General features: G+C 60.5%; 101 protein-coding genes, 1 tRNA gene, 1 pseudogene and 2 riboswitches (3 of these 105 cut by a window edge). Of the genes and pseudogenes, 65 read left to right on the top strand and 38 right to left on the bottom strand.

Features of this window, described 5'->3' with window-relative positions; genetic code table 11:
* The 5 genes from tssF to tssB all read right to left on the bottom strand — a co-directional run.
* Window positions 1–391, bottom strand: partial view of a type VI secretion system baseplate subunit TssF gene (tssF, locus tag N4Q37_RS01035; RefSeq protein WP_260954581.1) — the start only. 1,400 nt of this gene lie to the left of the window's left edge; the window shows 391 of its 1,791 coding nt (coding positions 1–391); the start codon lies at window positions 389–391; its stop codon lies off the left edge, out of view.
* Window positions 375–818, bottom strand: a complete 444-nt coding sequence (gene tssE / locus N4Q37_RS01030; RefSeq protein WP_260954579.1) for a type VI secretion system baseplate subunit TssE — start codon at window positions 816–818, stop codon at window positions 375–377. The genes tssF and tssE overlap by 17 nt, the downstream gene beginning before the upstream one ends.
* 12 nt (window positions 819–830) lie before the next feature.
* A complete protein-coding gene (locus N4Q37_RS01025) occupies window positions 831–1,328 on the bottom strand; it encodes an Hcp family type VI secretion system effector (RefSeq protein WP_014337905.1) in 498 nt (165 codons plus the stop codon).
* 135 nt (window positions 1,329–1,463) lie between these two features.
* Complete coding sequence (gene tssC / locus N4Q37_RS01020; RefSeq protein WP_260954572.1) at window positions 1,464–2,945, bottom strand: type VI secretion system contractile sheath large subunit; 1,482 nt, start codon at window positions 2,943–2,945, stop codon at window positions 1,464–1,466.
* Between the two features lie 30 nt (window positions 2,946–2,975).
* Window positions 2,976–3,536: a type VI secretion system contractile sheath small subunit gene (gene tssB, locus N4Q37_RS01015; RefSeq protein ID WP_260954571.1), complete on the bottom strand. Its 561-nt coding sequence runs from the start codon at window positions 3,534–3,536 to the stop codon at window positions 2,976–2,978.
* Between the two features lie 224 nt (window positions 3,537–3,760).
* Here tssB and N4Q37_RS01010 point away from each other — a divergent pair, with 224 nt between their 5' ends.
* Genes N4Q37_RS01010 through tssA form a run of 5 tightly spaced genes read left to right on the top strand, consistent with a single transcriptional unit; the run spans window position 3,761 to window position 11,268 of the window.
* On the top strand, window positions 3,761–4,210 hold the full coding sequence (locus N4Q37_RS01010; RefSeq protein ID WP_260954569.1) for a type VI secretion protein: 450 nt from the start codon (window positions 3,761–3,763) through the stop codon (window positions 4,208–4,210).
* A gap of 52 nt (window positions 4,211–4,262) precedes the next feature.
* A complete protein-coding gene (tssK, locus tag N4Q37_RS01005) occupies window positions 4,263–5,594 on the top strand; it encodes a type VI secretion system baseplate subunit TssK (RefSeq protein ID WP_260954568.1) in 1,332 nt (443 codons plus the stop codon).
* An 18-nt stretch (window positions 5,595–5,612) separates the two neighbouring features.
* Complete coding sequence (locus N4Q37_RS01000; RefSeq protein WP_260954567.1) at window positions 5,613–6,374, top strand: DotU family type IV/VI secretion system protein; 762 nt, start codon at window positions 5,613–5,615, stop codon at window positions 6,372–6,374.
* Window positions 6,371–10,189, top strand: a complete 3,819-nt coding sequence (locus N4Q37_RS00995; RefSeq protein ID WP_260954566.1) for a type VI secretion protein IcmF/TssM N-terminal domain-containing protein — start codon at window positions 6,371–6,373, stop codon at window positions 10,187–10,189. The genes N4Q37_RS01000 and N4Q37_RS00995 overlap by 4 nt, the downstream gene beginning before the upstream one ends.
* Window positions 10,186–11,268, top strand: a complete 1,083-nt coding sequence (gene tssA, locus N4Q37_RS00990; protein ID WP_260954565.1) for a type VI secretion system protein TssA — start codon at window positions 10,186–10,188, stop codon at window positions 11,266–11,268. The genes N4Q37_RS00995 and tssA overlap by 4 nt, the downstream gene beginning before the upstream one ends.
* Window positions 11,269–11,281: 13 nt before the next feature.
* Here tssA and N4Q37_RS00985 read toward each other — a convergent pair whose 3' ends face one another.
* Window positions 11,282–12,235, bottom strand: a complete 954-nt coding sequence (locus N4Q37_RS00985; protein WP_260954564.1) for a 2-hydroxyacid dehydrogenase — start codon at window positions 12,233–12,235, stop codon at window positions 11,282–11,284.
* 398 nt (window positions 12,236–12,633) lie between these two features.
* On the opposite strand from N4Q37_RS00985, the gene N4Q37_RS00980 reads away from it, so the two are divergent.
* Entirely contained in the window at window positions 12,634–13,914 is a 1,281-nt protein-coding gene (locus N4Q37_RS00980; protein ID WP_260954563.1) for a serine/threonine transporter, read from the top strand.
* Between the two features lie 127 nt (window positions 13,915–14,041).
* Here N4Q37_RS00980 and acnB read toward each other — a convergent pair whose 3' ends face one another.
* A complete protein-coding gene (gene acnB / locus N4Q37_RS00975; RefSeq protein WP_260954931.1) occupies window positions 14,042–16,642 on the bottom strand; it encodes a bifunctional aconitate hydratase 2/2-methylisocitrate dehydratase in 2,601 nt (866 codons plus the stop codon).
* 552 nt (window positions 16,643–17,194) lie between these two features.
* Between acnB and N4Q37_RS00970 the strand changes: the two genes are divergently transcribed.
* A complete protein-coding gene (locus tag N4Q37_RS00970; protein ID WP_260954930.1) occupies window positions 17,195–17,665 on the top strand; it encodes a DUF1289 domain-containing protein in 471 nt (156 codons plus the stop codon).
* Window positions 17,666–17,716: 51 nt separating this feature from the next.
* On the opposite strand, the gene N4Q37_RS00965 is transcribed toward N4Q37_RS00970, so the two are convergent.
* Entirely contained in the window at window positions 17,717–18,580 is an 864-nt protein-coding gene (locus tag N4Q37_RS00965; RefSeq protein ID WP_260954562.1) for a universal stress protein, read from the bottom strand.
* Window positions 18,581–18,741: 161 nt separating this feature from the next.
* Between N4Q37_RS00965 and miaE the strand changes: the two genes are divergently transcribed.
* A complete protein-coding gene (miaE, locus tag N4Q37_RS00960) occupies window positions 18,742–19,347 on the top strand; it encodes a tRNA-(ms[2]io[6]A)-hydroxylase (protein WP_260954561.1) in 606 nt (201 codons plus the stop codon).
* 18 nt (window positions 19,348–19,365) lie between these two features.
* On the opposite strand, the gene N4Q37_RS00955 is transcribed toward miaE, so the two are convergent.
* Entirely contained in the window at window positions 19,366–19,995 is a 630-nt protein-coding gene (locus N4Q37_RS00955; RefSeq protein WP_260954560.1) for a DNA-3-methyladenine glycosylase family protein, read from the bottom strand.
* A 22-nt stretch (window positions 19,996–20,017) separates the two neighbouring features.
* Window positions 20,018–21,100, bottom strand: a complete 1,083-nt coding sequence (locus tag N4Q37_RS00950; RefSeq protein ID WP_260954559.1) for a bifunctional transcriptional activator/DNA repair enzyme AdaA — start codon at window positions 21,098–21,100, stop codon at window positions 20,018–20,020.
* 145 nt (window positions 21,101–21,245) lie between these two features.
* Between N4Q37_RS00950 and N4Q37_RS00945 the strand changes: the two genes are divergently transcribed.
* Together N4Q37_RS00945 and N4Q37_RS00940 are read left to right on the top strand one after the other, a co-directional pair.
* Window positions 21,246–21,749, top strand: coding sequence for a hypothetical protein (locus N4Q37_RS00945; RefSeq protein WP_260954558.1), 504 nt, complete (start codon window positions 21,246–21,248; stop codon window positions 21,747–21,749).
* Between the two features lie 145 nt (window positions 21,750–21,894).
* Window positions 21,895–22,482: a LysE family translocator gene (locus N4Q37_RS00940; RefSeq protein WP_260954557.1), complete on the top strand. Its 588-nt coding sequence runs from the start codon at window positions 21,895–21,897 to the stop codon at window positions 22,480–22,482.
* 22 nt (window positions 22,483–22,504) lie between these two features.
* Here the strand turns inward: N4Q37_RS00940 and N4Q37_RS00935 are convergent, their stop codons facing one another.
* Window positions 22,505–23,329, bottom strand: coding sequence for a helix-turn-helix transcriptional regulator (locus N4Q37_RS00935; protein ID WP_260954555.1), 825 nt, complete (start codon window positions 23,327–23,329; stop codon window positions 22,505–22,507).
* Window positions 23,330–23,475: 146 nt separating this feature from the next.
* On the opposite strand from N4Q37_RS00935, the gene N4Q37_RS00930 reads away from it, so the two are divergent.
* Complete coding sequence (locus tag N4Q37_RS00930; protein ID WP_260954554.1) at window positions 23,476–24,438, top strand: GGDEF domain-containing protein; 963 nt, start codon at window positions 23,476–23,478, stop codon at window positions 24,436–24,438.
* A gap of 212 nt (window positions 24,439–24,650) precedes the next feature.
* Here the strand turns inward: N4Q37_RS00930 and N4Q37_RS00925 are convergent, their stop codons facing one another.
* Together N4Q37_RS00925 and N4Q37_RS00920 are read right to left on the bottom strand one after the other, a co-directional pair.
* A complete protein-coding gene (locus N4Q37_RS00925) occupies window positions 24,651–25,145 on the bottom strand; it encodes a DUF934 domain-containing protein (protein ID WP_260954553.1) in 495 nt (164 codons plus the stop codon).
* Window positions 25,129–26,787 (bottom strand): nitrite/sulfite reductase, encoded by a 1,659-nt coding sequence (locus tag N4Q37_RS00920; protein WP_260954552.1) that lies wholly within the window; start codon window positions 26,785–26,787, stop codon window positions 25,129–25,131. Before N4Q37_RS00920 ends, N4Q37_RS00925 begins: the two co-directional genes overlap by 17 nt.
* Window positions 26,788–27,288: 501 nt before the next feature.
* Between N4Q37_RS00920 and N4Q37_RS00915 the strand changes: the two genes are divergently transcribed.
* Window positions 27,289–28,416: an ABC transporter substrate-binding protein gene (locus N4Q37_RS00915; protein ID WP_260954551.1), complete on the top strand. Its 1,128-nt coding sequence runs from the start codon at window positions 27,289–27,291 to the stop codon at window positions 28,414–28,416.
* 35 nt (window positions 28,417–28,451) lie between these two features.
* On the opposite strand, the gene N4Q37_RS00910 is transcribed toward N4Q37_RS00915, so the two are convergent.
* A complete protein-coding gene (locus N4Q37_RS00910) occupies window positions 28,452–28,670 on the bottom strand; it encodes a DUF2970 domain-containing protein (protein WP_260954550.1) in 219 nt (72 codons plus the stop codon).
* Window positions 28,671–28,880: 210 nt separating this feature from the next.
* Between N4Q37_RS00910 and N4Q37_RS00905 the strand changes: the two genes are divergently transcribed.
* Complete coding sequence (locus tag N4Q37_RS00905) at window positions 28,881–30,335, top strand: hypothetical protein (protein WP_260954549.1); 1,455 nt, start codon at window positions 28,881–28,883, stop codon at window positions 30,333–30,335.
* Between the two features lie 57 nt (window positions 30,336–30,392).
* Here N4Q37_RS00905 and metH read toward each other — a convergent pair whose 3' ends face one another.
* Window positions 30,393–34,103, bottom strand: coding sequence for a methionine synthase (gene metH, locus N4Q37_RS00900; protein WP_260954548.1), 3,711 nt, complete (start codon window positions 34,101–34,103; stop codon window positions 30,393–30,395).
* Between the two features lie 154 nt (window positions 34,104–34,257).
* On the opposite strand from metH, the gene N4Q37_RS00895 reads away from it, so the two are divergent.
* Together N4Q37_RS00895 and nfuA are read left to right on the top strand one after the other, a co-directional pair.
* The gene (locus tag N4Q37_RS00895) at window positions 34,258–36,549 is read left to right on the top strand and encodes a fatty acid cis/trans isomerase (protein ID WP_260954547.1); all 2,292 of its coding nucleotides are present in this window, start codon (window positions 34,258–34,260) and stop codon (window positions 36,547–36,549) included.
* Between the two features lie 112 nt (window positions 36,550–36,661).
* The gene (nfuA, locus tag N4Q37_RS00890; protein ID WP_260954546.1) at window positions 36,662–37,246 is read left to right on the top strand and encodes a Fe-S biogenesis protein NfuA; all 585 of its coding nucleotides are present in this window, start codon (window positions 36,662–36,664) and stop codon (window positions 37,244–37,246) included.
* Window positions 37,247–37,394: 148 nt separating this feature from the next.
* Here nfuA and cobM read toward each other — a convergent pair whose 3' ends face one another.
* From cobM to N4Q37_RS00870, 4 genes are all read right to left on the bottom strand, one after another.
* Window positions 37,395–38,141: a precorrin-4 C(11)-methyltransferase gene (cobM, locus tag N4Q37_RS00885; protein WP_260954545.1), complete on the bottom strand. Its 747-nt coding sequence runs from the start codon at window positions 38,139–38,141 to the stop codon at window positions 37,395–37,397.
* Between the two features lie 74 nt (window positions 38,142–38,215).
* Entirely contained in the window at window positions 38,216–38,620 is a 405-nt protein-coding gene (locus N4Q37_RS00880) for a cobalamin biosynthesis protein (protein ID WP_260954543.1), read from the bottom strand.
* The gene (locus N4Q37_RS00875) at window positions 38,617–39,312 is read right to left on the bottom strand and encodes a CbtA family protein (RefSeq protein WP_260954542.1); all 696 of its coding nucleotides are present in this window, start codon (window positions 39,310–39,312) and stop codon (window positions 38,617–38,619) included. The genes N4Q37_RS00880 and N4Q37_RS00875 overlap by 4 nt, the downstream gene beginning before the upstream one ends.
* A gap of 11 nt (window positions 39,313–39,323) precedes the next feature.
* Window positions 39,324–39,512 carry a CbtB domain-containing protein gene (locus N4Q37_RS00870; protein WP_260954541.1) on the bottom strand — a complete coding sequence of 63 codons (189 nt, stop codon included), beginning with the start codon at window positions 39,510–39,512 and terminating at the stop codon, window positions 39,324–39,326.
* Window positions 39,513–39,612: 100 nt separating this feature from the next.
* Window positions 39,613–39,835: riboswitch (cobalamin riboswitch) on the bottom strand.
* Between the two features lie 206 nt (window positions 39,836–40,041).
* Window positions 40,042–40,269: riboswitch (cobalamin riboswitch) on the top strand.
* Between the two features lie 108 nt (window positions 40,270–40,377).
* On the opposite strand from N4Q37_RS00870, the gene cobW reads away from it, so the two are divergent.
* The 15 genes from cobW (at window position 40,378) to N4Q37_RS00795 (ending at window position 56,272) form a co-directional block, all read left to right on the top strand.
* On the top strand, window positions 40,378–41,442 hold the full coding sequence (gene cobW / locus N4Q37_RS00865) for a cobalamin biosynthesis protein CobW (protein ID WP_313958305.1): 1,065 nt from the start codon (window positions 40,378–40,380) through the stop codon (window positions 41,440–41,442).
* 3 nt (window positions 41,443–41,445) lie between these two features.
* Window positions 41,446–45,219 carry a cobaltochelatase subunit CobN gene (gene cobN / locus N4Q37_RS00860; protein ID WP_260954539.1) on the top strand — a complete coding sequence of 1,258 codons (3,774 nt, stop codon included), beginning with the start codon at window positions 41,446–41,448 and terminating at the stop codon, window positions 45,217–45,219.
* Between the two features lie 113 nt (window positions 45,220–45,332).
* Window positions 45,333–46,334 carry an ATP-binding protein gene (locus tag N4Q37_RS00855; RefSeq protein WP_260954538.1) on the top strand — a complete coding sequence of 334 codons (1,002 nt, stop codon included), beginning with the start codon at window positions 45,333–45,335 and terminating at the stop codon, window positions 46,332–46,334.
* Window positions 46,335–46,435: 101 nt separating this feature from the next.
* Window positions 46,436–46,987 (top strand): vWA domain-containing protein, encoded by a 552-nt coding sequence (locus tag N4Q37_RS00850; RefSeq protein ID WP_260954536.1) that lies wholly within the window; start codon window positions 46,436–46,438, stop codon window positions 46,985–46,987.
* A 219-nt stretch (window positions 46,988–47,206) separates the two neighbouring features.
* Window positions 47,207–48,853 (top strand): phospholipase D-like domain-containing protein, encoded by a 1,647-nt coding sequence (locus N4Q37_RS00845; protein ID WP_260954535.1) that lies wholly within the window; start codon window positions 47,207–47,209, stop codon window positions 48,851–48,853.
* 66 nt (window positions 48,854–48,919) lie between these two features.
* Window positions 48,920–49,168 (top strand): type II toxin-antitoxin system Phd/YefM family antitoxin, encoded by a 249-nt coding sequence (locus N4Q37_RS00840; RefSeq protein ID WP_260954533.1) that lies wholly within the window; start codon window positions 48,920–48,922, stop codon window positions 49,166–49,168.
* Window positions 49,158–49,439, top strand: a complete 282-nt coding sequence (locus N4Q37_RS00835) for a type II toxin-antitoxin system RelE family toxin (protein WP_260954531.1) — start codon at window positions 49,158–49,160, stop codon at window positions 49,437–49,439. Before N4Q37_RS00840 ends, N4Q37_RS00835 begins: the two co-directional genes overlap by 11 nt.
* Window positions 49,440–49,720: 281 nt before the next feature.
* A complete protein-coding gene (locus tag N4Q37_RS00830) occupies window positions 49,721–50,569 on the top strand; it encodes a transporter substrate-binding domain-containing protein (protein ID WP_260954530.1) in 849 nt (282 codons plus the stop codon).
* A 53-nt stretch (window positions 50,570–50,622) separates the two neighbouring features.
* Complete coding sequence (locus N4Q37_RS00825) at window positions 50,623–51,285, top strand: amino acid ABC transporter permease (RefSeq protein WP_260954529.1); 663 nt, start codon at window positions 50,623–50,625, stop codon at window positions 51,283–51,285.
* A 9-nt stretch (window positions 51,286–51,294) separates the two neighbouring features.
* The gene (locus N4Q37_RS00820) at window positions 51,295–51,957 is read left to right on the top strand and encodes an amino acid ABC transporter permease (protein WP_260954528.1); all 663 of its coding nucleotides are present in this window, start codon (window positions 51,295–51,297) and stop codon (window positions 51,955–51,957) included.
* A complete protein-coding gene (locus tag N4Q37_RS00815; protein WP_260954527.1) occupies window positions 51,954–52,745 on the top strand; it encodes an amino acid ABC transporter ATP-binding protein in 792 nt (263 codons plus the stop codon). Before N4Q37_RS00820 ends, N4Q37_RS00815 begins: the two co-directional genes overlap by 4 nt.
* Window positions 52,746–52,768: 23 nt before the next feature.
* Complete coding sequence (locus N4Q37_RS00810; protein WP_260954526.1) at window positions 52,769–53,155, top strand: RidA family protein; 387 nt, start codon at window positions 52,769–52,771, stop codon at window positions 53,153–53,155.
* Between the two features lie 134 nt (window positions 53,156–53,289).
* Window positions 53,290–54,054 carry an IclR family transcriptional regulator gene (locus N4Q37_RS00805; protein WP_260954525.1) on the top strand — a complete coding sequence of 255 codons (765 nt, stop codon included), beginning with the start codon at window positions 53,290–53,292 and terminating at the stop codon, window positions 54,052–54,054.
* A gap of 29 nt (window positions 54,055–54,083) precedes the next feature.
* Window positions 54,084–55,301 carry an amino acid deaminase gene (locus N4Q37_RS00800; protein WP_260954523.1) on the top strand — a complete coding sequence of 406 codons (1,218 nt, stop codon included), beginning with the start codon at window positions 54,084–54,086 and terminating at the stop codon, window positions 55,299–55,301.
* 53 nt (window positions 55,302–55,354) lie between these two features.
* Window positions 55,355–56,272 carry a sugar kinase gene (locus N4Q37_RS00795; protein ID WP_260954521.1) on the top strand — a complete coding sequence of 306 codons (918 nt, stop codon included), beginning with the start codon at window positions 55,355–55,357 and terminating at the stop codon, window positions 56,270–56,272.
* A gap of 49 nt (window positions 56,273–56,321) precedes the next feature.
* Here the strand turns inward: N4Q37_RS00795 and N4Q37_RS00790 are convergent, their stop codons facing one another.
* Together N4Q37_RS00790 and N4Q37_RS00785 are read right to left on the bottom strand one after the other, a co-directional pair.
* Entirely contained in the window at window positions 56,322–56,597 is a 276-nt protein-coding gene (locus tag N4Q37_RS00790; RefSeq protein WP_003182808.1) for a peptidylprolyl isomerase, read from the bottom strand.
* A gap of 185 nt (window positions 56,598–56,782) precedes the next feature.
* A complete protein-coding gene (locus tag N4Q37_RS00785) occupies window positions 56,783–58,945 on the bottom strand; it encodes a response regulator (protein WP_260954510.1) in 2,163 nt (720 codons plus the stop codon).
* A gap of 90 nt (window positions 58,946–59,035) precedes the next feature.
* Here N4Q37_RS00785 and N4Q37_RS00780 point away from each other — a divergent pair, with 90 nt between their 5' ends.
* Window positions 59,036–60,151: a PilT/PilU family type 4a pilus ATPase gene (locus tag N4Q37_RS00780; protein WP_260954502.1), complete on the top strand. Its 1,116-nt coding sequence runs from the start codon at window positions 59,036–59,038 to the stop codon at window positions 60,149–60,151.
* A gap of 15 nt (window positions 60,152–60,166) precedes the next feature.
* Here N4Q37_RS00780 and N4Q37_RS00775 read toward each other — a convergent pair whose 3' ends face one another.
* The 10 genes from N4Q37_RS00775 to N4Q37_RS00730 form a co-directional block, all read right to left on the bottom strand.
* Complete coding sequence (locus N4Q37_RS00775; protein ID WP_260954498.1) at window positions 60,167–62,122, bottom strand: acetoacetate--CoA ligase; 1,956 nt, start codon at window positions 62,120–62,122, stop codon at window positions 60,167–60,169.
* A 149-nt stretch (window positions 62,123–62,271) separates the two neighbouring features.
* Window positions 62,272–63,048 carry a 3-hydroxybutyrate dehydrogenase gene (gene hbdH, locus N4Q37_RS00770; RefSeq protein ID WP_260954496.1) on the bottom strand — a complete coding sequence of 259 codons (777 nt, stop codon included), beginning with the start codon at window positions 63,046–63,048 and terminating at the stop codon, window positions 62,272–62,274.
* Window positions 63,049–63,055: 7 nt separating this feature from the next.
* Complete coding sequence (locus tag N4Q37_RS00765; protein WP_260954494.1) at window positions 63,056–64,447, bottom strand: GntP family permease; 1,392 nt, start codon at window positions 64,445–64,447, stop codon at window positions 63,056–63,058.
* Between the two features lie 302 nt (window positions 64,448–64,749).
* Window positions 64,750–66,165, bottom strand: a complete 1,416-nt coding sequence (locus tag N4Q37_RS00760; protein ID WP_260954493.1) for a sigma-54 interaction domain-containing protein — start codon at window positions 66,163–66,165, stop codon at window positions 64,750–64,752.
* 48 nt (window positions 66,166–66,213) lie between these two features.
* Window positions 66,214–67,794, bottom strand: coding sequence for an ABC transporter ATP-binding protein (locus N4Q37_RS00755; protein ID WP_260954491.1), 1,581 nt, complete (start codon window positions 67,792–67,794; stop codon window positions 66,214–66,216).
* Between the two features lie 53 nt (window positions 67,795–67,847).
* The gene (locus tag N4Q37_RS00750) at window positions 67,848–68,870 is read right to left on the bottom strand and encodes an ABC transporter permease (RefSeq protein ID WP_260954489.1); all 1,023 of its coding nucleotides are present in this window, start codon (window positions 68,868–68,870) and stop codon (window positions 67,848–67,850) included.
* On the bottom strand, window positions 68,870–69,928 hold the full coding sequence (locus N4Q37_RS00745; RefSeq protein WP_260954487.1) for a microcin C ABC transporter permease YejB: 1,059 nt from the start codon (window positions 69,926–69,928) through the stop codon (window positions 68,870–68,872). Before N4Q37_RS00745 ends, N4Q37_RS00750 begins: the two co-directional genes overlap by 1 nt.
* Window positions 69,928–71,796, bottom strand: coding sequence for an extracellular solute-binding protein (locus tag N4Q37_RS00740; protein ID WP_260954485.1), 1,869 nt, complete (start codon window positions 71,794–71,796; stop codon window positions 69,928–69,930). Before N4Q37_RS00740 ends, N4Q37_RS00745 begins: the two co-directional genes overlap by 1 nt.
* A 152-nt stretch (window positions 71,797–71,948) precedes the next feature.
* Window positions 71,949–72,230, bottom strand: a complete 282-nt coding sequence (locus N4Q37_RS00735; protein WP_260954483.1) for a peptidylprolyl isomerase — start codon at window positions 72,228–72,230, stop codon at window positions 71,949–71,951.
* Window positions 72,231–72,300: 70 nt separating this feature from the next.
* Complete coding sequence (locus N4Q37_RS00730) at window positions 72,301–73,167, bottom strand: esterase/lipase family protein (protein WP_260954482.1); 867 nt, start codon at window positions 73,165–73,167, stop codon at window positions 72,301–72,303.
* 330 nt (window positions 73,168–73,497) lie between these two features.
* Here N4Q37_RS00730 and N4Q37_RS00725 point away from each other — a divergent pair, with 330 nt between their 5' ends.
* Window positions 73,498–74,559 carry a hypothetical protein gene (locus tag N4Q37_RS00725; protein WP_260954480.1) on the top strand — a complete coding sequence of 354 codons (1,062 nt, stop codon included), beginning with the start codon at window positions 73,498–73,500 and terminating at the stop codon, window positions 74,557–74,559.
* Between the two features lie 39 nt (window positions 74,560–74,598).
* On the opposite strand, the gene N4Q37_RS00720 is transcribed toward N4Q37_RS00725, so the two are convergent.
* Complete coding sequence (locus N4Q37_RS00720) at window positions 74,599–75,669, bottom strand: 3-deoxy-7-phosphoheptulonate synthase (RefSeq protein ID WP_260954478.1); 1,071 nt, start codon at window positions 75,667–75,669, stop codon at window positions 74,599–74,601.
* 640 nt (window positions 75,670–76,309) lie between these two features.
* Between N4Q37_RS00720 and N4Q37_RS00715 the strand changes: the two genes are divergently transcribed.
* The 5 genes from N4Q37_RS00715 to N4Q37_RS00695 all read left to right on the top strand — a co-directional run bounded on the left by N4Q37_RS00715 (window position 76,310) and on the right by N4Q37_RS00695 (window position 80,070).
* Complete coding sequence (locus N4Q37_RS00715) at window positions 76,310–76,744, top strand: GNAT family N-acetyltransferase (protein ID WP_260954476.1); 435 nt, start codon at window positions 76,310–76,312, stop codon at window positions 76,742–76,744.
* A 126-nt stretch (window positions 76,745–76,870) separates the two neighbouring features.
* Window positions 76,871–77,512, top strand: a complete 642-nt coding sequence (gene gacA / locus N4Q37_RS00710) for a response regulator transcription factor GacA (protein ID WP_238964382.1) — start codon at window positions 76,871–76,873, stop codon at window positions 77,510–77,512.
* 2 nt (window positions 77,513–77,514) lie between these two features.
* The gene (gene uvrC / locus N4Q37_RS00705; RefSeq protein ID WP_260954474.1) at window positions 77,515–79,338 is read left to right on the top strand and encodes an excinuclease ABC subunit UvrC; all 1,824 of its coding nucleotides are present in this window, start codon (window positions 77,515–77,517) and stop codon (window positions 79,336–79,338) included.
* Between the two features lie 32 nt (window positions 79,339–79,370).
* Complete coding sequence (pgsA, locus tag N4Q37_RS00700; protein ID WP_260954473.1) at window positions 79,371–79,931, top strand: CDP-diacylglycerol--glycerol-3-phosphate 3-phosphatidyltransferase; 561 nt, start codon at window positions 79,371–79,373, stop codon at window positions 79,929–79,931.
* Between the two features lie 63 nt (window positions 79,932–79,994).
* Window positions 79,995–80,070, top strand: a tRNA-Gly gene (locus N4Q37_RS00695).
* A 157-nt stretch (window positions 80,071–80,227) separates the two neighbouring features.
* Here the strand turns inward: N4Q37_RS00695 and N4Q37_RS00690 are convergent.
* Window positions 80,228–80,383, bottom strand: coding sequence for a DesA/ISL3 alpha bundle tail domain-containing protein (locus N4Q37_RS00690; protein WP_260954472.1), 156 nt, complete (start codon window positions 80,381–80,383; stop codon window positions 80,228–80,230).
* 437 nt (window positions 80,384–80,820) lie between these two features.
* Here N4Q37_RS00690 and N4Q37_RS00685 point away from each other — a divergent pair, with 437 nt between their 5' ends.
* The 28 genes and pseudogenes from N4Q37_RS00685 to N4Q37_RS00555 all read left to right on the top strand — a co-directional run bounded on the left by N4Q37_RS00685 (window position 80,821) and on the right by N4Q37_RS00555 (window position 109,786).
* Window positions 80,821–82,539, top strand: coding sequence for an ABC transporter ATP-binding protein (locus tag N4Q37_RS00685; protein WP_260954471.1), 1,719 nt, complete (start codon window positions 80,821–80,823; stop codon window positions 82,537–82,539).
* A 71-nt stretch (window positions 82,540–82,610) separates the two neighbouring features.
* Window positions 82,611–83,915, top strand: coding sequence for a flavin-dependent monooxygenase QhpG (qhpG, locus tag N4Q37_RS00680; protein ID WP_260954470.1), 1,305 nt, complete (start codon window positions 82,611–82,613; stop codon window positions 83,913–83,915).
* Between the two features lie 278 nt (window positions 83,916–84,193).
* Window positions 84,194–85,669 (top strand): benzaldehyde dehydrogenase, encoded by a 1,476-nt coding sequence (locus N4Q37_RS00675; protein WP_260954929.1) that lies wholly within the window; start codon window positions 84,194–84,196, stop codon window positions 85,667–85,669.
* A 29-nt stretch (window positions 85,670–85,698) separates the two neighbouring features.
* A complete protein-coding gene (locus N4Q37_RS00670; RefSeq protein ID WP_260954469.1) occupies window positions 85,699–87,618 on the top strand; it encodes a sigma-54-dependent Fis family transcriptional regulator in 1,920 nt (639 codons plus the stop codon).
* 438 nt (window positions 87,619–88,056) lie between these two features.
* Complete coding sequence (gene peaA, locus N4Q37_RS00665) at window positions 88,057–89,607, top strand: quinohemoprotein amine dehydrogenase subunit alpha (RefSeq protein WP_260954468.1); 1,551 nt, start codon at window positions 88,057–88,059, stop codon at window positions 89,605–89,607.
* A 7-nt stretch (window positions 89,608–89,614) separates the two neighbouring features.
* On the top strand, window positions 89,615–91,048 hold the full coding sequence (gene peaB, locus N4Q37_RS00660; protein WP_260954467.1) for a quinohemoprotein amine dehydrogenase maturation protein: 1,434 nt from the start codon (window positions 89,615–89,617) through the stop codon (window positions 91,046–91,048).
* Window positions 91,045–91,371 carry a quinohemoprotein amine dehydrogenase subunit gamma gene (gene qhpC, locus N4Q37_RS00655; protein WP_011334374.1) on the top strand — a complete coding sequence of 109 codons (327 nt, stop codon included), beginning with the start codon at window positions 91,045–91,047 and terminating at the stop codon, window positions 91,369–91,371. The genes peaB and qhpC overlap by 4 nt, the downstream gene beginning before the upstream one ends.
* A 5-nt stretch (window positions 91,372–91,376) precedes the next feature.
* Window positions 91,377–92,465, top strand: a complete 1,089-nt coding sequence (peaD, locus tag N4Q37_RS00650) for a quinohemoprotein amine dehydrogenase subunit beta (RefSeq protein WP_260954466.1) — start codon at window positions 91,377–91,379, stop codon at window positions 92,463–92,465.
* Window positions 92,465–93,133, top strand: a complete 669-nt coding sequence (gene qhpE / locus N4Q37_RS00645; protein ID WP_449301158.1) for a subtilisin-like serine protease QhpE — start codon at window positions 92,465–92,467, stop codon at window positions 93,131–93,133. The genes peaD and qhpE overlap by 1 nt, the downstream gene beginning before the upstream one ends.
* A gap of 91 nt (window positions 93,134–93,224) precedes the next feature.
* Window positions 93,225–94,505 (top strand): annotated as a pseudogene (locus N4Q37_RS27725) (PDC sensor domain-containing protein); the annotation flags it as partial.
* Window positions 94,506–94,607: 102 nt separating this feature from the next.
* Window positions 94,608–95,363 carry a methyl-accepting chemotaxis protein gene (locus N4Q37_RS27720; RefSeq protein ID WP_390897880.1) on the top strand — a complete coding sequence of 252 codons (756 nt, stop codon included), beginning with the start codon at window positions 94,608–94,610 and terminating at the stop codon, window positions 95,361–95,363.
* A gap of 171 nt (window positions 95,364–95,534) precedes the next feature.
* Entirely contained in the window at window positions 95,535–96,491 is a 957-nt protein-coding gene (locus tag N4Q37_RS00635) for an AraC family transcriptional regulator (protein ID WP_260954928.1), read from the top strand.
* A gap of 148 nt (window positions 96,492–96,639) precedes the next feature.
* Entirely contained in the window at window positions 96,640–97,998 is a 1,359-nt protein-coding gene (benA, locus tag N4Q37_RS00630) for a benzoate 1,2-dioxygenase large subunit (RefSeq protein WP_260954462.1), read from the top strand.
* The gene (benB, locus tag N4Q37_RS00625; protein WP_260954461.1) at window positions 97,995–98,480 is read left to right on the top strand and encodes a benzoate 1,2-dioxygenase small subunit; all 486 of its coding nucleotides are present in this window, start codon (window positions 97,995–97,997) and stop codon (window positions 98,478–98,480) included. The genes benA and benB overlap by 4 nt, the downstream gene beginning before the upstream one ends.
* A gap of 65 nt (window positions 98,481–98,545) precedes the next feature.
* Window positions 98,546–99,559: a benzoate 1,2-dioxygenase electron transfer component BenC gene (gene benC, locus N4Q37_RS00620; RefSeq protein WP_260954460.1), complete on the top strand. Its 1,014-nt coding sequence runs from the start codon at window positions 98,546–98,548 to the stop codon at window positions 99,557–99,559.
* 32 nt (window positions 99,560–99,591) lie between these two features.
* Window positions 99,592–100,353, top strand: coding sequence for a 1,6-dihydroxycyclohexa-2,4-diene-1-carboxylate dehydrogenase (locus tag N4Q37_RS00615; RefSeq protein WP_260954459.1), 762 nt, complete (start codon window positions 99,592–99,594; stop codon window positions 100,351–100,353).
* Between the two features lie 81 nt (window positions 100,354–100,434).
* On the top strand, window positions 100,435–101,775 hold the full coding sequence (locus N4Q37_RS00610) for an MFS transporter (protein WP_390897877.1): 1,341 nt from the start codon (window positions 100,435–100,437) through the stop codon (window positions 101,773–101,775).
* Window positions 101,776–101,839: 64 nt separating this feature from the next.
* Window positions 101,840–102,961, top strand: coding sequence for a muconate cycloisomerase family protein (locus N4Q37_RS00605; RefSeq protein WP_260954458.1), 1,122 nt, complete (start codon window positions 101,840–101,842; stop codon window positions 102,959–102,961).
* Window positions 102,962–102,987: 26 nt separating this feature from the next.
* On the top strand, window positions 102,988–103,278 hold the full coding sequence (gene catC, locus N4Q37_RS00600) for a muconolactone Delta-isomerase (RefSeq protein ID WP_260954457.1): 291 nt from the start codon (window positions 102,988–102,990) through the stop codon (window positions 103,276–103,278).
* A gap of 54 nt (window positions 103,279–103,332) precedes the next feature.
* Window positions 103,333–104,259: a catechol 1,2-dioxygenase gene (gene catA / locus N4Q37_RS00595; protein WP_260954455.1), complete on the top strand. Its 927-nt coding sequence runs from the start codon at window positions 103,333–103,335 to the stop codon at window positions 104,257–104,259.
* Window positions 104,260–104,341: 82 nt separating this feature from the next.
* Window positions 104,342–105,538, top strand: a complete 1,197-nt coding sequence (locus N4Q37_RS00590; RefSeq protein WP_260954454.1) for a benzoate/H(+) symporter BenE family transporter — start codon at window positions 104,342–104,344, stop codon at window positions 105,536–105,538.
* Between the two features lie 66 nt (window positions 105,539–105,604).
* Window positions 105,605–106,360: a heme ABC transporter permease gene (locus tag N4Q37_RS00585; protein WP_139647172.1), complete on the top strand. Its 756-nt coding sequence runs from the start codon at window positions 105,605–105,607 to the stop codon at window positions 106,358–106,360.
* Window positions 106,357–106,533: a heme exporter protein CcmD gene (gene ccmD, locus N4Q37_RS00580; RefSeq protein ID WP_260954453.1), complete on the top strand. Its 177-nt coding sequence runs from the start codon at window positions 106,357–106,359 to the stop codon at window positions 106,531–106,533. Before N4Q37_RS00585 ends, ccmD begins: the two co-directional genes overlap by 4 nt.
* Window positions 106,530–106,985: a cytochrome c maturation protein CcmE gene (gene ccmE / locus N4Q37_RS00575; protein WP_139647168.1), complete on the top strand. Its 456-nt coding sequence runs from the start codon at window positions 106,530–106,532 to the stop codon at window positions 106,983–106,985. The genes ccmD and ccmE overlap by 4 nt, the downstream gene beginning before the upstream one ends.
* Window positions 106,986–106,995: 10 nt before the next feature.
* Window positions 106,996–107,775 carry a histidinol-phosphatase gene (hisN, locus tag N4Q37_RS00570; protein ID WP_260954925.1) on the top strand — a complete coding sequence of 260 codons (780 nt, stop codon included), beginning with the start codon at window positions 106,996–106,998 and terminating at the stop codon, window positions 107,773–107,775.
* Between the two features lie 136 nt (window positions 107,776–107,911).
* The gene (locus tag N4Q37_RS00565) at window positions 107,912–108,493 is read left to right on the top strand and encodes a TetR/AcrR family transcriptional regulator (protein WP_260954452.1); all 582 of its coding nucleotides are present in this window, start codon (window positions 107,912–107,914) and stop codon (window positions 108,491–108,493) included.
* 68 nt (window positions 108,494–108,561) lie between these two features.
* A complete protein-coding gene (locus tag N4Q37_RS00560) occupies window positions 108,562–109,329 on the top strand; it encodes an MBL fold metallo-hydrolase (RefSeq protein ID WP_260954451.1) in 768 nt (255 codons plus the stop codon).
* A 40-nt stretch (window positions 109,330–109,369) separates the two neighbouring features.
* Window positions 109,370–109,786, top strand: a complete 417-nt coding sequence (locus N4Q37_RS00555; RefSeq protein WP_260954449.1) for an ester cyclase — start codon at window positions 109,370–109,372, stop codon at window positions 109,784–109,786.
* 155 nt (window positions 109,787–109,941) lie between these two features.
* Here N4Q37_RS00555 and N4Q37_RS00550 read toward each other — a convergent pair whose 3' ends face one another.
* Window positions 109,942–112,092: a TonB-dependent receptor gene (locus tag N4Q37_RS00550; RefSeq protein ID WP_260954448.1), complete on the bottom strand. Its 2,151-nt coding sequence runs from the start codon at window positions 112,090–112,092 to the stop codon at window positions 109,942–109,944.
* A gap of 71 nt (window positions 112,093–112,163) precedes the next feature.
* Complete coding sequence (locus tag N4Q37_RS00545; RefSeq protein WP_260954447.1) at window positions 112,164–112,553, bottom strand: DUF2946 family protein; 390 nt, start codon at window positions 112,551–112,553, stop codon at window positions 112,164–112,166.
* Between the two features lie 369 nt (window positions 112,554–112,922).
* A complete protein-coding gene (locus N4Q37_RS00540; protein ID WP_260954446.1) occupies window positions 112,923–113,561 on the bottom strand; it encodes an RraA family protein in 639 nt (212 codons plus the stop codon).
* A gap of 27 nt (window positions 113,562–113,588) precedes the next feature.
* Window positions 113,589–114,596, bottom strand: the 3' portion of a protein-coding gene (locus tag N4Q37_RS00535) for a hydroxyacid dehydrogenase (protein WP_260954444.1). The gene runs 6 nt beyond the window's last position; the window shows 1,008 of its 1,014 coding nt (coding positions 7–1,014); the start codon falls outside the window, past its right edge; it ends in the stop codon at window positions 113,589–113,591.
* Window positions 114,574–114,596 carry the final stretch of an MFS transporter gene (locus N4Q37_RS00530; protein ID WP_260954442.1) on the bottom strand. 1,318 nt of this gene lie beyond the right edge of the window, so only the last 23 of its 1,341 coding nucleotides appear in the window; its start codon lies beyond the right edge, outside the window; its stop codon occupies window positions 114,574–114,576. Before N4Q37_RS00530 ends, N4Q37_RS00535 begins: the two co-directional genes overlap by 29 nt.

The following is a 114,596-nucleotide window of genomic DNA, read 5'->3' as shown; positions in this document are numbered from 1 at the left end:
GGATGCTCTGGCCCTTGTCGGTGGTGACGAACAACGGCGTATCCCGGGGCAACGGGTAGCCTTCGTTGAGGTTGCCTTTGCTGGGGTCGGGTTCGAACTGAACGATGGCGCAGGACGGCAGCGGGCGCATCGCCAAGGGATAAAGCTGTTCGAGCAGGGCGTCGCTGAACTCGGCGTAATCGTCATCCAGCCGGCGTTGCAAGCGTGCGGCCAGCAAAGCGAAGCCTTCGAGCAGGCGTTCGACATGGGGGTCGGGGCATTCGCCGGGTGACAGTTCCAGGCGCCTGGCAACCTTGGGGTAACGTTCGGCGAAGAGACTCCCGGCGTGCCGTAGCCAGGTCAGTTCGCGTTGGTAGTAATCGAGCAGTTGCGGGTCAATCGAGTCGCTCATGGCGTACCTCTACGCCGTCGCCGGCGGGCTCGATGATGAACGCCACGGGCCACGCGTGCGGGCTGCCGCGCAGTTCGCCCAGCAGTCGTATGCTCAGTTGCTGCGGATGGCCCGGCACCGGTTCGACGTGTACCTCGCCCAGGCGCAGGCGCGGTTCGAAGCAGGTGATGGCCTGGCGGATTTCCCGGGTCAACTGCCGACGGTCATCGCTGCGTTGCTGTTGCAGCGCGGTCCAGTCAGCGATGCCGTAGTCCAGGATGCTCGGTGGTGCGGTGAGGGCCCGTGGGCCGCGCCGGGTGTTGAACAGGCGATGCAGTTCGGCATGAACCGAGTCTTGCAACGCCTGTCGGTCGTACACCCGATCGGCATCGTCCGGCGGGCTGGCCAGGCGTTCGAACAGAGGAGGGCGAAGCCCGAAGCCGGCCATGGCGCGGTTTCCTTACTTGGTCATTTTGTTGGCGGCCAGGTCCCACGTGGTGCCCGCCGTACCTTCCTTGGTGCCGTCGTCTTTTTGTGCAGTGAGCTCCCATTTGATCTTGGTGAAGTTCAGCGACAGGGTTTCCACCGGCTTGCCACCGGTACCGCCGCTGACACTGACGTTGGACAGCACGACGTTGGTCAGGGTGTAGACGATGAAAGGCATGATCTGGCCGCTGCCTTCGGCGGCGTTGCGGCCGATGGTGATGACGGCTTGTGGGATCGGTTTGCCGGCGCAGCAGTACTCGTTGAGCGAGGGGGTGGAGCTGTCGATGAATTTGGTCAGGGTGAACTCACCGATGTGAGGCCGGCCAGAAGTCCGCTCCGAGTTGCTGACGTCGTTGGTGACCTGCATCGCCACGTTGTGGCTGTAGGACATGACCTCGATCTTGTCCGTGAAACCCTCCAGCAGGCTGTCGCCCTTGATGTCGCCGCCGAGGTCGAGAATGATTGCATCCATTGTGTGGAACTCCAGAAAAGTAGATATACCGATCCGCCGAAGGCGGCCGCCGAACCTGTGGTGAGGGAGCTTGCTCCCTCACCACAGGTTCTCTGCACACCCCAGGTTTCCCTGTCACACCTTCGCCAAGGGCGGTCAGGCAGCGACCGGCGGCGGCAGCGTCGCCACCAGGCGGATCGAGGCGGTCAGTTCTTCAAGCTGGAAGTGTGGCCGCAGGAATACCGTGGCCTTGTAGGCCCCGGGCTTGCCCGCCACCTCCGTCACGTCCACCCGCGCTTCGCGCAACGGGTATTGCGCCTTGATCTCCTGCGGTGCGTTGTCGTTGATCAGTACGTAGTCGGCGATCCAGTTGTTGAGATAGGTCTGCACGTTGTCGCGGGTCATGAAGCTGCCGACCTTGTCGCGCATGATCACCTTCAGGTAGTGGGCAAAGCGCGAGGCAGCGAGCACGTAGGGCAACATCGCCGAGATCCGCGCGTTGGCGTTGGCCTCGTTGGTGTTGTAGACCTTGGCCTTGTTGGTGGTCTGGCCGCCGAAGAACACCGCCACGTCGCTGTTTTTCTTGTGGCACAGGGAAATGAAACCCAGGTCGTTGAGTTCCTTTTCACGGCGGTCGGTGATCGCCACTTCAGTCGGGCATTTGAGCGACAGGTCCCCGGAACTGGTGCGGAAGGTGTGGGCCGGCAAGCCTTCGACCGCGCCACCGCCTTCGGCCCCGCGAATCGCCGCGCACCAGCCGTATTTGGCGAAGGCTTCGGTGATGCGCTGCGACAGCGCCCAGGCCGCGTTGCCCCACAGGTATTTGCTGTGGTCGGTGCCGTTGACGTCTTCGACGTAATTGATGCCTTCCACCGGCCGCGTGTCGGGGCCATAAGGCAGGCGCAGCAGGAAGTGCGGCAGCACCAGGGAGACGTAGCGCGAGTCTTCGCTTTCACGGAAGGCGCGCCACTTGATCAGTTCCTGGCTTTCGAAAATTTTCGACAAGTCCCGTGGCACCGCCAGCTCGGTGAAGCTGGTCATGTCGAACAGGCGAGGGCTGGCGGCCGCAATGAACGGGGCGTGCGCGGCGGCGGCGACGTTCGAGAGTTTTTCCAGCAGGCCAATGTCCTGCGGGTGCCGGCCGAAGGTGTAGTCGCCCACCAGCAGGCTGAACGGGTGGCCACCGAAGGTGCCGTATTCTTCTTCGTAGATTTTCTTGAACAGCGCGCTCTGGTCGAACTCGACGGCTTTTTCCAGATCGTTCTGCAACTCTTTCTGGGTCACGTTGAGCAGGCGCAGCTTGAGCCGGGTGCTGGTTTCGGTGTTCTGCACCAGCAGGTGCAGGCCGCGCCAGGAGGCTTCGAGCTTTTGCAGGTCGGGGTGGTGCAGCACTTCGTTGAGCTGGGCGCTGATCAGCTTGTCGATCTGGCTGATGCGGTCGTTGATCATGGCCACGGTGTCCTTGTCGATGGCCATGCCTTCGTCGAGGACCTGGGTGGCGAATTCGGCCAGCATGTCGCGGGCATAGTCCTGCTGGCTGTCATCGTGGGCCATGCGGCCTTCGGCGATGATCTTGTCCAGCAGCGACAGGGTCTGGGTCGTGCTCTCGCTGGTTTGAGCGGCGGATGAAGCGGGCATGGCGTTATCTCCCTTGAGTGATGAACACGATCAAGCCTGTGGTTCGGTCGGGGCCGGGTCATCGTTGGCGGCCACGGTCGGCAGCTCTTGCGGTGCGTCCTGGGGCCGGGCCGACTTGATCTCCTGCAGGCCTTCGGTGTTGGCGATCACGTCGCGCAGCAGCTTGTCCAGGTCGTCGTTGCCGTCGAGCTTGGTCAACAGGTCCCGCAGGCGCTGGCGCGCTTCGAACAAGCGACGCAGCGGCGTGACTTGCTCCACGACCTTGACCGGGTCGAAGTCATCGATGTGGCGGAAGTTGAGTTCGATGTTGAGCTTGCTGTCATCGCCGCTGAGGGTGTTGTTGACCTGGAGCGTGGCGCGGGGGCCGATGGAGGCCAGTACTTCGTTGAAGTTATCGCGATCGATCTCCGTGAAGCGTCGCTCGTTGAGCTTGGGCAGCGGGTCCAGCGGCTTGCCCGAGAGGTCGGCCAGAATGCCGACAACCAGCGGCAGTTCTTTCTTTTCGATGGCGTTGCCGATCTCGACGTCGTAGGTGATCTGGACGCGGGGAGGACGGATTCTGTCGAGCTTGTGCTGGGTGCTTTCTGCCATGGCGGCCGACTCCGATGCGTGTGTGGGAGCAATGCATCGGGAGTCCCGCTCATCGCATTCCCTTGCTGATCCGCAGGTTGCAAATGGGCGGCAGAGGACCTGTCATTCCCTTGACGAACCTGGTGCATTCGACCGTGCTGGTCGAACTATCCAAGACGCTAGAACAGGTCTATAAAAATGCAAGCAAAAACAATTTCTGACCGCTTTGAAAAGGAAAATTCATTTTGCGCGTCTTTTTTTCCGGATTTTTTTTGAGCCTGCTGCTCAGCGGCTGCTCGCTTTTTGCCCCCAGTGTCGAGCTCGACAGCCTGACCCTGGATGTCGCGCCCAAGGCCAACGACGACACGCCCATCGCCGTGGATTTCATCGCCGTGAACGATCCCGACCTGCTCAAGCAGTTGTCGGCAATCACCGCTCGCCAGTGGTTCGCCGAGCGCGAACAGTTCCAGCGCGACTATCGTCAACTCATGTCGGTGTGGGGACTGGAGCTGGTCCCGGGACAGTTTCTCGACCATCAGCCCTTCCCCTTGGAGGGCCGGCGCGCCGCTGGACTTTTGGTCTTCGCCAGCTATAACACTCCCGGAGCGCACCGGCTTCGGTTGGACGATCAGCGCAAGGCCTGGCTGAAGTTCGAAAGTCGCGAGATGACGCTGGTGAACGACAAGCAGCCTTGAGTGACCGCGGGCCGCCCGGGTGCGGCGACACTGGGATGTCGAAGGGAGTCGTATGAGTCTGTTACCTGACGCGGTGTGCTGGCATGAGGGCATGCAGTTGCTGCCCCAGCATTTCCAACTGCAAGGGCTGCGCGCCGAGGCCCTGGCCGCGCATTTTGCCGGGGCCTGCAACCCCTGGTTCTGGGGGGTGGGTCAACTGGAAGTCGACCCCTCGGCGCTCAGCGCCGGCCAGGTCCGCTTGTTGCAATTGCAGGGCACCTTGCCGGACGGTTTGCCAGTCAACATACAGGCTGGCGTCGGGCCGAGCCTGGAGCTGGACATCACCGAGGCGATCGACAAGACCGACGACGCCACCGTCACCGTGTACCTGGCGATCAGCCCGCTCTGGCGCGCCGGGCAACTGCTGCCCCTCAAGGGCCGGTTGCAGTCGGTGGTCGGCGAGGCCTTGCCGGACCTCACCAGTGGCGAATTTCCCGAATCCATCACTGTCTGGCGACCGAATCCGCGCCTATGCACGCAATTGAGCAAAGCCGATTCCATCTGTTTGCCGCTGATGCGCGTGCGCAAGGAAGGCGGCGGTTTCCTGCGTGTGCCTTACACGCCACCCACGCCCTTGCTGCTGCCTGAATCGGCGCTTGGTCGGCGAGTCGCCGGGCTGTGTGCCCGGGCCCGGGAAAAATGCCTGTTCCTCGGCGGCCGGTTGCGTCAGGCACAGGCCGCGGGCAATCAGGACGACGCCATGGAGATCCGCCGGCAAATGACCGCGTTGTGGGCGCGTTTGCCGGAAGTCGAGGGCGCGCTCTACACCCGGGTCGCCACGCCCCAGGCGTTGTATGGCCTGCTGCTGGGGCTGGCCGGCGCCTGGTCGGCCCTGGATCCGCTGGCCGGTGTGCCAGCCTTCGCGCCACTGGATTTCCTGGAGTTGCAACGCGGTTACGAGCCGCTGCTCGACTGGCTGGAGGACACCCTGGAACTGGTTCGCGCCGGCTACCGCAGCCTGGCCTTCGAGCGCAATGACCCGGTCTTTTCGATCCAGTTGCCCGACGATCAGCCCAGCCAACGCCTGGTCATCGGTCTGCGCATGCCCAACGGTGCCAGCGAGCAGGCCGCGGCCGAATGGCTGCGCGGGGCGATCATCGCGTCCGCGCCGCATGTCCCATTGTTGAGTCGCCAGCGCATGAGTGGCCTGCCTCACCAGGCCATGAGCCGCAACGAGCAAGTGGCCTACAGCGTGGGCGACGACACTCGGTTGTTCGTGGTCGCCGCCAGCGGGCAGTGGTTCGACGGGCAACTGCCGTTGCACATCGTTGCGCCGGCCTCGGCCCAGGCCACCGGTCCGTGGCAGGTGGTGTTGTTCGTTGGACAAACCGGTGAAAACGCCTGATCGCAAAAGGGGAGTCGTATGCCTGATGGAAGTGGCGGGGCGGTCCGGGGTCTGCATGATGCGCCGCTGAGCAGCGCTTTTCGCCAGGCCTGGCTGAAGTGGTCACGGGAGTGGCAGGACTTGCCCAAGGACAGTGACGCGGCGGTGCTGGTCGACCGGGTGGTGGAGTTTTCCGGGCACGGTGCCCAGCGTTTGTGGCGCGTGGCCTTCGCCACCGTCGGTGATGCGGCCACCGAGCAGGTCAAGGCGCTGGTCTATGCCTTCGTCGCGCTGGTAGACGAAACCCTGTTGTTCACTGCCTGGCCCGGGCAACTGGCCTGGCAGCAACATCCGCTGGAGGCGCGCATGTATGCCAGCCGCCAGGCCGGTGAACGGCTCCCGGCGGCGATCAAGAAACTGCTGGATGAACAGATGCCGGGCACCCGCGACCTGGCGAACGTCTACCTGCAATGCCTGGTCCTCGGGTTCCAGGGACGCTTGCGTGGCGAGCCCGGCCAGGTCCAGCATGAAAAATGGCGGGTGGCGCTGTTCACCTTCGCCTGGCAGCACGAGCCCGATTATGTCGATGTCAGCCAACGCCTGGCGTTGGCTGCTGCTGCGCCGCCGGTGCGCATGCCGGCGCAGACCTCGTTGCCGGACGGGCTACGCCTGGGGCTGGCGATCCTGGCGATGGTGTTGCTGCTGATCGGATTGGGCCAGGTGTTCTGGCGGGACATCCGTTCGGAGCTCGAGCCGGTGCTGCAACTGAACGAGCCGGTGGTCCAGGAGCAGGACGCATGAGCACCTTGAGTATCGTCGCCTGGGTATTGCTCGCCATTATCCTGGTGCTGGTGATCGCCGCCCTGGTCTGGTGGCTGCGAACCCAGGGCGGGGCAGCGATCCGCAGTTTCCATGGGGCGGTGCGCCACATGGAACAGGAGCAGGGCACCCGCGACCGCTATCAGATGCCTTGGCTGTTGATGCTCGGCAACGAAAACGACGGCGCCCAGTTGTGCGCTCAATGGCGCTTGCAGCCGACCGACAAGGCCGCCTGGTTCGGGCGCTGGTGGTCGGATGCCGAAGGCGCGGTGCTGGTGGTGCCCCAGGCGTTGTTCCTGCCCGATGAAGGCATGAACCGCCAGCGGGGCAACTGGTGGCGCCTGCTGGGGCTGATCCTGCGCCTGCGCAGCAAGCGGGCGCTGGATGCGGTGATCTGGACGGTCCCGTTCAGCAAGCTCGATGACATCGAACAGACCACCGAGCTGGGTCTCAAGGTCCGACGTTGTTTCATCGACCTGTTACAACGGTTTGGTCTCAGCCTGCCGGTGTACGTGGTGATCACCGGGATGGAAGAACTGCCTGGGTTCCAGGAACTGGTCAACGCCTTGCCGGCCCAGGCACGCGAATCGATGCTGGGGTGGTCCTCGCCCTACCTGCCGGAGGCTGCCTGGCAGTCGCATTGGAGCGACCAGGCGCTGGATCAGGTCAACGCCGCGCTGGGGCAATCGATCCTGGAGATCGGTGCGCTGTCGGGGCAATTGAGCGGCGACCTGTATGGCTTGCCGGAGCGTTTCGAGGGCTTGCGACGGGCCCTGCAACTGCTGTTGGAGCCGGTGTTCCAAGGCAATGCCCAAGGCGAAGCGCCGCAGTTTCGCGGTGTGTACTTCACCGCGAGCCAGGCGCCCACGACCGCGGCGGACACGTTTGCCGCCACCGACAAAGCCCCGCGGCAAACAGTGTTCGCGCGGCAGCTGTGGGCGCGGCGGATGATGGCCGAACGGGGCCTGGCCCAACCGGTGCCGCGGTTGTTGCGTCTGCGCCTGCGCTGGCATCGCCTGGCCGGGGCGGTGGCGCTGGTGGTCGGCCTGGTCTGGTTGGGCGGCATGATCTGGGTCTGGCAGGACTCCGTGGAGCAGGCCGAGGGACTGTCGCAGTTGATCCTCCGCGCCCATAAGAACCACCTCGTGGTCGACCCTGACGAGCCCCAGCTGGAGCCGACCCGGCACAACGTGCAGAACTATTGGAACGTGTTGGAAAAGGCGCCGCGCTGGCGCTTTGTCTCGGTGGTGTTCCCGACGTCGTGGTTCTCTTCCGTGGACACGCAACTGGAGAACGGCTTGCGGATAACCGCCCGCCAGCATTGGGTATTGCCCCTGCGGGATTTGCTGGTGTCGGACCTGGAACAACTCAAGGCGATCCGCAATACCGAGCGGCGCGGCAATGTGGAAAGCGAAGACCCGGCGCAATGGCAGAGCTATGTGAAAGCCAAGGATCTGGTGGAACGCGCCGTGCGCCTGGAGCAATCCAACCAGCTGTTCAGCCAGGCGGTGAACAATCCCAAGGCGCCACTGGATGAGTTGGTGCAGTTGAGCAACACCACCCTGTCGCTGAACCTCAACAGCGGCACCTTGAGCCGGGCGCGGTTCTACAACCGGGTGCTGTTCGACGCTCAGAACACGGACCTCAAAGGGTTGGACCTGAACGCCGCGCGACCGCTGGTCGCGGACAACTTCACCGGGCTGATGCAGCGCTGGCTGGATCATTATTTCCTGGCGGACAACTTCGTGCGCCAGGCCGGTTACCTCAAGCTGCACCTGCAACAGTTGGAGGCCGGCGGTGGCAATTCCCTGAGCGAGCTCGAAGACCTGATGGCCCAGGTCGACGACTTGCAGACCCTGGTGAGCCTGACTAATTCGGCCTGGGGACGGGGCAAGGGAGAGGACCTGGTACCTGGTTACACCCAGTTGATGGACAAAGTGAGCCACAGCACGTTGCTCGGCCCCGACATCCAACAGGACCTCGAGAGTCAGGCGGCCAAGTTGCAGCAGAGCTTTCGCGACCAATGGATCGTACAGACCGGGTCCCGGGACAACCTGCTGGTCCAGCAGGGCAGTGGTCTGCTGGTGCTGCAAGAGCATGTGACGGCGCTCGATGGCGCGGTGCAAGCCTTGTTCAAGCGTGACTTCGTGGCGTTGGCCTTGCAAAAGGACCCCACGGACAGCAACAGCGGCTCTACGGGCGATGGCAGCGATGATTTCAGCGTCGCCCTGAACTACTTCGCCAGCTACAAGGCCTACGTCAATGAAGAGCTGTCGCGCATTCCTCCGGACTATCGCGATGCGCTGATGCAGGCCGCCGAAGGCGCGGCGGCACGAGCCATGTGGCTGAGCCTGGATGAAAGCGACGAGCAGTTGCCAGGCATGGGCTTCAATGTGCAGACCTCCCAGGCCGTCGCGTTGCAAAAGGCGTTCATGGACGTGAACCGTGGCGACCTGGCCACGCGTCTGCAACGCCTGCTCAATCGCCGGGCGCTGGCCCAGATCCGCAGCGGCCTGGACGAAATCAATGCCCAGCCGCTGTTCAGCCAGCGTGCCGATGTCCAGCGCTGGGACGGTTCGAAGAATTTCGGCTTGCAGCTCTACGGCGCGGCCAATCCTCAGGATCTGAAACTGAGCCTGAACCAGCAGTTCGGCGCCATGTTGCAGATCGCCGAGCAGCGCATGCCGGCATTGGAGTGGCTGATCGTCCAGCAGGACAACCTCTCGGCCCTGGAGCATGACCAGGTGGCGCGGTTCATGGCCGTCAACGACGAGTTGCTCAAGTACAAGAACCAGAATCCGGCCAGTTCGGCGGCCCAGCTGGAACAGCTGGTGAGCCGCGATTTCATCGAGATGGACACCGCGTCCTGCGCACAGATCCTGCAAACCACCAACCTGTCCGGCGGTCGCGGCGACGTGGCGCAACGCACCGTCGCGCTGCAACAGGGGGCGCTGCAGCGTTGCCTTTACCTGCAACAGAACCAGGCGGCGACCGCCTGGAACGACGTGGCCAATTATTTCAATCAATACCTGGCCGGGCGTTTTCCGTTTTCCCAGGACGTGCGGGCCAGTGATGCCGACCCGGCGCGGGTACAGCGCCTGTTGGAGTTGATCGATACACGCTTGCCGCTGGCCCAGGCCGGGCTGGCGCTGAGCCAGGGGCCAGAACGGCTGGCCGCGCAAGACTTCCTTGACCGTTTGAAACAGGCCGGAACCTGGCTGGGGCCGCTGTTCGTGCGGGACAAGAGCGGCATTCTCGGGGTGGAGATGGACGTGCGCTGGCGCACCGACCGTGAAGTGGAACGCGGTGCCGATCAGGTGATCGCCTGGAGCCTGAACGCCGGTAATCAACAGATCAGTTACCCCAGCGACGGTCAGCAGAATCTGCGCTGGATGGTCGGCCAACCGGTGCGCCTGACCTTGCGCTGGGCGCGCAATGGCTATCAGCGCCCGGCCAACGATCCGTTGCAGCCTGACCTGGTGGTGCGGAACCTGGAAGCCGGTTGGGAATACCAAGGGCCGTGGTCGTTGTTGCGCCTGATGCGCTCGTTGGTGTCGGCCCAGCGGCAGCCGAACGTCGACTACACCGATTTCCCGTTGACCCTGCAACTGCCGGTGACGACTCAGCCGCAGGCGAACACGGCCCAGCAGATGTTGATGTTCCTGCGTATGTCATTGATGAGCCAGGGTTCGAAGTTGCCGCTGTCGATCCCGCCGCTGCCGACGCGGGCGCCGCGTTCACCCTTCATGACGAGCGCATCGAGCCCCGCCATTGCCACCCTTGAGGAGCGTCCGTGAGCTTGCCGATATCCCCTCTGCCGGAACTCGTGAGTCAACTGCTCGAACCGATCAGTGACCAGTCGCCCTGCGGTCAGGATCTGCGCTACGAGCCGGAATACGACCAACTGCGCGAGCTGCGCCGCGAGGACGACACCAGCCTGCCCACCGGTGTGTGGCAGTCGTCGATCAAGCGCGCCCAATGGCCGGAACTGGAGCGGCTCGCCACCACGCTGTTGCTCGAACGCAGCAAGGACTTGATGATCAGCGCCTGGTTGGGCGAGGCCTGGTTGCACCTGGCGGGTCTGGAAGGGTTGCCGGGCAGCCTGGCGCTGGTGGCGGGGCTGTGCGAGCGTTATCCCGAGCAACTGCACCCCCAGGCCGAGGAGGGCGACCAGTCGTGGCGGGTGATCCCGCTGGAATGGCTGGCCCGGCGCTACAGCGAAGTGCTGCTGACGCGGGTACCGTTGTTCGACGCTCGGGAGCCGGCCTTCGCCAGTTTCTGCCTCAACGATTGGCAGCGCTTGCAGCGCCAGCAAGTGTTGGTCAACGACAGCAAGAACGCCAAGGCGTCGGCGGAGGCGGCCCGCAATGACCAGAAGAAACTCGCCGAACTGATCCGCACCACACCCCTGTCGTTCTGGTTGCATCGCCAAGGCAGCCTGATGTTGAGCCTGCAACATTTGCAGCGACTGGAGACCTGGAGCGACGCCTACCTGGGCAACCTGGCCCCGGGCTACAAATCCCTGCAGGACGTGATGCAGGCCGTGCTGGCGCTGGTAGAGGAGTTCATTGCAATGCACCCACAACAACCTGCCGTCGTGCCGGTACCGGCTTCACTCCCGCAGGCTTCGCCGCCCGTCCAGCCGTCGGCGGCACCGGCCCAGGCCTTTCAAGAACCGGCCAGCCGCGAAGAAGCCTATCGCCAGTTGTTGGTCATCGCCGGCTACCTGGCCCGCACCGAACCCCACAGCCCGGTGCCTTACCTGATCCGGCGGGGCGTGGAATGGGGAAACAAGCCGTTGAGCGAATTGCTGGGGGAGCTGATCAGCGCCGATGCCGAGTCCCGGCGGCTGTGGACGCTGCTTGGCGTGCTCTGATGGACAGGGTCTTCTAACTGTGCGGTTCGGGTAACGGCACTGGGGTCAGCACCGGTTTGCCGGAAAAGAACGCCGTCAGGTTCTGGCCCACCAACTCCACCGTCCCGCGGGTCGCTTCCGGCGACAGGCCCGCTACATGGGGAGTGAGGATGACGTTGGGCAGGCGTTTCAAGGCGTCGGGCACCTCGGGTTCGTGATCGAACACGTCCAGGGCGGCCCCGGCGATTCGCCGGTGTTCCAGGGCGCTGATCAAATCGGCGGTGGCCACCACGCTGGCCCGGGCGATGTTCACCAGGAAGCCCTTGGGCCCCAGGGCGTCGAGTGCCTGCTTGTTGATCAACTGCCGCGTGTCGAGGCCGCCGGGTGTGGCGACGACCAAAAAGTCGGAGACCCGCGCCAGCTCCGTGGGCGTGGCGCAGAAGGTATAGGGCACATCATTGCGCCTCTGGCGATTGTGGTAGCTGACGCTCATGTCAAAGCCCAGGGCCGCGCGCTTGGCTATCGCCAGGCCCACCGAGCCCAGGCCCAGCACGCCCAAGTGCTTGCCGGCCAGGGACGGACGCATGATTTTTGGCCATTCGCCTCGACGCACACAGGCATCCGCCTGGGGAATGCCGCGCACCAGGGCCAGCAGCAAAGCCATCGCATGATCGGCGACCGAGGAGGCGTTGACGCCGGCGCCATTGGTCACCACGATACCGCGCTTGCGGGCGGCCAGCAGGTCGACTTGCTCATAGCCGGCGCCAATCACACAGATGATCTTCAGGTTGGGCAGGGCGGCGATTTCCTCGGCCGTCAAACCCAGGGGGCCGCGGGTCAGCACCGCGTTGAAGCGCTCGCCGTGCTGGAAAATCGCCATCTTGCGTTCGGCCGGGGTGGGCGCCAGTTCCAGGTGATAACCCTGCTGCTCGAGAATCGGCAGGTAGTCATTGACGGTTTCGACCAACACCAGGACGGTTGCGCTCATGCTGTGCTCCTGTGGTAGACAGGATAATGTTCAGGGTCATCGACTTGAGTGTAGCGACCGCCTTGATCTTTAGCGGGTATCCGCAGGTTTGCTCGGCTTGCCTGTGCTGCGGGGGCAAGTCCGATCATTACGCGCGACCGGTCAAATCAGCCTAGCCGATCATTCGGCGATGGCATAGCCAGGCAGGTGATGCAGTGAGTTGGGTGGCGTCAGCCTGGCCGGGCGTCAGTTTTCCGTTGCAGCAACCTGATACGCATAACCATTCCTCACCTAAGCCTTTGCTTCTGCGCGTGAATCCCGGAGAATCGCGACCCTGTTTCGGCCAGGGCGCTGCCTGTCGGGCTTTTCCGACTCGTCCCGGCCGGGTGCACGTGACCGGAATGCGGAGATCCGACCGGATGAATGATCAGGCCAATAGCGTCGAAGAGCGTTTTGAAACGACAGTCCCAGTTGCCCTCAGCCAATGGAGTCGCCATGACACCACGTGGATGTTGGGCCTGTTTGGTACCGCCATCGGTGCAGGTACGCTGTTTTTACCGATCAACGCGGGCCTGGGCGGTTTCTGGCCGCTGCTGATCCTGGCGCTGCTGGCCTTTCCCATGACGTTCTATGCGCACCGTGGCCTGACCCGCTTCGTGTTGTCCGGTCGTGACGGCGCGGACATCACCGAGGTGGTGGAAGAGCATTTCGGGCTCAAGGCCGGTGCGCTGATCACCTTGCTGTACTTCTTTGCGATCTTCCCGATCCTGCTGATCTACAGCGTGGCGCTGACCAACACGGTGGGCAGCTTCCTGGAACACCAACTGCATATCCAGCCACCGCCACGGGCGATGCTGTCGCTGATGCTGATCCTGGGGTTGCTGGCAGTCGTGCGTTGCGGTGAACAGGCGATCGTCAAGGCCATGAGCCTGATGGTTTATCCGTTCATCGTCGCGCTGTTGTTCCTGGCGGTGTTCCTGATCCCCCACTGGAACGGTGGCATCCTGGTCACGGCGGCCACGCTGCCTGAGCCGCCGGCCTTGTTGCATACCCTGTGGCTGGCGATTCCGGTGATGGTGTTCTCGTTCAACCATTCGCCGATCATTTCGGCGTTCGCGGTGGACCAGAAGCGTCGTCATGGCAGCCATGCCGAAGAGCGCAGTGCGCAGATCCTCTCGCGTGCCCATGTGTTGATGGTCGTGATGGTGCTGTTCTTCGTATTCAGCTGCGTGCTGACCCTGTCGCCGACGCAACTGGTTGAAGCCAAGGCCCAGAACCTGTCGATCCTGTCGTACCTGGCCAACCACTTCAGCAATCCGACCATCGCTTTTGCCGCGCCATTGATTGCCTTCGTGGCGATCTCCAAGTCCTTCCTCGGGCATTACATCGGCGCCAGCGAAGGCCTCAAGGGCCTGATCGTCAAGAGCGGCCGCCGCCCGGCCCCCAAGACCCTCGACCGCCTGACGGCTGCCTTCATGCTGGTTGTGTGCTGGGTCGTTGCGACGCTCAACCCAAGCATCCTGGGCATGATCGAAACCCTCGGTGGCCCGGTGATCGCGGCCATCCTGTTCCTGATGCCGATGTACGCCATCCGCAAAGTCCCGGCCATGGCCCGTTACCGCGGCCAGGCGTCGAATGTCTTTGTGGTTGCGGTGGGCCTGGTGGCGATTACCGCGCTGGTTTATTCCTTGATGGCCTGAGCACACAGGCTCGTTGTGGGAGCAAGCTTTGCTTCCACAACGGGGAGTCAGTTTGTGTTGAAATCCCAGGCATAAAAAAACGCCGCCCTTCGCAAGAAGGGCGGCGTTTTTGTCGAGCGTCTAAGCCTTAGGCCTGGACGACCGGGATGTTGGCGTTTGCAGCCGCTTCACGGAACTCGGCGATCTGATCGAAGCTCAGGTAGCGATACACGTCCGCTGCCATGCTGTCGATCTTGCCGGCGTATTCCATGTATTCCTCGACGGTCGGCAGGCGACCCAGGATCGAAGCCACGGACGCCAGTTCGGCCGAAGCCAGGTAGACGTTCGCGCCGTCGCCCAGACGGTTCGGGAAGTTACGGGTCGACGTCGACACCACGGTGCTGTTCGGCTCAACGCGTGCCTGGTTACCCATGCACAGCGAGCAGCCCGGCATTTCCATGCGTGCGCCAGCCTTGCCGTAGATGCCGTAGTAGCCTTCTTCGGTCAGTTGGTGAGCGTCCATCTTGGTCGGCGGCGACAGCCACAGACGGGTTGGCAGCTGACCCTTGACCTGATCCAGCAACTTGCCGGCAGCGCGGAAGTGACCGATGTTGGTCATGCACGAACCGATGAACACTTCGTCGATCTTCTCGCCAGCCACGCTGGAGAGCAGACGGGCGTCGTCCGGGTCGTTCGGCGCGCAGAGCACCGGCTCGCTGATGTCGGCCAGATCGATTTCGATGACTTCGGCGTATTCGGCGTCGGCATCGGCTTCCATCAGTTCCGGGTTGGCGATCCAGGCTTCCATCGCTTGGGCGCGACGTTCCAGGGTACGGGCGTCACCGTAGCCTTCGCCGATCATCCAGCGCAGCAGGGTGATGTTGGATTGCAGGTACTCGGTGATCGATTCTTTCGACAGCTTGATGGTGCAGCCGGCAGCCGAACGTTCGGCCGAGGCGTCGGACAGTTCGAAAGCCTGTTCCAGGGTCAGGCCTTCCAGGCCTTCGATTTCCAGGATGCGGCCGGAGAAGGCGTTTTTCTTGCCTTTCTTCTCGACGGTCAGCAGGCCGTTCTGGATGGCGAAGTACGGAATGGCATGAACCAGGTCACGCAGGGTGATGCCAGGTTTCATCTTGCCTTTGAAGCGCACCAGGATCGATTCCGGCATGTCCAGCGGCATGACGCCAGTGGCAGCGGCGAATGCGACCAGGCCGGAACCGGCCGGGAACGAGATGCCCATCGGGAAGCGGGTGTGCGAGTCGCCACCGGTACCCACGGTGTCTGGCAGCAGCATGCGGTTCAGCCACGAGTGGATGATGCCGTCGCCCGGACGCAGGGAAACGCCGCCGCGGGTCATGATGAAGTCAGGCAGGGTGTGGTGGGTGGTCACGTCGATCGGCTTTGGATAAGCCGCGGTGTGGCAGAACGACTGCATCACCAGGTCAGCGGAGAAGCCCAGGCAAGCCAGGTCTTTCAGCTCGTCACGGGTCATCGGGCCAGTGGTGTCCTGGGAGCCGACGGTGGTCATCTTCGGTTCACAGTAGGTGCCCGGACGAACGCCCTTGACGCCGCAAGCCTTGCCGACCATTTTCTGCGCCAGGGTGTAGCCCTTGGTGCTTTCGACTGGGGCTTCAGGCTTCTTGAACAGGTCGAACGGTGGCAGGCCCAGCTCGGCGCGTGCCTTCTCGGTCAGGCCACGGCCGATGATCAGCGGGATACGGCCGCCGGCGCGGACTTCGTCCATCAGGACCGGGGTCTTCATTTCGAAGGTGGCCAGGACTTCATCGGTGCCGTGCTTGCAGACTTTGCCAGCATGCGGGTACAGGTCGATCACGTCGCCCATGTGCATGTTGGATACATCGAATTCGATCGGCAGGGCGCCGGCGTCTTCCATGGTGTTGTAGAAGATCGGGGCGATCTTGCTGCCGAAGCAGAAACCACCGCCGCGCTTGTTCGGCACGTAAGGAATGTCGTCGCCGAAGAACCACAGCACCGAGTTGGTCGCCGATTTACGCGACGAACCGGTACCGACCACGTCACCGACGTAGGCCACCGGGAATTCGCCGTTGCGCATTTCTTCGATTTGCTTCATCGGGCCGGTCTTGCCTTGTTCATCCGGCACGATACCGTCGCGGGCCATTTTCAGCATGGCCAGGGCGTGCAGCGGGATGTCAGGGCGCGACCAGGCGTCCGGGGCAGGGGACAGGTCGTCGGTGTTGGTTTCGCCGGTGACCTTGAACACCCGCAGGCTGATCTTGTCGGCCAGCACCGGGCGCTTCTTGAACCACTCGCCTTCGGCCCAGGATTGCAGCACGGCCTTGGCGTGAACGTTGCCGTTCTTGGCTTTTTCAGCCACATCGTGGAACGCATCGAACATCAGCAGGGTGTGCTTGAGTTCTTCGGCGGCTACCGGCGCCAGTTCGGCGTCGTCCAGCAGCTCGACCAGGGTCACGATGTTGTAGCCGCCCTGCATGGTGCCGAGCAGTTCGACAGCGCGCTTCTTGTCCAGCAGAGGGGATTGGGCCTGGCCCTTGGCCAGGGCGGACAGGAAACCGGCCTTGACGTAGGCGGCTTCGTCGACTCCAGGCGGAACACGGTTGGTGATCAGGTCAACGAGGAAAGCTTCTTCGCCAGCCGGAGGATTCTTCAGCAGCTCGATCAGGCCTGCGGTTTGTTCGGCGTTAAGCGGCTGGGGAACGATACCCAGTGCTGCGCGCTCTTCGATATGTTTGCGGTAGGCTTCAAGCACAGTTATTACCCTCATCAGTGGTCCCAAATGGGTGTCCGGGACGCTCATCCAGAAACCCACGGTACCCATGCGCTTAGGCTTTGTACGAAAAGTGCCTGCGCGACGATCATGCTGCGTTGAAAACAGGCTCGGAATGCTCATTGACAACCAGTCAACTGCGCTTCCTCGCCTGTTTTCGCCTTGCCTGATCGCCGCTCGGCGACTTTTCGTACAAAGCCTAGGAGGCTTTGGGGGCCACCACGCCAGGGTTTCCGGGGTTCCTCACAGAAGCTGCTTTCAAAGTTTTACGCCTGCAGAACGGGGAGCTGATGAGGGTTGGCGTCGGGCTTTCCCCGCTGGAAAGACCCTTCGCCAACACCGCTCTGAAGGAACGACTGTGCTCGTGACGCTTTGAAAACAGCTTCTAACGGACATTGGCGCCTTAAAAGGCCGGGTAATTCTACGGGAAAAAAAAATTAAAGGTAAGTTGGCCCTCCAAGTTTGAGGGGTGCTCAATCTTAGACAAAGGGCTAACATGCCGGCCTGTCCGGATTTTCGCGTGTGCGTTTCGTTATGCCCAACCAGCTCATCAAGACCCCTTGCGTCGGCCTTTGCTCCACTGTCTACGGTGACCTGGTGTGCCGTGGCTGCAAGCGGTTCCACCATGAAGTGATTCACTGGAACGGCTACAACGAGGACGAAAAGCGTGCGGTGTGGATGCGTCTGGAACAATTGCTGGTGCAGGTGATGGTGGCCAAGCTCGAGGTTTTCGATGCCGGTTTGCTGCGCCAGCAACTGGAAAGCCGCAAGATCCGCTTCGTGCCGCACCAATCGGAATATTGCTGGGCCTACCAGCTGATCGCCCGGGGGGCGCGGGTGATCAACAACCTGGAGGCTTACGGCATGGTGTTATTGCCGGAGTTTCGCGATTGGGAACTGCCGGACCTGCGCGATGCCATCGATCGGGAGTTTTTCCTGCTGTCCGAAGCCCATTACCAGCGCTACATCGCGCCGGGGTTTCTGAAGGATGCGATGGGCGGCTGAAGTCTGTGGCAAGGAGCTTCTGTGGCGAGGGAGCTTATCGCCAATGTCTGCTTATTCCTTGTCCGCCAGCTCCACCAGATGGTCCTCCACCTCCTGGGGCTTGAGTACCAGCACATCGCTTTCCAGCGTGTCGAGCACGGCCTCGGCAGTATTGCCGATCAATGCCCCGGACAAGCCAGAGCGCGCCACGGTGCCGATCACGGTCACCGCCGCCTGGAGCTTGTGGGCCATGAACGGTATCAGCACGTCGGCCGGGCCTTCCTCGATGTGCAGGTGTTGGTCATCGATGTCGAATTCGGCCTGGAACGCCTGGCATTGTTCGCGGTAACGGGCCTCGATGGTTTCCTTGAGCTGGAACGTCGGGTCGGCCGCCGAGAGCATCGGCGAGGGGTGGGCGCTGATCACGTGCAGGTGCGCCTTGGCCAGGGCGGCGATGTCATAGCCATGATCGATGATGGTGGTGTGCAGGTGTCGGTGCTCGCCGTCCGCGTTGCCGACGTCGACGGCCGCGAGGATCACCTTGTCCTTCCAGGAGCCGGAGGTTTTTACCAGTAGCACCGGTGTCGGGCAGTGGCGCAGCAGTTTCCAGTCTGCCGGCGTCAGCAGGGCCTTCTTGAGCGGACTGTCGGCAAAGTGCTGTTTGATCACCAGGCCGCACCCTTCGGCTTGCTGCACGTCGACGATGGTTCCGTGCAGGCTTTCGTTCCAGGCCTGTTCGGTGGTGACACTGTAGCCGTCCGCCAGCAAGGCGGCTTTCAATACGCTGAGCAGGCCGGCGTGGTCATGCTTCTTGTCGCATACCAGCAAATGCAGGTGGGCCTGGGTCACCCCGGCGATCAGCTTGGCGCGCTTGAGCGCCAGGCTTTCCGAATGTTCAGGTTCGATGACCACCAGAATGCTGCGAATGGCTTGCATGATCGGCGTTCTCCCGCAAAGAAAAGGCGTGGCGTTGCTCAACTATAGTTGCTGTGCGGGCTTCGTCGACTTGATGCATATCAACGACGGCGGCTGGTGGTCTGGAGGCGGGCCGGTATAATCGGCGCCCTTCGCTCGATTACCTTTTCTCCGTGAGCCCCATGATCCTTCCTGAAATCCACGAATTCCTCGGTTGCCGCACCCCCGATGCCTGGGTCCAGGCGGCACTGGCCGACCAGGAAACGTTGCTGATCGACCACAAGAACTGCGAGTTCAAGGCCGCCAGCACCGCCTTGAGCCTGATCGCCAAGTACCATTCCCACGTCGACCTGATCAATATGATGTCGCGCCTGGCCCGGGAAGAACTGGTGCATCACGAGCAGGTCATGCGCTTGATGAAGAAGCGCAAGATCGGTCTGCGCCAGCTGTCCGCCGGGCGCTATGCGTCGGGCCTGCGCAAGGTGGTGCGTAGCCACGAGCCGGTCAAGCTGGTCGATACCCTGGTGGTTGGTGCGTTCATCGAGGCCCGCAGTTGCGAGCGTTTCGAGGCACTCGTGTCGCATCTGGACGAAGAACTGGGCAAGTTCTATTTCGGCTTGCTGAAAAGCGAGGCCCGGCATTTCCAGGGCTACCTGAAACTGGCCTACCAGTACGGTGACGCCAAGGACATCGCCCAGGTGATCGACAAGGTGCGTGAGGCGGAGCGGGAACTGATCGAATCGCCGGATGTGGAGTTTCGGTTCCACAGTGGTGTGCCGGTTCTGTAGGGCTGGATTGCCTTTGGATTACGCGGTCTTACGCCCAGGCACTCGCCACAGGTACCACGCCGCCACCGTCCGATAGGGGCTCCAGGCCAGGCCGATTTGCGTCATCTGCCGGCGGTTGGGTTGCTGCTCCAGCCCCTTGAGCCGTCGATACCCCTCGCGCACCCCGAAGTCATCCGCCGGCAGGATGTCTGGCCGCTCCAGGCTGTAGATCAGCAACATTTCCACGGTCCAACGCCCGACCCCGCGCAGGGCGGTCAGGCGTTCGATCAATGATTCTTCGTTCATGGCCAGCGCCGTGGGGTAATCCGGCACCAGCCCGTCGAGGGCCGCCTGGGCGATGCCGTGGAGGGTCGTGATCTTGCTGGCGGAAAAACCACAACTGCGCAGTTGAGTCGCGTCGGTCGCCAGGACCTGTTCGGGCCGTGGGAAGGTTTGCGCCGGGAACAGCGCCAGCAGCCGACCGAGAATCGCATCGCCGGCCTTGGTGTGCAGTTGTTGATAGGCGATGGCGCGCACCAGGGCTTCGTAGGGATCGCGGGTCGGTTTGGGCAGCAGCAGGCATGGGCCGGTGGCCTCGACAAGGCGTCGCCAGTCTTCGTCGAGGCTTGCCAGGAAGAGGCTGGCAGCGTGGTAGGGCGTGTCGGGCATCGGGTGCTCGCTCTGCGGTCGATCAAAACGCCAATGGCAGTGACACCTGCACGGCGGCCTTTTCCAGGCGCAGCAGGTACGCCTTGCGTGGTTGACCACCGCCATAGCCGGTCAGCGAGCCGTCCGCGCCGATCACCCGATGGCAGGGAATGACGATGGCCAGGCGGTTCTGTCCGTTGGCCAGCCCCACGGCGCGACTGGCACCGGGGCTGCCAAGGGCCGCGGCAATGCCACCGTAGCTGCGCGTTTCACCGTAGGGAATCTTTTGCAGTTCGGCCCAGACCCGCACGGCGAAGGCGCTGCCGGGCATGTGCAGCGGGACGTTGAATGCCGTGAGCTTGCCGGCGAAGTAGTCGGCCAGTTCGGTTTCGATCTGTTGTAAATGAGCGTTGTGCCCCGGCGCGACGGTATAGCCATAGCGTTGCTGCAACTCTTCCAGCTCCTTGGTCAAGGCCGGGCGGTCGAGGAATTCCAGCAGCACCAGGCCGCGGCGTTCGGCCATGGCCAGCATCGGTCCCAAAGGGGTGGTCAGGCGGGTGAACAGCAAGGGTTCGCTGAGGGCGGCCCGGCCTGGCGTGATGTGGAAGGATTTCACGAAGGCGTCGCGAAAGCCGCTCAATGACTCGTAGCCGGAATCGAACGCCGCATTGTCGATAGAGCTGCCTTGCTTGATGCCGCCCAAGGCAATGCCCAGGCGACGGGTGCGCAGGTAGGCGTGAAAAGTCATGCCGAAATGTTGCTTGAACCAGCGGCGCAATTTCAGCGGTTCGACGCCTTGTTCCATAAGCAGGGCGTCGGTCCAGCGCAGCTCGGGTTCGGCGTCCACGGCATTGAGCAGGGCCTGGATCCAATCCGGCGCGATGGCGGCGGCATCCAGTGGCTTGCAGCGCAGGCAGGCGCGGTAGCCGGCTGACATGGCTTCGTCGGCATGGACGAAGAATTCCACGTTCTCTGGCTTGGGCTTGCGTGCGGTGCAAGTGGGGCGACAGAAAATGCCGGTGGTCTTGACCGCAGTGAAGAACACCCCCTCGTAGGCGGTGTCTCGTTCGAGCATGGCGCGGACCATCTCGGCGTGGGGTGGGAGGAGCGAGTCTTGTCGGTTCATGGGGCTGAGCATAAAACCGTGCCGATGATGACTCCACCGAAAAATCGACAATGAATTCTCTGCTCGTTGGTCGGATGGCCGCGAACAAAAATAGAACCTTCGAGTCTTACGGCTACACCCGTTGATTCGCAGTTCCGGAGGCTTCATGTCTAAATCCAAAAAATCCCTTATTGCCGTTGCTGTCTGTGCCCTGGCGCTTGGCGCCTCTGCCTTGCTGCCGGCTGACCTGTCGCCCATCGGGGCGAGCTACGCCGCCGGTGGCAATGGCAATGGCGGTGGTGGCGGTCACGGCGGTGGAAACGGGGGTGGCAATGGCGGTGGTCACGGTGGTGGCATTGGCGGTGGTCTCGGTGGCGGCCAGGATCATGGCAAGTCCAGTGATTCCAGCGGCATCGGCAAGGGGCTGGCGAGCGATCACACTGGCACCCGCACCCGCGATCATGGTTTGAGCGGCAAGCACACCGGCACCACTCGCACCGACCGCACCAGCAAGGCTTCGCTCACCTCGGCCATCGCGAATGACCGTGATACCCGTGGCCTGACCAAGGCATCGGCGATTTCCGCCGCGCGGCCAGACGCCCACAACACCAAGGGCCTGACCAACGCAACGGCCTCTTCGATCAAGAACGATCTCAAGAACGACCATTGATCCGGCCAAAAAAGCCGCGACGCCCAGGCAGGGCGTCGCGGCTTTTTTTGCGCGTCTGGTACGCATCAGGCAGTTTTATTCAATAACTTGCGTGGCTGGAAAATTACGCTGGTCGCCCGTTCTCTGATGATGAAGAAGGTATGCGATGAGTCTGATTTTCTCCATGGCGGCGTTTGCCCTGGTCGCTTCCATCACGCCCGGTCCGGTCAACATCGTGGCCCTCGGTTCCGGGGCCCGATACGGCTTTCGTGCCACGCTGCGCCATGTGGCCGGGGCGACCCTGGGGTTTGTCTTGTTGCTGGTGCTGATGGGTCTGGGGCTGCATGAAGTGTTGTTGCGCTGGCCCGGCCTCGTGCGGGTGGTGCAACTGGGTGGCGTGGCCTTTCTGCTGTTCATGGCCTGGAAGCTGGCGACGGACAACGGTCAGTTAGGCGCCACGGACCAGGGGCGGGCGCCTTCGATGTTCTATGGCGCGCTGATGCAATGGCTCAATCCCAAGGCCTGGCTGGCCTGCGTGGCTGGGATGGGGGCGTTCGTGGCCGATGGGGAGGCGCGTCTGGTGTGGCAGTTCGCGGCGATTTACCTGGTGATCTGCTACGTCTCGGTAGGTTGCTGGGCCTACGCGGGCAGTTTCCTGCGCACCTGGTTGGGCAATCCAGCGACCCTGCGGTTATTCAATCGGGCGATGGCGGTGTTGCTGGTGGCGAGTGCGGTGTATTTGTTGTTGCCTTGAGCCGGATGTTGTGGCGAGGGCATCAGCCGCGATATTGGCCGGGCGTGGCCGCCAGGTGTTGTTTGAACGCCCGCTGGAAGTGCGCCTGGTCGGCAAACCCGCTGTTCAGCGCGACGTCGGCGATCAGCTTGCCTTCGCGCAATTGGCGCCGGGCGAACTGGATCCGACGGTTGACCAGGAAGGCGTGGGGCGTCATCCCGTAATGACGCTTGAAGGCTCGGCTCAGATAGGACGGCGACAACTGTGCGGCGGCGCAGATGTCTTCGAGCTTCAAGGCTTCGCAGCAGTGGTCGTGGATAAACTGCGCGGCTCGCATCAGGCCCGGATGGCTGCCCCGGTCCGGACGGCCGGCAGGGTTGAGGCGTTGTTGCAGGTCGGTAAAGAACGCCTCGGCGGCCGCATGCTTGTGGGCGGTGTCGAGGCGTTCATCCACCAACTGTTCGTACAGGTTCTGCAGCGCGGTGAACAACTCGATGTCCCGGCTGTGGGTGGTGGCGAAGCCTTGGAAATCCAGTGTCTCGTCAAAGCCGATACGGCGTTGCAGGTCTCTGAGCCACTGGGTGTCGACGTATAGCATCACGTAAGACCACGGCTGGTCGTCGATCGGGTTGCAGGCGTGGACGTCGCCGGGGTTCATCAGCACCACCGTACCGCTTTCCACCTGGAAATGGGATTGTTCGTGCAGGTAGGTACTGCGTCCGGCGGTGATCGCACCGATGGAGAAATGATCGTGGGAATGGCGCGAATAGCAGACCTTGCGTCCATCGGCGATGGCCCGCGCCTCGATGAACGGCAGGGCCGCGTCGCGCCAGAAGCGTGGGGCGGCGTCGTGGTTGGCATGCTTCATCGGTTGGCGTCCTCGTCTGGATCGTGCGGTGCAGTGTATTAGGTTTTGTACGAAAAGTGCCTGCGCGTCGGATTTAGCCGCTGGGTTTGAACGGCTACTGGCCTGGATGGACTAGACTCCACGGATCGCCATCGATGGAGTTTGTGATGCTTGCGCCAGGTAAACCGGACGACGAAGCCGTTCGCCTCAAGAAACTGCATTCGCTCAAGCTGCTCGATACTGCACCTGAAGAACGCTTTGACCGTTTGACCCGCCTGGCGCGGCGCCTGTTCGATGTGCCCATTGCATTGGTGAGCCTGGTGGACGCCCATCGGCAGTGGTTCAAGTCCAGCGTGGGCCTGGACGTCAGCGAAACCCCACGGGAGGTTTCCTTTTGTGGGCATACGATCTTGCAGGACCAGATCCTGGAAATCAGCGACGCGGAACAGGATGAGCGGTTCCGCGATAACCCCTTGGTCACCCGGGAGCCGGGTATCCGTTTTTATGCGGGGTATCCCCTGGGCCTGGAGGATGGCAGCCGGCTGGGTACGTTGTGTCTGATCGACACCCGTCCCCGCGTGCTCGACGACGAGGAACGCGACTTGCTCCGGGACCTGGCGCGCATGGCCGAGCAGGAAATGGTTGCCGTGCAGATGGCGAGCATGGATGAGCTGACACTGCTGTCCAATCGCCGTGGCTTCAAGCTACTGGCCCAGCATGCGCTGAGCGTTTGTGAGCGCTTGTCGCGTCCGGCGACGTTGCTGTTCTTCGACCTCGATGACTTCAAGCCCATCAACGACCGCTTCGGGCACGCCGAGGGCGACTCCGCCCTGAAGACGTTTGCCGACGTGTTGCGTATCGCTTTTCGCGAAAGCGATGTGATCGGACGCCTGGGCGGCGATGAGTTCGTGGCGCTGCTGACCGGTTCTTCCCATGTCGAGACAGCGGCAATCGTGGCGCGGGTCAAGGAAATCCTCGACGAGCGCAATGCCATGTTGCAGCGAGGCTATGCCATTCGCTTTAGTGTCGGCCAGATCGAATACGACGCCCGGCGCCATCAGTCGATCGACAGCCTGCTGGCTGATGCTGACGCGGCGATGTATGCCCACAAGCAGGCGCCGCGAAGCTAGCGCCGATGCGTCGTGGTGCCTGGGTTGAAGTCATCGCGAGCAAGCTTTGCTCCCACAGTTTCTTGGGGCGTTCTCAGGTCTTGCGCCCGCCACCTGTCTCTGTGGGAGCAAAGCTTGCTCGCGATAGCGATGGCACGGCCGACATCCATTCTCCACCCATGAAAAAGCCCTGAGCCGGAACACCGGGTCAGGGCCTTTTCATGCATCAGGTTTCAGCGTCGACGAAACAGCGGCAGCGGCTCGTCGGTGGCGGCCTGGTAGGTCACCGAGAAGTCCTTGAGGCTTTCGAGGGCGTCATAGGGGTCTTTGTCGGCGCGCAAGGCAAAGGCATCGAAACCGCAGCGGCGCATGTAGAACAGTTGGTCACGCAGCACATCGCCAATCGCTCGCAATTCACCCTTGAAGCCGTAGCGTTCGCGCAGCAGGCGGGCGTTGGAGTAGCTGCGACCGTCGGTGAAAGCCGGGAAGTTCAGGGCGATGACCTGCAACTGGTTGGCGTCTTCACCAATCTCTTCGGCTTCCTCGTCGGCGTCCAGCCAAACACCCAGGCCACCGTCGCGTGCCTTGAGGGCACGAGCATGGTCGCGCCACAGGGACAGCGGCACGATCAGGTCGTCGCAATTGGAGATGCCATCGAGGGTCGCGTCCTTGGGCAGCAGGTGCCAGGTTTCGTCGATGACCTCGTTGTTTTTAATTATTCGCTGCATAGACGCGTTCCTTGAAGAGGTCGATGCCGATACGTTGGTAGGTGTCGATGAAACGCTCGTCTTCGGTACGTTGTTCAACGTAGACGTCGATCAGCTTCTCGATCACGTCAGGCATGTCGTCCTGGGCAAAGGACGGGCCGAGGATCTTGCCCAGGCTGGCGTCGCGGCTGCCGCTGCCGCCCAGGGAAACCTGGTAGAACTCTTCGCCTTTCTTGTCCACGCCCAGGATGCCGATGTGGCCGACGTGGTGGTGACCGCAGGCGTTCATGCAACCGGAAATGTTCAGGTCCAGCTCGCCGATGTCGAACAGGTAGTCCAGGTCGTCGAAGCGACGCTGGATCGATTCGGCGATAGGGATCGACTTGGCGTTCGCCAGGGAGCAGAAGTCACCGCCCGGGCAGCAGATGATGTCGGTCAGCAGGCCGATGTTCGGCGTGGCGAAACCTTGCTCGCGCAATTCGCCCCACAGGGTGAACAACTGGCTCTGTTCAACGTCCGCCAGGATGATGTTCTGCTCATGGGAGGTGCGCAGCTGGCCGAAGCTGTAGCGCTCGGCCAGGTCGGCCACGGCGTCGAGCTGCTTGTCGGTGATGTCCCCCGGCGCGACGCCGGTCGGCTTCAGCGACAGGGTCACCGCGACATACCCTGGCTTCTTGTGGGCCAGGGTGTTGCGGGTACGCCAGCGGGCGAAGCCTGGATGCTCTTTGTCCAGCGCGGACAGTTCAGCGTCCTGGTTGCCCAGGGCCTTGTAGGCCGGGTCGACGAAGTGCTTGGCCACGCGATGGACTTCGGCTTCGGTCAGGGTCGTCTGGCCGCCGCGCAGGTGGACCATTTCGGCCTCGACCTTCTCGGCGAACACTTCAGGCGTGAGGGCCTTGACCAGGATCTTGATCCGCGCCTTGTACTTGTTGTCGCGACGGCCGTAGCGGTTGTACACCCGCAGGATGGCGTCGAGGTAGCTCAGCAGGTCCTGCCACGGCAGGAATTCGTTGATGAACGCGCCGACCACCGGCGTACGGCCAAGGCCGCCACCCACCAGTACACGGAAGCCCAGTTCGCCGGCGGCGTTGTAGACCGTTTCCAGGCCAATGTCGTGGACTTCGATGGCCGCACGGTCCGAGCTCGAACCGTTGATGGCGATCTTGAACTTGCGCGGCAGATAGGCGAATTCCGGGTGGAAGGTGGTCCACTGGCGGACGATCTCGCACCATGGGCGCGGGTCGATCAGTTCATCGGCCGCGACGCCGGCGAACTGGTCGGTGGTGACGTTACGCAGGCAGTTGCCGCTGGTCTGGATCGCGTGCATCTGTACCGTGGCCAGTTCAGCCAGGATCTCGGGCACGTCTTCCAGGGCCGGCCAGTTGTACTGGACGTTCTGCCGGGTACTGATGTGGGCGTAGCCCTTGTCGTAGTCGCGGGCAATCTGGGCCAGCTTGCGCACCTGGCGCGACGTCAGTTGGCCATAGGGCACGGCCACGCGCAGCATCGGGGCGAAGCGCTGGATATACAGGCCATTCTGCAGGCGCAGAGGGCGGAATTCTTCTTCGCTCAGCTCGCCTGCCAGATAGCGTCGGGTTTGATCACGGAACTGCTTGACGCGGTCCTCGATGATCCGCTGATCGTACTCGTCATATACGTACATATAAGTCTCGGTCTCAGGCTTGTGCCGATCAGAAACAGCGGCGTGTTGGCTCGCTGGAATCGGGTTCTGCCTCGGCAATTCTGCGCGCACGGCCGCGCACTCCTAGAGGAGCCGGTGCACGATACCTGTTTTGAGTTATGCGCAAAAGTGATGTTTGAGTATATGTAAAGAACCAAATCGCCTAATGAGATTGATTATTGCCTAACCCACATTTGTCGTGCGGGCAATCATCGTCTTAACTGTGGTCGAGTCTTTGAGCAATCACCGACAAAACCGACAAGAGGCGATGCAATGAGCAATCCGACCAAAGCAAGGAAAAGCGACAGTACCGTGGATGCCTGGGCCATTTTGTTCCTGATCATCCTGGTGGTGGGCACCGCGGTATTCTGGGTCAGTCATCAATAACGCTCGAACCGTTGCGCCCATGAGGCTCCCAAGTTCAGGTGCCCGTTCGCCACCCGGGTCGTTATACTGGGTGGCGTATTATTCAGGGCGGGTGGGATGTCGAAGTTTATCTGCAGGCTGGTAGCTTTTTTATGCCTGCCACTCTGGTTGCCGCTGCAGGCTGCCAGCACGGTTTCTCCTCCAGCCCAGGCCAGGGCTGCGACTTCGGTGGTGTTCCTCAATCCAGGGCGTTCGACGGAAACTTTCTGGGTCAGCTATACCGAGTTCATGCAGGCCGCCGCCAGCGGGCTGGGTTTGCGTCTGCGCGTGGAATACGCCGAGCGCGACCCGGAGCGCATGATCCGCCAGGCTCAAGAGGTCATCACCGCGGCTGAGCGTCCGGATTACCTGGTGCTGGTCAACGAACAGTATGTCGCTCCACGCATCCTGCAATTGGCGCAGGGCAGCGGGATCAAGCTGTTCCTGGTGAACAACACGCTGACCGGCGACCAGATTCGCCTGTTGATGCAACAAGGCGCGCCGCCTCCCGAACTGCTCGGCAGCCTGGTGCCTGACGACGAGCGCAGCGGCTACCTGATGCTCACCGAACTGTTGCGCCAGCATGGGCCGTTGGCGCCCGGGCAGACCCTCGATCTGCTGGCATTTTCCGGAAAGAAGTCGACGCCTTCGGCGCAACTGCGCGAAAAAGGCCTGTATCGCGCGCTGGCCGAACACCCGCAAGTGCGCCTGCGCCAGTTGGTTTATGGCGAGTGGAATCGCGAACGGTCCTACGAGCAGGCCAGTCAACTGGCCAAGCGGTATCCGCAGACTGCGCTGGTGTGGTCCGCCAATGATGAAATGGCCCTGGGCGCCATGCAGGCGTTCGAAGAGGCGGGGCGCCGGCCAGGCAAGGACGTGCTGTTCAGCGCGATCAACAGCTCCAGGCCCGCGCTCCAGGCGCGCATCGACGGGCGCCTGAGCGTCCTGTTCGCCGGGCATTTCAGTCTCGGTGGCTGGGCCATGGTCATGCTCAGTGACCACGCCCAAGGTGTCGACCTCGCGCGCCACGGCGGCTACAACCAGCAAATCGACCTGATGCAGTCCCTCGACCCAGCCCGCGCCCGCGCCTGGCTGCACATGGATCCGGCCAAGGACTATCGCCTGGATTTCAAGCGCTTCAGCCTGGTGTCCCATCCGAATGGCGAGCCCTACGCGTTTTCGCTCGATGCACTGGGACGTCGTTGAGGGGGCGTGGGGAAAATTGCCGGGCACGCAGGTCGCTAAACACCCGCGAAGTACAAGACCAGATTAACGATCCCATACAGCGTCAACCCGAAAACCACCGTAAACACAATGCCCAGCAGGATGAAGTGGCTCGGCTTGCCGTGGGTGAAATCCCGCGCGCGGTTCTTGCCGCTTTGCACGCCGAAGGCGGCTGCCAGGATGCTGTGCACCATCTGCAACAGGGTGGGTGGCTTGTTGTCGATTGGATCGTCCATAAATCCCTCGTCTGCTGTGTTTGAGGCAAGCATAGACAAAAGATCGCCGCCTGCGGCAGCTTCGCTCGGCGATGGACTTCCCCGGTCCTGGGCCTGGTTTCATCAAGGCACCAGCCTTCGGCCCATGTCTCTACTGTCAGTTCTGTCAGTATCCGCCTTGGTGTGATTGGGCCATCCTGATGGCTCTAATCCTTGGTCGGGGTCCGTGTCATGAACACCGGAAGCTCGTTCACAACTACGGCTACGTTTATTTTTCTCCTGGGCCTGCTGGCTGCCGGCTGCCGCAATACGGAAACCGCCAGCCAGATGGACACGCCACAACCGACCGCTGCAAGTGTGTATGCCGATGCGATTGGCTCTGCCCGCTTCGAGCGTTCGGCGGTGAAGGTTGAGCAGGGCTACACGGTAGAAAGTGGCAATCTTTATACCCGTGATGGTGAGACGGGCTCGCTGGTGGTGGTCCGCTCACCTGATGGCGCGGTCACATCAATTATCGATGAGCCTGGCAAGCGCGGCCTGCTGGTGGTCGATACGAAGGGGAAAAGCACTTTTACCGAAGAGCCGGCATATGATTATCTGACTCCGGATGCACTGGACTCTAAGGATTCGGAGCCGGCTGCAAAACAAGGTGCTATCAAGGCAGGGGAGCATCAATATATCGATATGTTGGTGGCTTATTCTGCTGCGGCGTTTGCTCGTTTGAATACAGATCCTGTTGCTTATGCTCTTGCACAATTAGAGACGGCCAACCTTGGTCTTAGGAACTCCTTGGTCGCTGATCTGTCTCTGCGACTTGCAGCGGTAAATGTGTTTGATGTTGACTATGGCATGACGGATGACGGAATTTTTGCTTGGCAAACGAAGCTTTCACCCTACAGGCGTCTATACAGTTCGGATGTAAATGCTGTCTACATTGAAGGGGGAGGTGGGCTGGCGTATGTCGGTGGATATACAAGTGTTAATGGTCGGTCAAGCCCAGAGGCATTTCGACATGAAATAGGGCACAATGTCGGTGGAAGTCATTGCAACAATAATCCAGCAAGATACAGTTTTGGCTATCACAATGGTAAATCTCAAACCTATCTCTGCGGAAATAAGGTTCCTTATTACTCGACGCCAGCTGTCAGGGATGCTCACGGCCTGCCGTTGGGTGACGCGCAGACGGCCGATATGGCTCGTGTATGGCGGGAAAATGGGGCATGGCTTAGCGGCTTCCATCCAGAGTTGCCTGGCCTGCGCATGATGCTTGTCAGTTCTTCCGGCGAGGATGCCTATGCCTTTGCTACGTTGAATATTCCCGTTACATTGGCAGAAAATGCCGCGATTGTTGCACTGTCCGAAAGTGTTGGGCCCACCAGCATGATTCCGAGCTCGAGTAACAATACAAAAACGACGCTGAGTGCGAGATTGCTGAATGCGAAGGGTAAAGAGGTCACGGTACAGTTTAGGGCTCAGCGCAGAAGGGCAAGTTGTCTAACGGAAATAAATGTCAGCAATATGTGTGCGGGGTTTCCTCTGCATCTTGAGATTAAATACTATCCGCAGTTTGGCAGTAACGCATCATTGCCGCGAGGTTATTACAATGGGCTTCTAAAGCTTGAGGCTAGAAGTTCTGACTCAAATTGGAAGATGCCCATCAATATTGCTGTCTCGATACGAAAATAAAAAAACTGCATGAGTTGAGAGGCGTGTTGCCAGGGCGCCTCCCAACCGAACGCCGGCTCAGCTGTCGTAGCCCAAATTCGGCGCCAACCACCGCTCGGTCACGCTCAGCTCCTGGCCTTTGCGGCCGGTATAACTCTGCACCTGATCCTTATCGATCTTACCCACCGCAAAGTATTGCGCCTGGGGATGGGCGAAGTACCAGCCGCTGACCGCCGCCGCCGGGAACATGGCGTAGTGTTCGGTGAGGAACACGCCGCTGCGTCCGGCTTTCAGTTCGCGGGCCTCGGGGTCGAGCAGGCGGAACAGGGTGGCTTTCTCGGTGTGGTCCGGACAGGCCGGGTAGCCGGGGGCAGGGCGGATACCGGTGTACTGCTCCTTGATCAGCGCCTCGTTGTCCAGGTTTTCGTCCTGGGCGTAACCCCAATAATCCTTGCGCACCTGCTGGTGCAACCATTCGGCGCAGGCTTCGGCGAGGCGGTCGGCCAGTGCCTTGACCATGATCGAGTTGTAGTCGTCGCCGGCCTGTTGGTAGGCCTTGGCGACTTCTTCGGCGCCGATGCCGGCGGTGGTGATGAAACCGCCGACGTAGTCGGTCACACCGCTGTCCTTCGGTGCAACGAAGTCGGCCAGGGAGAAGTTCGGCTTGCCGTCGGTCTTGATGATCTGCTGGCGCAGGTGATGCAGGCGGGCCAGTGGCTTGCCATCGTCGCCGTAGACTTCCAGGTCGTCGTCATGCACCTGGTTGGCCGGCCAGAAGCCGAACACGGCGCGGGCGCTGATGAGCTTTTCGTCGATCAGCTTGCGCAGCATGGCCTGGGCATCGGCGTACAACGCGGTGGCGGCTTCGCCGACCACTTCGTCGGTGAGGATGCGTGGGAACTTGCCGGCCAGGTCCCAGGAAATGAAGAACGGTGTCCAGTCGATGTAGTCGACCAGGACGTTCAGGTCGATGTCGTCCAGCACTCGCGCACCGGTGAACGTCGGCTGGACCGGCTGGTAGCTGCTCCAGTCGAACTGCGGTTTCTTCGCCACGGCGGCGGCGTAGCTCAGGCGCTCGGTGCGGGCACTGCGGTTGGCGGTGCGCTCACGCACGTCGGCGTATTCCAGGCGGGTCTTCTCGACGAACGCCGGCTTGAGTTCCTTGGATAGCAGCTGGGTGGCGACGCCGACGGCGCGAGAGGCGTCGGTGACGTAGACCACTGCGTCGTTGCTGTACTTGGGGTCGATCTTCACCGCGGTGTGGGCCTTGGAGGTCGTCGCACCACCGATCATCAGCGGCAGGTGGAAGTCCTGGCGCTGCATCTCGCGCGCCACGTGGACCATTTCATCCAGGGACGGCGTGATCAGCCCGGACAGGCCGATGATGTCGCACTTTTCGTCCCGGGCCACCTGCAGGATTTTCTCCGCCGGGACCATCACGCCCAGGTCGACGATGTCGTAGCCGTTGCACCCGAGCACCACGCCGACGATGTTCTTGCCGATGTCATGGACGTCGCCCTTGACCGTGGCCATGAGGATCTTGCCCTTGGCTTCGGGCTTGTCGCCTTTTTCCGCCTCGATGAACGGGATCAGGTGGGCCACGGCCTGTTTCATCACCCGCGCGGATTTCACCACTTGGGGCAGGAACATTTTACCGGCGCCGAACAGGTCGCCGACGATGTTCATGCCGGCCATCAGCGGGCCTTCGATGACTTCGATCGGACGGGCGAAGGACAGCCGCGACTCCTCGGTGTCTTCGACGATGTGGGTGGTGATCCCCTTGACCAGGGCATGTTCCAGGCGCCGGTTGACGTCCCAACCGCGCCACTCTTCGGTTTCCGCTTCCTTGACGCTGCCGTCGCCCTTGTACTTGTCGGCGATGGCCAGCAGGGCGTCGGTGCCTTCGGGGGTGCGGTTGAGGATCACGTCTTCCACGGCGTCGCGCAGTTCCACCGGGATCTGGTCGTAGATCTCCAGTTGGCCGGCGTTGACGATGCCCATGGTCAGCCCCGCACGGATCGCATACAGCAGGAACACTGAGTGGATCGCCTCGCGCACCGGGTTGTTGCCGCGGAACGAGAAGGACACGTTGGACACGCCGCCGGAGGTCAGGGCGTAGGGCAGTTCGTCGCGGATGTAGGCGCAGGCGTTGATGAAATCCACGGCATAGTTGTTGTGCTCTTCGATGCCGGTGGCGACGGCGAAGATGTTCGGGTCGAAGATGATGTCTTCCGGCGGGAAGCCGACTTCGTTGACCAGGATATCGTAGGAGCGTTTGCAGATCTCCTTCTTGCGCGCCTCGGTGTCGGCCTGGCCGGCTTCATCGAAGGCCATTACCACCACGGCGGCGCCGTAGCGCTTGCACAGTTTGGCGTGATGGATGAACTGCTCGACGCCTTCCTTCATGCTGATGGAGTTGACGATGCCCTTGCCCTGGATGCACTTGAGGCCGGCTTCGATCACGTCCCATTTCGAGGAGTCGATCATGATCGGCACGCGGGAGATGTCCGGCTCGCCGGCGATCAGATTGAGGAAGGTCACCATGGCCTTCTTCGAGTCGAGCATGCCCTCGTCCATGTTGATGTCGATCACCTGGGCGCCGGCCTCGACCTGTTGCAGGGCGACTTCGAGGGCTTCGGTGTAGTTGTCCTCGCGGATCAGGCGGGCGAACTTGGCGGAACCGGTGATGTTGGTCCGCTCGCCGACGTTGACGAACAAGGAACTGCGATCGATGGTGAACGGCTCCAGGCCCGATAGGCGACAGGCCCGCGGGATATCCGGAATCTGCCGCGGCGCGTAGCCGGCCACGGCCTTGGCGATGGCTTCGATGTGCGCCGGAGTGGTGCCGCAGCAACCGCCGACGATGTTCAGGAAGCCGCTCTGGGCGAATTCTTCGATGACCTTGGCCGTTTGCGCCGGCAGTTCGTCGTATTCGCCGAATTCGTTGGGCAGGCCAGCGTTCGGGTGCGCCGACACGTGGGTGTTGGCCTTGTTCGACAACTCTTCCAGGTACGGGCGCAGTTCGCTGGCGCCCAGGGCGCAGTTCAAGCCCACGGAGATCGGCTTGGCGTGGGCCACGGAGTTCCAGAAGGCTTCGGTGGTCTGGCCGGAGAGGGTGCGGCCGGAAGCGTCGGTGATGGTGCCGGAAATCATGATCGGCAGCTCGACGCCCAGTTCTTCGTAGACCCCTTGCACGGCAAAGATCGCCGCCTTGGCGTTCAGTGTGTCGAAGATGGTCTCGATCAGGATCAGGTCGGCACCGCCTTCGATCAGGCCCTTGGTGGCCTCGGTGTAGTTTTCCACCAGTTCGTCGAAGGTCACGTTGCGGTAGCCGGGATTGTTCACGTCTGGCGAGAGCGAGCAGGTACGGCTGGTCGGGCCGAGCACGCCGGCGACGAAGCGCGGCTTGTCCGGGGTTTCCAGGGTCTTGGCGTCGGCCACCTTGCGGGCCAGGCGCGCGCCTTCCAGGTTCAGCTCGTAGGCCAGGCCTTGCATTCCGTAGTCGGCCTGGGACACCTGGGTGGCGTTGAAGGTGTTGGTTTCCAGGATGTCGGCACCGGCATCCAGGTAGGCTTTTTCAATCGCGCCGATTACGTCCGGGCGGGTCAGCACCAGCAGGTCGTTGTTGCCCTTGACGTCGCTTGGCCAGTCGGCGAAGCGCTTGCCACGGTAATCCTGTTCTTCCAGCTTGAAGCTCTGGATCATCGTACCCATGCCGCCGTCGAGGATCAGGATGCGTTCCTTGAGGGCTTGCTGGAGAAGATGGAGGCGAGCGCTGCGATCGGACATAGGACTACCTGGGAAAAGACCATTACGAGGTCCGGGATAATAACAAAGCTGTGCAGGATTTGATCGCGACCGGCTTTTGCATGAATATCGCTCATGTTTGCTTCCCGGTGCTGGCCCGGTAGAATCGCCGGATACATCTCCCAGGGACCGAGACATGCCGTACCGCGTCTTATTCGGCAGTCTGTTGCTGCTGTTGTCTTTCAGCTCAGTGGCAAAGGATCCTGCGCCAGCGCTGTCCTATACCCGCGACATCCAGCCGATCTTCACGGAGAAATGCGTGGCCTGTCATGCCTGCTATGACTCGGCCTGCCAGTTGAACCTGGGCAGCGGGGAAGGCGCGGCGCGGGGGGCGAGCAAGTTGTCGGTGTACGACGGCGAGCGGCGCCAGGCGGCCGAGCCGACCCGCCTGTTCTATGACGCTTCTGGCCAGCGGGCCTGGCAGCGCAAGGGGTTCTATTCGGTGCTCGATGCCCAGGGCAGCCAGGCGGCCTTGATGGCGCGGATGCTGGAGCTGGGGCATCGCACGCCTTTGCAGCCCAACGCCAAGCTGCCGGAAGAGATCGTGCTGGGCCTCAACCGGGAAAACAGCTGCGCGATGCCGGGACAGTTCGACGAGTACGCCGCTGCCCATCCCAAGGAAGGCATGCCCCTGGCGGTCACCGGCCTGACCGACCAGCAATACCAGACGCTCCAGCGCTGGCTGGCCGCCGGCGCTCCGATCGACCAGCAGGCCCTGGCGCCGAGCGCTGCCGAAGCCTTGCAGGTGGTGCAGTGGGAAAACCTGCTCAACACCCCTGGCGCCCGGGAAAGCCTGGTGGGCCGCTGGTTGTTCGAGCACTGGTTCCTGGCCCACATCTACTTCAAGGGCGGCGAACCGGGGCATTTCTTCCAATGGGTCCGCTCGCGCACGCCCACCGGCCAGCCGATCGACCTGATCAACACCCGCCGCCCGAACGACGATCCGGGCACCCGTATCTATTACCGGCTCTGGCCGGTGCAAGGCGTGATCGTGCACAAGACCCACATCACTTACGGGCTTAGCGCGGCGAAAATGGCGCGGGTGAAAAGCCTGTTCTACAGCGGCAAATGGCAGGTCAGCGCGTTGCCTGGCTATGGGCCGGAGCGCCGGGCCAACCCGTTTTCCACCTTTGAAGCGATCCCGGCCCAGGCGCGTTATCAGTTCATGCTCGATAACGCCGAGTATTTCGTGCGCACGTTCATCCGTGGCCCGGTGTGTCGGGGGCAGATCGCCACGGACGTGATCCGCGACAACTTCTGGGCGTTGTTCCAGGCGCCCGAACATGACCTGTACATCACCGACCCCAACTACCGCGGCCAGGCCACGCCACTGCTGGCGATGCCGGGGCAGAACGACGACGTGGGCAGCGTCGTCAGCCTGTGGCTCGACTACCGGGACAAGCGCAACGAGTATGAAGCCCTGCGTCGCGACAGTTATGCCAACCTGCCGGCGCCGAGTTGGTCAACGCTCTGGGCGGGCAATGACAACGCCTTGCTGAGTATCTTTCGGCATTTCGACAGCGCCTCGGTCACCAAGGGACTGATCGGCGAGGTGCCGCAGACGATGTGGCTGTTCGACTTCCCATTGCTGGAGCGCACCTATTACCAGTTGGCGGTCAACTTCGATGTGTTCGGCAACGTCTCCCACCAGGCCCAGACCCGGCTGTACTTCGACTTGATCCGTAATGGCGCGGAGTTGAATTTCCTGCGCCTGATGCCCGCCGACTCCCGGGAGGATTACCTGGACGACTGGTACCAGGCCGGTGGCCAATTCAAGATGTGGCTCGATTACGAGGCCATCGACGATGACAAGCCGACCGCGCTCAAGCTCGACGAACGCGACCCCAAGCGCGATTTCGCCCGGCAACTGCTGGCCCGTTATGGCGAGTTGAACGCACGGCCCGATCCGATCAACCGCTGCGAAGGCGCCTACTGCTCGCGCCCGAACATCGATCCGGCCCTGCAAAACGCTGAACAGGCCCTCAGTCGCCTGGTGTCGCGTCCGGCGGCGGGGCTGGCGGTGATCAATCAGCTGCCCGAAGCGACGATGCTGCGCATCGAAACCGCCGACGGCCATCGCGAGGTCTACAGCCTGCTGCGCAACCGCGCCCACAGCAATGTGGCGTTCCTACTGGGCGAGCAGATGCGCTACCAACCGGGCCTGGACACGTTGACGGTCTACCCGGGGGTGTTCAGCAGCTACCCGAACTTCATGTTCAACATGGCGGCCGGGCAGGTGCCAGCGTTCGTCGATGCCATGGAGAAGGTCGAAAATGAGCAGGATTTCGAGCGGATCGTCGAGCATTGGGGGATTCGGCGCAGTCACCCGCAGTTCTGGCACTATTTCCATGATCTGAGCCAGTACATCCAGGAAACGGACCCCTTGGAAGCCGGCGTGCTGGACATGAACCGCTACCAGAATCTATGAATCGGCTCTTCCGGCGGTGGTTTCTGGTCGACGGCTTTCCTGACAGAAATACTGGGACTTTGTCAGGCGCCATGATTGGCGTAAACTGCCGGCAAGCCTGTGAGGAGTTCCCATGACTGCCATAACCATTACCGATGCCGCCCACGATTACCTGGCCGACCTGCTGTCCAAGCAGAACACCCCGGGGATCGGGATCCGCATCTTCATCACCCAGCCCGGCACCCAGTACGCAGAAACCTGCATTGCTTACTGCAAGCCCGGGGAAGAGAAACCCGAAGACACTGCGCTGGGGCTCAAGAGCTTCACGGCCTACATCGACTCGTTCAGCGAAGCATTCCTGGACGACGCCGTGGTCGACTATGCCACCGACCGCATGGGCGGCCAATTGACCATCAAGGCGCCGAACGCCAAGGTGCCGATGGTCAACGCCGACAGCCCGATCAACGAGCGCATCAACTACTACTTGCAGACCGAGATCAACCCCGGGCTGGCCAGCCACGGTGGTCAGGTTTCGCTGATCGATGTAGTGGAAGACGGCATCGCCGTGCTCCAGTTCGGTGGCGGCTGCCAGGGTTGCGGCCAGGCCGACGTGACCCTCAAGGAAGGTATCGAGCGCACCTTGCTCGAGCGTATCCCTGAGCTCAAGGGCGTGCGCGACGTGACCGACCACTCGCAGAAAGAAAACGCCTACTACTGATAGGTGTTCGCTGCGAATATAAAAAACGGTGCCCGTGAGCACCGTTTTTTTATGGGCGCAGTTCTATTCGACACCCTGGCAAACGCATCTACCGCTATCGCGAGCAGGCTCGCCCCCACAGTGGGCAGGCCGAGGCTTGTTGATCGAGTCAGGGCCGGTAGAGATGTGCATGCCCGGCACGGTACAGCGACGACTCGCTGAACACATCATTGCCCAATACCCGTCCCACCAGGATCAGCGCCGTGCGGCGAAAGCCCTTGGCCTGCGCTTTTTCGGCGATGTCCGTCAAGGTGCCCACCACCCAATCCTGATCCGGCCAGGTCGCCCGATGGATCACGGCGATCGGGCAATCCGCGCCGTAGTGAGGCAACAACTCACTGACGATTTTTTCCAGATGATTGACCCCCAGGTGAATCGCCATGGTCGCGCCGTGCTGCGCCAGGCTGGCCAGTTCTTCCCCGGCGGGCATCGCGGTCTTGTCCGCATAGCGCGTGAGAATCACGCTTTGGGACACATCGGGCAAGGTCAGTTCGGCGCCCAGCAGGGCGGCGCAGGCTGACATGGCGGTCACGCCCGGAATGATCTCGAAAGGAATACCCAATTCCCGCAGGCAGCGGATCTGTTCGCCGATGGCACCGTACAGGCTCGGGTCGCCGGAATGCACCCGGGCCACGTCCTGGCCTCTGTGGTGGGCGGCCGCGATCAGTTCGATGATCTGTTCCAGGTGCAGTTCGGCGCTGTTGATCACCTGTTCGGCACAATGCCCCTCCAGCACGGCCTTGGGCACCAGGGAGCCGGCATAAATGATCACCGGGCACTGGCGGATCAGTCGCTGGCCCTTGACGGTGATAAGTTCAGGGTCGCCCGGGCCGGCGCCGATGAAGTAGACGGTCATGACTGGCTCCTGTGGAAGGTGGGAAGGTGCCCAGATGAAGATCGCTCATGATCCGGCGGGCCGATTATCGGGATTTACGCGACAACCGCCAATGCCAACGTGCTCTTGGGGCCTCGTTGGCGAGTGATCAGCAGCGTTGCGGGTGATGTGCCCAGCTGGTCGGCCAGGGCGAGGGCGGCGCTTTCGGCGATGCCGTAGCAACCGGTCCGCTCGTAGGCGATCTCGGAAAGATGGCTGAGCCGTGGTTGATAACCGGCCAGATGCTCGGCACTGAAGCAGATCAGCGGCAGGGCCAATTGTCCGGCCAGTTCCAGCAACCCGGGCTCGTCCTGCTTGAGGTCGATGCTGGCCAGGCCCTGCACCTGCTGAAGCTCGATGCCGTGGGCCAGCAGCGCCTGTTCGAGCAAGGCGCGCAACGTGCTGGCCGGACAACCGCGTTGGCAACCCAAACCGACCACCAGGATCGGCTCGCTGCTCATGCGTCGTGGTGGGCCTGGTCGCCGCGGCGGAACAGCCAGGCGCTGATCAGGCCCAGGGCCAGCCAGAACGCGACGTTGGTCAGTTGCGAGGCGATCTTGAACTGGCTTTCCAGTGCTTCGGGCGCCAGCATCGAGTGCACTTCAGGCTGCGGTGCGCCGATCACATGGGGTACCAGCAAGGTTGCCAGGCCCAGCAGCTTGAGCAACCAGTGCCGGCCGAAAGCGATCAGGGCGATGCCCACCGCCGTGGACGCGGCGGTGCCGATCCACCACATCTGCCGCTGGGCCAGGTCGGCCGCCGCGGTGCCGGGCAGTTCCGGCGGCAGGCCGAGGGTCGGCGCCAGGACGAACGTGGCATAGCCGGCCAGGCCCCAGAGCAGGCCTTGGGACGTCCGAGTCGGTGCGCGCAAGGTGTACAGGCCCGCCAGCATCAGGGCGAAACCCACCGCGACCACCAGGTTGCCGCCGGTGGTGGACAACACGCGCTGCCAACCATCTTCCGGCTCCCAGGCCTCGGCGTCATGGGTGTGAGCGACACCATCGGCGTGTTCATGCACCTCGGCGGCGGGGGCCTTCTCATAGGTTTCGGCCTGCAGAATCAGCGGTGATACCCAGAAACTTTGCAGGAGGGTCAGCAGCAGGGCGGCCAGCAATCCGCTGAAACCGGCGGTCTGCGCGATACGCTTGATCATGTCGTCAGGTCTCAATGGCACGGAAAAGCGGCGCTGTGGCGGGTGTCGTGGGCGGCGTTGTGCACCGCTTCGATATGGGAAAAGCCGGCGAAATAGACCAGGCCGGCACCCAGGATCGAGGCGAGGATCGCGGCGCTCAGGCGTTGGCTCAGGGTGGCGGTACTGCGGGTGCTGTGGGCAATGCTGGTGATGGTCGACATGGCGCTTCCCTCTGTTGTTGTCCAGCGGGTGGATCGAGCGCAATGAAAACCCGGGCGAAGGTTCGCCAGGGTTCGAACAGCGCCCGCCCACCGCGGGTTTGTTGAGCATGTGTCATGGGCCGGTCTCCGGGCTCGCGAGGGGCGGGGCATGGGCCTCGCCTGCAAGCGTCACCTTCCCATGTCGTGGGACACAGTGGTTCAGACGCTTCGCTCGCTTACCGTTGCGGGGGCAGCACCGGACTGACGTGGCCTTGGAGTAAAGCACACGATTCACCGGTTTCCCGTTTCACCCTGTGAAGGGCACCCATAACTGATAGGCGCACAGGAGACCATGGGCGGGGGTGGGGCGTCAATTGGCAGGGGCAGGATCCGATGTGGAACAACCTGTGGGAGCAAAGCTTGCTCGCGATCCAGGCAGCGCGGTCCTGACGGGTAAATCGCGGTATCGTTTATCGCGGGCAAGCCATGCTCACACAGTGTGAGTCGCGTTTGAGTCTGCTTCGGACATTGACCCGCCCCCACACCCTGCGTAGCCTTGCGCGTTCGAGGTTCTTCGGTGCGTGCGCCGGAGCTAAGAAGGGAACGCGGTCCAAGCCGCGGCTGCCCCCGCAACTGTGAACGGTGAGGTTTCTGCAAGGCCACTGTGCAAGCCCTTTATCAAGGCGCACGGGAAGGCGCAGTCAATGCCAGCCAGGCTTTGCATGAAAAGCCCTGGCCCGCCGTCAGCCAGGAGACCTGCCTCGAGACAGATTCTCACTACAACCGGGCGGGGTGATCCGGTGGCGAAATCTTCCGCGTGCTTGTGCCTGTGCTTGGGCCTGCGGCAGTCGTCCCGTTTGCCCGCCACCTTGCCAAAGGGCATCCGATGAAAACACTGGCCAAACTTCCCGTCACCATCGTCACCGGTTTCCTCGGCTCGGGTAAAACCACCCTGCTGCGGCACATGCTCGACAACGCCCAGGGTCGCCGCATTGCGGTGATCGTCAACGAGTTCGGCGAGCTGGGCATCGATGGCGAGATCCTCAAACAGTGCGCCATCGGTTGCACCGAAGAAGAAGCCAACGGCCGCGTCTACGAGCTGGCCAACGGCTGCCTGTGCTGCACGGTGCAGGAGGAGTTTTTCCCGGTGATGCGCGAGCTGGTTGCCCGCCGTGGCGACCTTGATCACATCCTGATCGAAACCTCCGGCCTGGCCCTGCCCAAGCCGTTGGTCCAGGCCTTCCAGTGGCCGGAAATCCGCAACGCCTGCACCGTCGACGCGGTGATCACCGTGGTCGACAGCCCGGCCGTGGCCGCTGGCACCTTCGCCGCGTTCCCCGATCAGGTCGATGCCCAGCGCAAACTCGATCCGAACCTGGACCACGAATCGCCACTGCACGAACTGTTCGCCGACCAATTGTCGAGCGCCGACCTGGTGATCCTCAACAAGGCTGACCTGATCAGCCCCGAAGACCTGGCGAAAGTCCGCCTGGAAGTGGCCGAGGAACTGCCGCCAGCGGTCAAGGTCATCGAAGCCAGCAGCGGGCGCCTGCCGCTGGACGTGCTGATCGGCCTGGGTGCCGGTTCCGAAGAACATATCGACAGCCGCCACAGTCATCACGACCACCACCATGACGGCGACGATGACGACCATGACCATGACGCCTTCGACTCCATTTCCATCGAACTGCCCCAGGCCGACGAAAGCCTGCTGCTCGACGCCCTGACACAACTGGTGGTCCAGCACGGCGTGCTGCGGGTCAAGGGTTTCGCCGCGATCCCGAACAAGCCGATGCGTTTGCTGGTGCAGGGTGTGGGCACGCGTTTCGACAAGCACTTCGACCGCCAATGGGGCGCCGATGAAGCCCGGGTTACCCGGCTGGTGCTGATCGGCCAGGCGCTGGATGCCGGCCAACTCGAAGCGCAATTGCGCGCTGCCCTCAGCGTCTAAGCCATGCACCTGCTCAGGACCCAGCCCGGCGGCTTTGTGTCGGATGACAACATCGCCGACCTGGGGCAGACCCCCGCCGAACTGGTGATCCTGTGCAGCGGCGATTCCAGCCTGGCGCTGTTGGCCGAGGCGGCGAAGCAGTTGCCGGGCGACTATCCCGAGTTTCGCCTCGCCAACCCGATGCAGGTGCAGAACCACGCTTCGGTGGACCTGTATTTCGAGGATGTGCTGCGCCACGCCAAGGTGATCCTGTTGTCGCTGCACGGCGGCATCGCGTATTGGCGCTACGGCATCGAGCGCCTGATGACGCTGGCGGCCCGTGGCGTGAAGCTGATCCTGGTGCCGGGGGACGATCGTCCGGATCCGGAACTCAGCGACCTGAGCAATGTACCCGCCGAGGACCGCGACCGGCTCTGGCAGTTCTTGCGCCAGGGCGGGCTGGGCAATGCCCTGGATCTGTTCTACAACCTCGGCAGCCAATGGTTCGGCCGTGATTACACCTGGCAAGCGCCGCAACCGCTGCCGCGCACGACGGTCTACCACCCGAAGAAAACCAGTGCCAGCCTCGACGATTGGCGGGGCGACTGGCAGGCCGACCAGCCCGTGGCGGCGCTGCTGTTCTATCGCTCTCATCTGCAAGCCGCCAATACCGCGTTCATCGACGTGTTCTGCCAACGCTTGCAAGCGGCGGGGCTCAATCCGCTGCCGATCGCCGTGGCGAGCCTCAAGGAAGCCGGTTGCCTGGCGCTTGTGGAGGATTGGCTGGACGAAGTACGGGCGGCGGTGATCCTCAACACCACCGGTTTCGCTCAATCGAGCCCGGAAGCCCCGCACCTGCGGCCGTTTCGTCGCGACATCCCGGTGATCCAGGCGATCTGCGCCCAGGACAACGAACCCGGCTGGCGCGCCAGCGAGCAGGGCTTGGGCCCGCGGGACCTGGCGATGCACATCGCCTTGCCGGAACTGGATGGGCGGATCATCAGCCGTCCCGTCAGCTTCAAGGACCTGGCCTGGCGCAGCGAGCGCAGCCAGAGCGACGTGGTCTGTTATCGGGCGGTGCCTGAGCGCATGGATTTCGTCGCCGAGCTGGCCCGGCGCTGGACCGCCCTGGCGCACCTGCCCAACGGGCAAAAGCGTATCGCCCTGATCCTCGCCAACTACCCGACCCGGGACGGTCGCATCGGCAACGGCGTCGGCCTGGATACCCCGGCGGCGGCGTTGAATATCTTGCGGGTGTTGCAGGCCGAAGGTTATCCGCTACCGGCAGAACTCCCCGTCAGCGGTACGGCGTTGATCCAGCAACTGCTGGGTGGGGTCAGTAACGACCTGGACAGCCTGGACCTGCGGCCCTGTCACCAGAGCCTGGCGCTGGAGGCCTACCAGGCGCTGTTCGACGCACTGCCCGAGGCCAATCGCCAAGCGGTGCTGGAACGCTGGGGCGCGCCCGAGCAGGACCCGATGTTCCGCGATGGTCGCCTGATGGTCGCCGGCCTGCGCCTTGGCCTGACATTCGTGGGTATTCAACCGGCGCGGGGTTATCAGGTCGATCCGAGTGCGGTGTACCACGACCCGGACCTGGTGCCGCCCCACGGTTACCTGGCGTTTTATTTCTGGTTGCGCCACACCTACGGCGTCCATGGCGTGATCCACGTCGGCAAGCACGGCAACCTCGAATGGCTGCCAGGCAAGGGCGTCGGGTTGTCGGAACACTGCTGGCCGGACGTGCTGCTGGGGCCGTTGCCGAATATCTATCCGTTCATCGTCAACGACCCGGGCGAGGGCGCCCAGGCCAAACGCCGCACCCAGGCGGTGATCATCGACCACTTGATGCCGCCGCTGACCCGCGCTGAAACCTATGGGCCGTTGCGTAACCTGGAGCTGCTGGCCGACGAATACTACGAGGCGCAGCTGCTCGATCCGCGCCGCGCCCGGGAGCTGCAACGGGACATTCTCAAGCTGGTGCGCGAGACCCACATCGACCGCGAACTGCAACTCGACGCCTCTCTGGACAGCGAGGCCGACGCGGCGATCTGGTTGCCGCGCCTGGACACTTACCTGTGCGACTTGAAGGAATCACAGATCCGCGACGGCCTGCACATTTTTGGCGAATCGCCCAGCGGACGGCTGCGCATCGACACCTTGCTGGCTCTGCTGCGCATCCCCCGAGGCGACGGCAAAGGTGCCCAATCAAGCTTGCTGCGGGCGCTGGCCAAGGCGTTCGACCTGGGTTTCGATCCGTTGGATTGCGTCCTGGCCGAGCCCTGGACCGGCGACTGTCCCGAAGCGTTGCGTCGGGTCAGCGTTGAGCCGTGGCGCACCACAGGTGATACACGCGAGCGCCTGGAGCTGTTTGCCGCGCAATTGATCGAGCAGGCGTTGGACGGTGTGGGCGAGTCATTGGCGGGGGCGGGCTGGGAAACGGTCAGCAGCATCATCGAACACCTGCGTTCGGTCGTCGCCCCGCGCCTGGACGCCTGTGGTCCGGCGGAAATGCGCGGTTTGCTCGATGCCCTCGGCGGACGCTTCGTGCCGGCCGGTCCCAGCGGCGCGCCGAGCCGTGGACGCCTGGACGTGCTGCCCACCGGGCGCAACTTCTTCTCGGTGGACGTGCGCAACCTGCCCACCACCACGGCGTGGCGCATTGGTTTCCAGTCGGCGAACCTGATCCTCGAGCGGCATTTACAGGACCACGGCGACCACCTGCGCCAACTCGGCCTGTCGGTGTGGGGCACCGCCACCATGCGCACTGGCGGTGATGACATCGCCCAGGCCATGGCGCTGATGGGTGTGCGTCCGGTGTGGGCCACCGGTAGCCAGCGGGTCGATGATTTCGAAATCCTGCCACTGAGCCTGCTGGATCGGCCACGGGTCGATGTGACGTTGCGGGTGTCGGGGTTCTTCCGGGATGCGTTTGCCAACCTGATCCGTTTGTTCGACGCGGCGGTGCAGGCCGTTGCGGCCCTGGACGAGCCCGACGATATGAACCCCCTGGCGGCGAAGGTGCGCAGCGAACGCGAAGCCTTGCGGGCGTCGGGGCTTGAGCCGGAGGCAGCGGCCCGCCAGGCCGGTTGGCGGATCTTCGGCGCCAAGCCCGGTGCCTACGGCGCGGGCGTGCAAGGCGCCATCGACGGTCGCTTGTGGCAGAGCCGCGAGGACCTGGCCGAGGTGTACCTGAATTGGGGAGGCTACGCTTATGGCGGCAGTGATGACGGTACCGCGGCCCGTGAGTCGTTTTCCCGACGCCTGCGCCAGGTGCAAGCGGTGCTGCAGAACCAGGACAACCGCGAGCACGATTTGCTCGATTCCAACGATTACTACCAGTTCCAGGGCGGCATGCTGGCGGCGGTCGAGAGCCTCAGTGGCGAAGCAGCGGCCAGTTACCATGGCGATCACAGCCAGCCGGACTTGCCGAAAATCCGCACCCTGAAGGAAGAGCTCAACCGCGTCATCCGTTCCCGCGCGGCCAACCCGAAATGGATCGAGGGGGTCAAGCGTCACGGCTATAAAGGCGCGTTCGAACTGGCGGCGACGGTGGATAACCTGTTCGCTTTCGACGCCACCACGCAGTTGATCGACGATCACCAGTACGCCTTGCTGGCTGATGCCTACTTGCTCGACCCGGACACCCGGGATTTCGTCCGCCAGCACAACCCCGATGCCCTGCGGGATATGACCGAGCGCCTGCTCGAAGCGCAACAGCGGGGGATGTGGCAGGCACCCGGCGAATATCGCGAGGCGCTGGAGAATTTGTTGTTGGACATTGAAGAAGATGGCTGACGTGCAGGATCGGCAGCCCGAATTCTCTCTCTGTGGGAGCAAAGCCTTGCTCCCTCACTGTAGGCTCTCGCCACAAGCATGCTGTTCAACCGACCACCCATGAGACATTCAACATGATCCACACCCCTCATTTCCCACTCTGCGCCGTGGTCGGTGCCGATGACCTGAAACTGGCCCTGTGCCTGGCGGCCATCGACCCGAAAATCGGCGGTCTGCTGATCGAAGGTCCGCGCGGCATGGCCAAATCCACCTTGGCTCGGGGCTTGGCGGATTTGCTGGCCAGCGGTCAGTTCGTCACCTTGCCCCTGGGCGCCACCGAGGAGCGGCTGGTGGGCACCCTGGACCTGGACGCGGCCCTGGGGGAAGGGCGCGCGCAATTCTCGCCCGGCGTGCTGGCCAAGGCCGACGGCGGCGTGTTGTACGTCGATGAGGTGAACCTGCTGCCCGATCACCTGGTGGACCTGCTGCTGGACGTCGCCGCCAGCGGCACCAACCTGGTCGAGCGCGACGGCATTTCCCACCGGCATCCGGCGCGCTTCGTGCTGATCGGCACCATGAACCCGGAAGAGGGCGAGTTGCGCCCGCAATTGCTCGACCGTTTTGGCCTGAACGTCGCCCTCGACGGCCACACAGTGCCGGCGGAACGCGGTCAGATCATTCGCCGACGGCTGGATTTCGACAGCGACCCGGCGGCCTTCTGCGCGCAATGGGCGGCGGCCCAGCAACAATTGCGCGAGCGTTGCCAGCAGGCGCGCGAGCGGTTGGCCGGGATTGCCCTGGACGATTGGGCACTGGCGCAGATCACCGAGCGTTGCTATGCCGCCGGGGTCGATGGCTTGCGCGCCGATCTGGTCTGGCTGCGGGCCGCCCGGGCCCACGCCGCCTGGCGTGGCGCGGATGCTATTGCCGAACAAGACATCGATGCGGTGGCCGAATTCGCCTTGCGCCATCGTCGGCGCGAGCATTCGGCTCCGGCGCCATCCCCGGCGCCTTCATCGGGGGGGAGCGAAACCACCCCATCGAACGAGGGCCAGGGCCAGTGGGGCGACCTGCCGGCCCGGGCACTGCCGACCGGCGCCCGGCGTGACGTGCCGAGCTGGCCAAAAAAGCCCTAGGCATTCGCCCCCGTTCGCCTGCGGGGGCGGATGCCAGACCCCGTGCCGGACGCCTCGAGCAGGGCCGCCAGGGCCGCAGCAAAGCGGCGGCTAGCGGTGCGGTGAATTGGCCGGGCACTTTGCTCAAGGGGCGTCCTCGACAGCGCGAAGATCTGGCTTTTCATCGACGTCAGCGTTCGTCCCATGAACTGTGGCTGGTCATCGTCGACGCCTCGGCTTCGACCCGTCGTCATCGGGCCTTGAGCGATGGCAAGGGTCTGCTGGCGCAACTGTTCGACGACGCTTACCGCCAACGCGCCCGCCTGGCATTGCTGACAGCCAGCGGCACGACGCCCGACTGGCAAGTGCAAGGGCTCAAGGCTTCGGCGGGCCTGCGCGATTGGCTCGATGGGCTGGACGCCGGAGGCGGGACGCCGTTGCTGGCGGCGCTGCACGAGGCCCGTCGCTGGCTGGTGGCGCGACGCAAGCGTTACCCGGCGGAGCAGCAGCGGGTGTTGGTGATGACCGACGGGCGGGTGAAAGACGGTTTATCGGTGCCGGTCCTGGATTGCCCCAGCCTGCTGATCGATATCGAACGCGGCCCGATTCGCCTGGGCCGGGCCCGGCAGTTGGCGGGGCTTTTGGGGGCTGAGTACCGGCATATTGATGGCTGACACCCTCGGTGGCGGGAGCAAGCCCTCTCTGTGTGAGCAAGCTATCTCTATGTGGGAGCAAGGCTTGCCCGCGATGAAGGCGATGCGGTCTCACTGCTTGCGATAGCCTCCACTCGATCCGGGATCTATCCGCTTAATTCCCATCACTGCACTAATCCCTATCACTGCACTAATCCCCATCACTGCACTATGCTCAGCCAACCCTCACAGGAGTGAACCATGCGCGTACTCGTCACCAACGCCCAGGATGATTTTCGGGTCAAGGCGTATGCCGGTACCAACGGCGTGCTGCTCGCCATGGACCTGGCCGAACACCGACGCAAGGGCTTGCTGGGTTTCGCTATCGAGAAGCAGCAGGGAGGCAAGCCCTGGCTGTTCCTGTTCAACAGCCTGACCTTCCCCGACAAGGCCCACACGTTTCCCCAGTTCCACGCCACGCCCAGCGACAAGGCGCCGTTGCAGAAATTCCGCTGGGCCGACTACGCCGTCAACCCTGGGGTGACCCTGCACTATCGTGTGCACCTGGCCTATGGCAGCCCCGATGCCCCGCAATTGGGGGAGGCCCTGGAAATCACGGTCACCAGCGACGACGGCCAGCCTGCCAACCAAGGGGTGATCTTCAATCGTGCGGTGGCCGCCAGCCAGGCGTTCCAGCGCAAGTTTCCGGAAGTGGACGCGCTGATCAGCGCCAACAAGAACCTGTCCATCGATGACTGGCCCGACGCACCGCGCCGCTGGCTGGAAAATGGCCTGCTGGGGCGCTTGATCGGGTTTATCGACCGGGCGTTGGACGCCAGTTGGGCGTTGGATGTCGCTATCTACGAGTACGAATTGCCGGTGATCGTCGACGCGGTGATGGCTGCTCACGCGCGTGGCGCCCGGGTGCGGGTGCTCTACCACGCCGAGCCGGGGGACGACACTACGGCGCGCAACGAAGCCAGCCTCGCGAATATGCCGGCGGCGAACAAGCGTGGGCGGGTCACCCAGAACATTTTCCATGACAAGTTCATTGTCCTGAGCAAAGTGGATGGCAGTGGTTCATTGCAGCCGGAAGCGGTGTTGTGCGGCAGCACCAATTTCACTGCCAATGGTGTCTACCGCCAGGCCAACGTCGTTCATGTGCTGGACGACCCTCGGGTGAGCGACAGCTACCACCAGGTGTTCGAGCAGATCTGGGCGGCGCCGCAGGACGTCGATGCCACACGCCAGTGGCTGACCCTGAACAACCCCATGGCGCCGCAAGAGCTGCTGTTCGCCGGGTTCTCGCCACGCACGGGCGAAGGCGACCTGGACCGCTTCGTCGAGATCATCAACGGCGCCCGCAAGGACTTGTTGTTCGTCACCGCCTTCGTGTTGCCCGACCGTATCCTCGACGCCTTGCTCGGCCAACCCAACGACGACGTGCTGCGCTACGGCCTGCAAAACACCAAGAGCCGCATCACCGGTTTCCATGCCGACCGCACCGCCGAATTCGCCGCCACCGCGCTGCTCAACACCGGCCTGGAAGGCTGGTTGCGGGAAAACATGAAAGGCCAGAAGGGCAACCTGCTGGTCCACACCAAGGCCATCGTCACCGATTTCACCAGCGACACACCGACCATCATCAGCGGCAGCCATAACCTGAGCGCCGCCGCCAGCGATGGCAACGACGAGAACTACCTGATCATCCAGGGCAATACCGACCTGGCCGACCGCTACGGGCTGGAACTGCTGCGCTTCTACGAGCATTACCGCTTTCGCTACTTCGCGAAACAGCTCGCCCTCAAGCAGGTCAGGCCGCTGGCAGTGGACGACAGCTGGAGCGATGACTATTACCGCGAGGGGGATTTGCGGATGTTGTCGAGGGTGAGGTTTTGCGGGCGCTGATGGGTGGTAAGCGATGTTTTGGAGTGCTACTTTTAGCACCATTAAAAGTACTCGAAGGGCCATTCCATGACGCATGTCGTGCTTTCTCAAGTAGTCGCCAGCATTTCCGAACTCAAGAAAAATCCGATGGGCACCGTAGCGGCGGGTGGGGGATTGTCCGTGGCGATCCTCAACCGTAACGAGCCGGCTTTTTATTGTGTCCCAGCCAAGGAGTATGAGGCCCTGATGGACAGGCTGGAGGACATGGAGCTGGCTGCTCTTTGCCGCGAGCGTGAAAACGACCCAACGATCAAGGTTTCTCTCGATGACCTATGAGTTGGAGTTTTCTGACAAAGCGTGGAAGGAGTGGCAAAAGCTGGGAGCAACGCTAAGAGAGCAGTTCAAAAAGAAGCTTGAAGAGCGACTGGTAAATCCGCATGTCCAGGCCGACCGTCTACACGGTTTGGGCAATGCCTATAAGATCAAGCTGCGCAGCGCAGGCTATCGGCTGGTTTATCGTGTGGTGGACGAAGTACTGGTCGTTACGGTGATTGCTGTTGGTAAGCGTGAGCGCGGTCAAGTTTACGATGAGGCCGCCAAGCGGTAGGTGGCCTGACTCCATGTAGGGATGCAGGCTCGCTGCCACAGGGTATGGCATGGCACCGATTTGGGGCCTCGCTACCCGCACCTCGTAGCCAACGGTAGCAATGGTGGGACAGTGTCCCAAGTCGTCCATGCACGGCTGGTTTCTCCATCTCCCTGATTCCATTCACTTTCCATTTTCCTCGCCCATGGGCATCGAGCCTGTGGCACACTTTCTGCTGTATATTCCGTTGTTACATACTATGTTCCGGTATAGCGGAATAAACCCATCCAGGAGTGCTTGCCATGCATTGCCGACTTTCCTTGTTCAAAGCGTGTGTTTTTCTCTTCGCGGCCACTACAGCCGCCATGGGTGTCGCCCAGGCGGCCGACAGCAAGCTGGACAGCGTGTTGCAGCGGGGAAAATTGATCGTGGGCACGGGCAGCACCAATGCGCCGTGGCACTTCCAGGGAGCGGATGGCAAGTTGCAGGGCTTTGATATCGACATTGCGCGGATGGTCGCCAAGGGGCTGTTCAATGACCCGGAGAAAGTCGAGTTCGTGGTGCAGTCTTCCGATGCGCGGATCCCCAACCTGATGACCGATAAGGTCGACATGAGCTGCCAGTTCATCACCGTCACCGCCAGCCGTGCCCAGCAAGTGGCGTTCACCTTGCCGTACTACCGCGAAGGGGTGGGCCTGTTGTTGCCGGCCAACAGCAAGTACAAGGAAATCGACGACCTGAAGGCTGCTGGCGACGGTGTCTCCGTGGCGGTGTTGCAGAACGTCTACGCCGAAGAACTGGTGCACCAGGCGCTGCCCAAGGCCAAGGTCGATCAGTACGACAGCGTCGACCTGATGTATCAGGCGGTGAACTCCGGCCGCGCCGATGCAGCGGCCACGGACCAGTCCTCGGTCAAGTACCTGATGGTGCAGAATCCCGGACGCTATCGCAGCCCGGCCTACGCCTGGAGCCCGCAAACCTATGCCTGTGCGGTCAAGCGCGGCGACCAGGATTGGCTGAACTTCGTCAACACCACCTTGCATGAAGCCATGACAGGCGTGGAGTTCCCCACCTATGCGGCGTCGTTCAAGCAGTGGTTCGGCGTCGACCTGCCGTCACCGGCCATCGGTTTCCCCGTCGAATTCAAATGACCCTGTGAGCCCGGGGCGCCCTATGTGAGCGCCCCGTCGAGGTGCTGCCGACCATGAATTATCAGTTGAACTTTGCCGCCGTCTGGCGCGATTTCGACACCTTGCTGGCGGGGCTCGGCCTTGGGCTTGGCCTGGCGTTGGTGTCGATCGCCATCGGTTGCGTGATCGGCCTGGCGATGGCGTTCGCGTTGCTGAGCAAGCATCGCGTCCTGCGGCTGCTGGCCTCGGTGTATGTCACGGTGATCCGTAATACGCCGATCCTGGTGTTGATCCTGTCGATTTACTTCGCCTTGCCGAGCCTGGGCATCCGCCTGGACAAGCTGCCGTCATTCATCATCACGCTCTCGCTGTACGCCGGGGCCTACCTGACCGAAGTGTTCCGCGGCGGGTTGTTGAGCATCCACAAGGGCCAGCGCGAGGCGGGGCTGGCGATCGGGTTGGGCGAGTGGCAAGTGAAGGCCTATATCACCGTGCCGGTGATGCTACGCAACGTGCTACCGGCCTTGTCGAACAACTTCATTTCACTGTTCAAGGACACGTCCCTGGCGGCGGCGATTGCCGTGCCGGAGCTGACTTATTACGCGCGCAAGATCAACGTGGAGAGCTACCGGGTGATCGAAACCTGGTTGGTGACCACGGCCCTGTATGTCGCCGCCTGTTACCTCATTGCCATGCTGTTGCGTTATTTCGAGCAGCGTCTGGCGATCCGCCGTTAGGAGCGTCCCATGTACGAATCCCCCAGTTGGTTGCATGAGTTGTGGGTCGCCCGGGATACCCTGTGGGCCGGTTTCCTGACCAGTGTGCAGTGCTCGGTGCTGGCGATTGTGCTGGGCACGTTGATTGGCCTTGTCGCCGGCCTGGTGCTGACCTACGGCCGGATCTGGATGCGCGCGCCGTTTCGCTTCTACGTTGACCTGATTCGCGGTACGCCAGTGTTCGTGCTGGTGCTGGCCTGCTTCTACATGGCCCCGGCGCTGGGCTGGCAGATCGGCGCGTTCCAGGCCGGGGTGCTGGGCCTGACGCTGTTCTGCGGTTCCCACGTCGCCGAGATCGTGCGCGGTGCCTTGCAGGCGTTGCCCCGTGGGCAGATGGAAGCGAGCCAGGCCATTGGCCTGACGTTTTTCCAGGCGCTGGGCTATGTGCTGTTGCCCCAGGCGTTGCGACAGATCCTGCCGACCTGGGTCAATTCCTCCACCGAGATCGTCAAGGCTTCGACGCTGCTGTCGGTGATCGGTGTCGCCGAGTTGCTGCTCAGCACCCAGCAGATCATCGCCCGGACCTTCATGACCCTGGAGTTCTACCTGTTCGCCGGGTTTCTCTTTTTCATCATCAATTACGCCATCGAGTTGCTCGGGCGGCACATTGAAAAGCGGGTGGCCTTGCCATGAATGATGTTTCGACTTCCCCCGATTCCCGACCGCTGCTGGACATTCGCGGCCTGCGCAAACAATACGGCCCGCTGGAAGTGCTCAAGGGCGTGGACCTGAGCATGCAACGCGGCAACGTTGTCACACTGATCGGCTCCAGCGGTTCGGGCAAGACCACACTGCTGCGCTGCGTCAACATGCTCGAAGAGTTCCAGGGCGGGCGGATCGTGCTCGACGGCGAATCCATCGGTTATGACGAAGTGGACGGCAAGCGCGTGCGCCATGCCGAGAAAGTCATCGCCCGGCACCGCGCAATGACCGGCATGGCGTTCCAGCAATTCAACCTGTTCCCGCACCTGACCGCGCTGCAGAACGTCACCCTGGGCCTGCTCAAGGTGAAGAAGCTGCACAAGGACGAGGCGGTGGCGCTGGCGGAGAAATGGCTGGAGCGGGTCGGCCTGCTGGAACGGCGCGATCACTTTCCCGGCCAGTTGTCCGGCGGCCAGCAACAGCGAGTGGCGATTGCCCGTGCGATTGCGATGAACCCCAGCCTGATGCTGTTCGACGAGGTGACCTCGGCCCTGGACCCGGAACTGGTGGGCGAAGTGCTGAACGTGATCAAGGGCCTGGCCGAAGACGGCATGACCATGTTGCTGGTGACGCACGAGATGCGCTTTGCCTTCGAGGTGTCCGACAAGATCGTCTTCATGAACCAGGGTCGCATCGAAGAACAGGGGCCGCCGAAAGAATTGTTCGAACGGCCACAATCGCCGCGCCTGGCGGAATTTCTCAAGAACACGCGTTTTTAACCCTATTTAAAGGAGGCATACCCATGAGCATTACGCGCTACGGCACTGGCAGCACCGCCGGCGGCGGCCAGCCACGGCCTTTCGCCCGCGCCGTGGAGGCTGATGGCTGGTTGCACGTGTCCGGCCAGGTGCCGGCGGTGGACGGCGAGATCATCGTCGGCGGGATCGTCGAGCAGACGCACCAGACCATGAAGAACCTGATCGCTATTCTCGAAGAGGCCGGGTACGGCCTGGAAGATGTGGTGCGCTGCGGCGTATGGCTGGACGATCCGCGGGACTTCTGGAGCTTCAACAAGGTCTTCGGCGAATACTTCAGCCCCGAACATGTCCCGGCCCGGGCTTGCGTGCAGGCGAGCATGATGGTCGATTGCAAGGTGGAGATCGATTGCATTGCCTACAAGAAAAAGTGAGGCCATCGCGGGCAAGCCTTGCTCCCACAAGATCAAGCTGTGCCTGTGGGAGCAAGGCTTGCCCGCGATAGCGATCTACCAGACGCCACAACTGTCTGGTTACACTCCCGGCCAACTGAATGGGAACCAAAGACATGACCGAAGACACCATCAAGCGCCGGGCCAAGGGACTGGATCGCGCGTTCGATATCCTCGATTTCCTCAAGGAAATCGGCCAGCCGCTGCGGCCGAACGACATTGCCAGCGGCATCGGCAGCCCCAAGTCCACCGTCTACGAGCTGGTGGCGTCGCTGCTGGAACGGCGCATCCTCGAACCGGTGGGCAAGGACGGTCACGTCTACCTGGGCCGCCAGTTGTATTTTCTCGGGCAGGCGCATTTACGCCATTTCGATTTGAGCCGCGAGGCTGACCAGGCCTTGCAGGAAATCGTGCGCCAGACCCGGGAAACCGCACAGATGTGTCTGCTCAACGGGCGCAAATACACCGTCGCGCTGATGAAGGAGGGCGAGCGACACTTTCGTATTTCCTCGGACATCGGGGAAAACGCGCCGATCCCCTGGACCGCGTCCGGCCGCCTGCTGCTGGCGCACTTGAGCGACCAGCAGATCGTCGATCTGATCGACCCCGACGATTTCATCCTGCCGGACGGCGAGCGCCTGCCGTTGGAGCAGTTCCTCAAGGAAATCCGTGAGGCCGGTGCCGAGGGGTTTTTCTCGTTCGATAGCGTCGCTGACACCTTCACCCACTGCTTCGCTGCGCCGGTCAAGGATCCCAGTGGTGTGGCCATCGCCACCCTGTGCATCGTCGCCCCACGGGCCGACGCCAAGAACAATTACGCCGACTACCGCCGGGTGCTGATCGAAAGCGCCAACAACCTGGCCCGTCGGATCAACGAATAAACAGCCACCGCTGCGTGAGGAGTTCGAACATGTCGTCTGTCATTCATAACGTCAGCGTCGAGAAAGGCGCGGCCAGCGTCGGCGCCCACCTGCTGCGCGACGTCAGCCTGCCGGCGTTGGTGCTGCATCGCGCGGCGCTTGCGCACAACATTCGCTGGATGCAGCAATTCGTCCGCGACAGCGGTGCCGAACTGGCGCCCCATGGCAAGACCAGCATGACACCGGCGCTGTTTCGCCGGCAGCTCGACGCCGGCGCCTGGGGCCTGACCCTTGCCACCGCAGTGCAGACCCGTGCCGGCTACGCCCACGGCGTGCGACGGGTGCTGATGGCCAACCAACTGGTGGGCACGCCGAACATGGCGTTGATCGCCGACCTGCTGGCCGACCCGGCGTTCGAATTCCATTGCCTGGTGGATCATCCGGACAACGTCGCTGACCTGGGCGCTTACTTCGCCTCTCGCGGCGTGCGGCTCAATGTGATGATCGAGTACGGCGTGGTCGGCGGCCGCTGTGGCTGCCGCAGCGAGGCCGAGGTGTTGGCGCTGGCCGAGGCGATCCGGGCGCAACCGGCACTGGCCTTGACCGGCATCGAAGGCTACGAGGGCGTCATTCACGGTGACCACGCCATCAGTGACATTCGCGCCTTTGCCGGGTCTTTGGTGCGGTTGGCGGTGCAGTTGCAGGACAACGGCGCCTTTGCCATCGCCAAACCGATCATCACCGCCTCGGGGTCGGCCTGGTATGACCTGATCGCCGAATCCTTCGAAGCCCAGAATGCCCACGGGCGTTTCCTCAGTGTGCTGCGCCCCGGCAGCTACGTGGCCCATGACCATGGCATCTACAAGCAAGCCCAGTGTTGCGTGCTCGAACGTCGCCATGACCTGCACGAAGGTCTGCAACCGGCCCTGGAGGTCTGGGCCCATGTGCAATCACTGCCGGAACCGGGTTTTGCGGTGATCGCCCTGGGCAAGCGCGACGTGGCCTACGACGCCGGGTTGCCGGTGCCGCTCATGCGCTACAAGGCTGGAGCGGATTCGGTTAGAGGGGATGACGTGAGTGGCTGCAAGGTGACGGCGGTGATGGATCAGCATGCGTTCATGAGCGTGGCGCCGGGGGTTGAGTTGCGCGTGGGGGACATTATTTCGTTTGGTACATCGCATCCATGCCTGACCTTCGACAAGTGGCGGGTGGGGTGCCTGGTGGATGAGCAGTTGCGGGTGGTCGAGTGTGTGGAAACTTGTTTCTAAGGCTTGCCCGCGATAGCAACCTCCCAGACACCCCAGAACCCTCAGGATGCCCCATGAGCAACCCCAAACCCCGCATCGCCCTGATCGGCGAATGCATGATCGAACTGCAGCAACGCGCTGACGGCAGCCTGCAACAAAGCTTCGGCGGTGACACTTTGAACACGGCGGTGTACCTGGCCCGTGCGCTGGGCGACAGAGGCGCGGTGGATTACGTCACGGCCCTGGGCGACGACAGTTTCAGCGACGCCATGTGCCAGGCCTGGGCCGCTGAGAACATCGGCCTGGACAGGGTCCAACGCCTGCCCGGGCGCCTGCCGGGGTTGTATTGCATCCAGACCGATGCGGCCGGTGAGCGGCGCTTTTTGTACTGGCGCAACGAGGCGGCGGTGCGTGAATGCTTCACCACGCCGGCGGCCGGGCCGATCCTGGCAGCGCTGCCGGATTACGACGTGCTGTATTTCAGCGGGATCACCCTGGCGGTGCTGGGCGAGCAGGGCCGCGCCAGGCTCATCGAGACCTTGGTCGAGGCGCGTCGGCGTGGGGCCCAGGTGGTGTTCGACAATAACTACCGGCCCAGGCTCTGGACCTCGGCCTGCGCGGCTCGGGCGGCGTACCGCAGCGTCCTGCCCTATGTGGGACTGGCGCTGCTGACCCTGGAAGACGAACAGGTGTTGTTCGGTCATGCCGACAGCGAGGCGGTGTTCGCCGCCTATGAGGAATTCGGCACGCCGGAAGTGGTGCTCAAGCGCGGCGCCGAGGCCTGCCTGATTCGTTGCGATGGCCAGGCCCATGAAGTGCCTGCCCGGCGGGTCGAGCGGGTGGCGGACACGACGGCAGCCGGGGACTCCTTCAGCGCCGCCTACCTGGCGAGTCGCTTGCTCGGCGGCAGCGCGGTGGAGGCGGCCGAGGCCGGGCATCTGCTGGCGAGCAGGGTGATTCAGGTGCCGGGGGCGTTGATTCCCAAGCAATGATCATGCATGGAATGGGGAGTACCCCGTGGCGTCCTGAAGGTAGGTCGCCTCAATCCCGATAAAACACCTGCACCAGGTGATACCCGAACTTGCTCTTGATCGGCCCATGCACCACCCGCAGTGGCTTCTTGAAAATCACCGCGTCGATCACGCCGACCATCTGCCCCGGACGCACCTCGCCGAGGTCGCCGCCGCGTTTGCCCGAGGGGCAGGTGGAGTATTTCTTGGCCAGCACATCGAAGGCTTCGCCTTTGGCGATGCGTTGCTTGAGCTGTTCGGCTTCTTCGGCGGTTTTCACCAGGATGTGGCGGGCTTGGGCTTTCATTGCAGCGGTGACCTGGGGTATGGGGCGGCGATTATGCCTCAGGCTTTGTACGAAAAGTGCCTGCGCGACGATCATTCTGCGTTGAAAACAGGCTCGGAATGCTCATTTACATCAGTAAACTCCGCTTCCTCGCCTGTTTTCGCCTTGCCTGATCGCCGCTCGGCGACTTTTCGTACAAGCCTCAGTCATGCGTCATGGTTGATCATCGCCCGTATCTTGTTCGCCAACTGATCCAGGGTGAAAGGCTTGGCGATCATGTCCATGCCGTGTTCGAGGAAGCCTTGGCGTTCGGCGGCTTTTTGCGCGTAGCCGGTCATGAACAGCACTTTCAGGCCGGGCCGGTGCTGGCGGGCGATCTCCGCCAGTTGCCGGCCATTCATGCCTGGCAGGCCGACATCGGTCACCAGCAGGTCGACGCGCTGCTCCGACTCCAGCTGCGCCAGCGCACCCTTGGCATCCTGAGCCTGCAAGGCGGTATAGCCGAGGTTCTCCAGCAGATCCAACACCAGCATCCGCACCGCCGGTTCGTCCTCCACCAGCAACACGGTTTCCCCGGCGATGGCCGGCGGGGCATCGACCGCCGTGGGTGACACCGGCTCTTCGGCGGGAGTGACGTGTAGCCGTGGCAGGTACAACTGCACCCGCGTGCCCTGGCCCGGGACACTGTCCAGGCTCAGGTGCCCGCCCGACTGCTGGGCAAAGCCGTAGATCATCGACAACCCCAGCCCGGTGCCCTGGCCGATGGGCTTGGTGGTGAAGAACGGGTCGAAGGCTTTCGCCAGCACCGAAGGGGTCATGCCGCTGCCGTTGTCGCGCACGGCGATCATGACGTAATCCCCGGCCTTGACCGGTTCCAGGTTGCTCAGGTCATTGCCGTCGAGGTAGATATTGGCGGTTTCGACGCTCAACTCGCCACCGTCGGGCATGGCGTCGCGCGCGTTGATCACCAGGTTGAGCAGGGCGTTCTCCAACTGGCTGGCGTCGGTGCTGACCGGCCACAGCTCATCGGCCAGTTGCAGGCGCAGGGCGATGTGATCGCCGGTGGTCCGGCTCAGCAGGTCTTCGAGTGAGCGGACCAGGGCATTGGCGTCCAGCGGTTTACGGTCCAGGGACTGGCGTCGGGAAAAGGCCAGCAACCGATGGGTCAGGGACGCGGCGCGATTGGCCGAAGACACGGCGGCTTCGGTGAAGCGACCGATTTCGTCGATGCGACCGTCGGCGATGTAGCGTTGCATCAGTTCCAGGCTGCCAAGGATGCCGGTGAGCATGTTATTGAAGTCATGGGCGATGCCGCCGGTCAGCTGGCCCACGGCTTCCATTTTCTGGGCATGACGCAACGCTTCTTCGGCGCGCTCGCGTTCGATCATCTCGTTTTGCAGGCGATGGTTGGCCTCGGCCAGTTGCCGGGTGCGGGCGATGACCCGTTCTTCAAGGGTTTCGTTGAGGTTGCGCAGGGCTTCCTCGGTTCGCTTGCGCTCGGTCAGGTCCAGCGCCGCGCCGAGAAACCGCTTGGGTCGGCCGTGGCGGTCCTTGTAGCAGCGACCGCGCACGAATACCCAGCGCAATTCGCCGTCGGCGTGCAACAGGCGGTACTCCTCGGCATATTCGGTGCCGTGGGTGATGCAGTGCTTGATGCTGCGGGTGACCATCGCCCGGTCTTCGGGGTGCACGCCTTCGAGGTAGGCGCTGATGGGCAACTGGCGCGACAACCGCGGTTCGACGCCGTGCAACAGGGCAAAGTGCTCGTCGGCAATGAAGCGGTCTTCGCTGATGTCCCAGTCCCAGGTACCCAACGCCTCGGCGGCGGCCAGGGCCAGTTGCAGCCGCTCTTCGCTTTCCTGCTGGGCCTTGAGGCTGGCCTCGGACCGTCGTTCGAACTCCAGGGCCATGCGTCGCCGTTCGCTGGTTTCGATCGCCGTGACCAGGATCCCGGCCACGTGTCCGCTTTCGTCGTGCACAGGGCCGTAGGTCAGGTCCAGCCAGACATCGCAAAGGCGCCCGGCAAACGGCAAGCGCCATAGCTGGTCGCGGCAACGGTGCGTCTGGCCTTGCAGCACGCGCTGGTAAATCGGTTCGGTGACGCTGCGCAGTTCCGGCCATGCGGTATGGGTCGGCTGGGCGAACGCACGCGGATGCTTGTCGCCGGCCAGCCGGGCAAAGGCGTCGTTGTAGACATGGACCAGTTGCGGTCCCCATAACAAGGCCATCGGCAGCGGGCAATGGAGCACCATGTCCACGGCCGTCCGCAGGCTCTGGGGCCAGGTCTGGGCAGCGCCCAGCGGACCGCTGGCCCAGTCCAGTCGGGCCATCAGGTTCGGTTTGTCGCTGCCGGTGGGTGTTGCATTCATCGGGCCATTCCTGGAGTTCATGTCGCTATCGCGGTGTCTACTATCCTGTGAAGAGCTGGTTTCATTGACGTCTCGCGGAAGTTTCAGATCATGGAAATCGATCCTTTGTTACGCATTCTGGCGAGCCAGGATGGCTCCGACCTTTACCTGTCCACCGGCGCGCCGCCGTGCGCGAAATTCGAGGGGGTGCTCAAGCCCCTGGGCAACCAGGCCTTCAAGGTCGGCGACATTGCCGGGCTCGCCGAGTCCTTGATGGACGCCGAACAACGCCTTGAGTTCGATCGGGAACTGGAAATGAACCTGGCGATCTCCCTGTCCGGCGTCGGGCGGTTCCGGGTCAATGTCTTCAAACAACGCAACGACGTGTCCATGGTGATACGCAACGTCAAATTGGATATCCCGCGCTTCGAAGACCTGAAGCTGCCCAAGGTACTGCTCGAGAGCGTCATGCAGAAGCAGGGGTTGATGCTGTTCGTCGGAGCGACGGGGTCGGGCAAGTCGACCTCCCTGGCGGCCTTGATCGATTATCGAAATCGCAACAGCAGCGGCCACATCATCACCATCGAAGACCCGGTGGAATACATCCATCGCCACAAAAAATCGATCATCAATCAGCGCGAGGTCGGTGTCGATACCCGCAGTTTCCATGCCGCCCTGAAAAACACCCTGCGCCAGGCGCCGGACGTGGTGCTGATCGGTGAGATCCGCGACCGCGAGACCATGGAACATGCGCTGTCCTTTGCCGACACCGGGCACTTGGTGATCTCCACCTTGCACGCCCACAACGCCAACCAGGCCCTGGACCGGGTGGTCAATTTCTTCCCAGAAGAGCGCCGTCCGCAACTGTTGAATGACCTGGGCAACAACCTCAAGGCATTCGTCTCCCAGCGCCTGGTACGCACCCGCACCGGCCAGCGCCGGGCGGCGGTGGAAGTGTTGCTGGGCTCGCCCACGGTGGCCGACCTGATCCGGCGCAACGAGTTGGGCGAGCTCAAGGGCATCATGGAAAAGTCCGAGGAACTGGGGATGCAGACGTTCGATCAGGCGCTGTTCAACCTGGTGGTCGAAGGGGCCATCGATGAGGAAGAAGCGCTGAAGAATGCCGATTCGGCGAACAACCTGCGGTTGCGGCTCAAGCTGCATGCCGAATCGGGCGCGGGGACGCCACCCGATCCGTCGGCGGGGGAGTGGGGTTTGATGGATTGAGTAGGTCTGCTCAGGTCAGTCGGCCAACTCCGGCCGATCCCGAAACTGCTCCAGCGCCTCGGGGTTGGCCAGGGCGTCGGTGTTCTTCACTTTCTCGCCATGCACCACATTGCGCACCGCCAGTTCCACCACCTTGCCGCTGATGGTCCGTGGAATGTCATTGACCGTGACGATCTTCGCCGGCACATGACGCGGCGTGGTGTTGCTGCGGATGACCTGGCGGATCTGCTGCTCCAGGGCCTCGTCCAGCGTCACGCCATCGCGCAGGCGCACGAACAGTACCACTCGCACGTCGCCCTGCCATTGCTGGCCGATGGCGACGCTGTCCAGCACTTGCTCGACCTTTTCTACCTGCCGATAGATTTCCGCCGTGCCGATACGCACGCCACCCGGGTTGAGCACCGCGTCGGAGCGGCCATGGATCAAGAAACCGCCGTGGGGCAGTTCTTCGGCGTAATCCCCCTGGGCCCAGACGCCGGGGAACTGGCTGAAATAGGAGGCTCGCAGTTTTTCCTGGCGCGGGTCGTTCCACAAGCCAATGGGCATTGACGGGAAATGACGGACGCACACCAATTCACCTTTTTCGCCGATGACCGCCTGGCCGGCGTCGTTCCAGACCTGCACCGCCATGCCCAGGCCCTTGCCCTGCATCTCTCCCCGGCGCACCGCCGACAGCGGGTTGCCGTTGACGAAGCACGAAACGATGTCGGTGCCGCCGGACATCGAGGCCAGGCTGACGTCGGGCTTGAAGTCGCGGTACACGTAATCGTAACTGTGGGGCGCCAGGGATGAGCCGGTGGACAGGATGCTTTTCAGGCTGCCCAGGTCGTGGCTTGTCCGCGGCTTGAAGCCCTGGCTTTCCAGGGTCGCGAGGAATTTGGGGCTGGTGCCGAACACGCTGATGCGCTGTTGGTCGATCAGGTCCAGCAGGCGTTCGGGGCCGGGGTGAAACGGCGAGCCGTCGTAGAGCACCACCACACTGCCCACGGCGAGGGCCGAGACCAGCCAGTTCCACATCATCCAGCCGCAGGTGGTGTAGTAGAACAGCCGATCGGCGGGGCCGAGGTCGACGTGCAGGCCATGTTCCTTGACGTGTTGCAGCAACACGCCGCCGGTGCCGTGGACGATGCACTTCGGCACGCCGGTGGTGCCGCTGGAATAGAGGATGTACAGCGGATGGTCGAACGGCACGCTGACGAATTCCGGTTCGCCACCGCGTTGATAGAAACCGTCCCACAATGCCACGGCGGCTTGGGCTCGGAAGTCTTCGACACGGGCATCAGGCAACGCGTAGGGCAGCACGATCAATTGCTGCAACGACGGCAGCCGATCGAGGATTTCATTGACCTTGGGCCGCTGGTCGATGACCTTGCCGGCGTAGCGATAACCGGCGCAGGTGATCAGCACCTTGGGTTCGATCTGGCCGAACCGGTCGATGACCCCTTGGGTGCCGAAGTCTGGCGACGAACACGACCAGATCGCTCCGAGGCTGGTGGTGGCGAGCATGCCCACCAGGGTTTGCCAGGTGTTGGGCATGCAAGCCGCGACCCGGTCGCCCTGGGTCACGCCCGCCGCTCGCAGGCTTTTTTGCAGGCCGGCGACGTGGGCGGCGAGTTCGGCCCAGGTCAGTTGTTCCTGGCCGCCGTTTTCGTCGAGGGCGACGACGGCCACCGCGTCATCCCGGCGGCGCAGCAGGTGTTCGGCGAAGTTCAGCGTCGCCCCCGGGAACCAGCGGGCGCTGGGCATTTGCGCGCCTTCGAGCAACACGTCGGTAGGCGGCTGGTGAAAGCGAATCTCGAAGAAATCGACGATGGCCTGCCAGAAGGCTTCGCGCTGATCGATGCTCCAGGCATGCAGGGCCGGGTAGTCGTTGAGTTGCAGCTGATGTCGCGCGTTGACGAACCGGCGAAAGGCGTTCATGCGCGACTGGGCGATACGTTCGGGGCTGGGTTGCCAGAGGATGTCGGACATGGAGGGCCTCTTGTTTTTTTATCTACACACAAACTATAGAGCGACCTAATCCTGTGGCGAGGGGAATTGTCTGTGGGAGCCTTGCTCCCACAAGCCGGGGCGGTGCGACGTTTCGTTAAATCCCCTCGCCACAGCGGATCGCAGGGGATTTACTGCGCCAACCACCCCCCATCGATATTCCACGCCGCGCCGCGCACCTGGCTGCCGGCCCCGCTGCAGAGGAACAGCACCAGCTCCCCCAGTTGCGGCGGGGTGACGAATTCCAGGGAGGGTTGTTTCTCGGCCAGCAGGTCATGCTGGGCCTGCTGCGGGTCGACGCCGGTGGCGATGCGATCATCGATCTGCTTTTGCACCAGTGGCGTCAGCACCCAGCCGGGGCAAATGGCGTTGCAGGTCACGTTGCTGGTGGCGGTTTCCAGGCCGACCACCTTGGTCAGGCCGATCACCCCGTGCTTGGCGGCGACATACGCGGCCTTGCCCACCGAGCCGACCTGGCCGTGCACCGAGGCGATGTTGACGATCCGTCCCCAACCCCTGGCGCGCATGCCCGGCAGGCTCAAGCGGGTGGCGTGGAACACCGAGGAGAGGTTGATGGCGATGATCGAGTCCCAGCGCTCCACCGGAAAGTCCTCCACGGCGGCCACGTGCTGGATGCCGGCGTTGTTCACCAGGATATCCACGCCACCGAACTCGCGCTCGGCGTAGGCGAGCATGTCGGCGATCTGCGCCGGGTCGCTGACATCGGCCGGATGATGGCCGACCTTGCCGCCGAACCGTTGCACCTCGGCGATCACCGCCGAAGCATCGCCAAAACCGTTGAGGATCAGGTGGGCGCCGGCCTTGGCCAGGCTCAGGGCAATGCCCAGGCCGATGCCGCTGGTGGAACCGGTGACCAGGGCCGTCTTGCCCGAAAGGGTTGTCGTCATTTGAACCTCACACAATGCCAGTGGCGTAGAACACACCGATCACGAAGAACACCGCGAGGGTCTTGATCAGCGTAATGCAGAAAATGTCTTTGTAGGCTTCGCGGTGGGTCAGCCCGGTCACGGCCAGCAGGGTGATCACCGCGCCGTTGTGCGGCAGGGTGTCCATGCCGCCGCTGGCCATGGCGGCCACCCGGTGCAACACCTCCAGCGGAATGTTGGCGGCGTGGGCGGCGTTGATGAAGGTTTCGGACATGGCCGCCAGGGCGATGCTCATGCCGCCCGAGGCGGAGCCAGTGATCCCCGCCAGCAGCGTCACGGTCACGGCTTCGTTGACCAGCGGATTGGGAATACTCTTGAGCCAGTCGGCCAGCACCAGGAAGCCCGGCAAGGATGCGATGACCGCGCCGAAACCGTATTCCGATGCGGTGTTCATCGCCGCCAGCAACGCACCGCCCACCGCGCTTTTGCTGCCTTCGGCCAGCTTGCTGTGAATGGCCCGGAAGCCGAACAGCAGGACCAGGACGATGCCCACCAGCAATGCGGCTTGTACGGCCCAGATCGCCGTGAGCTTGGCAACGTCGCTGGTTACCGGTGCCGCCATGCCCGGCAGCGCCAGGCTGTGGGTCTTGCCGTACCACTGGGGAATCCACTGGGTGAACAACAGGTTCATGATGCCCACCGCCAGCAGTGGCGAGACGGCGATCCAGGGGTTGGGCAGGCGGATGTCCTCGGCGGTTTCCGGTTCGTTGCGCAGTTCGCTGCCGTAGCCTTCACCCACGCGCTGGGCCTTGTTGCGCTGGCGCTGGAGGAACAGCATGCCGATGCTGAACACGAAGAGTGTGCCGATCACACCCAGCCATGGCGCGGCCCAGGCGGTGGTGTTGAAGAAGGTGCTGGGGATGATGTTCTGGATCTGTGGCGTGCCGGGCAGGGCGTCCATGGTGAAGGAGAACGCACCGAGGGCAATGGTGGCCGGGATCAGCCGCTTGGGGATATTGCTCTGGCGGAACATTTCGGCGGCGAACGGGTACACCGCGAACACCACGACGAACAGCGATACGCCGCCATAGGTCAGCAAAGCGCAGACCAGCACGATCACCAGCATGGCTTGACGCGTGCCGAGCAGGTGAATCGCCGCCGCGACGATGGAGCGGGAAAAGCCCGACAGTTCGATCAACTTGCCGAACACCGCGCCGAGCAGGAACACCGGGAAATACAGTTTGATGAAGCCGACCATTTTCTCCATGAACACCCCGGTGAAGGTGGGGGCAACGGCGGACGGATCGGTGAGCAGGACGGCACCGAGGGCGGCGATGGGGGCGAAGAGAATGACGCTGTAGCCGCGGTAGGCGGCAACCATCAGCAGCGCGAGGGCTGCCAAGGCAATGATCACACTCATGGTGTGTCTCCTGGATTGTTATTGTTGTGGTGAAGCGGTGGGAGAGGCTTTAGCTAGATGTGTGCCAGGTTTGTAACTAATTGAAATGTAAAGAGATTGTTGGGTTTTGCAAGGCGACTTGAAGGGGTTTGTCTCTGTTTTGAGATTTTTGCGTTGTGCGGGTTCATCGTCGGATCGCCGCCCGGAGCAGGCTGGCTCCCGCAGGGGACGGTGGACTGCTCAAAATTGTGGGGGCGGGGCGGCTCGCAATAAGCGCGGAGCGCTCTCAAGAGAACTGTCTAAATTTAGAGATCGGAGTCTCTTTATTGAGACTCCGCCATTCCCAACGCCACCATCTTCTTGTACAAGGTCGACCTTCCCAGCCCTAGTCGCTCGGCCGCTTCGACCACCTTGCCACCGCATTGCGCGAGGGTGGTTTCGATCAGCTGCCGGTCGAATCGCGCCCGGGCCTGGCTGAAGGTTTCCTGCCGCAACGGCTCGTGGCTCGGGCCTGGCGCTCGGGTCACCGGTATGAAGGTGCCAATGGCGGCGCGGATATCGGCCGCATTGAGTTGCAGGTTGTCGCTGAGCAACGCGGCCCGTTCCAGTACGTTGCGCAGCTCGCGGATGTTGCCCGGCCAGGCATGCTGCGCCAGCAGGTCCAAGGCGTCCTGGTTCAGCTCGTGCTGGCTGCGCAGCTCTTCGAGGATCGCCTCGCTCAAGGCTGGCACATCATCCAGGCGCTCGCGCAACGGCGGGACCTGGATCGGCAGCACGTTGAGACGGTAATACAGGTCGGCGCGAAACTCACCGCGACGGATCGCCGCCTCAAGATCCGTGGACGTGGCGGCGATCACCCGTACATCGCTTTGCAGGACCTCGTTGGAGCCCACCGGTTCGTATTCCTTTTCCTGCAACACCCGTAGCAGTTTGCTTTGCAGCGGCAACGGCATGTCGCCGATCTCGTCGAGGAACAGCGTGCCGCCCTGGGCGATTTGCAGTTTGCCGACACGTCCCTTGCGATCGGCGCCGGTAAAGGCGCCGGGGGCGGTGCCGAAGAATTCGGCTTCCAGCAGCGACTCGGGGATCGCCGCGCTGTTGATGCTGACGAACGCCTTGTGCGCCCGTGGCGAGGCGCTGTGGATCGCCTGGGCCAGCAACTCCTTGCCGGTGCCGGTTTCCCCCAGCAGCAACACCGGCGAGTCGGTGCTGGCGCTGCGGCGGGCGCGACGCTTGACCTCAAGGCCCGCCGCGCTGGTGCCGATGAAATGGGCGAAGTTGTATTTGGTTTGCCGTGCCCGCAGCAGCGAACGGGTGGAGGCCAGCTCTTGCTGCATGCTCTGGTAGCGCTTGAGCATCGGCGACAGGCTGTGCAGCTCACCGAACAAGGCAAAACCGATGGCGCCGATGACCGCGCCGGCGCTGTCATGGATCGGCAGGCGCATGACCACCAGCGGTTCCTTGGGCATTTCCTGCATGTCCAGCAGAATCGGCCGCCCGGTGCGCACCACTTCCCGCAACAGGCTGCCGGGGATCACGCTTTCGCAGGCCCGGCCGATGGCTTCCTGCGCCGAGTTCAGGCCAAAGCGCCGGGCGTAGCGCTCGTTCATCCAGACGATGTTTGCATCACGGTCGACAATCACCGTGCCTTCGCTGGACTGCTCGATGATCTCGAACAACGAACGGATCGCCAGCGTGCGTACGCGCTTGTAGTCCTTGAGGCTTTCGGTGGGGTTCATGGGGCTGATCCGGGTTTTGTCTTGCCGTCAGGTCGTCATCGCACGGCATTATGCCCATCCGGGATGCGCCGCCGCCAACAACTCTTTGGTGTACGGATGCCGGGGGGAGTCGAACACGTCGTGGCTGGCGCCTTGTTCCACCACTTTGCCGTCCTTGATCACGATCATGTCGTGGGCCAGGGCGCGGATCACCGCCAGGTCGTGGCTGATGAACAGGTAGGTCAGGCCATGTTTTTCCTGGAGCTGGCGGAGCAGGGCGACCACTTGCTTCTGCACGGTGCGGTCCAACGCCGAGGTCGGTTCGTCCAGCAGGATCAGCGCCGGTTTCAGTACCAGTGCCCGGGCAATGGCGATGCGTTGGCGCTGGCCGCCGGAGAATTCGTGGGGGTAGCGATGGCGGCTCTGCGGGTCGAGGCCGACCTCCTTCAAGGCCTGGATCACCTGGGCTTCACACTGCTCGGGGCTGGATGGGCTATGGACCTCGAGGCCTTCGCTGATGATCTGCTGCACCGACATCCGCGGACTGAGGCTACCGAATGGGTCCTGGAACACCACCTGCATCTGTTTGCGCCACGGCCGCAGTTCCTTCTGCGAGAGCTGGTCGAGAGCCTCGCCCTTGAAGCGGATGCTGCCTTCGGACTCGATCAGCCGCAGGATCGCCTGGCCGAGCGTGGACTTACCGGAACCGGACTCGCCGACGATGCCCAGGGTCTTGCCGCGCTGGATGCTCAGGCTGATGCCGTCCACGGCGCGCAGGTATTCCTTGCGCTGGAACAGCCCGCCGCCGAGGGCAAAACTCACTCGCAGATCCTGCACGCGCAGCACGTCTTCGCGTTCGTCCCGGGGCAAGGCTTCACCTTCCGGTTCGGCGTGCAGCAGTTCGCAGCTGTAAGGGTGCCTGGGGGCATTGAACAGTGTCTCGCAAGGCGCCTGTTCGACGATTTCTCCGGCCTTCATCACGCACACCCGTTGGGCGATGCTGCGCACCAGGTTCAAGTCATGGCTGATCAGCAGCAGGGACATGCCGAGTCGTTGCTGCAACGATTTGAGCAGCAGCAGGATCTTGCGCTGCACGGTCACGTCCAGCGCGGTGGTCGGTTCGTCGGCGATCAACAGTTCCGGCTCGCAGGCCAGGGCCATGGCGATCATCACCCGTTGCCGCTGGCCGCCGGAGAGTTGATGGGGGTAGGCCTTGAGTCGTTCGACGGGGTTCTGGATGCCCACCAGGGCCAACAGTTCCAGAATGCGCTGGCGCGCCGCTTTACCGCCCAGGCCCTTGTGCAGCATCAGGGTCTCGCCGATCTGCTTTTCGACGCTGTGCAGCGGGTTCAGCGAGGTCATCGGCTCCTGGAAGATCATCGCGATGCGGTTACCGCGCAGCTCGCGCAGGGTCTGGGCGTCGGCGCCCACCAGCTCCTGGCCTCGATAGCGGATGCTGCCGCTGGTGCGGCTTTCGGTTTGCGGCAGCAGTTGCAGGATCGAATGGGCGGTCACCGACTTGCCCGAGCCCGATTCACCCACCAGGGCCAGGCATTCGCCGGGGCGGATGTCCAGGCACAGGTTGCGCACCACCGTCTGTTCGTTGAAGGCCACGCTCAGGTCGCGGATTTCGATCAGGTTGTCACTCATTTCAATATCTCGCCTCATGACGCTGCATCAAGATCGTGGATCAAGATCGTGGATCAAGATCGGGGATCAAACGCGTCGCGCAACGCTTCGCCGATAAACACCAGCAGGGAAAGAATCAGCGCCAGGGTGAAGAACGCTGTCAGCCCCAGCCAGGGCGCTTGCAGGTTCTGCTTGCCCTGGCCGATCAATTCGCCCAGCGACGCGCTGCCGGTCGGCATGCCGAAGCCGAGGAAGTCCAGGGCCGTGAGGGTGGAAATCGCCCCGGTGAGGATGAACGGCAGGTAGCTCAGAGTCGCATTCATCGCATTGGGCAGGATATGCCGCACGATCACCTTGCGGTCGGTCAGGCCCAGGGCCCTGGCAGCCTTCACGTATTCGAGGTTGCGCCCGCGCAGGAACTCGGCGCGGACCACGTCCACCAGGGCCAGCCAGGAAAACAGCGCCATGATCCCCAGCAACCACCAGAAATTCGGCTCCACGAAGCCCGACAAGATGATCAGCAGGTAGAGCACCGGCAGCCCGGACCAGACTTCCAGCAAGCGTTGCCCCAGCAGGTCCACCCAGCCGCCGTAATAGCCCTGCAACGCACCGGCGGCGATGCCGATCAGCGCGCTGATGGCGGTCAGTGCCAGGGCGAACAGGATCGACACCCGCGCGCCGAAGATCACCCGGGCCAGCACGTCCCGGGACTGATCGTCGGTGCCTAGCCAATTCACCGATGTGGGTGGGCTCGGCGCCGGTTGGTTGAGGTCGTAGTTGGGCGTGTCGTCGCTGAACGGAATCGGCGGGAACAACAGCCAGCCGCCGTCCTTGTGGATCAGGTCCTGCACGTAGCTGCTGCGGTAGTCGGCCTGGAACGGCAGTTGCCCGCCGAACACCTGCTCGGTGTAGCGCTTGAACACCGGGAAATACAGCGAACCTTGGTAACTCACCACCAGCGGCTTGTCGTTGGCGATCAGTTCGCCGCCCAGGGTGAGGGTGAATAGGCCAATGAACAGCCACAGCGACCACCAGCCCCGACGGTTTTTCTTGAAACGCTCCAGACGCCGGCGGCCCAAGGGCGAAAGTCTGAACATCAGGCGTTCCTCGCGGCGAAGTCGATACGCGGGTCCACCAAGGTGTAGCAGAGATCGCCGATGAGTTTGATGAGCAGGCCGAACAGCGTGAAGATGAACAGCGAGCCGAACACCACCGGATAATCCCGGGACACGGCGGCCTCGTAGCTCATGCGCCCGAGGCCATCGAGGGAAAAGATCACCTCGATCAGCAGGGAGCCGGCAAAGAACACGCTGATGAACGCCTGGGGAATGCCGGACACCACCAGCAGCATGGCATTGCGGAACACATGGCCGTACAGCACCCGGCGTTCGCTCATGCCCTTGGCCCGCGCCGTGACCACGTACTGGCGGGTGATTTCATTGAGGAACGAATTCTTGGTCAGGATCGTCAGGGTGGCGAAACCGCCGATCACCAGCGCTGTCACCGGCAATACCAGGTGCCAGAAGTAATCGACGACCTTGCCCAGGGTCGACAGCGATTCGAAGTCGTCCGACACCAGGCCGCGCACCGGAAACCAGTTCAGCGACGTGCCGCCAGCGAACACCACGATCAGGAACATCGCGAAGAGAAAGGCCGGCATGGCGTAGCCAATGATGATCGCCGTGCTGCTCCATATGTCGAATGCCGAGCCATGGTGCACCGCCTTGCGGATACCCAGGGGGATCGACACCAGGTACGTGAGTAGCGTGGCCCAGAGCCCGAGGGAAATGGTCACCGGCATTTTTTCCAGGATCAGGTCGGTGACCGTGGCGCCGCGAAAGAAGCTCTTGCCGAAATCCAGCCGGGCGTAGCTGCTGAGCATCAGCCACAAGCGCTCGTGGGCCGGCTTGTCGAAGCCGTACTGTTTTTCGATGTCCTTGATCAGTTGCGGATCGAGGCCGCGACTGGCCCGGGAACTGCCGGCCATGGCATTGCCCGAGCTGCCGATACCGGCGCCGCCGATGCCTTGCAGGTGGGCGATGGCCTGTTCCACCGGACCGCCCGGGGCGGCCTGGACGATGACGAAATTCACCAGCAGGATGATCACCAACGTCGGGATGATCAGCAGCAGGCGCCGCGCGATATAGGTCCACATCAATGCCGCCCTCCGGGTGCGCCGCGCTTGATACGCTCGGCGGTCATCTGTTCGTTGGTCAGCGGCGTGGTGCTGATCTCCCACCAGCTCTCGATGGCTTCGTCATTGCTAGCCTGCACCTTCGGGATGCCGAAGCGGTTCCACCACACGGTCGAGCTGCCCGGCGGGTAATAGTTGGGAATCCAGTAGTAGTTCCATTGCAGCACCCGGTCCAGGGCGTGGGCATGGCGCAGCATGTCGGCCTGGGTGGTGGCTTTGACCAGCCCGTCGATCAGCGCGTCCACCGCCGGGTTCTGCAAGGCCATGTAGTTGTTGGCACCCGGGTCGTTGGCCGCCGCCGAGCCGAAGTAGTTGTAGAGCTCCATGCCGGGCGAGGTGCTGACGGGGTAGCCGGTGATGATCATGTCGTAGTCGCGGCTCATCAGGCGGTTGACGTACTGGGACGGGTCGATGCGGCGGATGCTCATGTCGATGCCGATCTGCGCCAGGGTGCGCTTGTAGGGCAACAGCAGGCGGTCGATGCCGTTCTGGCTGTTCAGGAAGGTAAAGCTCAAGGGCTCGCCCTCGGCATTGACCAGGCGGTCGCCGTCGGGTTTCCAGCCGGCCTGTTCCAGTAACGCCAGGGCTTGCAGTTGCTTGTCGCGGATTACGCCGCTGCCGTTGGTTTTCGGCGCCTGGAATACCTGGGTGAAGACTTCATCGGGGATTTTCCCGCGCAAAGGTTCGAGAATCGCCAGCTCGCCTGCATCGGGCAGTTCTCGGGCGGCGAGGTCGGTGTTGGAAAAGTAACTCTGCTGGCGCACATAGAGGTTGCGCATCATCTGGCGGTTGCTCCACTCGAAATCCCAGAGCATCGCCAGGGCCTGGCGCACACGCCGGTCCTGGAATTGCGGTTTTTGCAGGTTGAACACAAAACCCTGGGCGGTCTGCGGTGCCTCGGTGGCCAGGTGGGCCTTTTGCAGGCGACCGTCGCGCAGGGCGGGGCTGTCATAACCGATGGAAAAGCCGGTGGCGGAGAATTCGCGGTTGTAGTCGTAGGCACCGCCGCGCAACACCTGGCGGGCGACGTCGGTGTCGCCAAAGTACTCGATACTGAAATGGTCGAAGTTGTAGAGGCCCCGACTGACCGGCAGGTCCTTGCCCCACCAGTCGGCATTGCGCTCGAAGGTGATGCTGCGCCCGGAATCGACCTTGCTCACCCGGTACGGGCCGCTGCCCAATGGTGCCTCGTAGCCGCCGCCATTGGCGAAGTCGCGGGTTTTCCACCAGTGCTCCGGGAAGACTGGCAGGGTGGCGATGTCCAGGGGGAGGGTGCGGCTTTCGTTGTTCTTGAAGTTGAAGCGAACGGTGCGTTCGTCCTCCACCACGACGTCCTTGACCGCCGCGAACTGGGTCCGATAACGCAGGCTGCCCTGGGTCATCAGCAGCTCGAAGCTGTAGCGCACGTCCTGGGCGGTGATGGGCTTGCCGTCGGCGAAGCGCGCCTTGGGATTGAGGTAGAAACGCAGGGACAGGCCATCGTCGGCACGTTCCATCTTCTGCGCCACCAGGCCGTAAACGGTATAAGGCTCATCCAGCGAACGCTGGGCCAGCGGTGAATACAGCATCCCGTCGATCTGGCTGACGCCGATGCCTTTGTCGATGTAGGGCAGGATATGGTCGAAGTGGCCGATCTCGACGGCCGAGCGGCGCATCGTCCCGCCCTTGGGGGCCTGGGGGTTGGTGTAGGCGAAGTGGCCGAAGCCTTCGGCGTACTTGGCCGGTTCACCGTAGACGGTCAGGGCCTGTTGCGGTGCTGCATCGACGCCGCCGGCGGCTGTCAGCAGGGCCACGGCAGTCAATAGCAGTGAAGGGAGCGCCAGTCGCATTGTCAGCCTTAGAGCCGGGTGATCGATGACAGGATTTGTACGCGAGCGGCGCGTGAATCGCCAGCGCTGTGGCGAAGGGATTTATCTGTGGGAGCAAGGCTTGTGGGAGCAAGCCATGCTCCCACAAGGGGCTTCATGCCGATAAATCGGAATCAATCCTGGCGGCTGGTCACTTCCAGCAGGTGGTAGCCGAACTGGGTCTTGACCGGGCCCTGGACCACATTGATCGGGGCGCTGAACACCACAGTGTCGAATTCCTTGACCATCTGGCCTGGACCGAACGAGCCCAGGTCACCGCCCTGGCGGCTGGACGGGCAGGAAGAGTTGGCCTTGGCAACTTCGGCGAAATCGGCACCGGCTTCGATCTGGGCCTTGAGTTCGTTGCACTTGGCTTCGGTGGACACCAGGATGTGGCGGGCAGTGGCTTTGGCCATGGGGAAAATTCCTTTCGATTCGTTAAAGGCATTGAGCCTACCGGATTCATCCAGTACAGGCCACCGGCGATCAAAGACCGGCGTTGCGCAGGCGTTCGGCGTGGCGCACATACAGCATCGCCGGGTCCGCGCCCTTGGACGCAGGGACGGCCGTCGGGTTGAGCAAAGCCAGGTGGTCCAGCGGATAGTCGGAACGGATGACCTTGCCCAGATGCGAACTGAAACGTCCGACAATGCCGTCGTTCTGCCCGGCTTCGGTAATGAAATACTCGGAAAATGCCCGGCAGAAACGCTCCGTGGATGTCGTGGCGCAGGAAGGCTGTTGCAGCGTGCCGCTCCAGGAATAGTAGCGCACCCCGTTGACCACGGCGGGCCCGCTGCCACCCCAGTTTTTGGGTAAACCTTGAGGGTATCGGTCATTGAACGCCCCGACACCTTCGGTGGTCAGGGCTGCCAACGAGGCGACGGCACAGGGTGAAAGCTGCGGCTGGCCGCTGAGCTGGCAGGTGAAGTCGGCAAAAAGCGTGGCGACAGTGTTTGCCACGCGCTCCGGCAGGCGTCCCGGGGTGAGTGCCTTGTGCAGGAAGTCCGCCAGTTCGGAGCCATGGTTGGGACCGCTGACCGAGGTGACCGAGGCAATTTTTTCGGGGTTCCGGGCGGCGGCATAACGGGCGGCCAGGGCTCCGTGGCTGTGGCCGATGAGGTTGACCCGGGTGACGCCGGTTCCCGCCAGGACACGCTCGACCTGGGCCAGCAGTTGTTCGCCCCGGGCTTCGCTGGAGTGGGTGGCGGACAGGTGCGGGATGAACACCCGGGCGCCACCGTTGCGCAGTGCCTGCTTGATGGCGTGGAAGAGTTCGAAGCCGTCGATCCGGTCAAACCCGAACAATCCATGGACCAGCAGGATAGGAAATCGAGTGATTGCATTCCGTTGCATGTTCGTACCTTTTTCGAAGAGGTTCATCTTGAATTCGCCTCCTCACTCTAATGCAGGCTCCTGGCCGTCGGTGTAGGAGGAAGCCGAGGGGGCCTGCTGAAACCGGAATAAAAAAGGTGGGAAGAATCAGGCGGGGAGGTCGAATGACGGGCAAAGTACCTGGATTCTTCCGATAGGCGCCGTCGTTCGGCAGCTACAGCTTCAAGGGAAAGAAGATCACGCGCGCTGTCGTCTTGTCCGACTGCAGGTTTGGGCTGGCTGGGCTTTAATGATTTCTCCAGGTACCGCTACGGAACAGCGTTGCCTTTATCCAAGGACTGGAGCCTGTACATGACTACCTACATATCGATTCAACAATCACGCGCCTTATCAAATGTGAGGCTGCCTCCACCGATCCTGGCGGCGGCCAAGGATGGGGTGATCGACCCCGCTTGGCGCAAGGCCGTCATCACTGTCAGGCCTTATCCCATGATGACCTGCGGGGACGCGGTGCTGCTGCGTTGGCACGGGCTCAATAACGATGGCGAGCCCTACCGGCACGAAGTGACCGGGTTCGTAACGGAGCGGCAAGTGGGGCGAAACGTTGTGTTCGTCGTGCGCGAACCACATATCGCCGAGTTGGACGGTGGTTCCCTGGATATCTGCTATCAAGTTACGGGTAAACGGCTGCCGGCCACGCTGGTTTCAGAGCCCTTGCAACTGAATATCGGTGACGTGGCACCGCAACTGCTGCCTGCCGTTGCCAACGATGCGGTCGGCGGCAGCCTCGATCCGAATCGGGTGCCTGACGGAACGTGGGTGACTATTCGGCCTTACGCCAGGATGGCTGTCGGCGATCGATTGATCCTGACGGCCAGCAGGAACGCCAAGACGCTTTGGCGCGATGTACTGGAGGTAGAGGCCCATGCTGTGGGGCGCGAGGTGTCGCTGTGGATCGATCATTCGCTGATCGTTCCCCATAGGGGGCATAACCTGGCTTTGAGCTATGTCGTCAGGCGGGGACATTCGGTGCGTCGCGCCGCGCCCTTGTCATTACATATCGGTCCGCTGGTGCGTCCCGCGTTGAAGGCGCTCCAGATTCGCGAGCTGGAGGAGGGCTGGCTGGATGTCGACGACCTGCAAGAAGGGGTGACGATTGTCATTGACGGTGCCGGGATCGAGGCGGGCGAGTTGGTCTGGTTGCAGTGTAATGGAAACTCCGCCTATGTCTGTGAGCGCGAAATCACCGAGGCCACGGCGGGTCAGCCGCTGGTTTTCATGATTCCTGCGCAGTACTGGCAGGACCAGCGCGACCGATCGGTGAGCGTGTTCTATCAGGTCGAACGCCTGGATGACGTCACCCAGCGTTCCGAGTGGGTGACAGTCCAGGTTCGCTCCAAGGCGCAAGGCTGAGCAAGGCCCTCCCCGAGGAGGGCGCATTCAGGGAGAGACTCAGGCTGGCGATTGCAATCTGCGATGGGCCTGGCGCAACAGTTGCTCGGTGGACTCCCACCCCAGGCAACCATCGGTGACCGATACGCCATAGCGCATCGAAGGGCCCAGCGCCTGGCAGCCTTCGAACAGGTGGCTTTCCAGCATCATGCCGATGAGGGCATGGTTGCCTTGCAGACGTTGCTCCAGTACGTCATTGAATACCTGCGGCTGGCGCAATGGGTCTTTGCCGCTGTTGGCATGGCTGCAGTCCACCATGATCCGGGCCGGAATCTTGAGGCGGGCCAGGTCGTTGTGTACTTGTGCGACGCTCTGCTGGTCGTAGTTTGGTCCGCGATGTCCGCCGCGCAACACCAGATGGGTGTCGGGGTTGCCCGGTGTCTGGATAATCGCCGGATGTCCCTGGCTGTCGACGCCGAAATGCCGGTGAGGGTGGGCGGCCGAGCGCATGGCATCGCAGGCAATGCCGACACCACCGTCCGTGCCGTTCTTGAAGCCGACCGGCATGCCCAGGCCGCTGGCCATTTCCCGGTGGATCTGCGATTCGGTGGTGCGCGCGCCGATAGCGACCCAACTGAGCAGGTCATCGAAGTAACTGGCAGCCATGGGTTGCAACAGTTCGGTGGCAACGGGCAAGCCTAGCCGCAGCACTTCCCGCATCAGCTCGCGGGACAGCGTGAGGCCGGCGGCCATGTCATCGCTGCCATCCAGGCCGGGATCGTAGGCCAGGCCTTTCCAGCCCACCGTGGTGCGGGGCTTTTCCACGTAGGCGCGCATCACCAGCAGCATGCTGTCGCTCACTTCATCGGACAGGCGAGCCAGGTTAGCGGCGTATTCGAGGGCGGATTTCGGGTCGTGGATCGAGCAAGGACCGACGATGACCAGCAGACGGGAATCCTCACCGTCGAGGATTGCGCGGATCGCCTGGCGATGAGCGCTTACTTGCTGGCTCAGTACGGTGCTGAGGGGCAGTTGGTGCTTGAGCTGCAACGAGCTGGGCAGACGCAGGGTCAGGGCTTCGTTGGCTGGGTTGAGCGTGGACAGCGGCAAAGCGGAGACGGACGAATTCATGATCTGGCTTCCTGGACGGGCCGCGGGTTCGTTCCCGCGCGCCGGCCCTATTGGGGTGTTCGACAGTGGGTTGTACTGGCCGGCAAAGCAGGCATGCCACCGGTAGGTGACCGATCGGAGGCGGCAGGCTGTCCCGAGCGGTGGCTGGTAAATCGCCAGGCGGTAAAGCTGTCGTAACGGTAATAAGTGGCGTAGTTCATCGTTCGATCCTCAAGTGTCTGGTGCTGCGAATGTGGCGGGGCCTGAAAAACAAAACCCCCGGTCGGGAGGCCGACCGGGGGTTTGGAAAACTCTGGAAGGCGACCCGTTTAAAATGGGCGCCGGTTGGGTATCAGGCGCGCCAGTGGCTAAACCAATACCCAAAATAAAAGTTGGCCGGAGTTTGAACGCCGTTCGCCTGCGCAGCCGCAACCGAGCGCGGGGCGCTGGCGGTTTGAAGCGGTAGGAGGGCGTTAAGCATGGTCTGTCTCCGATGAATGGCCCCGAGCTTACTCGAGGGCGAGGCGCAGGTTCAATCAGAAAATTCTATCGGGGGCATGAAATTGTTGGGCTGGCTTGAGTCTGCCGGGCTTTGTGACAGAATTTGGCTTTGCGCCGCTTGGCAGCGAGTGGGTTGGTCCTGGCCTTCGACGAGGTATTCATGAGTTTTCAGTGGCGTGAGGCAACCGCTGGGGATATTGGCTTCGCCCGGCAACTGACCTGCACGAACATGCTGCCCTATTATCTGCGTCATGACTTGTTGTGGCAGGACGAAGCCTTCGACCTGGCCTGGGCCATCCGCCAGAACTGGATCATCTACCGCGACGATCTGCCGTTGGGTTTTGTCAGCCTCAGCCGGGATGCCCGGGCGCTGTACATCCGCGAATTGCAGATGGGCGAGGCATTCCGTGGCCAGGGCGCCGGTACCTGGGCGATCGGACAGGTTTGGCAAATGGTTGCGCAAGAGCGTCGCCCGGCCTTGCGCCTGACGGTTTTCAAGGATAATCCGGCCAGGGTGCTCTACGAGCGCATGGGATTGCGGGTCATGGGTGAGGATGAATGTTTCCTGAGGATGCAGCGTAATGCTGGCGCTTGAGGCGTTGGAGCGCGTGTCTGGAAAGACGTGCTGTAACTTTTATATGTCCCTTTGCGCTAGGTCTGGCGAACGCTTTTTGCTAAGGTGTGATCCAATCCAAATAAGACCAAATCGTGAGGTGTCTGCTTGATTAGGGTGCTAGTGGTCGATGACCATGATCTCGTCCGTACGGGCATTACACGAATGCTGGCTGATATCGACGGCTTGCAGGTGGTTGGCCAGGCCGAATCCGGGGAAGAGTCCCTGATCAAGGCGCGTGAACTGAAGCCCGACGTGGTGTTGATGGACGTCAAGATGCCCGGCATCGGCGGTCTCGAAGCGACGCGCAAGCTGTTGCGCAGCCATCCGGACATCAAGGTCGTGGCCGTGACCGTTTGCGAAGAGGACCCATTCCCGACCCGTTTGCTGCAGGCGGGTGCCGCGGGTTACCTCACCAAGGGGGCCGGCTTGAACGAAATGGTGCAGGCCATTCGTCTGGTTTTTGCCGGGCAACGCTACATCAGTCCCCAGATTGCCCAGCAGTTGGCGATCAAGTCGTTCCAGCCCACCACTGAATCACCTTTCGATGCATTGTCGGAACGGGAAATCCAGATCGCCCTGATGATTGTCGGTTGTCAGAAAGTGCAGATCATTTCCGATAAGCTGTGCCTGTCACCTAAAACCGTCAATACCTACCGATACCGTATCTTCGAGAAGCTTTCGATCAGCAGTGATGTCGAGCTGACACTGCTGGCGGTGCGTCACGGCATGGTCGACGCCAGCGCCTGACAATGACTGACCTGTTCGATCCAAGCGCGTTCCTGTCCACCTGCAGCGGTCGCCCCGGCGTGTACCGCATGTTCGACAGCGATGCGCGCCTGCTGTATGTCGGCAAGGCCAAGAACCTCAAGAAGCGCCTGGCCAGCTATTTCCGCAAGACCGGCCTGGCGCCGAAGACCTCGGCCCTGGTGGGGCGCATCGCGCAAATCGAAACCACCATCACCGCCAATGAAACCGAGGCCTTGCTGCTCGAGCAGACGCTGATCAAGGAATGGCGTCCGCCATACAACATCCTGCTGCGCGACGATAAATCCTATCCGTACGTGTTCCTGTCCGACGGGGCGTTTCCGCGCCTGAGCATTCATCGCGGGGCGAAGAAGGCCAAGGGCCGCTATTTTGGCCCTTACCCCAGCGCCGGGGCGATTCGCGAAAGCCTGGGCTTGTTGCAGAAGACATTCTTCGTGCGCCAGTGTGAAGACAGCTACTACAAGAACCGCACCCGGCCTTGCCTGCAATACCAGATCAAGCGTTGCAAGGCACCTTGCGTCGGGCTGGTGGAGCCCGAAGTGTATGCCGAGGACGTACGTCACTCGGTGATGTTCCTGGAGGGCCGCAGCAACGCGCTGACCGATGAGTTGTCGGCCGCGATGGAAGAGGCCGCGGTCAACCTGGAGTTCGAACGGGCCGCCGAATTGCGCGACCAGATCGGCCTGCTGCGCCGCGTGCAGGACCAGCAGAGCATGGAAGGCGGTAGCGGCGATGTCGATGTGATTGCCGCCTTCATTAACCCGGGCGGTGCTTGTGTCCACCTGATCAGCGTGCGCGGCGGCCGGGTGTTGGGCAGCAAGAACTTCTTCCCGCAAGTGGGTATCGAGGAAGACGTGGCCGAGGTCATGTCGGCTTTTCTAGGCCAGTACTACGTCAGCAGTCCGGAACGCGACTTGCCGAGCGAATTGATCGTCAACGTGGTCCACGAGGACTTCCCGGCATTGATCGAGGCCATTCATACGCTTCGCGGTCGCGAACTGACCATCAGCCACCGGGTGCGCGGTACGCGGGCGCGCTGGCAACAACTGGCGGTGACCAACGCCGAACAGGCCTTGGGCGCGCGTTTGGCCAACCGCCAGCACGTCGCGGCACGGTTCGACGCCCTGGCCGATGTCCTCAACCTGGACGAGCCGCCGCAACGGCTGGAGTGCTACGACATCAGCCATTCCAGCGGCGAAGCGACCGTGGCCTCCTGCGTGGTGTTCGGCCCGGAAGGCCCGATCAAATCCGATTACCGCCGCTACAACATTGAAGGCGTCACCCCGGGCGACGACTACGCCGCCATGCACCAGGCGCTGATGCGCCGCTTCGGCAAGCTGAAGGACGGGGAGGGCAAGTTGCCGGATATCCTCTTGGTGGACGGCGGCAAGGGCCAATTGTCCATGGCCCGCGATGTACTCAATGAATTGATGGTTCCCGACCTGATCCTGCTGGGGGTGGCGAAGGGCGCGACGCGCAAGGCCGGTTTCGAGACCTTGTACCTGAACGATGCGGCCCATGAATTCACCCTGAAAGGGGATTCGCCGGCGCTGCACCTGATCCAGCAGATCCGCGACGAAGCCCACCGTTTCGCCATTACCGGGCACCGCGCCCGCCGTGGCAAAGCCCGCCGTACGTCTACACTGGAAGGTGTGGCAGGGGTTGGCCCGACACGACGTCGCGACCTGCTGAAACATTTTGGTGGATTGCAGGAACTGTCTCGTGCCAGCATCGAAGAGATAGCCAAAGCTCCCGGTATCAGTAAAAAGCTCGCTGAGTCGATTTATGCAAACCTGCATAGCGAGTAGAATGCCCGTCAACCTCGCAGCCAGTTGTGCCGATGAATATCCCAAACCTGCTTACCGTTCTACGCGTCCTGCTCATCCCGATCTTCATATTGCTGTTCTATTTGCCGTACCACTGGAGCTACGTGGCCTCCGCCTCGGTCTTCGCCATCGCCGCCGCAACGGACTGGCTGGACGGCTACCTGGCGCGACGCCTGGAGCAGAGCACGCCCTTCGGCGCTTTCCTCGATCCTGTGGCCGACAAGCTGATGGTCGCAGTGGCCTTGGTGCTGCTGGTGCAGGAACACGGCAACTTCTGGCTGACACTGCCGGCGGCAGTGATCATCGGTCGCGAAATCGTCGTCTCGGCACTCCGGGAATGGATGGCCGAACTGGGCGCCCGTGCCCAGGTCGCCGTATCGAACCTGGGCAAATGGAAAACCGCTGCGCAAATGCTGGCGCTGGTGATCCTGCTGGCCAACCCCTCGGATTTCAGTTTCTGGGTGCTGCTGGGCTACGCATTGCTGATGCTTTCTGCCGGCCTGACACTGTGGTCGATGGTCCAATACCTGCGCGCCGCCTGGCCGCATCTGCGGACTGACGTAGAGCCGAAATAAAACTTTTTTGAATCAAGGGGTTGACGGCGTAATTGGAATCTATACAATGCGCCACACCAAGACGCGGGAATAGCTCAGTTGGTAGAGCACGACCTTGCCAAGGTCGGGGTCGCGAGTTCGAGTCTCGTTTCCCGCTCCAAGATTCAGAAAAAAGCCACTCAGATGAGTGGCTTTTTTTTGGTTCTTTGTCACGTCCTGAATATGGTTTACACCTTCCAACTGCCACGTGTGTATCGGCCACCGTACCCTGCTCAGGATGCCGCACCAGTACCCCCTTCAGCATTTAGCGAGCTGTTTCAGCGCCGGATCGCGCTTTCATCAGCCAGGCGTAGCCACTGCTTCCAGGCTGATCGCCAGCCCCAGGTGGTGGTGGGTGACCACAGGGCTTTGAGCTCTGCCTTCATCAGATAAACCGTCATCAGCGATTGATTAGCCGCCAGCAGATCTTGCAAGCGCACCTGCTGATATTCTCGCTTGAGATTTTCTGGATTGTGCAGACCATGACGGTCGAACCTCGGGTTGAGTAATCAACGAAATGTGTTCAGTTTCTGAACACTTGTTGTTCTCCATAACTCGGCAGCCGGGGGCATCAGCATTTCTGTTATGAGCCTTCCTGAATCTCCTTGCGGACTGCATGCATTGGTGGTGGTCGACGTACTGCGCTAAGCATGGGGCGTGCCTGGCGCTATCAGGCACAAAGGCGCCAACTGGCCTTAGGCGGGAGGAAGGCTAGGGAGCATAGTACGCGAGCGTGCACACTGGTCGATTGACAGGCTGGCTCATAATTTGCTTTCAAGGTGATGGTTGAAAGCGCAGATCTACATAAGACATTCGCGCAGGGATTGACCATGGTAAAAATAAAAACCTTTGTGCCATGCGGAGCTGTTCGATGCAGCGACTGATTTCTCGGCTGATCGACAGCCAGCATCCAGAGTCGTTGCTGGCTGCGTTGCGTTGGCTTTACAGCTTTGTACGTCCGCATCGACTGGCCATCGTCGGGCTGCTCGGCTTGTCAGTTTGCGCCTCGCTTTTGGTGTTGCTGCAACCCTGGCTGACGAAACTCCTGATCGACGATGGTTTGCTCGCACGAGACTTTCCGAAGCTGGTAACAATCGCAAGCCTGATGATCGTCGCAGGCATACTCGGAACAGTGCTTTCGGGGATGAATCGTTACTTGCACACACGCTTGTCCGGACGGATTTTATTTTCGCTACGTGACGACCTTTATCGACACCTGCAGACCTTGTCGCCGAGCTTTTATGCTCAACGACGCATCGGTGATGTGATGTCACGGCTAGATGGTGATGTCGCTGAAGTCCAGCGCTTTGCCGTGGACTCATTGTTTTCAGCAGTATCGAGCGTGGTCGGGCTGATATGTGCGGTAGCCATGTTAGTGACGCTGTCGTGGAAGCTTTCGTTGCTGGTTCTGGTGCTGATTCCTTTCGACATCCTGTGGTTGCGCTGGATGCGCCGCAAAGTCGAGCGCGATGTAAGGCGATTGCGTGAATGTTCTGCGGACGTGTCGTCGTTCATGGTCGAGACACTGCCAGTGATGAAGTTCATTCAATCGGCCGGTCAGCAAAAGCGAGAATCGAATCGATTGGAAGCGTTGGGACAGGGCTATATGCAGCAATTGCTGAAGCTGCAGATTACGGAGTTTTTTACGCAGGCTGTTCCGGGAACATTAACGTCATTGGCGCGTGCCTGTGCCTTTCTCTTGGGAGGCTACTGGGTGGTTCAAGGCACATGGCAACTCGGTGCGTTGATCGCGTTTTCCACTTACCTGGGGATGGCGGTGGGACCAGTTCAGAGCCTGCTGGGCCTTTATGTTGCGATACAACGGATGACGGTCAGTCTCGGGCGGGTCATGGAGCTACGCGGCGAAGAGCCTACTGTCCTCAGCCCTGTATTACCCAAGCCGATGCCCGCCCAAGGGAAGTTGCGCTTCGATGACGTTCACTTCACCCATCCAGGTCGTCTCAGCACGCTGCACGGTGTCAATGCGTGCATTCCTTATGGCTTGAAAGTTGCGCTGAGCGGTGGCTCCGGGGTGGGTAAATCGACATTGATAGACCTTCTTCAGCGCCACCTCGATCCACAGGCTGGGCGGGTGCTGTTGGGAGAAATCGACCTGCGAGAGCTGGACCTGTTCGAGCTACGGCAACGGATTGCCGTGGTCAGCCAAGACATCGTGTTGTTTCGTGGCAGTCTCGCCGACAACCTGGCCTACGCCGTGCCGCACGCCAGTCGGGAAGCCATAATCGCAGTGGCGCAACTGGCGCAGCTCGACAGCTTGATCGCGTCACTGCCCGAAGGGCTCGATAGTCCTTTGGGTGAACGTGGTCAACAATTGTCTGGCGGACAAAGACAACGCATCGCAATCGCTCGGGCGCTGCTTCAGGACCCGATGATTCTGGTCATGGATGAAGCCACGTCTGCGGTGGATGAAGCCACCGAGCGTGAAGTCATCGAAGCCATCGACCGATTGTTTGCCGGGCGCACGCGAATCCTGATCAGCCATCGCCCTTCAACGCTGGCCAACGCAGATCTGCATTTTGAGTTGCTCGACGGCGTGTTGAGGCCTAAATCGGTCCAGCACGAAATCTGATTGAGGATCGGCATGATGCTTCAAGCGGTTTCCTTGTATCCGTTCATGTGCCGGGGCGAGAGGCCTTACCGATGACCGGCGCCAGAATACTCATCCTCGGTGCCGGGCCGGCCGGAGCGGCTGTGGCGCTGGGGTTGCGACGGTTAGGTTATCCGGTCTCGATGGTCAGCGAGTGGCGAAGATTTGCAGCGCTGGAGGGCGTCTCGGTTCGTGTGCTTGAGGCTTTGCACAGCGCGGGATTTCATCATGCCTTGGGCGACGCGACATTACCTTCACAGCGCCAGGTCGCATGGAACGGTCAACAACATGTCCAAAACATAGAATACTTATTGGACCGTCCGACATTCGATAAAGGGCTGCGGGAAGACTTGCGCGTGGCCGGGGTGGAGCTGATAGACGGACGCGTGCTGAACATAAAAACCTCAACAATGGGGCACAACATTGAGGTCGAAGGCCATGGTGCAATCAGGGCGGACTTCCTGGTAGAGGCTCGAGGACGCCAGGCCCCCTCACTCGGTAAAGGTGTACGTGGGCCGGAGACCGTAAGCTTGCTCAATCGATGGCAAGGTCGGCCGGGTGCCACCGCCAGCGCAGTAGAAAGCCTCAAGGACGGTTGGGTATGGATGGCTCGGCGAGCTGATGGCCAATGTTATTGGCAGTGGACGCTGGATGTCGCCAGTGCCGACCTGCCTGATAAGCGCGATCTACTTCAATATTGTCTTGAGCGACGTCTGGATTCGGTTGCTGCGCAAGCATTCTTTGGCCCGCAGCGTCAGATCGATGTGCAAGTGCATGCGCGCAGCAGCACGGCAATTCTGAATCCACAGGTCTGTGGCGATCATTGGATACGGGTCGGTGATGCTGCGATGGCGGTGGATCCGCTCTCGGGAAACGGCATATTCCAGTCATTATCCTCTGCACTGCAGGCACCAACGGTGATCAATACGTTGCTGTGTAAACCCGAGCGAGCGGCATTGGCCCAGCGGTTTCATCAGCAACGAGTCGAACAATTGTTCATGCGTTTCGCGAGGATCGGTCGGGACTTCTACCTTGACGAACAGCGATGGCAAGACCAACCATTCTGGCTTGCTCGCAGACAGTGGCCGGATGCGGTGGCCGCTCATGCCGAAGCGGATTTCGACTCGCTGAAGATTGAGCGTGCGCCTGTGTTGTGTGACGGGTTTGTGGTTGAGGCGCAGGTGGTGATTACCCCGGATCAACCCTTGGGTGCCTGGCAGGTGCAGGGGGTCGAGCTGGCGCCGCTTGTGCAACGGTTGCGCTCGGAGCCGCACGAGCAGGTGCTTGCCGGCTTGACGGAAGCGCAGAGGCGTGGGGTTCGAAGCTGGCTGTTGTCGCAGGGCTACAGGCCCGTCTGAATTAGTGTTACTGATCAGCAGTGAGCGAATACAAAAAAGACACTAAAAAGTTACTCCTCGCTAATAACTTTGCGAAACATGATGACTATGCGCCGCCGACACAATATGTTCGCGCGGCCACAGGTGTTCAATTGTTGAACACATTTTTTTGTCGGTGTGCAAGCCTTAAACAAAAAGTTTCGTGTGTGATCCTGAAATGGCATTGGCACGCCTTGTGCTGTTACCGAAGGAGTTCCAGACATAGCACCGCCCTAAAAATAATTTACATAGGTAACGTCATGAATAAAACTTTAAAATTTCTGCCAGAGGAGCTCTGGAGTCACTGTGTTTTCGACGGTACTTGGATAAATGTTTCTCCTAACGTCAGTCAGGTCATAGAGCCCGCAACGGGGGCATCGTTGGGTTGCATCGGCATGGCTGACGCGGCGTCGGTTTCAGCGGCGGCTCGCGTGGCTAATGAAGTACAAACCGATTGGTTTCTCACCGCTTATGAAGAGCGTGCCGCAATCATGCGTAAAGCGGCGGAAATCGCAGAGCTGCATTTTGGCGATATCGTCGAGTGGTTGGTTAGAGAAAGCGGTTCGACTCAGTTAAAAGCGGCATTTGAAACCCGTGTAACGATAAAAGCGTTGCAGGAAAGCGCCATGATGCCTGGGAAAAGCCAGGGTGACGTCTTGCCCAATGCTCCGGGATCCGGTCGCCTCAGCCTGGCCAGGCGTCGTCCATTGGGGGTGGTAGGAGTCATCTCACCTTTCAATTTTCCGCTTTACCTCGCGATGCGTTCGGTCGCGCCTGCGTTGGCCGTCGGTAACAGTGTCGTGCTGAAGCCCGATCCCCGTACCGCCGTTAGCGGCGGGCTGGTCATTGGGCGCTTGTTTGAGCTTGCTGGGCTGCCGAAGGGCGTTCTCCACGTCCTGCCGGGTGCGGGCGATGCGGGTGCAGCGCTGGTTGAGTCGCCAGACGTGGCAATGATCCAATTTACCGGATCGACCGCCGCAGGTCGCAAAGTCGGCGAAGCGGCTGGCCGCAATCTGAAGAAGGTGTCGCTGGAATTAGGCGGGAAGAATTCGTTGATCATTCTGGACGATGCGAATCTCGACCTGGCAGTCGCCAACGCCATCTGGGGGACGTTTTTGCACCAGGGGCAAATCTGCATGGCTACTGGGCGCATTCTAGTTCAGCGCAGCCTGTACCCGGCCTTTCTCAAAGCGCTGACTGCCAAAGTGGGCAAGCTCTCGGTGGGTGATCCCGCCACGACAAAGGTCTCGCTCGGGCCGCTTATCAATGCACACCAGCGCGATCAAGTGGCCAAGATTGTCCGCGAGGCTCAGCAGGCCGGTGCAAAACTCGAAGTGGGCGGGCGTTACGAAGAGCTTTTCTTCCAGCCGACGGTGCTCAGCGATGTCAAACCGGACAATCCCGCGTTCCGTGAAGAAATTTTTGGACCCGTCGCGGTTGTCGTGCCCTTTGACTCTGACGAGGAAGCAATACGACTCGCTAACGACACAGAATACGGCTTGGCTGCCGGCATCATCAGTTCGAACATTGGCCGTGCGATGAAGGTCGGTGACAAGCTTCGGACCGGTATGCTTCATATCAACGACCAGACAGTCAATGACGAAGTGGTGAATCCATTCGGTGGCTGGGGCGCGTCTGGAAATGGCGCGAGCGTGGGAGGGGCGGCGAACTGGGAAGAGTTCACCCAATGGCAATGGTTGACCATCAAGGATGAGGCCACTCCTTATGCCCTGTAAGGCGCTGGATCGAACATAACTGCAAGATCTTGAAGAAAAAAGCGCCCGTTCTGAACGGGCGCTTTTTTATGCTATGTAATTATATGCGGCCGGTCATTATTGATGATAAAAACATACAAGAATGTAGAAAAGTAATGAGCGGTCAACACATGAATATAAGAGACATGCATGGCCTTGATGAGGTTCGGCGTCGCTTTCTGGATGGACACTCCTTGCCGGCGGATCTACTGCCACCTGCCGTAGCCAGTTCTTGGGAGCGGTCCAGGAAAGCAGGGCTCTCACCCTGGGATAAGCGGCTGACTGGACGTTGGCGCGCTCACGAGTTGAGTAGTTCGGATTCGCGTTTGGCTGCTTGCGCTCAACCTGAACTCGACAGGCTGTGGGGAATATTCGGAGGGCAAGACTGGGCATTGTTTTGTGTCAACCTCGAAGGCGTGATCGTCTATGCCAAACACGCGTCCCAGCCCGACGTTGTGGACTCACTGAAAGTGGGAAAGCGCGTCAATGAAGTGGATATCGGAACCACCGCGCCCAGTTGCACACTCCATGAGCAGCAGCCGTTTATCGTCTGCGGCGGCATGCACTACTTAAAAGAATTTGAAAATTTCTTCTGCGTATCCGTACCCGTTTTCGGTGTGCGTGGGGAGCTGGTGGGTGCAATCGACATAACCGGTATCGGCCAGCGCAATGCGACTGCTGTTCTGGAGCAGCTAAAGATCGCGTCCATGGCCATCGAAAGCAGGTTGTATTCGGGGTTGGTGGATTGCCAGATCGTAGCACTTCAGTTTGACGCAAGATTGATCGGAACACCTTTCCAGGGATTGGTCGCTTTCGATCAGAACGGAAGATTTTGTGCCGCCAATAAAGTTGCAAAGAAGATATTGGGCATCGATGCTTCTGCGCCAGTCGAGTCCTCATTGGATTGGGATAGCTTTTTTGAGCGTGGGCCACAGTCCATAGTCGTGAACTCACCCAGTCTGATAGCGCTGAACGACGGGTCTTCGGTTTATGCCCAGTCGTTATCGTTGCCTGGCGGCGCTCAGCCTGCTGCTCGTTTGCGCCATACATCCCCTGGGGTCGGACACGATCCTGCGCTCAATCAGCAATTCAACATGGCCTCGAAAGCCTTCGCGGCGAGCATTCCCATCATCTTGCAGGGCGAAACGGGTACGGGAAAAGAGGTATTCGCCAGGGCACTTCACGACTCGTTGAATCCAGGCGCTCCGTTCATAGCCATTAACTGTTCTGCCATACCTGAGAATCTGATTGAGTCGGAGTTGTTCGGCTACGTTGAGGGAACGTTTACAGGGGCACGTCGAGGCGGCGCGAAAGGTCGTATCGAAGAAGCGCATGGCGGGACATTGTTGCTCGATGAGATTGGCGATATGCCGTTCAATCTACAGACCCGGCTGCTTCGTGTACTGCAAGAGAGGGAGGTGACCCGTCTTGGCAGCTCAGAACGACATCCAGTCGATGTAAGGGTTATCAGCGCGACCCATTGCGATATCCATAAGCTTATTGAGGAGCATCGTTTCAGAGAGGATCTTTTTTATCGCCTCAATGGCGTGCAGGTTCGGATTCCGGCCCTCCGTCAGCGGCAGGATATGGAAGATATCATCACCAAATTGACCCAGCGCTATCAGGGAGGTGCGATTCATCCCGCCGCGTTGGAACTGCTGAAGAACCAGGAGTGGCGCGGAAATATCAGGCAACTGGAGCAAGTGATCCGGCTGGCTGTGGCGTTGGCTGGCGCAGGGCTCGTGATCCTGCCGGAACACTTTCCAGGCTTGGAGCAGCCTGAAGAGAAGCGTGATGAGAAATCGTTGAAGGAATTTGAAAGGAAGAAGATTCAAGATGCGCTGGATGCCAATCGCGGCAACGTGAAAGCGACTGCGCAGCAGCTCGGCGTTGCTCGTGGCACTATCTATCGTAAGCTGAGAATGGAATAGTTTGTTGTGCCATTCGGATTGAGGGGGTTATCCCTGGCCCCCTCTTGGTGTGATGGTTATTGGTTGCATTCATCAATGTTTGTATCCGAACGGCGCGGATACACGCTCTAACCCATCTCTGAATCATTCTTGCGCCTCAAGCGGCCAATTGAACAGAGGTTATGCACCGCTACTTAGGCGTGTATCGCACCCTGATAAGCGTTGAACACTGTGTTCAGAAATAGATCACTTCCCTTGTTCCTTGTCATGTTTTTTTCATTTTTATCTATATAAATCAGCGTGTTGTGCGAGATGGCACGGAATATGTATTTGAATAAAAAGACACTCTGAGCCACCCCGGGTTTTGGAGTGCGATAAAACAAAAACTAAAGACAATATTATAAAAAAATCGCCAGCATGGGCTTTGTCCCCTGTGAAGAGCCAAAGGAATTCTGATCGATGAAACCACTCCGTCGCCTTGCGTTCATCTCATGTAGTACGGTGTTGGCGCTCGCTATCGCCCCGTTTGCGGCAGCACAACAAACAGGGGAACAGGTTCTAAATACCATGTGCGCCGGTTGTCACATTGCTGCCGATGGTAGTTTCGAGCGTATAGACGCCGTGCGTAAAACCCCGGAGGCCTGGGATATGACGGTCGTGCGGATGATGCGCAACCATCATGTTCCGCTGAGCCAGGATGACCGCACTGCGGTCGTGAGATATCTGGCCCAGACACGCGGGCTGAGCGTGAAGGAAACCGAGGGGCGTCGCTACGTCTTGGAGAAGGAGCCCGTCGCAACAGACGTGGCGCCTAACCAAATGATGACCGAGACCTGCTCCAGATGTCACTCCTATGCGCGGGTCGCCTTGCAACGTCGAACCCCTGCGGACTGGGAGAAGTTGCTCAACTTCCATTTGGGGCAGTTCCCGACGCTGGAACTTCAAGCCATGGCGCGTGACCGGGATTGGTGGACCTATGTTAATGGCGAGGTCCTACCATTCCTGGCGAAAAACTACCCACTGGGTCAGGCACCCAAAGTAGCCAATGCCAAATTGAGCGAGCGTTGGGTCGTGACCGGTCATCAGCCAGGAAGCGGCGACTATTCGGGTACGTTGTCATTGAAGGCGGGGGAGGAGGGCTACGATGTTTCAATGACCCTCGATAACAAAGCAGGCTCTGCGACGTATCAAGGCCGGGGAGTGTTGCTGGGCGAGGGTGAGTGGCGCGCGACGTTAAGCGACGGCAAGCAGGAAATCCGGCAAGTGTTTGCCCTCAATGCAGACGGATCACTGACAGGCCGCTGGTTCGAAAAATCCAATGAGGTCATTGGCGGGCGCTTCATAGCTTCACCTGTCGATGCCTCGCCTCGGATTCTCGCTGTCAGTCCGTCTTACCTCAGAACCGGGACAGAGAGTGAGATCACGTTCGTCGGGGTGGGTCTGTCGGGTAAGCCGGTTCTACCGAAAGGCGTTACCGGGACCATTGTTTCTCAGAGCGATACTAAAGTCGTGATGAAGCTTTCCTCGGAAAAGCCTTGGGGGGCTGTGAAGGTCAGCGTGGGCAAGGCAAGTGCGCCTCTGGTGGTTTTTTCCAAGCTTGACGGTGTACGCGTTGAGCCTGAACAAACTATCGCTCGGGTGGGCGGCAATGGTGGGCCCATCGCAAAGGTTCCCGCGCAGTTTGAGGCAATCGGCTTGCTCAAAGGAGCCGACCGAAAACTGGGAACCGCTGACGACATCCGTGTGGGGACCTTTGACGCTTCGTGGGTGGTGGACAACTGGGACGAAGGGGCTGCGAAGATGCAGGACACTAAGTACGCAGGCTCCATCGAACAGAACGGCCGCTTCACGCCAGCGGACGCGGGTCTCAATCCTGAACGGCCGATGTCTACCAACAACCTTGGCAATCTCAAGGTGATCGCCACCGTTGATGACAACGGCAAACCTCTCCCGGGCGAGGCGCATCTCTATGTCACCGTCCAGCGTTTCGTCGACACTCCTATTCGTTGAGGCTCCCATGACAGCGCTTACCCTTATTCGGCATAACGCGCATCAAATAGATGTGGATGGTCATGCCATGATGATGCATGTCCCCAGCAGCAGCCTTTTCGAGCTTGATGGGGTTGGTCGCGATGTATACGACCTGTTCAGTCGCTTTGATAGCGTCGACAGCGAGGTCATGCGCACCGAGCTTGGCGCCCGGCATTCCCCGGACAGCTTGGCAGAGTGCATTAGTAGTTTTATCGACCTGGATATCCTGCGTGAGCCAGGTATTGTCGAAGCGCCTCGCGTGATCGCCAAGGTTGATGAGATACCGCTTTCGACCATTGTTCTTAACGTCAATACCGGCTGCAATCTTTCCTGTACCTACTGCTACAAGGAAGACCTCACGACGCCCTCGAAGGGCGTCAAGATGAGCTTTGAAACCGCCAAGGCCTCGTTTGAGATGTTGCTCAAACAGGCTAAGAATCGGGACCAGGTCAATCTTGTGTTTTTTGGTGGTGAGCCGCTTTCCAACTACCCACTCATTCGCGAGATGGTGCCTTACGCCGAAGCCCGAGCGGCGCAAGAGGGCAAGAAGATCGATTTTTCGCTGACCACCAACGGCACGCTGTTAACAGAATCTATGGTGGATTGGCTCAACGAACATCGTTTTGGCCTGACGGTATCGATGGACGGACCGAAAGCCATGCACGATGCCAACCGCATTACGGTAGGCGGCAACGGAACCTATGACGTGGTGGCGCGTAAGGTGCGGATGTTGCTGTCGCGCTATACGGCGCGGGCGGTCGGCGTCCGGGTGACGCTGACCCGCGGCGTTACCGATGTGTTGGGTATCCATGATCACCTGAAGAACGAACTGGGATTTGCTGAAGTTGGGTTCGGCCCAGCGACTTCGGGTCCAATTGCATCGTTCAATCTGGATAACGATGCGCTGAAGCAAGTGTTCAACGATATGAAGACCCTGGGGCGACGGTATGTCGAGGCGGCTTGCCGTGGCGAAAATATCGGTTTTTCCAACATGCACCAGTTGCTGACAGATATTGCACAGGGCACTAAAAAAGTCGTGCCCTGTGGTGCCGGTCTGGGATTGCTGGCCGTTGATAAGGATGGCGACCTGCATCTATGCCATCGTTTCGTAGGGTCTGATCAACCGACCTATGGCAACGTTGATCGCGGTATCGATGTGCCTAAGTTGGCGGCGTTCATTGAAGGCGCCCAAGACCGCAGTAGTTTCGGCTGTAAAACATGTCGTATTCGCTCTATTTGTGCGGGCGGGTGTTATCACGAGTCTTATGCGAAACAAGGTGATCCATTTGCTCCTGTCTATCATTACTGTGACTTGTTGCGCGACTGGGTAGATTTCGGAATCGAATCTTACGTGCGAATAATGAAAAGTAATCCTAGCTTCTTCCGTAATCATATCGAACCACGGAGCGCCAAAGTATGAAACATTTGACTCCCGCCAATGCCAAGGCCAAGGCCTTTGTTGAAGCTCACGCCGAAGGTCGTGAAGAAGAAGTTGTGGCGATGAACGCCTTGGTAGGCTGTTCGACTTCTTTCGATCCGGGCTGGGAAATTGATGGGTTCGGTGGTGTTTCCAACCTGTGCCAGCCCATGGAAGCAGACTTGTACGCCTGTTCCGATCCTTGCTGGTGGCCTGCGCAAGTTCCGGACACGATGTCAACTTACCCAACGTGGGGCAAAGACACTGCGGACCCCACCCAAGATTGGCGCAACCTGAACTCTGTATTCCCCGAATCCAAGGGCTAATAATAATGATAAAGTCATCCTGCTTCGCCGTGCTGTCGGTAATCGCTGCAATGGGCGGCGCAACGCCTGCCGTGGCAAAAGATTTTTTGTCGGTGGTCGCGCACCCTGACAAAGTGTTCGTTGTGGACATGGACAACCGCAAGATCCTCAAAGAGTTTGTCGTTGAGAACAGCGGCGCTACGCCAATTGTTTCCGCAGTAAGCCCTGATGCCAAATATGTATACGTCTTGGCGAATGGAAGCCAAAGCGTCATAAAAATGGACATGGAGACGGGAAAAAATCTGCTCCGATTAGACATGAGCAAAGCCGACGAGCGTGTCTGGGCGACGTGGGGCATGAATCTTTCGCCTGACGGCAAGACGCTCGCGGTGTATCAGAATCCGGTAAAACACTTGCGCAACGAATTCAAAGTCCAACCCACGCGCATTGCGTTATACGACGCGGAAACGTTGACGTTGAAATCAACAGCTCCTGCCCCTCGTCAAGTGACGATGTTGATGTACTCGACTGACGGGAAGAAGATTTATGCGTTGGGCAAGGATATGTATGTATTCGATGTCGAATCGGGAAAACAGTTGGAAGAGTTGCCTATCCAGAAATGGTCGCAAAAGGATCATTTTCCCCCCGATATGCTGAACGTCTGGTATCAGTACGACAACTCTCAGCTCATGATCGCTCCGTACTACGTCAAGTTGCGCAATAAAGACCCCGCGTCCCCTGAAACATTCCAAACGGGGCTGCTTACCCTTGATCTGAAGAAGGGCAAGTTGCACATGAACGATATTGAACCCACCCAGACCATTTATTTTTCCATGGCGGCTAGCCCGGACCAAAAGCGTGCCTATGCGGTTTATAACGTGCTTCAGTCTTTCGACTTGGAACAGAGTGGCAAGCCCCTCAAGCAAGTAAGTCTTCCTCATACGTTTTATTCCGTCGCCGTCAGCTCCGATAACAAATATGTCTGGATTGGCGGTGCGGGTGGCGATCTGCTTATTTATGACGGCGCGAGCTTGGAAAAGGTCGGGGAGGTCAAGTTACCCGGTAATCCCAATATGTCGAACAACTCAGCCCTGCGATTGTTCACGGTTCAGTAATGGCCGTCCGCATAGGCGTGATTGACAGCGGAGGCCCCTTGATGGACGTCGAGGGCTCTCTGGCTTTTCTTCCCGATGGGCGGGTCGAGGCGTGTGTACCGGATCGCCTGGGCCATGGAACGATCGTTGCGAAGGTGATTCGCAAGAGCTGCCCTCAAGCAATCATTACCCATGCGCAAGTGTTTCAGGAGCGGCCGGTAACAACCGCCGCTCAGGTTGCCATGGCGCTCGACTGGTTTGTCTCGCAGCCAGCTTCCTATCGAGTGGACATTGTTTGCATGAGCCTGGGGCTTGCTGCTGATCGCGCGCCTTTGCGTGAGGCCGTCTATAACGCCGGTGCTGAGAAAGTGCTGGTTGTTGCGGCCAGTCCGGCCCGGGGCAGCACGTGTTATCCGGCGGGTTACGAGAGCGTGATAGGTGGCACCGGAGATGCGCGTTGCAAGTGGGAGCAACTCTCGCGCCTGGGACCTCGTTTGTTTGGCGCCTGGAGTAACTCACCTGAACAGGCCGGGGAGGGCATGGCGGGAGCCAGCCTGGGCGCAGCGCGGGTGGCGGGGCACTTAGCCAACATTCTTTTGCGGGAGGGCTGTGCTCTGGAGTTCCAAGAGGCGCTTTCCCTGATGGGCGAGTGTTGCGATTACTTTGGGCCTGAAAGAAGAACTGGCTGAAGAGATGTTGTTCGCGCAGGAACATCAATCAGTCATGTTGAGCAATTGATTTGGCCCCACAAAAAAATATCCCGGGTACGGGGAGGTATCTATGCGTTTTGCGCGTGTCTCCATCAAGTGGAAAATCACACTGTTGGCGGGATTTTGCCTGCTGTGTACCGTCGTACTGTTGGTGGGTACGTCCCTGTATCGCATGGACACCAGTCTGGCATTGGTCAAATCAGCCAACTCACAGATGCTTGAGGCGGCAGCCCGGGCCCGCATGGAGGCTCGTGGCGAGCAGCAGGCTGAGACTACTCAGCGCTTTTTTTCGGACATCTCTAACTATGGCAACCAGTTCACTCGACAAGTCCAACAGCTTCGAGAGCAAGCAACCAAGCATGGCGCCGATCCCCAGGAGCTGCGCAAGGATTTGAATCAACTGGTACACGACGGCCTTAAAGCCAATCCTTCGCTGCTGAGCTTGTACGTGGTGTTCGCCCCTGATGCACTGGACGGCCAGGATGCGCGCTTTACCGATGAATCTACCTCGGGCAGTAACGAGAAAGGCCGATTTGCTTCTTACTGGAGCCAGAAGGATTCGACGGACAGCTACATGGCGGTGCCGGAGAAAATCATCGCCGATACCACGGCCATGTTGGATGGCACTCCGTTCAATACTTGGTACAGCTGCCCAGGGCAAACCCTCAAGCCATGCGTGCTCAACCCTTATTTCGATGATACGTCCGGCCAACCTCTACTGATGACCACGCTCGCTTTTCCATTGATTGAAAAAGGAAAAGTCGTAGCGATCATTGGCGCGGACATCAGCCTGAGTCGCTTGCAACAGCTGAGCCTGGATGGCAGCCGGCAGCTCTACGACGGTCGGGGGACGTTGCGAATCGTCAGTTCCGCCGGTTTGGTCGCCGGCGACAGTCATGATCCAGGCTCGCTCGGTCGCCCATTGCAGAGCGTCCAGGAGGATGGGGCCGACCTGCTGGCGATGTTGAGCTCAGGTAAGTCTCAGTCCATGGACACGCTCACTAGCCTGCGTATCCTGGAGCCGCTGAGGGTGATCCCTGAAGGCAAACCTTGGGGATTGGTGATAGAGGTTCCGCGAGCCATCTTGCTGGAGCCGGCGCTTGCGCTGCATCAGGAACTGGATCAGCGAAGCCTGTCCGGTGCGCTATGGGAAACAGGGCTTGCCGCAGGCGTGGCGCTGTTGGGGCTGGTTGTGCTGTGGTTGACCGCCCGCGGCGTCAGTAAGCCGATCCTGAGCGTAGCTAACATGCTTCGCGACATCGCCAGCGGAGAGGGTGATCTCACCAGACGTTTGGACTATCAGGGCAGCGATGAACTGGGCCAGTTGGCGGGTTGGTTCAATCGTTTCCTGGACAAACTGCACCCGATAATCCGGGACGTGAAGGCGTCCGTGCATGATGCTCGCGCAACCGCAGATCAGTCAGCGACACTGTCTGAGCAGACCAGTACAGGAATGGAGCACCAATTCAGGGAAATCGACCAGGTGGCCACCGCGTCGCAGGAAATGAGCGCAACGGCACATGATGTGGCCAACAGCGCGGCCCAGGCTGCGCAAGCGGCTCGTGGCGCGGAGCAGGCGACCTCCGATGGCCTGGCGGTGATACAGCAAACCACGCAACTGATCGATGGCTTGGCCAAAGACATGAGCCTTGCGGTCAGAGAGGTCGAAGGTTTGGCGGCCAGCAGCGGCAAGATTGGTTCTGTGCTGGAGGTCATACGAGCGATCGCCGAGCAAACCAATCTGTTGGCCCTGAACGCGGCCATCGAGGCTGCGCGGGCCGGTGATGCGGGTCGGGGATTTGCGGTTGTGGCCGACGAAGTGAGGGGGCTGGCGAAACGAACCCAGGATTCGGTCGAAGAGGTCCGCCAGGTGATCGAGACGTTGCAGCGTGGTACGAACGAAGTCGTCAACGCGATGAGCAACAGTCACCAGCAGGCCCAGGGGAGCGCGGGGCAGGTCGTGCAAGCCGTGACGGCACTGCAGCGTATCAGCGGCGCGGTTTCCATCATCAATGACATGAACTTGCAGATCGCCAGCGCGGCCGAGGAGCAGAGTGCGGTGGCGGAGGAGGTGAATCGAAATGTGGCATCGATTCGTGATGTCACCGAGTCGCTGTCTGATCAATCCAAGAAATCCGCTCAGATCAGTCAGTCCTTGAACCATCTGGCCAATCATCAACAGCAGCTGATGGCGCAGTTCAAAGTCTGATGATCAAGTGGGTGTACACTCGGATTGCGGGATGCTGGATCGTCAGTCCCAAGGGGGCGTGTGATTGCCGACGCGCCGTCAAGCCTGGAGGCATTCACATCACGCCAGGCGCAGGTTTCACTTCGGGTGAGCGTAATGACTCTAATAATTGCAACCTCGAGTGCCGGTGCGATGGATAGCCATCTGCTCAGTGAGCGCAGTAGCATTTTTCGGGATGCGGATCCTTACGCGGTGTCCGACTACGTGAACTTGCACGTTGGATCCCATCGCATCGGTCTCTCTCGAACCACCCACCCCCAGGCCAGCCTGAACCATCGAAAATTCGCCGGTCTGGATCTGTGCCGCATCAGCTACGGCGGAAGCGTGCGTGTCACGTCGCCTGCACTGGAAAGCGTCTACCACCTTCAGGTGTTGCTTAGCGGCAATTGTTTGTGGCGAGGCTATAAGCATGAGCAATACCTGCTCCCGGGCGAATTGCTGCTGATCAATCCAGACGATCCTGTCGACCTGACGTACTCCCAGGACTGCGAAAAATTCATTGTTAAGTTGCCCGTTCAGTTGCTTGAATCGATATGTGATGAGCTGCGATGGTTGCGGCCCGCGACGGGCATACGTTTTCTGCGTAACCACTATCAGCTGGATGAGTTGGAAGGGTTTCCTGGCTTGCTGGCGATGATTTGCCAGGAGTCCGAGGCCAGTACTCCGATCATGCGGGTACAAGAGCATTACGCCCAGATAATCGGCAGCAAGCTGCTGTCGCTCATGACGACTAACGTCAGCCGCGAAGGCGCCGGATCACAATCGGCCAGCTTCGACCGCATTCTCGATCACATAGACCGGAATCTGAAACAGGACTTGAACGCCGAGCACTTGGCACAACAGGTCAGCATGAGCACCAGGTCCTTGTACGTGCTGTTCGAGCGCCACTTGGGTATCACACCCTTGCAGTACATTCGCCAGCGCAAGTTGGAACGCATTCAAGCGTGCCTGAGCGATCCGAGTTGCCCGGTCCGCAGCCTGACTGAAGTGGCGCTGGACTACGGCTTTCTGCACCTGGGCCGCTTCTCTGAGCTTTACCGTTCGCAGTTCGGCGAGCTTCCTTCGCAAACCCTCAAATCACGCGTTTGAACGCGCCATCCTGGCGCGCTGGTGCCGCTGATCCATCCTGCGCGACGGCTGCGCAAAATGGATAGCGATCTGCAGGAATCGGATATTTCCTCCTGAATTGTCTGCCTAATCTGACCGGGCCTGAACAATAACAATGGAGGCCCTGGCCATGTCCCTGGGAAACGATTACCTGAATGCCCTGCTTGAAGAAGACAAGGAGAAGGGCATCTACCGTTGCAAACGGGAGATGTTCACCGATCCGCGTCTGTTCGAACTGGAGATGACGCACATCTTCGAAGGCAACTGGATTTACCTTGCCCACGAAAGCCAGCTTCCCAACAACAACGACTTCTTGACCACCACGATGGGGCGCCAGCCGATTTTCATCGCGCGCAACAAGGACGGTGTCCTCAACGCTTTTCTCAACGCCTGTAGCCACCGCGGCGCCATGCTCTGCCGACACAAATCCGGCAATCGTTCCAGTTACACCTGTCCCTTTCACGGCTGGACGTTCAACAACAGCGGCAAGCTGCTCAAGGTCAAGGATCCGAGCGAGGCTGGATACCCCGAAAGCTTCAATTGCGAGGGTTCCCATGACCTCACAAAAGTTGCTCGTTTCGAGTCCTATCGTGGCTTCCTGTTTGGCAGCTTGAACGCCGACGTAAAACCCTTGGCGGAGCATCTGGGCGAATCATCGAAAATCATCGACATGATCGTGGACCAATCGCCGGAAGGGTTAGAGGTGCTGCGCGGCTCCAGTTCCTATATCTACGAAGGTAACTGGAAGCTGACCGCCGAAAACGGCGCCGACGGCTACCACGTGAGCTCTGTGCACTGGAACTACGCAGCCACGCAGAACCAGCGCAAGCAACGTGAGTCGGGCGAAGAAATCAAAACCATGAGCGCCGGTAGCTGGGCAAAAAACGGCGGTGGTTTCTACTCCTTTGACCACGGCCATTTGTTACTCTGGACGCGTTGGGCCAACCCCGAGGACCGACCTGCCTACGAGCGTCGTGATGAGTTGGCACGTGACTTCGGACAGGCCCGCGCCGATTGGATGATCGAAAACTCCCGCAACCTCTGCCTGTACCCGAACGTGTATTTGATGGACCAGTTCAGCTCGCAGATTCGCATCGCTCGGCCTATCTCGGTCGATAAGACTGAAATCACCATTTATTGCATCGCCCCCAAAGGCGAGAGCGCCGAGGCGCGTGCCAAGCGCATTCGTCAGTACGAAGATTTCTTCAATGTCAGCGGCATGGCCACGCCGGACGATTTGGAAGAGTTCCGCTCCTGCCAGACCGGTTATGGCGCTGGGCGTGGATGGAACGACATGTCCCGTGGTGCAGAACATTGGGTCGAGGGCGCAGACACCGCCGCGCAGGAAATCGACCTCAAGCCCCTGCTCTCCGGCAAGCGCACCGAAGACGAGGGCCTGTTTGTCCTGCAACACAAATATTGGCAAGAGACCATGCTCAAGGCCGCATCCGCCGAGCAGGAATTGATTCCAGTGGAGGCCGTGCAATGAGTATTTACGACGTTGTGCGTGACTTTCTCTATCGCGAAGCTCGCTACCTGGACGATGCTCAATGGGATCAATGGCTGGAGCTGTACGCCGTTGATGCGACGTTCTGGATGCCGGCCTGGGACGACAACGACTCGCTGACCGAAGATCCGCAAAGCGAGATATCGCTGATCTGGTACGGCAACCGTGGCGGCCTTGAAGACCGTGTGTTTCGCATCAAGACCGAGCGCTCCAGCGCGACCATTCCGGACACGCGTACCTCTCACAACCTGAGCAACATTGAAATTGTCGAGCAGACCGAAGGCCAATGCCTGGTGCGTTTTAACTGGCACACCCTGAGCTTTCGCTACCAGGTAACGGACAGCTTTTTCGGCAGCAGTTTCTACACCCTTGACCTGCGCGGCGACCAGCCGCTGATCAAGGCGAAGAAAGTCGTGCTGAAAAACGATTACGTCCGCCAAGTCATCGACATCTATCACATCTGATCAGGCTGCGGCGAGCGCTGTCGACGCATCCAAATGTCGGCTCGACGCTGTGAGTGAGGTGCAACATGAGTTTCCAGATCGCATTGAATTTCGAAGACGGGATCACCCGCTTCATCGAGGCCCAGGGGCACGAAACCGTCGCTGATGCGGCGTATCGCCAAGGCATCAACATCCCGCTGGACTGCCGTGACGGCGCCTGCGGCACCTGCAAATGTTTCGCCGAGGCCGGGCGTTACGACATGGGTGACAACTTCATCGAAGACGCCCTGAGCGAAGACGAACTCGCCCAAGGTTACGTGCTGACGTGCCAAATGCGCGCTCAGAGCGATTGCGTCGTCCGGGTGCCCGCAGGTTCGCAAGTCTGCAAGACCGAACAGGCGAGTTTCCACGCATCGATCAGCGATGTGCGGCAGCTGTCTGAAAGCACCATCGCGCTATCGATCAAGGGCGACTGCCTGAACAAGCTGGCGTTCCTGCCGGGCCAATACGTCAACTTGCAAGTACCCGGTAGCGAACAGACGCGCGCCTATTCCTTTAGCTCGTTGCAGAAAGACGGTGAGGTCAGTTTCTTGATCCGTAATGTACCGGGCGGCCTGATGAGCAGTTTCCTGACCGGCCTGGCCAAGGCCGGCGACAGCATGAACCTGGCCGGCCCCTTGGGCAGTTTCTACCTGCGTGAAATCAAGCGACCACTGCTGCTGCTGGCCGGCGGTACCGGGCTGGCGCCATTCACAGCCATGCTGGAAAAAATTGCGGAGCAGGGCAGTGAACATAAGGTGCACCTGATCTATGGCGTCACCAATGATTTCGATCTGGTCGAGCTGGATCGGTTGGAAGCGCTTGCCGCGCGCATCCCCAACTTCAGTTTTCGCGCCTGTGTGGCCAATCCGCTAAGTACTTATCCGTTCAAGGGCTATGTCACTCAGCACATCGAGCCCTGTCATCTCAACGGGGGCGAGGTAGACGTTTATTTGTGCGGCCCGCCACCGATGGTCGAAGCGGTCAACCATTACATCCGCGAGCAAGGGATTAACCCTGCCAATTTCTATTTCGAAAAGTTCGCGCCTGCTGCGGCCTGAATCGTTACGCCAACATTCCGTCCGAGGTTGTCATGAAAAACAGATTCGAAAACAAGGTCGCGCTGGTGACTGGCGCGGCTCAAGGCATCGGTCGACGCGTTTGCGAGCAACTGCGGGCCGAGGGCGCGCGGGTTGTTGCGGTTGATCGATCGGAGCTGGTGCATGAGCTCAAACAAGACGACGTATTGACCCTCGTCGCCGATCTGGAAATACACACCGAATGCATGTCGATGATGGCAGCCGCCGTCGAGGCTTTCGGCAGTCTGCACATATTGATCAACAACGTGGGCGGGACTATCTGGACCAAACCGTTCGAGCGTTACGAGGCCGCGCAAATCGAGTCGGAAGTGCGTCGCTCGTTGTTCCCGACCCTTTGGTGCTGTCATGCGGCATTGCCTTACATGCTTGAACAAGGAAATGGTGCGATCGTCAACGTCTCGTCAATTGCGACCCGGGGCGTCAACCGTGTTCCGTATGGCGCAGCCAAAGGTGGCGTTAACGCCCTGACCGCCTGCTTGGCGTTCGAGAATGCCGAACGTGGTATCCGGGTCAATGCGATCGCGACCGGGGGCACCGAGGCGCCACCGCGACGTATCCCTCGCAACACCGCGCAGCCAACCGAAGAAGAGAAGGCTTGGTATCAGCAAATCGTCGACCAGACGATTCAAAGCAGTTTGATGAAGCGCTACGGAACGATCGACGAACAGGTCGCCGCGATCCTGTTCCTGGCCTCGGATGACGCGTCCTATATCACCGGCGTAACCCTGCCAGTCAGTGGCGGTGACCTCGGCTGACCAGGACAACCTGTCGCATCAGGCGCGACAGATTGCATCGCCGATTGTGGTTCCCAAAATAAAAACAAGAGTAACTACGCCATGCGAGTAATCGACGTTAATCAGTTCATCGACAATGCACGCTTCAGCCGATTCCATTGGGGAGTGGTAACGCTTTGCGCGCTGCTCTTGATATTCGACGGATACGACCTGTTCATCTTCGGCGTTGTGCTGCCGGCCATTATGCGCGAGTGGCAACTCACGCCGATCCAGGCCGGCGCACTGGGCAGTTATGCACTGTTCGGCATGATGTTCGGAGCGCTTGCGTTTGGGTCGCTGGCTGACAGGATCGGAAGAAAGAAAAGCATCGCGATCTGCTTCACATTGTTTTCTTCGGCAACCCTTATCAATGGTTTTGCCAGCAATCCGACAGAGTTTGGCATTTGCCGGTTTCTTGCAGGATTGGGCTGCGGGGGACTGATGCCTAACGCAGTCGCATTGATGAGCGAATTTGCCCCGAGACGTCTTCGCGACACTTTGGTTGCGGTCATGTTCAGTGGTTATTCGCTGGGAGGCGTGCTTGCCGCTAGCGTGGGGATTTACATGCTTCCGCTTTTCGGGTGGCAATCCATGTTCTTCGCCGCAGCCGTGCCCCTTTTGCTGCTGCCCATGATCTTGGGGTTTTTACCCGAGTCGATCGGTTTCCTGGTTCGGGCCGGGAAGGAAGGGCAGGCGCGGCGCATTCTGAGCAGAGTAGATCCTGCCTCGGCTCCCAGCGATAGCGATACGTTGAGCCAGGCGGACAGCAAGGGCCGCGGAGTGATGCTGCTGGCGTTGTTTCGTGAGGGGCGCGCGTCCCGCACCCTGTGCTTGTGGGTCGCGTTTTTCTGCTGCTTGCTCATGGTGTATGCGCTCAGCTCCTGGCTGCCCAAGCTGATGGCAAATGCCGGTTACAGCTTAGGCTCAAGCCTGACCTTTCTGTTGGCGCTGAATTTCGGTGGTATGGCCGGAGCGATCTTTGGTGGCTGGCTGGGAGACCGCTACAACCTTGGAAAAGTCACGGTGATGTTTTTCCTGGCCGCTGCCGTGTCCATCAGCCTTCTGGGATTCAAAAGTTCGCCGGCATTGTTGTATCTGCTGATCAGTGTGGCCGGCGCGACCACCATCGGTACGCAAATTCTCTTGTACGCCGCCACTGCCCAGTTCTACGGCATGTCGATTCGCTCCACTGGCCTTGGATGGGCATCGGGTATCGGTCGCAATGGCGCGATCCTGGGGCCGCTGCTGGGGGGAGCACTGCTGGGCATTGGCCTGCCGCTGCCATTGAATTTCGTTGCGTTCGCGGTTCCAGGCGCCATCGCGGCGATAGCCATGGCGCTGTTCACCCTGGTCGGCAAAAGAAGCGTGGCCGATTCGAGCATTTTGATGGCCGCCAAACCGTAACCAATCTTGCCTTGTTCCTTGAGCGGAACCAGGTGTCTCTCAGTTCACGTATCGGAAGATTGTCATGAGCCAAGTCCTGATCCACAGCCTGTCGGCGATCATCGTCGACCTGCCGACTATTCGTCCGCACAAGCTCGCCATGCACACGATGCAAAAGCAAACCTTGGTCATTCTGCGGCTTCAATGCAGTGACGGCATCGAAGGTATTGGTGAAGCCACCACCATCGGCGGTTTGTCCTATGGCTATGAAAGCCCGGAGAGCATCAAGGCCAACGTTGACGCTCACTTGGCGCCCGCGCTGGTAGGCATGGCAGCGGACAACATTAATGCCGCGATGCAAAAACTCGACAAGATTGCCAAGGGCAATACCTTTGCCAAGTCCGGTATCGAAAGCGCGCTACTCGATGCCCAGGGCAAACGAGTTGGAATGGCCGTCAGCGAGCTGCTTGGCGGTCGGGTACGCGACAGTCTGGAAGTCGCCTGGACGCTTGCCAGCGGTGATACCGCCCGGGACATTGCCGAGGCGGAGCAGATGTTGGAGCTGCGCCGTCATCGCATCTTCAAATTGAAGATCGGCGCCAATCCTTTGGAGCAGGATCTCAAGCATGTCGTTGCGATCAAAAAGGCCCTTGGCGATCGTGCCAGTGTGAGGGTCGACGTCAACCAATATTGGGATGAGTCCCAGGCAATACGTGGCTGCCAAGTGCTAGGCGAGAACGGAATCGACCTGATCGAGCAGCCCATATCGCGGGTTAATCGATCAGGCCAGGTTCGGCTGAACCAGCGAAGCCCAGCACCCATCATGGCCGACGAGTCCATTGAAAGCATCGAAGACGCCTTCAGCCTAGCTGCGAATGGTGCAGCCAGCGTCTTCGCACTGAAAATTGCAAAAAATGGTGGCCCTCGCGCTGTGCTGCGTACGGCACAGATCGCCGAAGCCGCTGGCATCGCCCTGTACGGCGGAACAATGCTGGAAGGTGCCATCGGCACCTTAGCTTCAGCTCATGCATTCCTCACGCTTAAACACCTGACCTGGGACACCGAGTTGTTTGGTCCGCTGTTGTTGACCGAAGACATCGTGGTCGAGCGACCACAGTACCGTGATTTCCAGCTTCTTGTTCCATCCACGCCAGGCCTGGGATTGGCATTGGATGAAGATCGCCTGGCTCATTTTCGCCGTTCCTGAACCCGTAACCCTATAAGGAGAGCACCATGCTATTCCACGTCAAGATGACCGTGAACCTTCCACTCGATATGGATGCGAGCAAGGCCGCTCAGCTTAAAACTGATGAAAAAGAACTGGCCCAGCGTCTGCAACGCGAGGGTACTTGGCGCCACCTTTGGCGCATAGCTGGCCACTACGCCAATTACAGCGTGTTCGATGTACCTAGCGTCGAGGCGCTGCATGACACCCTGATGCAGTTGCCTCTCTTCCCATACATGAGCATCGAGGTCGACGGACTGTGTCGCCATCCTTCGTCCATCCATGCGGACGACCGTTGAAAAGTCCCCAACAGTTATTCGATCACTCTAAAAAAACAAGATGAGGTGAACACCATGACCGTGAAGATTTCGCAAACTGCTGAGATTCAAAAGTTCTTCGAGGACGCAGCCGGGTTGAAAAATGCTGCAGGCAGCGCACGCCTTAAAAGCATCGTGCTGCGAGTGTTGAACGATACCGCGCGGATAATCGAAGACCTTGAAATCAGCGAGGATGAGTTCTGGAAAGCGGTGGACTATATCAACCGTTTGGGCGGGCGCAGTGAGGCCGGGTTGCTGGTTGCAGGCCTAGGTATTGAGCACTTCCTGGATTTGCTGCAAGACGCCAAGGATGCGCAGGTTGGGTTGACGGGCGGCACGCCACGTACGATCGAGGGCCCTCTTTACGTTGCCGGTGCGCCAATAAGCGAAGGCGAAGTCCGGATGGACGACGGCAACGAGGAGGGGTCAGCCACCGTGATGTTTCTTGAAGGCCAAGTGTTTGATACGCAGGGTCATCCACTGGCGGGCGCCACGGTAGATTTGTGGCACGCCAATACCAAGGGCACGTATTCATTTTTCGATCAGAGCCAGTCTGAGTACAACTTGCGTCGTCGCATCATTACCGATGCGCAGGGGCGCTACCGTGCGCGCAGTATCGTGCCCTCCGGCTATGGTTGCGATCCGCAGGGTCCTACCCAGGAATGCCTGGATGGGCTCGGTCGTCACGGCCAACGACCCGCGCATGTGCACTTCTTTATTTCGGCTCCAGGACACAGGCACCTGACTACTCAGATCAACCTTTCAGGAGACAAGTACCTCTGGGATGACTTTGCTTACGCCACCCGCGATGGATTGGTTGGAGAGGTGGAATTCAAGGAGGATGGCGCACGAGGTGTCTCGGGACGGTACGCTGAGCTTAAGTTCGACTTCCAACTGCAACGCGCCGTTGCCCCAGCCGCAGAGCAACGTAGTCTGCGCCCCCGGGCTCTCCAGGATGCATGATTAATTCACCAGAACGGGGCCTGCGCGATGGGCCCTTTTCTTGTGAGTCGTTGTTCCTTGTTGCGTTGATAATGCGAATGCCATGAAAAGTGTGCTCAGAGATTCTTCGCTATCAGCTCTGGTGGCGGGGATAATTGCAACGTTGATTTCTTATGCAGGCCCGCTTGTGTTGGTTTTTCACGCCGCACAGAGTGCGTCCCTTTCACAGGAAGTTCTTTCATCCTGGATATGGGCGATATCAATTGGCAGTGCGGTAATTGGGGCTTTGCTCAGCCTGTATTATCGGGTGCCGATCGTGATTGCTTGGTCCATCCCCGGTTCGGCGCTGCTCGTTACGGCGCTTCCGCAAATGACCGTCAATCAAGCGGTGGGTGCGTTTATAGTCGCCAATGTCATCCTTCTGCTAATTGGCGTTAGCGGTGCTTTCGATCGGATCATCGCTCGCTTGCCGGGCTCGATCGCGGCGGGCATGCAAGCCGGTATTCTCTTTTCGTTCGGCATCGAGGTTTTTCGGGTGCTACCGGAGCAGCCAGCCTTGGTCTTGTCGATGTTTATTGCGTACATCCTGATGCGCAGGGTTTGGCCACGTTATGCCGTGTTGGCAGTCTTGGTGGTCGGTGGGGCCGTCACGATGTTTGGCGGGCACTTGCGAACTGAAGAGTTAGTGTTTGGCCTGGCCACTCCTCAATGGATCGCTCCTCAGTTTTCTTTAACGGTCATTTTGAATTTGGCGTTGCCGTTGGTAGTGGTGTCGCTGACGGGCCAGTTCATGCCAGGCATGGCGGTTTTGCGCAACGCAGGGTTCAACACGCCTGCCAGTCCCATTATCAGCGTCAGTGCTATCGGCGCGATGCTGTTGGCGCCCTTTGCTTGCCATGGTCTGAACCTCGCGGCAGTTACAGCAAGCCTTTGTACCGGCCGCGAGGCCCATGAGGATCCGCGGCGGCGCTATGTCGCTGCTCTTTCCGGGAGTGCCACCTATCTGCTGTTTGGTATAGCGGGTGCCACGCTGGTTTCCTTGTTCGCGGCGTTTCCTCGAGCGTTGATCGCAGCACTTGCAGGCTTGGCGTTGTATGGCGCGATCAGCGACGCGTTGGTGCGCAGCCTGAGTGAGTCGAAAGAGCTCGACGCAGGACTTTTCACTTTTCTCGTTACTGCTTCTGGGGTCTCTTTTTGTGGATTTTCCGCCCCTTTTTGGGGGGTGATTTTTGGTCTGACCGTTCAGTTTTTGAAGCGTCCAGAATGTAAAAAACTCTTGGTTAAAGGGACGAGCAGCTAGCGAGGCCTGTTCCATGGGCAGATTCAGCGGTCGCAATCCTGAGCCACAACCGTGATGGAAACAGCAATGAACTGGACCTGGTTTCATAAGCTCGGCTCACCCAAGTGGTTCTACGGCATCAGCGGCAAGTTGCTGCCCTGGCTGAGTATCGCCGCACTGCTGTTGATAGGGATCGGCGTGGTCTGGGGCCTGGCGTTCGCGCCCCCGGATTATCAACAGGGCAACAGCTTCCGCATCATCTACATCCATGTACCGACTGCGATGCTGGCCCAGTCGGTCTACGTCATGCTGGCGGTGTGCGGCGTGGTCGGGTTGGTCTGGAAGATGAAGCTGGCCGACGTTGCCTTGCAATGCGCCGCGCCTGTCGGCGCCTGGATGACCGCCGTGGCGCTGGTCACCGGAGCCATCTGGGGCAAACCGACCTGGGGGTCGTGGTGGGTCTGGGATGCCCGACTGACGTCGATGCTGATCCTGCTGTTCCTGTACTTCGGTCTTATTGCGCTGGGCAACGCCATCAGCAATCGTGAGAGTGCCGCCAAGGCCTGCGCGGTGCTGGCGATCGTTGGCGTGATCAACATCCCGATCATCAAGTATTCGGTGGAGTGGTGGAACACCCTGCATCAGGGCGCGACGTTCACCCTCACCGAGAAGCCGGCGATGCCGGTGGAGATGTGGCTGCCGCTCCTGCTGACGGTGCTGGGGTTCTATTGCTTCTTCGGCGCGGTGCTGTTGCTGCGCATGCGCCTGGAAGTGCTCAAGCGCGAAGCCCGGGCCAGTTGGGTGAAGGCCGAAGTACAGAACAGCCTGGAGGCCGCTCGATGAGTTTCGCTTCATTCGGCGATTTCCTCGCCATGGGCCATCATGGCCTGTATGTCTGGTCCGCCTATGGCATCTGCCTGGCGGTACTGGGCCTCAACGTGGCGGTGCCGCTCCTGGCCCGCAAGCGGTATCTGCAACAAGAGGCGCGTCGTCTGCGCCGGGAGAACGGTCAGTGAATCCGCTGCGCAAAAAACGTCTTGTCATCATCCTGGCGATCCTGGTGGGTGTCGGTGCCGCGGTCGGCCTGGCCTTGAGCGCCCTGCAGCAGAACATCAACCTGTTCTACACCCCGACCCAGATCGCCAATGGCGAAGCGCCCAAGGACACCCGCATCCGCGCCGGTGGCATGGTGGAGAAGGGCTCGCTGGTACGTTCCGGGGATTCGCTGGACGTGAAGTTCAACGTCACCGACTTCAACAAGACCGTGACCATCACTTATCGCGGCATCCTCCCGGACCTGTTTCGTGAAGGGCAGGGCATCGTCGCCCTGGGCAAGCTCAACGCCGATGGCGTGGTGGTGGCCGATGAAGTGCTGGCCAAGCACGACGAAAAATACATGCCGCCGGAAGTGACCAAGGCTCTTAAAGACAGTGGTCAGTCGGCACCTGCTCCCATGAAGGAGGGCTGATCTGTTGGACATGCGTTTGATTAATGAGTATCAGCATTTCGCTGAGCGTTTAGCTGATGTCTCCGCTGAGGTTATTGAGCCGTACTTTCGAAGCACGTTGGATGTAAAGCACAAAGAGGGTAGCGTCTACGATCCGGTAACCTTGGCTGATCGTAAAGCCGAGCAGGCAATGCGTGAACTGATTCAGGATCAATACCCCACACATGGAATTTTAGGTGAGGAGGAAGGCTCGCTGCTGGGTAGCAGTGAACTGACTTGGGTACTTGATCCTATCGATGGGACTCGATCGTTTATCATCGGGTTGCCCCTGTGGGGCACGCTTATAGCCCTAAACGATGGTCAGCGCCCCATTCTCGGAGTGATGAATCAACCATTTACTGGCGAGCGGTACATTGGCACGCCTGAAGGCGCTTGGCTCAATGGAAACAAGTTAAAGACACGTCAATGCCCAGATATTTCCTCGGCCACCTTGATGTGTACGACACTGCAATTGTTCGACACTGCAGTTCGTCGAGACGCTTTTCAAGCGGTAGCGGATCAGGCGAAGTTGGTTCGTTTTGGCGGAGATTGTTATGCGTACTGCATGCTCGCATCAGGATTCGTTGATGTGGTGATCGAGGCCAGTCTGCAGCCATACGATATCCAAGCGCTGATTCCAATTGTTGAAGGCGCAGGTGGCGTGATTACCACTTGGGATGGCCGCTCAGCCCAGCAGGGTGGAACGATCATCGCTTGCGGGGACCGGTCACTGCACGCGCAACTGATAAAAATGTTGAAGCACGCCACGTGACCTGAGCGTTCCTTATGGTGAGTTTGCCCTTACTGACCAATGGTCTGATATTTTTATGGACCGATCGGTCCTAAATGGCTAGAGTACGCCTCCAAACAGTCCAATCTGCTTTCGCAACGGAGCGCTCGAATCGACCATGTCCAGACCGCAGGCATTCAATACGCAAGAAGCGTTACACAAGGCTATGGTCGTGTTTTGGCGCAAAGGTTATGAGGCTACTTCGATAACTGACCTTCTCGGCGCCACGGGGTTGAGCAAAAGCAGCTTGTACGCAACATTTGGCGGCAAGCGCGAGTTGTTCATCATGGCGTTCGACGCCTATCGTCGTGATCGAACTAAGGACATGCATAGAGCCTTACAGGACGGCCCTGCACGTCAGTCTATCGAGGCGTTCTTCCGTTCTCTCTTTGCTGACATCGGTGACCCGGGCGAATCCCATGGTTGCATGAGCATCAATCAAGCTGTGGAGATGGCGGCACATGATCTTGATGTCCGTCAGAGGGTCATGGAGGACTTTCATCTCATTGAGGAGGCGTTGGAGAGGGCTATTGAACGAGGGCAACAAGATGGGTCATTGGGTAGTAAGCGGCTTGCCCGAGAATTGGCTCGCCTCTTGGTTTTGGCATTTCCTGGACTACAGGTCATGGCACGTGCTGGATACACCAAACAAGATTTAGAAAGTGCGCTGCACCTGCTGCTGTCGAATTTGGATTTCTAACCGTCGCAAAAATTTTATACGTTTTGGACTGTTCGGTCCAAATCATAGCCTGAGTTAAGGAGAATATCGTGAAGGTCACACAGATACGTAACGCAACGTTGATTATTGAATACGCAGGGACTCGGTTTCTGATCGACCCTTTGCTTGCAAAGAAGGGGGCATATCCGGGGTTTGAGGGGACGGCTAATAGCCATTTGTTCAACCCTACGGTGGCATTGCCGGTGTCCATGGAAGACATCTTGAACGTTAACGCCGTCATCGTGACCCATACCCACCCCGATCATTGGGACGAAGCCGCTAAAGCCCTGGTTCCCAAGCAACTGCCGATTTTTGTTCAGAATGATGAGGACCGTGAGTTGATCCTATCTCAGGGTTTCGGCGACGTTCGACTGATCAAAGGAGCGCTATTTAATGGTGTGTCGCTGGCGCAGACTCTCGGCCAACATGGCACTGATGGTGCAATGGCAGCTATGGGGGAAATTCTTGGCGAGGTGTGCGGGGTAATGTTCAGTCATCCAGACGAGAAGACTCTGTATCTCGCTGGCGACACGATCTGGAATCAATACGTCCAGGACGCCCTGCAGCAGTTTCAGCCCGAAGTCGTCATTCTAAATGCCGGAGATGCTCAAGTGATCGGGCTCGGTTCCATCATCATGGGTAAGCAGGACGTCTACGAAGTTTTTCAGGCAGCGCCTCAGGCGACGCTTATCGCTACACATATGGAGTCTGTAAACCATGCGGTGCTGACGCGTAAAGAACTTTGTGAGTTCTCCGTGGAAAAGGGCATGACTGATCGCCTGCTCATCCCCGAAGACGGCGAGACTTGTAGTCTCTGATTCAGCGAGCCCAAACGACCATTCAGCAAGGAGAAAGTTAATGTCGGTCGAAGCAAACAAAGAACTGGTGCGAAAATTTTATGCTGCTATTCAGCATGAGGATTACGCGGCGGCGGCGAGTTGCTGCCATGAGAATTTTGTTTTTTATACTCAAGTAGACACGCCCATTCTTGGCACAGCAGGATTCATCCAGTCGGAGAAAAAAAACTTCGATGCCTTCGAAGGATTCATTTTTAAGATCGAATCACTGCTCGCCGAGGGCGATCAGGTCGCGGCTTACATGATATTCGATGGCCGGCAATCCGGAATATTTGAAGGGATTGAGCCGAAAGGGGCTCGAGTACGATTTTCGTTGATGATGCTCCTGACCGTTACCGATGGAAAAATCATTGAAAAGCGCGCTCACTTTGACCGAATGGACATTCGCAAGCAGCTGGCCGCAACAGTAGGAGGCTGAAGAAAATCGCCAAAAAAAGCAGTCTGGCGAACCACGTTCTACAAGCGATGTTTTCGAGCTTATAGAATGGGAACGACCAGCTGCTTGAATCATGAAAAGGCGCGCTTGGATGATAGCCCTGCGGGTCTGGGCAAAATGCTACGGTTTCTTTCTCATCAGTAGCGCCACTGCATAGCGACCTCCAGGCTGCGCGGCTCCCCCAGGTAATATTGGGTGTTGCTCTGGTGGATGAAACGGGCGTAGACCTCGTCGGTCAGGTTACGTAGACGCGCGCTGAGCTGCACGTGTTTGTCCAGGTCGTGGGTCATGGACAAACCATAGACGGTGTACGAAGGCACCCACGTCGTATTGGCGGTGTTGGCGTAGACCGACGATACGTAGCGCGCGTCGACCCCGAGTTGCCAGTCAGGAGCCACGTCATAAGTCAGCCAGAGATTGGCCACACGGTCGGGAATGTTCACCGGATTCTTGCCTTTGCGCGAGTATATAGCACCGGCGATGGTTTCATTGAACTCGTCGTATTCGGCTCTGACCCAACTGAAGTTTCCGGCCGCCAATAATTTGGGCGTGACCTTAAATGACGCCCCCAGCTCAATGCCGGTGGAGGTTTGCTGTCCTGCCTGCTCAGTCGTGTTGGGCACGGTCGAGGACGGTACGGAGATGTTCTCGCGCACGATGCGGTAGGCGGCGGCAGTGGCCGAACCGCGACCGTCAAGAAAATCGAACTTGCTTCCCACCTCGATCTGGCGACCGGTGCTCAGGTCGAAGTCGCCCACTTGGGAAATGGAAGCGCTGGTAAGCGTGCCTCCCGGCGGCTCGGCCGACGTGCTGTACTGGGTATAAAGGCTAACATTCGAGGTCAGATCATACACCAGGCCCAGACGACCCGTGATTGCATCCCAACGCTTGTCGAGTTTAGCTTGCGCCGTATGATCGACGACTTCGAAGTCGATATGGTCATAACGCAGCGCAGTAATCAACGACAGTTGTTCGGTCAGGTGCGTACGGTTCTCGACGAAAGCCGACGAGGTGTCGGTCCAAGTACTGCGACCTTTACTACGCGAAGCCCCCATCCCCGGGATGTCCAAGAAGTGGCCCGGCTCGAAGCCATCTGGATCGATGGTATCAAAGACGCCTTTGGACAATGGATAGTTAGTTTGCTGGTTAGTGTTGTAATCTACGCCCAGAGCCCAATCGCTGGCCAGGCCGAACAGTTGAGCCTGGTGAGTCAGCTCGACGCGGTCGCCATTGACTTCCTGGTCGTGCCTCTGGCGGTAACCTCCGGAGCGGGCGATGGCGCTGTTATCGCTGTTGTAGCGGTAAACCTCCAGATTGCGGTAATCGCGCTGGCCGCTGTAATGGTAGAAGGTGTTGCGCAACTGGGTGTCGTCGTCCAGTTGATAGTCGGTGATCGAGCGTATCCAGCGAGTGCGCTGCTCGTAGCGGCCATCCTTGACGTTGTAGTTGTTGAAGCGGTTGCGCTTGTCGATGTGCAATCTGCCGGTAATTGGTTGCAGTACCGGTGTGCCCCAGTAAGGACTGTCTTCTTTCTCTTCCAGATATTCGATCGCCAGCGTATGGGAGAGTTGATCGTTGATGTCGCTGAGCAGCGAGAAGGCCAGGTTGCCCGCACCGTTCTCCTGGCGGTCGATGTAGCCGTTGCTGTTGGTGCGGCTGTAGTCGAGGCGCGCATAGTGGCGTGGGCCATCGCCACTGTTGAGCGCTTTATTGAGGCCGACCGCGGTTTCCCAGGTGTCGTAGCGACCGTAGCTCATCCGGCCTTCGAAGGTATCTTCCTCACGGTTGGCAAGCTTGGTGATCACGTTCAGGCTGCCACCCACGGCACCGCTGCCGTTGAGGAACGAGGAGGGGCCGCCGAGCAATTCCACCCGGTCATAAATCCAGGCGCCGACCGGACGTGCTGCGCCGCCGTATTGCAGACTGATGCCGTTGAACAACTGGCTGATCTGGGCACCGTTGAAGCCACGGTACGACACATAGCCACCCCAGCCGGGCGGCGCGGAAGCGTTCACCCCGGGCAGGGCGTTCGCAGCGTCCTGAAAGTTGCGTGCCCCGATGCGTTCCATGGTCTTGCGATCGGCCACGCTCACAGAGGCGGGATTTTCCCGGGCACTGAGGTTCAGGCGCGAGCCGCTTTCGATGGGAGTGTCCAGGTCAACAGTGGTGGCCGGTTTCGGCTGTTCGGACGAAGCGTTGATGTAGCTGACGGGCAAGTTCAGGGTGGTGTCTTGCGCCCACGCGCAGGTGCTGCCTGCGAGCAGCGCTAAAGTAGTCAAGCGAAACATGAAAAGCTTCCTGGCTTAATTCTATGAGCACACACCGGCCGTGCGTCATGCAGCGGCAAGTGGTGATGATGTCAAAGCGCGGGAAGCAGGGTGGGGGATGCGCGAGGATTGATTAGGGGCCAGCGCTGCCTGGGTAAGCAGCGCACCGGTTGTGCGGGCAAGGGCTTGGCTGGCTCGCCCGCAAGCACGGCGAGCAGTCCAAAGAACGCAGCCAGCAGGATCGCACCGAACAGGCTGGCAATGACGCAATCGCCATCGACGGGTAGTAGAGGGGCAGGTGCATCCTGCAGGCTTTCGTATGCCGCGCCGCTGTTCGAAGTGCAAAACAGCCCGCTGTCCAAACCGCTCAATCGCAAGCCGGCCATTTGTCCATGGCCCATCGCGCACAGCAACGAACCGAATAGGACGCTGAAATACAGCACCCAGGCAATCATCGATTTTTCGTGGCTGGCCAACTTCATCAGCAAAGCTCGTTGAGAAAGAATGGTTTTTTGGCGAGCGGATTTTACATTTTTTGATCCGTCAGTGAACTGTTATAAACAGTTCGATGTGCAGGCAGCCGTCTTGCTATCCGGCCTGTCGTCGATATAAAAACCTTCTCAATTCTCCATCTTCACCTCCCTGGTCGATGCTTCTGCGGTCTCGCTGGCTTCCAGCAGCTTGCTCAAGTGCAGAACCGCTCAATTCAATCTTTAATAATTCATACACGAAATACCGTTTAGGCATGATTCATCCTTCTTATAGTTGGAGCGTCTGAGGGGTAGGCAGCAACCACTTGGCAGAAAATCGCTAAGGCGAGAGAGGCCGCTGCCTAAATGGGCAATGTTCGTTTAGCGCCTGTTCGCCCGCACTTTCTCTCGGAAGCTGTTCTCGTAGTCGTCTTGGAGTTCGAGCTTCTCTGCGAGTGTTGGCAGCAGGCTACGCGCGATGACAATAATGCCGTCACGGTCACCGATGATCGCATCGCCGGGATAGCAAACGACGTTGCCGCATGCGACTGGAAGGCCGACCTGGCCTGGGCCCCACTTCGAGGGGCCCGCTGGACTCACTGCACGGGCGTAGATTGGCAGCCCCATGCTGTCGAGCTCCTTAATGTCACGTACCGCGCCATCAATGACGACCGCTGCAACTTGCTTGGCCAGGCAGATCTCACCGAGCAGGTCACCGAACACAGAGCGGTTCACTTCACTGTTGCCGTTAATGACCAGCACATCGCCCGGCTGCGCTTCGTCCAGCGCACGGTGAATCGCGAGGTTGTCACCTTCACGAGTGTTCAGCGGCAGAATGGTGCCGAAGAACGCAGGCTTGCCTGCGGTGTGGCGAATAGCCGAAGCCATCATGCCCATGCGGTGGAGTACGTCACCGATAAGTGCCACTGAATAGTGCGAGACCTCTTCGATCAAAGTTAGGTCGGCTCGCTCCCAGCTGGCGTTAACACTGATCGACTCATCGGACACATTGATGAACATTGGATACCTCCAGTTTCGTAGATAGGCTTAGCTGAACGACTTCGGCACAGGTTGGTTGACGGGGTGGGCAGGATCTTCACCCTTTAGCACGGCGACAATGGCTTCCAGTGCGCTCATGCCTACACGCATCAGGGACTCTTCGGTCTGGCCGGCGACGTGAGGGGTGACGATCAGATTGGGCGTGTTTGCGATGTCTGGAGTGGCATGGTCGAATGGTTTGATCATGTCAATATTCTCAGCGGCGAGAACGTCAGCGCCTGCACCGGCCAGCTTTCCACTCTTAAGTGCATCGACCAGTGCTTGTTCGTCCACAACCCCGCCCCGGCTAGTATTGATCAGCATCGCGCCGTCTTTCATTTTGGCGAACTCAGGTACGCTGATCAGGCTACGGGTGGTTTCCAGTAGAGGGACATGCAGACTGACGACATCAGCTGTGGACAGTAGGGCGTCAAAGTCTACCCAGCGGGTATCCGAGCTCGGGTCGATGGCCGGATCGGTAAAGATCACTTTCATGCCGAAAGCTTCAGCAACCGGTGCAACGCTGGAGCCGATGTTCCCGAACCCGACCAGGCCCAAAGTACGTCCCTCGAGCTCGATGCCGGTCAGCGAAAGGCGGTCTTCTGCCCAGACTCGGTTGCGGGTTTGTTCGGATGCCAGCGGTAGTTTGCGGCACAGCGACAAGAGCAACGCGAAGACATGCTCGATCACGCTGCGCTGGTTTGCACCCGGAGTGTTCGTAACCCAGACGCCGTGGTCGGCGGCGGCTTTGTAGTCGACGTTGTCATAGCCGGCGCCATGACGAGCAACAATTCGCAGCTTTGGCGAGGCCGCGATCATTTCAGCGTTGATGTGGCCGCCACGTAACAACACGGCATCAACCTGATTACGGATTTCTTCATACGTAACGGCATTAAGGCCGTAGCCGAGACGCACCTCTCCGATATCCGAAAGTCGGGAAAGGATTGTTTCGTGAATGGGGCTGGTGACGTAAATGAGAGGCATGCTGTTGTACTCAGGCGAATTGATGTTTTTTGT

Source organism: Pseudomonas citri, assembly GCF_025336485.1.
Classification (GTDB): Bacteria; Pseudomonadota; Gammaproteobacteria; order Pseudomonadales; family Pseudomonadaceae; genus Aquipseudomonas; species Aquipseudomonas citri.
This window is presented reverse-complemented; position numbering and strand designations above follow the sequence as displayed.

Bases quoted from the DNA above. Each gene is read 5' to 3' on its own strand.
- N4Q37_RS00815 (WP_260954527.1), top strand. From the start codon at position 51,954: ATGAATGATGTTTCGACTTCCCCCGATTCCCGACCGCTGCTGGACATT.
- N4Q37_RS00820 (WP_260954528.1), top strand. From the start codon at position 51,295: ATGTACGAATCCCCCAGTTGGTTGCATGAGTTGTGGGTCGCCCGGGAT.
- N4Q37_RS00675 (WP_260954929.1), top strand. From the start codon at position 84,194: ATGAATAAAACTTTAAAATTTCTGCCAGAGGAGCTCTGGAGTCACTGT.
- qhpE (WP_449301158.1), top strand. From the start codon at position 92,465: ATGGCCGTCCGCATAGGCGTGATTGACAGCGGAGGCCCCTTGATGGAC.
- N4Q37_RS00615 (WP_260954459.1), top strand. From the start codon at position 99,592: ATGAAAAACAGATTCGAAAACAAGGTCGCGCTGGTGACTGGCGCGGCT.
- peaB (WP_260954467.1), top strand. From the start codon at position 89,615: ATGACAGCGCTTACCCTTATTCGGCATAACGCGCATCAAATAGATGTG.
- N4Q37_RS00565 (WP_260954452.1), top strand. From the start codon at position 107,912: ATGTCCAGACCGCAGGCATTCAATACGCAAGAAGCGTTACACAAGGCT.
- N4Q37_RS00750 (WP_260954489.1), bottom strand. From the start codon at position 68,870: ATGTTCAGACTTTCGCCCTTGGGCCGCCGGCGTCTGGAGCGTTTCAAG.
- N4Q37_RS00895 (WP_260954547.1), top strand. From the start codon at position 34,258: ATGCCGTACCGCGTCTTATTCGGCAGTCTGTTGCTGCTGTTGTCTTTC.
- N4Q37_RS00725 (WP_260954480.1), top strand. From the start codon at position 73,498: ATGACTACCTACATATCGATTCAACAATCACGCGCCTTATCAAATGTG.
- N4Q37_RS00555 (WP_260954449.1), top strand. From the start codon at position 109,370: ATGTCGGTCGAAGCAAACAAAGAACTGGTGCGAAAATTTTATGCTGCT.
- N4Q37_RS00945 (WP_260954558.1), top strand. From the start codon at position 21,246: ATGTCTAAATCCAAAAAATCCCTTATTGCCGTTGCTGTCTGTGCCCTG.
- N4Q37_RS00905 (WP_260954549.1), top strand. From the start codon at position 28,881: ATGAACACCGGAAGCTCGTTCACAACTACGGCTACGTTTATTTTTCTC.
- N4Q37_RS00870 (WP_260954541.1), bottom strand. From the start codon at position 39,512: ATGTCGACCATCACCAGCATTGCCCACAGCACCCGCAGTACCGCCACC.
- N4Q37_RS00920 (WP_260954552.1), bottom strand. From the start codon at position 26,787: ATGTACGTATATGACGAGTACGATCAGCGGATCATCGAGGACCGCGTC.
- qhpG (WP_260954470.1), top strand. From the start codon at position 82,611: ATGACCGGCGCCAGAATACTCATCCTCGGTGCCGGGCCGGCCGGAGCG.
- N4Q37_RS00755 (WP_260954491.1), bottom strand. From the start codon at position 67,794: ATGAGTGACAACCTGATCGAAATCCGCGACCTGAGCGTGGCCTTCAAC.
- N4Q37_RS00760 (WP_260954493.1), bottom strand. From the start codon at position 66,165: ATGAACCCCACCGAAAGCCTCAAGGACTACAAGCGCGTACGCACGCTG.
- N4Q37_RS00605 (WP_260954458.1), top strand. From the start codon at position 101,840: ATGAGCCAAGTCCTGATCCACAGCCTGTCGGCGATCATCGTCGACCTG.
- N4Q37_RS00875 (WP_260954542.1), bottom strand. From the start codon at position 39,312: ATGATCAAGCGTATCGCGCAGACCGCCGGTTTCAGCGGATTGCTGGCC.
- N4Q37_RS00825 (WP_260954529.1), top strand. From the start codon at position 50,623: ATGAATTATCAGTTGAACTTTGCCGCCGTCTGGCGCGATTTCGACACC.
- N4Q37_RS00835 (WP_260954531.1), top strand. From the start codon at position 49,158: ATGACCTATGAGTTGGAGTTTTCTGACAAAGCGTGGAAGGAGTGGCAA.
- N4Q37_RS00775 (WP_260954498.1), bottom strand. From the start codon at position 62,122: ATGTCCGACATCCTCTGGCAACCCAGCCCCGAACGTATCGCCCAGTCG.
- benB (WP_260954461.1), top strand. From the start codon at position 97,995: ATGAGTATTTACGACGTTGTGCGTGACTTTCTCTATCGCGAAGCTCGC.
- N4Q37_RS00545 (WP_260954447.1), bottom strand. From the start codon at position 112,553: ATGAAGTTGGCCAGCCACGAAAAATCGATGATTGCCTGGGTGCTGTAT.
- N4Q37_RS01025 (WP_014337905.1), bottom strand. From the start codon at position 1,328: ATGGATGCAATCATTCTCGACCTCGGCGGCGACATCAAGGGCGACAGC.
- benC (WP_260954460.1), top strand. From the start codon at position 98,546: ATGAGTTTCCAGATCGCATTGAATTTCGAAGACGGGATCACCCGCTTC.
- miaE (WP_260954561.1), top strand. From the start codon at position 18,742: ATGATCCTTCCTGAAATCCACGAATTCCTCGGTTGCCGCACCCCCGAT.
- cobW (WP_313958305.1), top strand. From the start codon at position 40,378: ATGAAAACACTGGCCAAACTTCCCGTCACCATCGTCACCGGTTTCCTC.
- N4Q37_RS00955 (WP_260954560.1), bottom strand. From the start codon at position 19,995: ATGCCCGACACGCCCTACCACGCTGCCAGCCTCTTCCTGGCAAGCCTC.
- N4Q37_RS00790 (WP_003182808.1), bottom strand. From the start codon at position 56,597: ATGAAAGCCCAAGCCCGCCACATCCTGGTGAAAACCGCCGAAGAAGCC.
- N4Q37_RS01000 (WP_260954567.1), top strand. From the start codon at position 5,613: ATGCCTGATGGAAGTGGCGGGGCGGTCCGGGGTCTGCATGATGCGCCG.
- N4Q37_RS00940 (WP_260954557.1), top strand. From the start codon at position 21,895: ATGAGTCTGATTTTCTCCATGGCGGCGTTTGCCCTGGTCGCTTCCATC.
- benA (WP_260954462.1), top strand. From the start codon at position 96,640: ATGTCCCTGGGAAACGATTACCTGAATGCCCTGCTTGAAGAAGACAAG.
- N4Q37_RS00685 (WP_260954471.1), top strand. From the start codon at position 80,821: ATGCAGCGACTGATTTCTCGGCTGATCGACAGCCAGCATCCAGAGTCG.
- N4Q37_RS00950 (WP_260954559.1), bottom strand. From the start codon at position 21,100: ATGAACCGACAAGACTCGCTCCTCCCACCCCACGCCGAGATGGTCCGC.
- N4Q37_RS00785 (WP_260954510.1), bottom strand. From the start codon at position 58,945: ATGAATGCAACACCCACCGGCAGCGACAAACCGAACCTGATGGCCCGA.
- uvrC (WP_260954474.1), top strand. From the start codon at position 77,515: ATGACTGACCTGTTCGATCCAAGCGCGTTCCTGTCCACCTGCAGCGGT.
- N4Q37_RS00765 (WP_260954494.1), bottom strand. From the start codon at position 64,447: ATGAGTGTGATCATTGCCTTGGCAGCCCTCGCGCTGCTGATGGTTGCC.
- nfuA (WP_260954546.1), top strand. From the start codon at position 36,662: ATGACTGCCATAACCATTACCGATGCCGCCCACGATTACCTGGCCGAC.
- N4Q37_RS00970 (WP_260954930.1), top strand. From the start codon at position 17,195: ATGCCCAACCAGCTCATCAAGACCCCTTGCGTCGGCCTTTGCTCCACT.
- tssB (WP_260954571.1), bottom strand. From the start codon at position 3,536: ATGGCAGAAAGCACCCAGCACAAGCTCGACAGAATCCGTCCTCCCCGC.
- N4Q37_RS00780 (WP_260954502.1), top strand. From the start codon at position 59,036: ATGGAAATCGATCCTTTGTTACGCATTCTGGCGAGCCAGGATGGCTCC.
- N4Q37_RS00590 (WP_260954454.1), top strand. From the start codon at position 104,342: ATGAAAAGTGTGCTCAGAGATTCTTCGCTATCAGCTCTGGTGGCGGGG.
- N4Q37_RS00845 (WP_260954535.1), top strand. From the start codon at position 47,207: ATGCGCGTACTCGTCACCAACGCCCAGGATGATTTTCGGGTCAAGGCG.
- N4Q37_RS00745 (WP_260954487.1), bottom strand. From the start codon at position 69,928: ATGTGGACCTATATCGCGCGGCGCCTGCTGCTGATCATCCCGACGTTG.
- N4Q37_RS00980 (WP_260954563.1), top strand. From the start codon at position 12,634: ATGAATGATCAGGCCAATAGCGTCGAAGAGCGTTTTGAAACGACAGTC.
- N4Q37_RS00925 (WP_260954553.1), bottom strand. From the start codon at position 25,145: ATGCAGCGAATAATTAAAAACAACGAGGTCATCGACGAAACCTGGCAC.
- N4Q37_RS00585 (WP_139647172.1), top strand. From the start codon at position 105,605: ATGAACTGGACCTGGTTTCATAAGCTCGGCTCACCCAAGTGGTTCTAC.
- catA (WP_260954455.1), top strand. From the start codon at position 103,333: ATGACCGTGAAGATTTCGCAAACTGCTGAGATTCAAAAGTTCTTCGAG.
- N4Q37_RS00915 (WP_260954551.1), top strand. From the start codon at position 27,289: ATGTCGAAGTTTATCTGCAGGCTGGTAGCTTTTTTATGCCTGCCACTC.
- metH (WP_260954548.1), bottom strand. From the start codon at position 34,103: ATGTCCGATCGCAGCGCTCGCCTCCATCTTCTCCAGCAAGCCCTCAAG.
- N4Q37_RS00610 (WP_390897877.1), top strand. From the start codon at position 100,435: ATGCGAGTAATCGACGTTAATCAGTTCATCGACAATGCACGCTTCAGC.
- N4Q37_RS00720 (WP_260954478.1), bottom strand. From the start codon at position 75,669: ATGAATTCGTCCGTCTCCGCTTTGCCGCTGTCCACGCTCAACCCAGCC.
- N4Q37_RS00985 (WP_260954564.1), bottom strand. From the start codon at position 12,235: ATGAGCGCAACCGTCCTGGTGTTGGTCGAAACCGTCAATGACTACCTG.
- N4Q37_RS00830 (WP_260954530.1), top strand. From the start codon at position 49,721: ATGCATTGCCGACTTTCCTTGTTCAAAGCGTGTGTTTTTCTCTTCGCG.
- N4Q37_RS00930 (WP_260954554.1), top strand. From the start codon at position 23,476: ATGCTTGCGCCAGGTAAACCGGACGACGAAGCCGTTCGCCTCAAGAAA.
- N4Q37_RS00910 (WP_260954550.1), bottom strand. From the start codon at position 28,670: ATGGACGATCCAATCGACAACAAGCCACCCACCCTGTTGCAGATGGTG.
- N4Q37_RS00550 (WP_260954448.1), bottom strand. From the start codon at position 112,092: ATGTTTCGCTTGACTACTTTAGCGCTGCTCGCAGGCAGCACCTGCGCG.
- N4Q37_RS00995 (WP_260954566.1), top strand. From the start codon at position 6,371: ATGAGCACCTTGAGTATCGTCGCCTGGGTATTGCTCGCCATTATCCTG.
- N4Q37_RS00635 (WP_260954928.1), top strand. From the start codon at position 95,535: ATGGATAGCCATCTGCTCAGTGAGCGCAGTAGCATTTTTCGGGATGCG.
- pgsA (WP_260954473.1), top strand. From the start codon at position 79,371: ATGAATATCCCAAACCTGCTTACCGTTCTACGCGTCCTGCTCATCCCG.
- ccmD (WP_260954453.1), top strand. From the start codon at position 106,357: ATGAGTTTCGCTTCATTCGGCGATTTCCTCGCCATGGGCCATCATGGC.
- N4Q37_RS00855 (WP_260954538.1), top strand. From the start codon at position 45,333: ATGATCCACACCCCTCATTTCCCACTCTGCGCCGTGGTCGGTGCCGAT.
- cobN (WP_260954539.1), top strand. From the start codon at position 41,446: ATGCACCTGCTCAGGACCCAGCCCGGCGGCTTTGTGTCGGATGACAAC.
- hbdH (WP_260954496.1), bottom strand. From the start codon at position 63,048: ATGACGACAACCCTTTCGGGCAAGACGGCCCTGGTCACCGGTTCCACC.
- N4Q37_RS00935 (WP_260954555.1), bottom strand. From the start codon at position 23,329: ATGAAGCATGCCAACCACGACGCCGCCCCACGCTTCTGGCGCGACGCG.
- catC (WP_260954457.1), top strand. From the start codon at position 102,988: ATGCTATTCCACGTCAAGATGACCGTGAACCTTCCACTCGATATGGAT.
- N4Q37_RS00805 (WP_260954525.1), top strand. From the start codon at position 53,290: ATGACCGAAGACACCATCAAGCGCCGGGCCAAGGGACTGGATCGCGCG.
- peaD (WP_260954466.1), top strand. From the start codon at position 91,377: ATGATAAAGTCATCCTGCTTCGCCGTGCTGTCGGTAATCGCTGCAATG.
- N4Q37_RS00735 (WP_260954483.1), bottom strand. From the start codon at position 72,230: ATGGCCAAAGCCACTGCCCGCCACATCCTGGTGTCCACCGAAGCCAAG.
- N4Q37_RS00795 (WP_260954521.1), top strand. From the start codon at position 55,355: ATGAGCAACCCCAAACCCCGCATCGCCCTGATCGGCGAATGCATGATC.
- tssK (WP_260954568.1), top strand. From the start codon at position 4,263: ATGAGTCTGTTACCTGACGCGGTGTGCTGGCATGAGGGCATGCAGTTG.
- N4Q37_RS00810 (WP_260954526.1), top strand. From the start codon at position 52,769: ATGAGCATTACGCGCTACGGCACTGGCAGCACCGCCGGCGGCGGCCAG.
- qhpC (WP_011334374.1), top strand. From the start codon at position 91,045: ATGAAACATTTGACTCCCGCCAATGCCAAGGCCAAGGCCTTTGTTGAA.
- tssC (WP_260954572.1), bottom strand. From the start codon at position 2,945: ATGCCCGCTTCATCCGCCGCTCAAACCAGCGAGAGCACGACCCAGACC.
- peaA (WP_260954468.1), top strand. From the start codon at position 88,057: ATGAAACCACTCCGTCGCCTTGCGTTCATCTCATGTAGTACGGTGTTG.
- N4Q37_RS00965 (WP_260954562.1), bottom strand. From the start codon at position 18,580: ATGCAAGCCATTCGCAGCATTCTGGTGGTCATCGAACCTGAACATTCG.
- N4Q37_RS00840 (WP_260954533.1), top strand. From the start codon at position 48,920: ATGACGCATGTCGTGCTTTCTCAAGTAGTCGCCAGCATTTCCGAACTC.
- N4Q37_RS00730 (WP_260954482.1), bottom strand. From the start codon at position 73,167: ATGCAACGGAATGCAATCACTCGATTTCCTATCCTGCTGGTCCATGGA.
- N4Q37_RS00880 (WP_260954543.1), bottom strand. From the start codon at position 38,620: ATGAGCAGCGAGCCGATCCTGGTGGTCGGTTTGGGTTGCCAACGCGGT.
- N4Q37_RS27720 (WP_390897880.1), top strand. From the start codon at position 94,608: ATGGAGCACCAATTCAGGGAAATCGACCAGGTGGCCACCGCGTCGCAG.
- N4Q37_RS00540 (WP_260954446.1), bottom strand. From the start codon at position 113,561: ATGTTCATCAATGTGTCCGATGAGTCGATCAGTGTTAACGCCAGCTGG.
- tssE (WP_260954579.1), bottom strand. From the start codon at position 818: ATGGCCGGCTTCGGGCTTCGCCCTCCTCTGTTCGAACGCCTGGCCAGC.
- N4Q37_RS00715 (WP_260954476.1), top strand. From the start codon at position 76,310: ATGAGTTTTCAGTGGCGTGAGGCAACCGCTGGGGATATTGGCTTCGCC.
- N4Q37_RS00740 (WP_260954485.1), bottom strand. From the start codon at position 71,796: ATGCGACTGGCGCTCCCTTCACTGCTATTGACTGCCGTGGCCCTGCTG.
- hisN (WP_260954925.1), top strand. From the start codon at position 106,996: ATGCGTTTGATTAATGAGTATCAGCATTTCGCTGAGCGTTTAGCTGAT.
- N4Q37_RS00800 (WP_260954523.1), top strand. From the start codon at position 54,084: ATGTCGTCTGTCATTCATAACGTCAGCGTCGAGAAAGGCGCGGCCAGC.
- cobM (WP_260954545.1), bottom strand. From the start codon at position 38,141: ATGACCGTCTACTTCATCGGCGCCGGCCCGGGCGACCCTGAACTTATC.